This is a genomic window from Caballeronia zhejiangensis, assembly GCF_022879815.1.
GTDB lineage: Bacteria > Pseudomonadota > Gammaproteobacteria > Burkholderiales > Burkholderiaceae > Caballeronia > Caballeronia zhejiangensis.
The window spans coordinates 1,863,064-1,976,762 of record NZ_CP084283.1 but is presented as its reverse complement, the minus strand read 5'-3'; the positions used below and the strand labels follow the sequence as shown (position 1 = coordinate 1,976,762).

Here is a 113,699-nt window from a genome sequence, read left to right as displayed (position 1 = left end):
TACGTCGGCGTTGATGGAGCTCGGTCTGATTCTTTTCGTCATCACGTTCTTCGTGCTCGCGCTCTCGAAGCTGATGCTTCTGCGCATGGAACGCGGGGAGGGCCGTAAATAATGAGCCGTCCCGTTACGTTCAACCAGGATTCGAGCCGCGTGGAAGCCACGCGTCAGAAGCTGCAGCGCCGCCGCCGCGGCACGAACGCGGTTGCGCTGACGCTCTCGCTCGCCGCGATGGCCTTCGGCCTCATCTGGCTCGTGTGGATTCTCTTCACGACGCTCAGGCTCGGCATCGGCGGGTTGTCGGTCGATCTGTTCACGCAATCGACGCCGCCGCCGAACACCGATGGCGGCGGTCTCGCCAACGCGATCGTCGGCTCGCTGATGCTCGTCGTGCTCGCAACGTTCGTCGGCACGCCGCTCGGCATTCTCGCGGGCGTCTACCTCGCGGAGTACGGCCAGAAGCGCTGGCTCGCGAGCGTCACGCGCTTCATCAACGACATCTTGCTGTCGGCGCCTTCGATCGTCGTCGGTCTCTTCGTGTATGCGATCGTCGTCGCGAAGATGGGCCGCTTCTCGGGCTGGGCCGGCGTGATCGCGTTGGCGCTGCTGCAGATTCCGATCGTGATCCGCACGACGGAAAACATGCTGAAGCTCGTGCCGAACGCATTGCGCGAAGCCGCGTTCGCACTCGGTACGCCCAAGTGGAAGATGGTGATGTCGATCACGCTGAAGGCGTCGGTGGGCGGCATCGTGACGGGCGTGTTGCTGGCGGTCGCGCGTATCGCCGGCGAAACCGCGCCGCTGCTTTTCACGGCGCTGTCGAATCAATTTTTCTCGTGGGACATGAACCAGCCGGTGGCCAATCTGCCGGTGACGATCTACAAGTTCGCGATGAGTCCGTTCCCGCAGTGGCAATCGCTCGCGTGGGCCGGTGTGTTCCTGATTACGCTCGGCGTGCTGGGTCTGAATATCCTGGCGCGCGCGATCTTCTCGAAGAAATAAGGGTGGAGTGATTCCATGAACATGGTCGAAAGCGGTGTCAACCACCAGGAAAAGCAGATCGAGCGCGGCCCGGTGCCGGGCAGCGTGCGCCCGACGCACAGTTCGCAGCCTGCCGATTCCATCAAGCCGAAGATCGAGGTGAACAACCTCAACTTCTTCTACAACAAGTATCACGCGCTGAAGAACATCAACCTGCGCATTCCCGAGAAGAAAGTGACGGCGTTCATCGGTCCGTCGGGCTGCGGCAAGTCCACGCTTCTGCGCACGTTCAACAAGATGTATGCGCTTTATCCGGAGCAGCGCGCCGAAGGCGAAATCCTGATGGACGGCACGAATCTGCTCGACACGACGAAGGATATTTCGCTCCTGCGCGCGCGCGTGGGCATGGTGTTCCAGAAGCCGACGCCGTTCCCGATGTCGATCTACGACAACATCGCGTTCGGCGTGAAGATGTTCGAGCAACTGTCGCGCTCGGAAATGGATGACCGCGTCGAATGGGCGCTCACGAAAGCCGCGCTCTGGACCGAAGTAAAGGACAAGTTGCAGCAAAGCGGCTACGGTCTGTCGGGTGGCCAGCAGCAGCGTCTGTGCATCGCGCGCGGCATCGCGATTCGTCCGGAAGTGCTGCTGCTGGACGAACCTTGCTCGGCGCTCGACCCGATTTCGACGGGCCGTATCGAAGAGCTGATCGCCGAACTGAAAAGCGATTACACGGTCGTCATCGTCACGCACAACATGCAGCAGGCGGCGCGTTGTTCGGACTACACTGCCTATATGTATCTCGGTGAATTGATCGAGTTCGGCGACACCGAAAAGATCTTCATCAAGCCGGCCCGCAAGGAAACGGAAGACTACATCACGGGCCGCTTCGGCTGATCGTCAGCCAGGTGAAACAGAAGGCTTAAGGAGCATATATGTCCGATAAACATCTTTCGAGCCAGTTCGACGCCGATCTCAACGCGGTGTCGTCGAAAGTGCTGGAAATGGGCGGTCTGGTCGAGTCGCAGATCATCGCGGCGATGCAGGCGCTGAACGAATTCGACATCGGCATCGCGGATCAGGTGATCGCGGCCGAAGCGCGTCTGAACATGATGGAAGTGGAGATCGACGAAGAGTGCAGCAACATCATCGCGCGCCGTCAGCCGGCTGCGCGTGACTTGCGTCTGTTGATGGCGATCTCGAAGACGATCACGAATCTCGAACGCGCCGGCGACGAAGCGGAGAAGATCGCCAAGCGCGTGAAGCGCATCAACGAAGACGGCGCGGGCCGCACGGTGAACATCGCCGAGATCAAGCTGTCGGGCGAAATGGCGGTATCGATCCTGCGCCGCGCGCTCGATGCGTTCGCGCGTCTCGACACGGTTGCCGCCGCGCAGATCGTGCGCGACGACAAGGCCATCGACGAGGAATTCCGCGCCTTCGTGCGCAAGCTCGTGACGTACATGATGGAAGATCCGCGCACGATTTCGGCGGGCCTCGATTATCTGTTCATCGCGAAAGCGGTGGAGCGCATCGGCGATCACGCGAAGAACATCGCTGAGTTCATCATCTACATCGTCAAGGGCACCGACGTGCGGCATATTTCGCGCGATCAGCTCGAACGTGAGGCGCTGAGTTAATCGCGCGCAATCGTTTCATTTCAAGCAAAAGGTCAAGAGGTGCCGATGCCCAGCAGTATCCTCGTCGTCGAAGACGAACCCGCGATCTCCGAACTGATTTCGGTGAACCTTCAACATGCGGGACATTGCCCGATTCGTGCGTATAACGCGGAACAGGCGCAAAACCTGATCAGCGACGTGCTGCCCGATCTCGTGTTGCTCGACTGGATGTTGCCGGGCAAGTCGGGCATCGCGTTCGCGCGAGAGCTGCGCAACAACGAGCGCACGAAGCACATTCCGATCATCATGCTGACAGCGCGCGGCGACGAGCAGGACAAGGTGCTCGGCCTCGAAATCGGCGCGGACGATTACGTCACGAAGCCGTTCTCGCCGAAGGAACTGATGGCGCGCATCAAGGCGGTGTTGCGCCGGCGCGCGCCGCAGTTGACCGAAGACGTCGTCGCGATCAACGGGCTGCGTCTCGATCCGGCGACGCATCGCGTGGCGGCGAGTCATTCGGGCAACGACATCAAGCTCGATCTCGGTCCGACGGAATTTCGCCTGCTGCACTTTTTCATGACGCATCCTGAGCGCGTGCACAGCCGCACGCAATTGCTGGATCAGGTGTGGGGCGATCACGTGTTCGTCGAAGAGCGCACGGTCGATGTGCATATCAAGCGTCTGCGTGCTGCGCTCAAGCCGGCGGGTTGCGATGCTATGATCGAAACGGTGCGTGGCAGCGGATACCGGCTTGCGAAGAGCGCCTGAGTTCTGCTTCAACGTTATCCGCTTTAACTTGCCGCATCAACGTCACTCAGACTCACCGACAACATGAACATCATCTGGACGCGTGCGATCGTGTCCCTCGCGCTGCTCGCCGCGCTCTGCGCCGCGATCGGCGCATTCGCGGGCTTGCGCATCGCGCTTGCCTTCGCGGTGCTCATGCTCGTCGTGCAGGGCTTCTTCGTCACGTATCACATGCAGCGCCTCTGGCGTCTGCTCGAAGCGCCGGTCTACGGCGAGGTGCCGAGCGCGCTCGGCATCTGGGGCGAGATCTACTATCGCCTGCACAAGCTCGCGAAGCGCTGGCACGCGCAAGTGCGTCAGGTCGAGCAACAGCATGCGCGCTTCATTCAGGCGATCCAGGCGTCACCGAACGGCGTCGCGATGCTCGACGATCACGATCAGATCGAGTGGTGTAACGACATCGCCGAGAAGCACTTCGGTCTCGATGCGAAGCGCGACTTGCGCCAGCACATCACGCATCTCGTGCGCAATCCCGATTTCGTCCGCTATCTGAACGCGCACCACTACGAAGAGATGCTCGTGATGCGCGGCATGGGCGTGAATCGCAAATACACGGTTTCGGTGCAGGTGTTTCCGTACGGCGACAATCGCAAGCTGCTTCTGACGCAGGACATTACCGAACTGGAGCGCACGGATTCGATGCGCCGCGATTTCGTCGCCAATGTCTCGCATGAGTTGAAGACGCCGCTTACCGTGCTATCCGGCTTTCTCGAAACCATGCGTGAGTTGCCGCTCGATGAAGCCGATCGCATGCGTTATCTCGACATGATGGAGCAGCAGGCGTCGCGCATGCAGAACATCGTGCGCGATCTGCTCGTGCTCGCGAATCTCGAAGGCGACATGCGGCCGCCTGGCGATGAACTGCTGGATATGCGCGCCGTGCTGCGTCATTTGGAAGACGACGCGAACAATCTGTCGAACGGGCGCCATCGCATCACGTTTCATAGCGACGATGCGCTGACGGTTGCGGGCGTCGAGACCGAAGTGATGAGTGCGCTCGGCAATCTCGTGACCAACGCCGTGCGTTATACGCCTGATGGCGGGACCATCGAGGTGACGTGGCAGCGCATGAAGGATCGTGCGGTTTTCACGGTGCGGGATACGGGGCTCGGGATTCCTGCGGAGCATATTCCGCGTTTGACGGAGCGGTTTTATCGAGTGGATCGGAGCCGGTCGCGGGATACGGGGGGGACAGGGCTTGGGCTTGCCATCGTCAAGCATGTGCTGCAACGGCACGGTGCAGAGCTCGACGTTAAAAGCGAAGTGGGGAAGGGGAGTATGTTTATCGTGAGGTTTCCAGGGTCGCGGACAGCGTTTAGGAAGTCGCTTGCGGCTTGAGTGGGTTCTGGTGATTGTCGCCGGATCCCGTTGTCGTGTCGGTCTTGTGCTTGTTTGCTTCCGCTTTCGTGGAATCCTGTTTTCGCGTCGGTCTATTAGCGTTGCCCCTGTGCGGGGCGGCAGTGCTAATAGACCGACACGAACGCAGGATTCCACGAAAGCGGAAGCGAACAAGCACAAAGCCCGACGCGAATACCGAATCCAGCGAAGAAGAAAACACGCACGAAAAAGGGCAAAAAACATCAAGAACAAAACTTAGCCAGCAACCCTAACTGCGCGTTGCGAATAGACTTACCCGGACGGCGCTTCCGATAATGCCCATCGCTCTGCATGACCCAAGCCGATTGATTATCGCCAAGACAAACCGATAACCCTTCAGCAATAACCCGCCGCTTTAACCGCCTATCGCGAATCGGAAACGCCACTTCCACACGACGAAAGAAGTTGCGATCCATCCAGTCAGCGCTCGACAAAAACACATCTTCCCTGCCATTCGCATAGAAGTAAAAAATCCGATGATGCTCGAGAAAGCGCCCGACGACTGACCGAACCGTAATGTTCTCCGAAAGATCCTCGACGCCGGGCTTCAACGAACAAACCCCGCGCACGATCAGATCGATCTTCACGCCCGCATGCGAAGCCTCGTAAAGCGCGGCAATAACCGTAGGCTCGAGCAGAGCATTCATCTTCGCGACGATGCGCGCACGCCGTCCCGCCCGCGCATGCTCGGCCTCGGCGCGGATCGCATCGATCAGCTTCGCATGCAGCGTGAAAGGCGATTGCCATAACTGATGCAGCGGAATCTCTCCGCCAATGCCCGTCAGTTGCTGAAAGACGTGATGCACGTCCTCGCACATTTCCTGATCGGAAGTCATCAGACCGAAGTCGGTATAAAGACGCGCCGTGCGCGGATGATAGTTGCCCGTGCCCAAATGGGCATAACGCTTCAACACGAACTTGCCGCCTTGCGACACGCGCCGCACGATCAGCATCATCTTCGCGTGGCACTTATGGCCGACGACGCCATACACCACATGCGCGCCAACCGCTTCGAGCTGCGACGCCCAATTGATGTTCGTCTCTTCATCGAAGCGCGCGAGCAGTTCCACGACGACCGTCACTTCCTTGCCATTGCGCGCGGCCTGCATCAGCGCATCCATGAGCGGCGAATCGGTGCCCGTGCGATAAATCGTCTGTTTGATCGCGACGACCTGCGGATCCTTCGCGGCCTGAAGCAGCAGCTCCAGCACCGGCTGAAAACTCTCGTACGGATGATGCAAAAGGATATCGCCCTGATCGATCGCATCGAAAAGATTCGACGTGTTCACGATCGCCTTCGGCACCGACGGAATATGCGGCACGAACTTGAGATCGGGTCGATCGACCATCTCGGGCAACTGCATGAGCCGCACGAGATTCACCGGCCCGTTCACGCGATACAGATCGCGTTCGCTCAGCTGACCTTCGTCGAGCAGACGCCGCACGAGATGCGGCGGCGTTTCCGCCGACACTTCGAGACGCACCGCGTTGCCCAGATGCCGCGCCGGCAATTCGCCCTGCAGCGCGACGCGCAGATTGGTGATTTCGTCCTCATCGACGAAAAGCTCGCTGTTGCGCGTGATGCGAAACTGATTGCAACTGCGCACGACGAGATGCGGAAACAGCTCGTTCACGAAGTGCTGCATGAACGAGCTCAGCAGCACGAAACCATGCGGATAGCCCGACAGCGCTTCGGGCATGCGAACGAGCCGCGGCAGCGCGCGCGGTGCCTGCACGATGCCCATCATCGCCTGACGGCCGAAGGCATCGGTGCCTTCCAGCTCGACGACGAAGTTCAGGCTCTTGTTCAGCACGCGCGGAAACGGATGCGCGGGATCGAGCCCGATAGGCGTCAGGACGGGGAGCAGTTCGTTGTAGAAGTAGTCGCGCGCCCATCCGGTCTGCTGTTCCGTCCAGTCCTCCGCGCCGTGAAAATAGATGCCTTCCATTTCGAGCGCGGGCAGCACGATGTCATGCAGCATCGAATATTGCTGGCGCACGAGCCGTTGCGCGCGCTCGGAGACGAGGTCGTAGACGTGCTGCAGCGACATGCCATCCGGCGAGAGCGAGCCGGGGTTGTCGCGCATCTGCTCTTGCAGACCCGCCATACGGACTTCGAAGAATTCGTCGAGATTGCTGCTGGTGATGCAGATGAAACGCAGGCGTTCCAACAGGGGAACCGTCGTATCGGCGGCTTGCGCGAGGACGCGCTCGTTGAAACCTAATATGCCCAGTTCGCGGTTGAAGAGCGGATAGCGTATGGACATCGGAGGGAGGGAAGGTGTCTCGATCAGATGGGCAAGGGAACTCTCGGATGCTCTCACAGTATGATGTATTTTTTATGACATAACGGATGTCACAAATTCTACTCACATTGCGGATAGCGTTGCCAGCGCAAACGCGCGGTTCCGAACGGGACGGCAAGGCCCGCTCGCCAGCCCGGCATAGAATAGAATTCGTGCGCTGCAGCAGCGCCGCTGTGACAGTGCTTCCCCCCACTTCACGATTTCTGGATATCCGATGGTCACACATCCCCATCTACTTGCCGCGGTCGACCTCGGATCGAACAGTTTCCGGTTGATCGTCGGACGGGTCGAGGAAACGCCCGCCGGCAGCCAGATCTATCAGGTCGACGCGCTGCGCGAGCCCGTACGCCTCGGCGGCGGCCTCTCGAAGGACAAGATGCTCGACCGCGCATCGCAGGTGCGCGGCTGGGACGCGCTGAAGCGCTTCGGCGAACGTCTGCGCGATTTCCATCCCGACCAGGTGCGCGCCGTCGCCACCAACACGCTGCGCGTCGCGAAAAACGCGCCCGACTTTCTCGCCGAGGCGGAAGCCGCGCTCGGGTTTCCGATCGAAGTCATCGCCGGGCGCGAGGAAGCGCGCCTCATCTACGCGGGCGCCGCGCATTCGGTGCCGGCGAGCGCGGGCAAGCGGCTCGTGGTCGATATCGGCGGCGGCTCGACGGAATTCATCATCGGATCGCATTACACGCCGATCCACATGGAAAGCCTCTATATCGGCTGCGTGAGCCATAGCCGCCAGTTTTTCCCGGCCGGCAACGTCGACGAATACACGATGCGGCAGGCCGAACTCGCCGCCAAACGCGAGATCCAGATCATTTCGAGCGAATACAAGGGCACCGGCTGGGATCAGGCCATCGGCTCGTCGGGCACGGCGCGCGCGCTCGCGGAACTGATCGAGGCGAACGGCTTCAACGACGAAGGCATCACGCACGGCATCTCGCGCGGCGGGCTGGAGAAGCTCAAGCGCGCGCTCATCAAGGCCGAGAACGTGAACCGGCTGAAGCTCGTCGCGTTGAAGCCCGATCGCGTGCCGGTGCTGGCGGGCGGGCTGTCGATCATGCTCGGCGTGTTCGAGGAACTGGGCATCGACTATGCCGATACGACCGATGCCGCGCTGCGCCTCGGCGTGCTCTACGACCTGCTCGGACGCTCGCAGCATCAGGACATGCGGACGGTGACGGTCGAAGGCTTCAAGCGCCGTTATGGCGTCGATGCCGCGCAGGCGGAGCGCATCGGCGAACTGGCGATCAGCTTCTACGACCAGCTCGGCGAACCCGACGAAGACGTGCGCGAGGAGAACCGCATGTTCCTCGCGTGGGCCGCGTCGCTGCACGAGATCGGACTGTCGATCGCGCACAGTGCGTATCACAAGCATTCGGCGTATATCGCGAGCAACGCCGACATGCCGGGGTTTTCCCGCACCGATCAGGCGCGTCTCGCCGCGCTCGTGCTCGGCCACGCCGGCAAGCTCGGCAAGCTCGCGCAGGCGCGCGACGTCGAATGGACGCTGCTGTTTTGCCTGCGGCTCGCCGCGCTGCTGTCGCGCCGGCGCACGGATGTCGGGCTGCCCGGCATCGAAGTGAGGCAGGCGAGTGGCGGTTTCGAAGTGCATCTGCCGAACGAGTGGGTGGCGAACAATCCGCTCACCGACTACAGCCTCGTTCAGGAAGCGATGGAATGGGAGAAGATCGGGCGGCCGTATCGCGTGGTATACACGGGCGACTGATTTTCGCGTCGTGAGAAAGAGAAGGCCCCGTCGAGCCAACGGGGCCTTTTGCGTTTCAGGGCTTCAACGTCCCTGCATGTCGCCGATGAAATGCCGCGCGTAACGAGCGTTGATATCGGACAGACGGAAGAGCGTGAGGAAGTCGGCGGTGTTGAAATCCGGATCCCATGCCGGCGCGCCGCAAATCCTCGCGCCGAGCCGCAGATAACCCTTCACGAGCGGCGGCGGGCTCACGTTCGCGCCGGTGCGCAACTCCTCGACGGGCAGCGGCGTGTGCGGGAACGCGCGGTACTCAGGGGCGGTGAGCGCATCGGCGGGTAGCGACGTGTAGAGATTCGCGGCGTAATGACCGCCGTCGATCATGCCGACGCTCGCGCAGCCGAGCATCGTCTCATAGCCGTTTTGCATCATGTACGCGGCGAGGCCGCCCCACAGCGACATGATCACCGCGCCGTTGCGATAGTCCGGATGCACGCACGAGCGTCCTACTTCGACGAGCTTCGGGCGCAGGTGCGTGAGGCGCGACACGTCGAATTCGCTTTCAGCGTAGAGACGCCCGATGCGCGCCGCCTGATGCGGCGGCAGCACGCGATACGTGCCCACGACCTGCAGCGTGTCGAGATCGCGCACGAGCAGGTGATCGCAATAGGCGTCGAAGGCGTCGACGTCGAGCCCTGCGGGGCCGGACAGACGCGCGCCCATTTCCTCCGAGAACACGCGAAAGCGCAGGCGCTGCGCGTCGCGCAGGGCGTCGTCGTCGCGCGCCCACGCGACTTGCAGGCGCTCGCGGCCCGTGTTCGTTTCCGACGTGCGCGGAAGGTGGCGGCGCGAATCGAGCGAGAGCGATGACGCTCCGAGTTGCAGGAAAGGCGTCGGCAGTTCTTGCATTGGCGTTCCTCGACAGGACGTTGCTGTGGCTTCAAGTCCTCGCCAATGTAGTAATGCACGGTGACGCTCGCATGGCATCGCAATGACGTTTCGATGAAACGACATCCGCATGAATGCGAGCTTACGACGCCTGAAGCAGGTCCGGATTGATGACCGCGCGCAGCACGCTTTGCCCGTCGCCGCCGCGCGTGCGCGACTGGAGCCACCAGATGCCCGACTTCTTGATCGACCAATCCGCTTCGTGGCCCGTCATGAGGAGCGCGGCCACCCGGCCGAGCGTCGGCTGATGCCCGATGACGACGACCGTCTCCGCAATGCCGTCCGGCCAGCCCGCCGCATCGAGCACGGCCTGCGCGCCGTTGCCGGGCGCGAGCGCGTCGACGACGCGATAGCGGTCGCCGAAGGCTTCGGCCGTCTGGATCGTGCGCGTCGCGGGACTGGCGAGCAGCACGGCGTCATCGTCGATGCGCGCCTTCAGCCACTTCGCGATGCCTTGCGCCTGTTTGCGCCCGCGCGGCGTGAGCTGCCGCGCGAGATCGCTCGACGCCTGATCTTCTGCTTCGGCGTGTCGCCAGAGAATGAGGTTCATCGATTGTCTCCGGATGATGAGGTTCGCTTTCGGATGCAGCAGAAAGTTGCGTGCCTGAGTTCGGCATTGCGGACGCGGGTCAGGCACGCTACAATCTGCGGCTCGTCGGAGCGTAGCGCAGCCTGGTAGCGCATCTGATTTGGGATCAGAGGGTCGAAGGTTCGAATCCTTTCGCTCCGACCACGATACACGAAGGGGTTACAAGTTACGGCTTGTAACCCCTTTGTCTTTTCTACGCTCTTCCAGGAGTCTCAATGCGCGCTGTTTCCGCCTTCGCTTGCGCCGTTTTCTTCACGCTCGGTCTCGCCGCCTGTGCGGAGTCTGGCCATCAAAAGCACGAACCGAAAGATCCGCCCGACTACAAGGGCGTGCCGACGGACATGACGCCGCCGTCGATGATCTCCGATCCTGCCAAGCCTCAGTAAGCCCCGCAAAGACGAAGCCCCGATGCGGGCGCACCGGGGCTTCTGACCCGCGCCAACCGTTCGCGCGGAGATACGGCACGGGCTGCCGCCAGTCTAGGAATTCGAGCGCGTCACGGCTGTTTGCGCTTGTTTCCGTGCGTAACGGGATGCAAGGCGCCTCGTGCAGGGATGCAAGAAACCGTAATGCGTAACTCTTCCCGTTTCGGCGATATCGGCGGGATTGATCCAACGAAACATTTGCTGCTCGGGTATCATCGCCCGAACTTGTTGCAAAATGTATCTGTCATGGATCTGCTCTGGATTTTTGCTGCTGTCGCGCCGCTCGCCGTCGCTTCGCTCGTGGCGTTTGCCGCGCATATCGATCCGTTGTCGGGGCATTGGCGCACGTGGGCGCCGAAAGACCGCTGACGGGCGTTACTGCTTGCAGCGGATCACCATCGAACGGTTCTTGATGTTCGCGCCGAAGATTCCGCCCACCGTGCCGCCTGCGGTCGCGCCGTTGTCGGCATCCTTCGAAATCACGTCGTAACCGTACGCGCCGCACGTTTCACCCGCCTGCTTGTAGCAGGCCGCCCAGCTCGTCGCCGCGTCGCCGCCGCTGCAGTTGATCGCGAAGCCCGTGTCGCCCGAAGGCAGATAGGTCATCGTCGGGCCGCTCGCGCAGCCGGCCAGTGCGCCGGTGAGCGCGAGAGCCGCGCCGAGCGCGGCGGTGTTGATCCTCATCGTCAATCTCATCGATCTTCCTTAAAGCGGCCGCCGGCTGTCAGCGCGGCGGCAGATAGCGCGCCGGGTCCGTCGAGCGGCCCATGTAGCGCACTTCGAAATGCAGCATGGTGCGATTGCTGTCGGTGTCGCCCATTTCGGCGATTTGCTGGCCCTGCTGCACGGTCTGGCCTTCCTTCACCAGAAGCACGCGATTGTGGGCGTAGGCGGTCAGATAATCGTCGTCATGCTTGACGATCAGCATGTTGCCGTAGCCGCGCAGACCGTTGCCGGCGTAGACGACATTGCCGCTCGCGGCGGCGACGACGGGCGTGCCCGCCGCATTGGCGATGTCGATGCCCTTCGAGTTCTTGCCGTCGAAGCTGCGAACGACGCTGCCCTGCGCCGGCCACACGAGCGTGACGCCCGGTCCGGCCTTGCTCTGCGAGGACGCCTGCGCGCCGGCTTCGCTCTTCGCGCTGCCCGTTGCCGCCGCACCCGATGAATCCGCGGTGCTCGCGCTGCCCGCAGGCGGCGCGATGCGCAGCACCTGTCCGACCTCGATGGCGTCAGGATTCGCGAGCCCGTTCCAGCGCTTGATGTTCGCGATCGTCGTGCGATTCTCGCGCGCGATTTTGGAAACCGTGTCTCCACGCTCTACACGATAGAAACCCGGCGCGACCGGCCCCGTTCCACAAGCGGCCAACACTGCGATGAGCGATGCGCAGACGAGCCGTCGAATTGTTTTTTGCAAACCTGACCTCGCAAAGCATCGCCGCGAGCAGTGCGAGCACAGCCGCGCGGCGAATCGAAAGGCAGGATTTTACCGTCTCGGGTTTCCCCGGACAGAATGACGCCGCTTCGCCTACGCCTGCTCGCCGACGACGAGCCGCAGCGAAGCCGTCTCCGTCTTGCCCGGCGCGAGCCAGCGCAGGCCGCGCCCGTTGTGGATGGCATCGGGCAGGCCGATCCACGGTTCGACGCAGTAGAAGTCCGATGCGTCGGATTCGGTCCAGGTCGTGACCGCGTACCACGGCACGGAATCGGGCTGCTGCAACTCGAAGGCGATCGTGCGCTTCAGGCCCGGCAGATTCAACAGCACCGGTTCGTCGGACTGCCGCGTGAGGCAATGAAACGTATCGACGATGCCCGGATCGGCGAGCGAATAACGCGGCAGGCCGGGCTCGGCTTCGGTGATCGAGCCGTCCGGAAGCTGACGGCGCCGTTCGGTATGCGGCAGCGCGACGCTGCTCTCGCCGCGCTGGCCGTGCGGCAGATGAAAATAGAAGTGATGCCCGGCGTAGTAGGGCAGCGCGACCTCGCCCGGATTCGACGTCGTCAGCTCGACTTCGAGCGTATGGCCGTCGACGATGCGGTACGCCGCCTCGAAGCGGAACGCGAACGGATAGCCGTCGCGGGTGGCGTCGCTGTCGACGAGCGTCATGCGCAGGCCGTGGCCGTCAGCGTCGCGCGTGTGGGAAAAGGGCAGGTTGCGCGCGAAGCCGTGCGTCGGCAGCGCATGCACGATGCCTTCCGGATCGCGCCACTTGCCGATTTCGCCATCGACTAAATGCCGTCCGAGAAACGGAAAGAGCAGCGGATTGCCGCCGCGGATCTTCGCGGGATTGGACCAGTCGGCGGCGTCGGGCCAGTGCACGACGGGCTTGCCGCCGACGCGCCAGGTCATGAGCCGTCCGCCCGCGTGCGGCGCGAGCTGGATGGCGGCGCCGTCGCGCTCGATTTCGATGATGTCGGATTCCGGTGACATGATGGCAGGCGCTCCGTTGGATGGCGAGACGCCGCGCACGCTCCTGAGCGACGCGGCTTAACCCGACGATTCTGCCTTGGAATTCTGTCCGGAAAAACCCTTTGCGGGAAATTGCGACTAAGCAAGGCTTATGCAATATGTTGTTATATGCTCCCTGTGTTGGGAATCAGACGGACAAGGAGTAACCATGGATCTGGCGATGGCAATGGGCGTCGCGATGTTCGGGCTCTTCGGGGCAAGCACGGCGCTTTTCCTCTACAAGCTGAAGGCCTGACGGGCGATCGCCGAATTGCGAGTCCGCGTCCCGTTCGGAGGCGCGCTCGCTTTCGTATTGCCTGTCATCGACTTTCGATAATGCTTCGTTTTGCCGACGATTGACTGTCGGCGCAATTTGTGTGCGGTAAGCGCTTGGCGCTCGATTTAGCCGACGGCATAATCGGTCCCGTTTGCGCGCCGTATCGACTCATCCTTCCTGTTCCACATTCCCTGTCCGGCATCTTTGGCTTCGCGTGACGCGAGGAATGGAACTGCACGGCGCGTCCTCCACCTTCCCCGAAAAAGGACCGACGCGTGACTTTGTGGTTTCTCGTTTTCTTAAGCGTGCTCCAGGGCGTAACCGAGCTCTTTCCTGTCAGCAGCCTCGGGCACACGCTCCTCGTTCCCGGCCTGATCGGCATGCACATCGACAAGCACGCGCCGCAACTGCTGCCGTTTCTCGTCGCGCTGCATCTGGGCACGGCCGTCGCGCTGCTCTGGTATTTCCGTGAACGCTGGATCGCGCTGATCCGCGGCTTCTTCGCGTCGCTCGGCGGACGCAAGAACGACGATGGGCACATGATGTGGGCGCTCATCATCGGCACGATTCCGACGGGCATCGTCGGCTTGCTGCTCGAGAAGCGGCTCGAGGCCATCTTTCACGATCTGCGGATCGTCGCGGCGGCGCTGATCGTCAACGGCGTGCTGCTGTGGCTCGGTGACCGTCTGCAGCGAAGCCGCGCGACGCGGGCGCCGGAAAAGCTCACGTTCAGGCAGGCGTTTCTGGTCGGGCTCGCGCAGATCGGCGCGCTGATTCCGGGCTTTTCGCGCAGCGGCCTGACGATGATCGCGGGCGTGGGCGCGGGTCTCACGGCTGAAGCGGCGGCGGAATTCTCGTTCCTGCTCGGCACGCCGATCATCTTCGCGGCGGGCGTGCTCGAATTGCCGAAGCTCTTTCACGCGCCGGGACAACTCGCCGATTCGGTGCTGGGCGGGGTGCTGACGGGCATCGCGGCGTATCTGAGCGTGCGCTTCCTGATGCGCTACTTCGAAGGCCACGGCAAGCTTGCGTCGTTCGGCGTGTATTGCGTGATCGCGGGAATCTTCTTCCTCGGCTGGTTCATGATGCATCCGCAGCCGATGTGACGAGCCGGGACAAGGGCAGCGGCGAATGAGGTAAAATCGCGATCTCCTCTGATTCGCGGCGGTTTTCGCGGTTGTCTCGCGTCTTACTCGCGTTGCTTCCGCCGCGCGCTCCGGTTCTCCGCCCTTAGCTCAGCTGGATAGAGCAACGGCCTTCTAAGCCGTAGGTCACACGTTCGAGTCGTGTAGGGCGGGCCAAACGGCCTGCACACAGGCAAAAGCCCAGTCTTCCTTCGGCTGGGCTTTTTGCTTTGCGCTCCGCGCAAAGCAAGCAGCGAGGCGCCATCGCCTGGCCCGCTTCCTGCCCGTCCTTCCCCCGCGTGCGCGCCCGATCCCCGCAACTCCGCGCCACACAACGCTTCACAAATTTAACCATCTCGTACAAGCAGACGTGCCGCCCATCGACGGTGCGCCGATGCGTCATCGTGGCGCGCGGTGCGCCACAACGGTGACGGTGCGTACCGCATCGTCGAAAGAGGGTGACTTGAACAATCGAGCATACGAAACCAGCCCGGCGCAATGCTCGCTATGGAATCGCAAGAAGCTGCGCCTGCAACCGGAATCGCGCCGCGTGCTGCTCGCGCTGCCGGAACGCGTGCTCGGCGCGTCGCTTGCGTCGCTGTTCGAGCTGAAGGGCTTTCCGGCGCAGCTTGCGGCGGATGTGTCATCGGCCAGAAACATCGTCGAGCAATGGCGTCCGCATGTGCTTTTTCTCGATACGCGCATCGGAGGTTCCGGCAACTACGCGCTGGTGCGGGCGCTGCGCGAAGCCGATGACGACGCCACTCGCCTCATCATCGCGATGAGCGGTTTTCTGCCCGAAGAGCCGATCGCGCATCTCAAGGAGGCGGGCTACGACGGCCATTGCCGCCGTCCGTGTCCCGTATGGCAGATGACCGATCTGCTCGACGAGTTCTTCGCCTGTCACGCGGTTCGCTGACCCGCGCGGACCGCATCGCGCGCGCGTACCCGCGCGGGCCGAACACGACGTCGAGCGCGATCATCGCGACGAGGCTCGCGGCGAGCATCATCCACGACATCGAGAAGCCGCCGCTCACGTCGCGCACGATGCCCGCGACGACCGGCGCAATCGCCGCGATCACGAACCCCACGCCCTGCACGAACGCGACGAGCCGCGCGGCCAACGCGGGATCGTCGGCGTGATCGAGCGTCAGCACGAGCGAAAGGGCGAACACACCGCCAAGGCCCGCGCCGAGCAACGCGACGACGGCGAGCGGCGCGGCAAGCGGCGCCACTAGCAACAGCGCGAACCCCGCGAGCTGCGCGGCGAGGCCGAGCGCGATCCACGGACGACGATCCCTGCCGCGTCCGAAACGCGCCGCCGCCATCGGCAACAGCAGCGCGGACGACGCCTGGAACGCCGTGAGCATCGCCAGCAGCGCGCCGCTTTCGGTCACGCCGCGGCCGAGTTGCTGGTAATACGCGGGCATCCACGCGACGAGGCTCGTATAGCCGCCATTGACGAGCCCGAAGAAAATCCCGAGCGTCCACGCGCGACGATTGAGAAAGAGCGACGGCGCGGGCTTCGCGCGGCCCGTCGATGCAACGCGCGGCAACGCATCGGCGCGCATCAGCATCATCCACGCCGCGAGCGCCATCAGCGCCGGAACAGCCCAGAACGCGAGTCCAGCCTGCCACGTCACGCGCGATGCGACCGCCGGCGTGATGCTCGCGCCGAGCCCGCCGCCCGCCATGATCGATGCGGAATAGAGGCCCATCGCGAAGGGCAGGCGCGCGGGAAAGCGCGTCTTCATCACGCCCGGCAAGAGCGCCTGAATGACGGCGACGCCCGTGCCCGCGATGGCCGCGCTCGCGACGAGCGCCACCGCGTTCCCCGCGACGAGGCGCGCCGCGCACGCCGCGACGATCGCGATGAGCCCGAGCGCCACGCCGCGCGCATTGCCGACCGAGCGTGACAGCGCGCTCGCGCCGAACGCGCACGCGCCCATCGCGACGACGGGCAAGCCGGTCAGCATCGACGCCCCGCGAAACGACAGTCCTGTCGCGTGCAAGATCACGCCCATCAGCGGACTGACGGACGTGAGCAGCGGCCGCAGATTCAGGCCGATCGCGACGATCACCGCGAGCCACGCGACGTTCGATGCTTTCATGTGACGGTTCCTCGGAGCGAAATGGTTGACCATTCTATCTATTTTTGGTCAACCAAAAACACGACGGAGCGAATAGGGCGCATTCGTACGCGGCGGTGCGCGCTCGCTACAATGCGATTCATCGCAAGCACGGCGGGCATCATGGCATCACGCAAGGACACTTCATCGAAGGACATTTCCGCGGACGAGCGCGTCTACGCGGCAATCGCGTCCGCGCTTTTGCAGGGCAAGCTCGCGCCCGGCGCGCAGCTCGTCGAGCGCGAGCTCGCCGCAGCCTTCGAGTGCACGCGCGGCACGATCCGCAAGGTGCTCGCGCGCCTCGGCGCGGAAGGCAAGCTCACGCTCGAAGCGAATCGCGGCGCGTTCGTGCCGTCGCCGACCGTCGACGACATCCGCGAGGTTTATCGCGCGCGGCAAGTGGTGGAGGCGGGCATCGTCGCATCGCTGTGCGGCGCGTTGAGCGTGAAGGCGTTGCGTGCGTTGCGCGCTCACGTCAAGGCCGAACAGCGCGCGCTGAAAGCGGGGAGCGTCGCGGAATGCGTGCGTCTCGCGGGCCACTTTCATGTGCTCCTCGCGGAATTCGCGGGCGCGCCGGAAGTGGAGGCGTTTCTCGCGAGGCTCGTCGCGAAGACCGAGCTCTACAAGGCGCTTTTCGATCCATCGAAGCTGTCGAACTGCTCATCCGATGAACACGCGCAACTCATCGACGCCCTCGAACAGGGCGATCTCGATGCCGCGCTAACTGCGATGCGTACGCACATCGACGAACTGGAAGCGCGCGTTCTCGCGCAAGCGGGCGCGTCGCGCACGAGCGATCTGGCGACGATCTTCGCGCTCGCGTGATCGTCGGCAAAAAGAAAGGGCCGCGGCTTCGAAAGCCGCGGCCCTGTCATTGTTGCGTGCGCGCGATGCTTACTGCGAGAAGTCGAGCGCGTTGGTCAGATCGCCCATCTTCGGCGCGCCGTTCGCCACCAGCGCGGCGTCGCGCGAGGCGAGGCCCGGCAGCGTCGGCAGGTTGAAGCGCTTCGTGATGAAGCGAAGGATCGACGTGGTGTCGTACTGCGTGTGATCGACGAAGCCCTTCTTCGCGTACGGCGAAATGATGAGCGCCGGAATGCGCGTGCCCGGACCCCAGCGATCGCCCTTCGGCGGCGCGACGTGATCCCAGAAGCCGCCGTTTTCGTCGTACGTCACGACGACGACCATGTTCTTCCACTGCGGGCTCTTCTGCAAATGCGAGATCAGATCGGCGATGTGCTGGTCGCCCTGCGCGACGTCCGTGTAACCGGCGTGCTCGTTCAGGTTGCCCTGCGGCTTGTAGAACGCGACTTGCGGCAGCGTGCCCGCGTCGATCGCCTTGATGAACTCCGAACCGTTCGTGCCGCCGTCGAGCAAGTGTTGCGCGCGGTTCGCCGTACCGGGCGCGAGATCGGCGAAGTAGTTGAACGGCTGATGATGCGTCTGGAAGTCAGGCACGACGTTGACCGCGCCGTTGATGACCGAGCGGTTCGCGAGCGCCGCCGCCCACGAGCCGCCGTACCACGCCCAACTCACGCCCGCGCTGTTCAGCAGATCGCCGATGTGCTGCTGCGTCTGCGGCGGCAGCGTGTTGGCCTTGGTCGCATCGCCGAGCGCCGGATCGACGCCCGCGGGCGCCGGGTTGCCGCTCGGCTGATACGGCGGCTGCATCGTGTTGACGGCGTAGAAGTCGGGCGTGAGCGTGCCCGAGTTCACGAACTGCGCGTCCGCCGAGCCGGTGAGCGCCGAAGGCGGCGGATTCGTCTTGAGCTTCAGCGACACGCCATCGGCATTCACGGCCGAAATCGAGCCGGACGCGACGCTCTTGTCCGCGTTCGGATAGATCGGCGTGCAGGCGCAGACGAGCCACTGGTGATTCAGGAACGAGCCGCCGAACGCGCCCATGAAGAAGTTGTCCGCGAGCGTGTATTGCTGCGCGATCTTGTAGAGGGGCAGCTTGTCCGGCGGCGTGTCGTAGTGACCCATCACGAGCGCGCCCGAATCGCCCCACGCGGCGAACTTGTCGTTCTTGCCGCCGTCGATCTGCATCTGATTCTCGTAGAAGCGGTGATACAGATCGCGCGTCGTGACGTTGAGCTGAATGTTGAAGCCCTTCGGATCGTCGATGGCGAAGGGCGCGTTCGGCAGATTCGTCGTCATCGCCGCGGTGATCGCGGGCGTCACGCCCGTCGCCGTCAGGCCGGTCCAGATCGTCGGCAATGTCGGCAGAACGCTGCCGTCGCGGTCGAGCTGCTGCGCGCTCGCCGCCGTTACGTTCTGCAGGCCGTTCGCGCCGGGGAAATGCCCGTACAGATTGTCGAAGCTGCGATTTTCCGCGTAGATCACGACGACGTTCTTCACCGAAGAAATATCGCTGCTGTCGTGATGGTCGTCGCCACCGCATGCGTAGAGGCCGAATGCGGCAGTGGCCACGATCGGCACCGCGCAAACGAGTTTCTTGTTCATTGAGGATCTCTCTTGTGTTGGGGACCGGCGCACGGCGCGGCTTCATCGTCGAATGAGTCTTTGCTCGCCGGCGTGCGCAGTGTCGCAACGCAAATTGACGCAACCATGTAATAACGCTTTCGTTTGCGTAATGTTTGCTTAATAAATTTCGCGTAGATGGTTCGATGTGAAAGCGTCGAGGCTTGTCACATGAAAGACACGCAGACGACATACGCTTCGGCATCTTTCGATTCCGCCTCCTACGCCATGTCTTCGATGCGCCTGCCGTTCGTCCTGTGTTCCATCGCGCTTGCCGCGTTTTCGGCGGCGATGAGCGGCTGCGATTCGCACGCGGCGAACGTCGCGGCCAGGACGGTGAATGCGGCCAACGCGGACAACACGGCGCCGCACGGTCAATCGCGCGCGGAAGTATTCGCGCATGTGAAGCAGATCACCTCGCTCGGCGAGAAGCTTTTCTTCGATCCGTCGCTGTCCGGGTCGGGCAAGCTCGCGTGCGCGTCGTGCCATAGCCCGAGTCATGCGTTCGGGCCGCCGAATGCGCTGTCCGTGCAGCTCGGCGGCAACGACATGCATCAGGCGGGCTTTCGCGCGGTGCCGTCGCTCAGGTACTTGCAGTCGGTGCCGGCCTTCACGCGTCACTTCCACGATTCCGACGATGAAGGCGACGAAAGCGTCGATGCCGGTCCGACCGGCGGCCTGACGTGGGACGGCCGCGTCGATCGCGGATCGGATCAGGCGCGCATCCCGATTCTGTCGTCGTTCGAAATGGGCAGCACGCCGGGCAAGGTCGTCGCGGCGGTGAAGGCGTCGTCCTATGCCGATGATTTCCGCCGCGCGTTCGGCGCCGATGTCTTCGCAAGCGACGACAAGGCGTTCGCGTCGGTGCTGGAATCGCTCGAAGCGTTCGAGCAATCGCCCGACAAGTTCTATCCGTACACGAGCAAGTACGACGCGTTCCTCGCCGGCCGCGCGAAGCTCAACGACGCCGAAATGCACGGCCTGCAACTCTTCAACGACGAGAACAAGGGCAATTGCGCGTCGTGCCACATCAGCCAGCGCGCGAAGGACGGCTCGCCGCCGCAGTTCAGCGACTTCGGCCTGATCGCGATCGGCGTGCCGCGCAACCGCGCCTTGCCGATCAACAAGAATCCGAATTTCCACGATCTCGGCGCATGCGGTCCCGAGCGTCGCGACCTGAAGGGCATGGACGAGTATTGCGGGATCTTCCGCACGCCGTCGCTGCGCAACGTCGCGACGCGCAAGACCTTCTTCCATAACGGCATCTATCATCGTCTGGAAGACGTGGTGCGTTTCTATGTCGAGCGCGACACGAATCCGGAAAAGTTCTATCCGGTGTCGAAGAACGGCGCCGTGCAGAAGTTCGACGACCTGCCGAAGAAGTACTGGGAGAACGTCAACACCGAGCCGCCGTTCGATCGCAAGAAAGGCGACAAACCCGCGCTCGACGAAGCCGAGATCAAGGACGTCGTCGCGTTCCTCGGCACGCTCACCGACGGCTACGATCCGGCGAGGGACAAGGACTCGCAAAAGGGCATCGGCATCAACGAAATGAAGTCCGCGCAAAACTGAGACAGCGCGGGCGGCGCGGCCCGCGCCTCATGCTATTCTCGTTGCAGCCGACGGCCGGCGCGGTCATCGGCGAAACACCAATGCAACGAGGAGAAACTTCATGCCGATACGAGATCGAGCGTTCGCTCACGCCTCTCTCCGGACGATCGCGGCAGCCGCGCTCGTCGCCGTGAGCGCGACCGCATCCGCCGCCAATCTCGGCTTCCTGAACAACACGCCGATCACCTACATGAAGCAGCGCGACCTGCAGGCGCTCAACAAGGCCGCGCAGATCGCGCTCAACACGAAGCAGGACGGCGAATCGCTCGACTGGAACAACGAGGGCACGGGCAACACGGTCCCGATCAACGGAACGGTGACGCCGCAGGAAACCTTCGAATCCGGCGGCCTCAAATGCCGCAAGGTCACGCTCGTCGCGCACGCGAAGGGACAGACGCAAACCTGGATCCCGACCGCATGCAAGCAGAGCGACGGCACGTGGAAACTCAAGAAGCAGTGACGAACCGGGCAAGCGATCGATGACCGCGCGCACCGTATCGTGCGGCGTGGTCATCCTCAACGAACAGGGCGACGTGCTGCTCTGTCACGCGACCGAAACCACGCACTGGGACGTGCCCAAGGGCGCCGCCGATCCGGGCGAAAGCCCGCGCGAGGCGGCGTTGCGCGAGCTCGTCGAGGAGACGGGCATCGTGCTGCCCGCTGAACGTCTGAAGGATCTCGGGCGCTTCGTCTATCGCCGCGACAAGGATCTGCATCTGTTCGCGGTGCGCGTTTCCGCCGAGGAAGTGCAGCTTGAAAATTGCGTGTGCGAATCGTTTTTCCCGCGCTACAGCGACGGCACCATGATTCCGGAGATGGATGCGTATCGTTGGGTCAGTCCGGCGGATGTCGATCAGTTCGCGAGCCGCAGTCTCGCGCGGCTCTTTCAGACCACGCTCTCGCTCGCCGAACTGCACGAGACGCTTTGACCGGCGCGATCAGTCGATCGTGCGGTCGTTGGGATTGGCGAAGAGCGCCTTCATTTCCGGCGACATCGGGAATTGCAGGTTGATGCCGTCGGGCGGAATCGGGCGCATGAACCACGTCTCGTAGAGCTTCGTGGCTTCGCCCGAGCGCTGCATGCCGGCGATCACGTCGTCGACGATGCGCTTGAACACCGGGTCGCCCTTTCTCATCATGCAGCCGTACGCTTCGTTCGCGAGCGATGCGCCCGTCACCGTGTATTCATTGCGCGCCGCGCCTTCCTGCGCGATCTTGCCGTAGAGAAGCGGATCGTCCATCACGAACGCGACCGCGCGATCCGACTTCAGCGCGGCGAACGCCTCCGCATGATCGCGCGCGCTGATGATGCGCAGGTTCAGCTTCCTGTCGATGCTCATCTGCCGCAGCATGCGCTCGTCCGACGTGCCCGCCGTCGTCACGACCGTCCTGTTCGCGAGATCGTCGTAATCGCGGATGCCCGACTTCTTCTTCACGGCCATGCGGATGCCGTACTGAAAAAAGCTGTTCGAGAACGCGACGAGCGGATCGCGATCGGCCACATGCGCGGTCGAGCCGCATTCCAGATCGACCTGATTGTTCACGACATAAGAGATGCGGTTCGCCGACGTGACCATCACGTTCTTGACCGCGAGGTTCGGCATCTTTAGGCGCTTCCTGATGTCGTCGACGACCTTCAGTGCGATGTCGTACGAGTAGCCCACTGGCTGCTGCTTCACCGTGTACGAGAACGGCACCGACGATTCGCGCGTGCCCAGCACGATCGCGCCGTTCTCGGCGATCTTGCGCAGCGTCGCCGACGGCGGCATCTGATCGACGCTGGCTTGGGCCGTCGCCAGTTCGGCGCTCGTGGCGGCACCCGCGCCGGCGGATGCGAACAGCAGCACGGAGGCGAGGGCGGCGCTTCGTTGGGCCCGTGTGCGGCGCGGCGCGAAGGAATGCGACTGCTTCATGTTCTCCTCGTTGGAAGCGGCGTATGGCCGGGCCGCCAGACACGACGAGGGCGCCGCGCGGCGCCCTCGTTGCATCGATGTCAGGCCGGCTTGCCCCAGCTGTCGCGCAGGCTGACGATGCGGTTGAACACGGGCTTACCCGGCTGCGAATCCACACGGTCCGCGACGAAGTAGCCGTGCCGCTCGAACTGGAAGCGGTCTTCGGCGTTCGCATCGCGCGCGCTCGGTTCGAGATAGGCGTTCACGACGCGCTTCGAATCCGGATTGAGCGCGTCGAGGAACTCCGCGCCGCCCGCGCCCGGCTGCGGTTCCTTGAACAGACGGTCGTACAGACGCACCTCGGCCGCATAAGCGGTCGCCGCGCTGACCCAGTGGATCGTGCCCTTCACCTTGTAGTTGTTCGCGCCTTCGGTGCCCGACTTGCTGTCCGGGAAGTAGTTGCAGTGCACGGCGATCACGTTGCCGTTCTCGTCCTTGTCCGCGCCCGTGCATTCGACGATGAAGCCGTACTTCAGACGCACCTTGTTGCCGAGGAAGAGGCGGAAATAGCCCTTCGGCGGCGTTTCCTGAAAGTCCTCGCGCTCGATCCACAATTCGCGCGAGAACGGGAACGTGCGTACGCCGCGATCCGCATGATGCGGATGCACCGGCGCGCTGCATTCCTCGCTCCGTCCTTCCGGATAGTTGTCGATGATGAGCTTCAGCGGATCGAGCACGGCGATCGCGCGCGGCGCTTTCTCGTCGAGATCGTCGCGCAGTGCGCCTTCGAGAATGCTCATGTCGATCCACGAATCGACCTTCGTCACGCCGACGCGCTCGACCATCAAACGAATGCTTTCCGGCGTAAAGCCGCGGCGACGCACGCCGACGATGGTCGGCATGCGCGGATCGTCCCAGCCGTCGACGTGATTGTCCTGCACGAGCTGCAGCAGCTTGCGCTTGCTCGTGATCGCGTAGGTGAGGTTCAGGCGCGAGAACTCGATTTGTTGCGGGAGCGGACGCTGAAACACGCCGTCGTCCGCGAGCTGCGCGAGGAACCAGTCGTAGAGCGGCCGATGATCTTCGAACTCCAGCGTGCAGAGCGAGTGCGTGATGTTCTCGATCGCGTCCGACACGCAGTGCGCGTAGTCGTACATCGGGTAGATGCACCACGTATCGCCGGTACGGTAATGATGCGCGAAGCGGATGCGGTAGATGACCGGATCGCGCATGTTGAAGTTCGGCGACGCCATGTCGATTTTCGCGCGCAGCACGTGCTCGCCTTCCTTGAACTCGCCCGCCTTCATGCGGCGGAAGAGGTCGAGGTTTTCTTCGGGCGAACGATCGCGATACGGCGAGTTGATGCCGGCTTCGGTGGCCGAGCCGCGCGTCGCGCGCATCTCTTCGGCCGTTTGACTGTCGACGTACGCCTGGCCCTTCTTGATGAGCATTTCGGCGTATTCGTACAGCTTGTCGTAGTAGTCGCTCGCGAAATAGCGGTGCTCGATGCCGTTCTTGTTCCAGTCGAAGCCGAGCCATTTCACGGCGTCGATGATCGAATCGACGTATTCGACGCTTTCCTTCTCGGGATTCGTATCGTCGAAGCGCAGATGGCACACGCCGCCGTAATCCGCGGCGAGGCCGAAGTTCACGCAGATGCTCTTCGCATGGCCGATATGCAGATAGCCGTTCGGCTCCGGCGGAAAGCGCGTCTCGACCCGCTGCGACCATTTGCCGGAGCGGTTGTCGTCTTCGATGATGTTGCGAATGAAATTGGATGGCGCCGGAGCGTCGTTGCGATCGGTGTTCATGCGGAAAAAGTGGCAGCGGATGCGCTCGCGCGCGTGATCGGTTCGGGAAGCGCTCGATGAAACTCGAAACGCGTACGAAGGCCTTGAATATTGGGTCGATTCTACCTTACGCAACCGTCCGGGGCAGGCCGCGGCGGCGTATGAGGAAGCGCTCGCGCTTTGTTTCGCCGGGCGGTTCCAGCCGTCGCGCCGTTTCGCGAGTTCCGTTACATGGTTTACGTGCCGCGGCACGCCTCGTAACCGCCGTAACGGGACGTAAATCGCGTTGAAAGGCGCGCGCGCGGGCTCTTAAGATCGGCTCGCGTGCATCGAGCGCGCCGGTTCCGGGGGCACGCTCGAGCGCCAGGCACAACACATCACAACGACAACACAAGGAAGCCCATCATGAAGAAGATCGCCCTCACGACGCTCAAATTCGCCGCCGCAGCCGCGCTCGTATCGAGCCTCGCCGCCTGCGCAAACGTCTCGCGTCAGCAGGCTCACGCGGGCGTCGGCGCGGCCGCCGGCGGCGCGCTCGGGTATCTGGTCACGGGCGGGCCGATCGGCACCGTCGCGGGCGCGGCGGCGGGCGGTCTGATCGGCGCGGGCGTTCGATAAGGGTTCAGATCGCCTTCTTTTCCCGCAATCGCGCGATTTTCGCTTCGTCGTAGCCGAGCACGTCGGCCAGCACGCTCGACGTGTGCTCGCCTAGCAGCGGCGGATGCGTGCGCGCTTCGGGCGGCGTCGCGCTCATCTTGATCGGGCTCGCGACGAGTTTCACGGTGCCGGCCGTCGGATGCGGCAGATCGATCTGCATCCTGCGCGCGAGCACTTGCGGATCCTCGAATACTTCGCCGAGATCGTTGATCGGCCCGCACGGCACGCCCGCCGCCTCGAGCTCGGCGATCCATTCGTGCTTGCCTTTCAGACGCACCATGTCCGCGAGAATCGGCACGAGCATGTCGCGGTTGCGCACGCGCGACGGATTCGCCGCGAAACGCGCGTCGTCGGCCAGCTCGGGGCGTCCGCCCGCTTCGACGAACTTGCGGAACTGCCCGTCGTTGCCCACCGCGACGATGATCCAGCCATCGCTCGTCTGGAAGGTCTGATAGGGCACGATGTTCGGATGCGCGTTGCCCCAGCGCACCGGCGGCTTGCCGCTCGCGAGAAAATTCGTGTTCATGTTGGCGAGCATCGCGACCTGCACGTCGAGCAGCGCCATGTCGATGTATTGGCCCTCGCCCGTGCGGTCGCGGTGCGCGAGCGCGGTGAGCACGCCGATGGTCGCGTACATGCCGGTCATCAGATCGGCGATCGCCACCCCCGCTTTCTGCGGACCGCCGCCGGGCTGGCCGTCGCGCTCGCCGGTGATGCTCATGAATCCGCCGATGCCCTGCACGATGAAATCGTAGCCCGCGCGCGACGCGTACGGCCCCGTCTGCCCGAAGCCCGTCACCGAGCAATAGACGATGTCCGGCTTCACGGCCTTCAGCGACTCGTAGTCGAGCCCGTACTTCTTCAGTTGCCCGGCCTTGTAGTTTTCGAGGACGACATCGCTTCGCGCGGCCAGTTCGCGCACGATCTGCTGGCCTTCGGGCGTGGCGATATCGACCGTCACCGAGCGCTTGTTGCGGTTCGCCGCGAGGTAGTACGCGGCTTCGTGCGTGTCGTTGCCCTCGGGCGTCTTGAGGTAGGGCGGGCCCCAGTGACGGGTGTCGTCGCCGGTTCCGGGCCGCTCGATCTTGATGACGTCCGCGCCGAAGTCGGCGAGCGTCTGCGCGCACCACGGTCCCGCCAGCACGCGGGTCAGGTCCAGCACGCGAATATGGCTCAAGGCTCCCATCGATGTGTCTCGCTACGTTGTGTCTCCGGAGTGCGACTGTCGCACAGAACCGCGGCGTGCGCGATAGCGCGGGCGTCCGCATCGCCCGGGCGCGCGCGGCGAATCCCGTATAATCGACAATCACCCTTGTTCCGCCGGCAGCCTGCGAAATCAGCTGCCCGCGGGCGCCATCAAAGAACCGAAGACACGCCCCGTACGCTATGAAAGCCGCCGAAATACGCGAGAAATTCCTGAAGTTTTTCGAATCGAAGGGCCATACGATCGTGCGTTCGTCGAGCCTCGTGCCCGGCAACGACCCGACGCTGCTCTTCACCAACTCGGGCATGGTCCAGTTCAAGGACGTGTTCCTGGGCAGCGAATCGCGTCCGTATTCGCGCGCGACGACCGCGCAGCGCAGCGTGCGCGCAGGCGGCAAGCACAACGATCTGGAGAACGTCGGCTACACCGCGCGGCATCACACGTTCTTCGAGATGCTCGGCAACTTCTCGTTCGGCGATTACTTCAAGCGCGACGCCATCCACTACTGCTGGGAACTGCTGACGAAGGTCTACAACCTGCCGGCGGAAAAACTCACGGTCACGGTCTATCAGGAAGACGACGAAGCCTTCGATATCTGGGCGAAGGAAATCGGCGTGCCGGTCGAGCGCATCATCCGCATCGGCGACAACAAGGGCGCCCGTTACGCATCGGACAATTTTTGGCAGATGGCCGACACCGGCCCGTGCGGTCCGTGCTCCGAAGTGTTCTACGACCACGGCCCGGAAATCTGGGGCGGCCCGCCGGGATCGCCCGAAGAAGACGGCGACCGCTTCATCGAGATCTGGAATCTCGTGTTCATGCAGTTCAATCGCGACGCGCAAGGCAACATGACGCCGCTGCCCAAGCAGTGCGTCGATACCGGCATGGGCCTCGAACGTCTCGCCGCGGTGCTGCAGCACGTGCACAGCAACTATGAGATCGACCTGTTCCAGAATCTCATCAAGGCCGCGGCGCGCGAAACGAACACGCCGGACCTGGAAAACAACTCGCTGAAGGTGATCGCGGACCACATCCGCGCATGCTCGTTCCTGATCGTCGACGGCGTCATTCCCGGCAACGAAGGCCGCGGCTACGTGCTGCGCCGCATCGTGCGCCGCGCGATCCGTCACGGCTACAAGCTCGGCAAGAAGGGCGCGTTCTTCCACAAGCTCGTCGCGGATCTCGTCGCGGAAATGGGCGCGGCGTATCCGGAACTCACCGATGCGCAACAACGCGTGACCGACGTGCTGCGTCAGGAAGAAGAGCGCTTCTTCGAGACCATCGAGCACGGTATGTCGATCCTCGAAGGCGAACTCGCCGATCTCGAAAAGAAGGGCGTGAAGCAACTGGACGGCGAACTCGCGTTCAAGCTGCACGACACCTACGGCTTCCCGCTCGACCTCACGGCGGACGTGTGCCGCGAGCGTGGCGTGACCGTCGACGAACCCGCGTTCGACGACGCGATGGCGCGTCAGCGCGATCAGGCGCGCGCGGCCGGCAAGTTCAAGCTGGCGGCGGGCCTCGAATACTCGGGCGCGAAGTCCACGTTCCACGGCTACGAAAAGGAAATCTTCGACGACGCGAAAATCCTCGCGTTGTACGTCGAAGGCGCATCGGTCAATGAAGTGAAGGACGGCCAGCAAGCGGTCGTCGTGCTCGATCACACGCCGTTCTATGCCGAATCGGGCGGCCAGGTCGGCGATCAGGGCGTGCTCGCGAACGCAAGCGTGCGCTTCGCCGTCGCGGACACGCTGAAAGTGCAGGCCGATGTCGTCGGTCATCACGGCACGGTCGAGCAGGGCACGCTCAAGGTCGGCGACGTCGTGAAGGCGGAAATCGACGGCGTGCGCCGCGCCCGCACCGCGCGCAATCACTCGGCCACGCATTTGATGCACAAGGCGCTGCGCGAAGTGCTCGGCGGTCACGTGCAGCAGAAAGGCTCGCTCGTCGATGCGGACAAGACGCGCTTCGACTTCGCCCACAACGCGCCGATGTCGGACGAAGAAATCCGTCGCGTCGAGCAGATCGTCAACAACGAGATCATCGCGAACGCGCCGGGCGTCGTGCGCGTGATGCCGTACGACGACGCGGTGAAGGGCGGCGCGATGGCGCTCTTCGGCGAGAAATACGGCGACACCGTGCGCGTGCTCGATCTCGGCTTCTCGCGCGAGCTGTGCGGCGGTACGCACGTGCAGCGCACCGGCGACATCGGCTTCTTCAAGATCGTGATGGAAGGCGGCGTGGCGGCGGGCATTCGCCGCGTCGAGGCGATCACCGGCGACAACGCCGTGCGCTACGTGCAGGAACTGGATCAGCGCATCAATGCGGCGGCGGGCGTGCTGAAGGCGCAACCGTCCGAACTCACGCAACGCATCGCGCAGGTTCAGGAGCACGTGAAGTCGCTGGAGAAGGAACTGGGCGCGCTGAAATCGAAGCTGGCGGCGAGCCAGGGCGACGAACTCGTCTCGAAGGCCGTCGATGTTTCCGGCGTGCAGGTGCTCGCCGCGCAACTCGAAGGCGCGGACGTGAAGACGCTGCGTGAAACCGTCGACAAGCTCAAGGACAAGCTCAAGAGCGCGGCGATCGTGCTCGCGTCCGTCGATGGCGGCAAGGTCAGCCTGATCGCGGGCGTGACGCCGGACGCGTCGAAAAAGGTGAAGGCGGGCGAGCTCGTCAATTTCGTCGCGCAGCAGGTCGGCGGCAAGGGCGGCGGCCGTCCCGACATGGCGCAGGCAGGGGGCACGGAACCGGCCAATCTGCCGGCCGCGCTGGCCGGCGTGACCGGATGGGTGCAGCAGCAGCTTTAAGCGTTCATCGCTTCTGACAAAACGGCTCGATCTGACGAAGATCGGGCCGTTTTTCTTTACACGCTGTCAGGTATGGCGCGTGCGTCTTCCCGTGAAGTTCCATCAACGCAAGGGAGACGACATATGAATCGCAGACTCGCATCGATCATTCTGGCTTCGACGATGCTCGCAGCAACGGGCGCCGCGCAGGCGAAGGGCTGTCTGAAGGGCGCGGCGGTCGGCGGCGTCGCGGGACATGTCGCGGGCGGACATGGCACCGCGGGCGCGATCGGCGGCTGCGCGATCGGCCATCACGAAGCGAACAAGAAGGACAAGCAGGCGCAACAGGCGCAGCAGGCCAACGCCGCGAGCGCGCCGAACACCAAGTAGGCGCACGCGGTTCGGAAGGCGATGAACCGCTAAAATGGCCCGATTGCCGGCGCGCGCGATGACGTTCGATGTCTTAGCGTCCGCGCGCGCCGCGTTCAAACCGGCCATCACAGCGACCCCATGACAGCGCCCACGGACCCGATCCAACACTTCGCCTCCGACAACTACGCAGGCATCTGCCCGGAAGCGCTCCAAGCGCTGATCCAGGCCAACACGAGCGGCCACGAACCCGCCTATGGCGACGATTCGTGGACCACGCAAGTCTGCGACCGCATCCGCAACCTCTTCCAGACCGATTGCGAAGTCTTTTTCGTCTTCAACGGCACGGCGGCCAATTCGCTCGCGCTCGCGTCGCTCTGTCAGTCGTATCACTCGGTGATCTGCCACGAACTCGCGCATATCGAAACCGATGAATGCGGCGGCCCCGAATTCTTCTCCGGCGGCTCGAAGCTGCTCACCGCGAAGGGCGAGAACGGCAAGCTCACGCCCGACGCGATCGAGGAACTCGTCACGAAGCGCTCGGATATCCACTATCCGAAGCCCAAGGTCGTCTCGCTTACGCAGGCGACGGAAGTCGGCACCGTCTACACCGTCGAGGAGATCCGCGCGATCGCTGCCATCGCCAAGCGGCGGCATCTGAAGATCCACATGGACGGCGCGCGTTTCGCGAACGCGGTCGCGACGCTGAACGTGCATCCGTCGGAGATCACGTGGCGCGCGGGCGTCGATGTGCTGTGCTTCGGCGGCACGAAAAACGGTCTGCCGGTGGGCGAGGCGGTCGTGTTCTTCGACAAGGCGCTCGCCGCCGATTTTGCCTATCGCCTGAAGCAGGCCGGGCAACTCGCCTCGAAGATGCGCTTCATTTCCGCGCCGTGGCTCGGTCTGCTCGACGACGACGTCTGGCTGCGCAACGCGCGTCACGCGAACGCGATGGCATCGCTGATGGCCGAGCGCCTCGCCGGCATTGCGGGCGTGTCGCTGCTCTTCAAGCCCGAGTCGAACGCGGTGTTCGCGGAGTTGCCGGCGCACGTCGCGGCGGCGCTGCGCGCGAAGGGCTGGCGCTTCTATCAGTTCATCGGCTCGGGCGGCTGCCGTCTGATGTGCGCGTGGGATACGCAGCGGGGGACCGTCGAGCGCTTCGTCGATGAAGTGCGCGCCTTGTCGGCGTCGATCTAACCCCGATTGACACTTCCGGCGTGCGGTTTCAACATGGCCGCACCTCTTTTATCGACGCTGACGCCATGGCCTTCATCTTCTATCTGACCCACATTCATCTCGGCTACGACGCGCTACAGACGCTGCAAAGCGAATGCGCGCGCATCGGGATGAAGCGTCCGCTCGTCATCACCGATAAAGGCGTGAAGGCGGCGGGGCTTGCCGATCGCGTGATCGAAAGCGCGCGGCTCGGCGCGCTGCCGGTGTTCGACGACACGCCGTCGAATCCGACCGAAGCGATGGTCATGCAAGCCGCCGCGCAATACAAGCGCGAAGGCTGCGACGGCCTGATCGCGGTGGGCGGCGGCTCATCGATCGATCTGGCGAAGGGCGTGGCGATTGCCGCGACGCACGACGAGCCGCTCACGACCTACGCGACGATCGAAGGCGGCAGCGGCAAGATCACCGAGCGCGCGGCGCCGCTGATCGCGGTGCCGACCACGTCGGGCACGGGCAGCGAAGTGGCGCGCGGCGCGATCATCATCCTGAACGACGGGCGCAAGCTCGGCTTCCATTCGTGGCATCTGCTGCCGAAATCGGCGGTCTGCGATCCGTCGCTCACGCTCGGCCTGCCGCCGTCGCTCACCGCCGCGACCGGCATGGACGCGATCGCGCATTGCATCGAAACGTTTCTCGCGCCCGCGTTCAATCCGCCCGCCGACGGCATCGCGCTCGATGGACTCGAACGCGCGTGGGCCAACATCGAGCGCGCGACGCACGACGGCCAGGACCGCGACGCGCGTCTGAACATGATGTCCGCGTCGATGCAGGGCGCGATGGCGTTCCAGAAGGGCCTCGGCTGCGTGCATTCGCTGTCGCATCCGCTGGGCGGGCTGGCGGTGAACGGACGCACGTCGCTGCATCACGGCACGCTGAACGCGGTGGTCTTGCCTGCCGTGCTGCGCTTCAACGAAAGCGCGCCGACGGTCGTCGCGGACCGGCGTTTCGGGCGCATGCGCCGCGTGATGAATCTCCCCGATGATGCCGATGTCGCGCAGGCCGTGCACGACATGACCGCGCGCCTCGGCCTGCCGACGCGTCTGTCGCAGATGGGCGTCGACGAAAGCATGTTCGACAAGGTCGTGAAGGGCGCGCTCGCGGATCACTGCCACAAGACGAACCCGCGCGAGGCGAGCGCCGACGATTATCGACGCATGCTGATGGAGTCTCTCTGAGCGATGAGCAAGCCGGTCCCGACCACGCGCGCCGATTACGCGCACTTCCTGCCGATCAGCACGCGCTGGTCGGATAACGACGTCTACGGCCACATCAACAACGTCGTCTACTACAGCTACTTCGATACGGTCGTGAACGAGTATCTGCTGCGCGCGGGCGTGCTCGATTTCAGCGAGGGCGCAACCATCGGCCTCGTCGTCGAGACGCGCTGCAATTTCTTCGCGCCGGTCGTGTTTCCCGAACCGATCGAGGCGGGCTTGCGCGTCGAGAAGCTCGGCAATACGAGCGTGCGCTACGAAGTCGCGATCTTCACGCAAGGCGCGGACGAAGCCGCCGCGCAGGGGCATTTCGTGCATGTCTACGTGGATCGCGTGACGCGCAGGCCGGTACCGTTGCCCGCGCCGCTCGTCGATGCGTTGAAGCCGCTCATCACCGGCTGAGGGTCGCGTTTTGCTTCAGTGGTTTTGCGTGAGTCTGCTCAACGGCGTGAGCGTGGGATTGCTGCTGTTCATGCTGTCGGCGGGACTCACGCTGATTTTCTCGATGCTCGGCGTGCTCAACTTCGCGCACGCGAGTTTCTACATGCTCGGCGCGTATGTCGGGCAGGCGCTCGCCGCGTACGGCGGATTCTGGTTCGCGCTCATCTGTGCGCCATTGATCGTTGGCGTTGCCGGGGCCTTGTTCGAGCGCCTGCTATTGAGGCGCGTCCATGCGCGCGGCGCGCTCGCCGACATGCTGCTGACCTTCGGCGCGGCCATCGTCATCGGCGAGGGCGTGAAGCTCGTCTGGGGACTCGGGCCGTTGCCCGCCGCCGTTCCGCGCGTGCTCGACGGACCGCTTTTCATGCTGTACGGCGCATCGTTCGCGCGCTATCGCGTGTTCATGATGACGGTCGCCGTCGTCATGCTCGGCGCGCTGTGGCTCGTGTTGCGTACATCGAAAACGGGGCTCATCGTGCGCGCGGCGCTTACGCATCCCGCGACCGTCGAAACGCTCGGCCACGATGTGCCGCGCGTCTTCACGATGGTCTTCGCCGCCGGCACCGCGCTCGCCGCGCTCGCTGGCGTGATCGGCGCGCCGCTCGCCGTCATCGAACCGGCGATGGCCGATGCGATGGGCCCGATCGTGTTCGTCGTCGTCGTGATCGGCGGGCTCGGATCGCTCGGCGGCGCGCTCGTCGCGTCGCTTCTGATCGGCTGCGTCCAGACCTTCGCGGTCGGCGCGAGCGCGACGGCGGGCGGCATCGCGGCATCGCTCGGCGTGACCTTGCCGCCTGCGTGGAGCGCGTTGACGGTCGCGCAACTCGCGCCCGTGCTGCCATATCTGCTGCTCGTCGCGATGTTGGCCGCGCGGCCGCGCGGGCTTTTCGGCGAGCGCACGCGCGATGCTTAAGGTCTTCATCGCGCTGATCGTCGCGCTCGCGCTGCCGCCGCTCGTCGTCGATCAATCGTGGCTGCTCGCGTATCTCGCGCAGACGGCGACGCTCATCGTCCTCGCGCTTTCGTACAACCTGTTGCTCGGCGAGACGGGTTTGCTCTCGTTCGGGCACGCGGTCTATTCGGGTCTCGGCGCGTTCGCCGCCGCGCATGCGTTCGCTCGATTCGGCGTGCCGTTGCCGTTACTGCCGATGATCGGCGGATGCGCGGCGATGCTCGTCGCGGTCGTTTTCGGCGCGATTTCGACGCAGCGCGCGGGCACGTCCTTCGCGATGATCACGCTGGGCTTGAGCGAGCTCGTCGCCGCATGCGTGTGGCTCGTGCCGGGGTGGTTCGGCGGCGAAGGCGGCGTGACGATCGATCGCGGGAGCGGGCCTTCGTTCTTCGCGATGACCTTCGGGCCGCCGCGCGAGGCGTATGCGTTGATCGCGTGCTGGTGCGTGATATCGGCGGTCGCGATGTTCGCGTTTTCGCGCACGCCGATGTGCCGTCTCGCCAACGCCGTGCGCGACAATCCCGCGCGCGCCGCCGCGATCGGCTTCGCGCCCGCGCGCGTGCGCTTGCACGTGTTGATCGTGTCGGCGTTTTTCGCGGGCATCGCGGGCGTGCTGGCGTTGATCAACGTCGAGCTGGTGTCGTCGGAGAGCGTCGGTCTTGCGCGCTCGACGAGCGCGCTCGTCGCGACCGTCATCGGCGGCGCGGGCACGTTCGCCGGGCCGGTCGTCGGCGCGGTGCTGCTCACGTTCTTCAGCGTCGGGCTCGCGAGCGTCAGCACCGCGTGGCCGATGTATCTCGGGCTCTTGTTCATGGGGGTCGTCGTGGCCGCGCCGGAAGGCGTCGCGGGCCTCGTTCGGCGCGATGCGCGGTCCTTGTGCATCGGCATGCTGAGCGCGATCGCGTGGGGCGTCGCGGTCGTCGTGCCGGTCGAAGCGCTTTACGCCGGACGAACCGATGCACGCGCGTGGTTCATCGCGTTGCCGTGCGCGTTGCTGGGCTTGTGGCTCGCGCGACGCACGAGGACCGCGCGATGAACGCGGCGCTCGAATTGCATGGCATCGTCAAGCGCTTCGGCGTGACGCGCGTACTGCGCGGCGTCGACTTGCAGGTCGCTGCGGGCGAGCGGCACGCGCTCATCGGACCGAACGGCGCGGGCAAATCCACACTCTTCGATCTGATCTCGGGACGCACGCGGCCCGACGATGGACGCATCGTCGCGAGCGGAATCGATATCACCGGCAAGCCGCCGCAACGCGTATCGCGCTCGCTTGCCCGCAGCTTTCAGACGACGAGCGTGTTCGGCGGCTTGTCCGTGTTCGAGAACCTGCGTTGCGCGGCGCTCGGCGCGGCATCGTCGCGGCTTGTCGATCGATGGCTGCCTTCGCGACGAATCGACGAACGCGCGCACGCGATGCTCGATGCCATCGGCCTTGCCACGCGCGCCGACGAACTCGCGGCACGCCTGACGTACGCGGAGCAACGCGCGCTCGATCTGGGCATCGCGCTTGCCACCGATGCGCCGCTGATCTTGCTCGACGAGCCCACCGCCGGCATGAATCGCGCGGAGGCGACTCGCGCGCTCGAACTGATTCGCGCGACGACGGAAGGGCGCACGCTGCTCGTCATCGAACATGACATGGATGCGGTTTTCGGCCTCGCGGATCGCATTTCGGTGCTCGTGCAAGGGCGCGTGATCGCCACCGATACGCCCGCTGCGATACGCGCGAATCGCGCTGTTCAGGACGCGTATCTCGGTGGAGTCGCGTCATGAAGGCGCAGTTGCGTATCGACGATTTGCGCGCGTGGTACGGCGCGGCGCAAGTGCTGCACGGCGTGCACCTGTGCATTGACGAAGGCGAAGCGGTGGCGCTTGTCGGCCGCAACGGATCGGGACGATCGACGCTCGCGAAAGCCATCATGGGACTCGTGCGATGCGCGGGCGACATGCGCTATCGCGATGTTCAGCTCGTCGGCTTGAGGGCGCATCGCATCGCGCGGCTGGGCATTGGTTACGTGCCCGAAACGCGCGATGTGTTCCCTGCGCTCACGGTGCGCGAAAATCTCGTGCTGGGCGAAAGGAAGGGCACGCGTTTTGCGTTGCGCGATGCGTATCGGCTGTTTCCCGTGCTCGAAGAACGCGCGTCGGTGAAGGCGGGCGCGCTGTCGGGCGGCGAGCAGCAGATGCTCGCGCTCGCGCGCACGTTGACGGGCGATCCGTCGCTGGTCGTCATCGACGAACCGGGCGAAGGGCTCGCGCCGCAAGTGCTCGCGCAAGTGGCCGCGTGTCTCGCGATGCTGCGCAACCGCGGCGTCGCGACGCTGCTGATCGAAGAGCGATTGACGATCGCGCGCACGCTCGATGCGCGCGTCGCGGTCATGGGGCATGGGGCGATACAGTTCGATGGGACGATCGAGACGCTCGCGCGCGATGAAGCGATCTCGCGGCAATGGCTGTCGGTCGGTGGCACGTTCGATTCGAGTTAATATGCCTGAAGTTCCTGCGTATGCAGGCAGCGAAGCACGGTCGCTCGATGGAGGAAGAGGCTCGCGACATTCTGCGGACAGCTCTTTGGACAGAACCGGGGCAAGGAAAGAATCTTGTCGAATCGATTCGTGGCCGCATCGATCCGCTTGGCGGAGTCGAGTTGGAGCTTCCCAAGCGCGAGGCGATTTGTAACCCGTCGGGGTTCGATGACTGATCGTTCTGGATACCAACGTCCTTTCCGAGTTGCTGCGTCCGGCGCCGGAACAGCGCGTTTTGACATGGCTCGCCAACGAGCCGCGTTCGGCACTGTTCACCACGACTGTCACGCGTGGAGAAATTCTCCATGGAATATGGTCGATGGCCGCAGGTATCAGGCGGCAGCGCCTATGGGACGCCACGCGGATCATCTTCAGTGAAGATTTCGCTGGCCGTCTGCCGAGTTTCGATAACGATGCAGCCGATGCGTACGCGGAAATCGCTGCGTCGAGAAAGAGCATCGGCACCCATTAGTCAGTTCGACGCGATGATCTTCGATCCCTGGAACGCGTAGTGCAGCGAATGCCGCGACATGCGGCATTCGCCTTCCCGCTCGCTTAACCCTGCGCCTTGCTATCCCTCTCCACGATCCACTCATGCTTCGGATCGTTCTTGAAGTGCCACGTCCGCTTGTCGCCGGCCATCACGTTCAGATAGTAGTTATCGTAGCCATACGGCACGACCACCGGATGATACCCACGCGGCACCATGACGACATCGTGATCCTCGACGGCCATCGTTTCATCGAGATCGCGTTCATCGGTATAAACGCGCTGAAACGCGAATCCTTGCGGCGGATTCAGTCGATGGTAATACGTCTCTTCGAGCGAGCTTTCGACGGGCACATTGTCCTGATCGTGCTTGTGCGGCGGATAGCTCGACGCATGTCCGCCCGGCGTGCGCACTTCCACGACCAGCAACGACTCGGCATCTTCCGTTTGCGGAAGAATGTCGCACACGTAGCGCGTATTCGCGTTCTTGCCGCGCGTCGAGCGCTTCATCTGCGATGGCTCGATGAGACGCGGCGGAAACTCGCCCTTCGCGGGCGCGCTCGCGACGCCGATCTGCGCATCGCGTTCCGCACGCACGATGGCGGCCAGCTTCGGCGGCACGTAGACGGCATACGGCGCGGCGTCTTCGAACACGCTGTCGCGCGAGCCGATCGACTGATAATGCTCGTCGCCCGCTTCGACGCTCACCGTGCCCGTCAACACGACGATGCAGCTTTCGCGATCCGCGTCGTAGACATGCACGACATCGCCCGCATTCAGGCGATACGCCGCGAAGCCGACGTGCTTCCAGCCCGCGGAATCGGGCGTGACGCGCGCGATGGTTTGTCCTTCGCGCGATGCTTTCACTAGCAGGCTCATGCTGCCTCCTTGAATGTTGCGTCGACGAGCGTACGCAGCGTGCGATAGCCCTTGTCGGCGTATGCGTAGCTCGGCGCGATCACCGGATCCTGTTCCGCTTCCACGACGAGCCAGCCTTCGTAATCATGCTTCGCGAGACACGCGATGATGCCCGGATAGTCGACGCAGCCGTCGCCGGGCACGGAGAACGCACCGTTGATGACCGCATCGAGAAAGCTCCAGTTGCGATTGCGCGCGAGCTTCACGATTTCGGGGCGCACGTCTTTGCAGTGGACGTGGCATACACGAGCGATGTGCTTTTGCAGCACGCTCAGGGCATCGCCGCCCGCGAACGTGATGTGTCCCGCGTCGAATAGCAGGCCGACCGAATCGTTGGTGAGCGCCATGAGGCGGTCGACGTCGGCGGGCGTTTCGACATACGCGCCCATGTGATGATGATAGGCGACGCGCACGCCGCGCGAGAGGGTGTATTCGGCGAAGCGGTTCAGGCGGTCTGCGTACTCGGTCCATTGCGCATCCGAGAAAAAGCGCGGACGTTGATAGAGCGGTTTTGGCGCGCCCTGGATCGAGTTGGCGACCTCGCCGTAGACCATTACGGTCGCGCCGTTTTGCGCGAGCAGGTCGAGATGGGGGCCCGCGGCTTCGATTTCTTCTTCTGCGCTGCGTTCTGCGAGTCGGCCTGAATACCAACCGGAGACTAGCGCTAGCTCGTACTGCGCGAGCAAGGCTTTTAGCGCTTGCGGTTCGCGAGGGAACTTGTTGCCTAGCTCGAAGCCTTCATAGCCGATCTGTTTTCCTTCCGTCAGGGCGGTGGAGAGAGGCGTCTCGCCGCCGAGCGAAGGCAGGTCGTCGTTCATCCATGACAATGGATTGATGCCGATGCGTATCTTTTTCAAAGGCATGATGTTGGGTTCTCCTTTTTGCTTTTTGCTTTCGCTTTCGCCGGATCCCGGTTTCTTAGTGGTCTATTAGCACTGCCCCTGTGCGGGGCGGCACTTACTTTCTTTGCTGCTGCAAAGAAAGTAAGCAAAGAAAGCAGCTTCCGATACGCCCGCGGTCACACGCAATTTGGGTAGTCCTCTCGTCCATCGTGGGCTGCCTAAAGAGTGCCCTCATAGGCCCCATCGGGCTTGGCTCGCGCACGGTCTGCCACATCGCACCACACAATAAACGGGCTCAGCACCAAATAGCTCCAGCCCGCTGCGCGGCCGACCGGTCAATCGGGTCCGCGCGTGCTTCTTTGCTGCCGTCTCCATCTCACTGCACTTGCCGCTCGTCGGTTTCCCTTGCAGACCCGGCGGCAGCGCGCAGCGCTGTGCCGATACCGTTTCGTGCTGAACCAGCGCGCTCAACGTTTTCGGGCGGCGGACCGTGCGCAAGCCAAGCCCGGTTGGTCCTTTGAGGGCACTCTTTAGGCGAGTGCCGCCTGGGACGAGAGAACTACCCAAATTGCGTGTGACCGCGGGCCGTGACGAGCTGCTTTCTTTGGTTACTTTCTTTGCAGCAGCAAAGAAAGTGACTGCCGCCCCGCACAGGGGCAACGCCAATAGACCGACGCGATCACAGGCTTCCATAGAAGCTCAATCAAACACTACGAGCTTTGACGGCCTGCTCATAGGCCTCACGCGCAACGACGACAGCCGCGCGATCCGACACTTCAGGAACGGCGACTTCCCACCACCATCCACCTTCCTCGGTAGTCCTCGAAGGATCCGTATCGATAGAGATGAGATAACTGCGATCCGCCGCCCGCGCGCGCTTCATCGCGACGATAAGCTCATCGATGCTGGAAACATGCTCCGCCAAAGCCCCGAGCGACCGCGCATGCATCGCGAAATCGATCTCCGGCGCCCCAAGCGCGCCCTGCTTGCAATCATCGATGAGATTGTTGAACGGCGCCCCGCCACAAGCCTGCTGCAAGCGATTGATGCACCCGAACCCGCGATTGTCGAGCAACACCACGAGCAACTTCGCGCCGAGCATCACCGACGTAGCGAGCTCGCTATTCATCATCAGATACGAGCCGTCGCCGACAATCACGATCACTTCGCGCTCGGGCCGCGCGAGCTTCACGCCCAGTCCGCCCGCGACTTCATAGCCCATGCACGAATAGCCGTATTCGACGTGATAACCGCCCGGCGCGCTGGTGCGCCAGAGCTTCTGCAAATCCGCGGGCAAAGTGCCCGCAGCACACACGACGATATCGTTGGCTGAAGAAGCATCGTCCGAGCGCTGCACCGCGCCGATCACATCGGCTTCGCGCGGCAGCTTGCCATCCGCGACGGGCGTGTTCGTCACATGCGCCACGGTCTCGCGCCATTCATTCGCGAGCCGATGCGCGCGCGTCGTCCATTGCGGCGATGCGTGCCAGTCGCCGAGCGCTTCGGACAACGCTTCCAGCGCGGCACGCGCATCCGCCTGCACGGCGAGCGCGTTCTGCTTGAGCGCATCGAACGGATTCGCATTGACCGCGACAAGCCGCGCCTGCGTGAATAGCGTGTTCGATCCGGTCGTGAAATCCTGTAGACGCGTGCCGATAGCAAGCACGCAATCGCTCGCATGCGCGAGTTCGTTCGCAGCGGTGCCGCCCGTCACGCCGATACCGCCGACGTTCAACGCATCGTCCCAGGCGAGCGCGCCTTTGCCCGCCTGCGTCTCCGCGACGGGCACGCCATGCCTGTGCGCGAACGTGCGCAACGCATCGGTCGCGAGTCCGTACAGCACGCCGCCACCCGATACGATCAACGGCTCGCGCGCTTCACGCAGCATCGCGGCGGCGCGTTCGATCTCGCGCGGAATCGGTGCCGGCGCATGAAACTCGACGGCGCGCGGCTCGAAGAACGAAGCAGGGTAGTCGTACGCCATCGCCTGCACGTCCTGCGGCAACGCGAGCGTGACCGGGCCGCATTGCGCCGCATCGGTGAGCACGCGTATCGCGCGCGGCAATGCGCTCAACAATTGCGCGGGATGCACGATGCGATCGAAGTAACGCGATACCGCCTTCAACGCATCGTTAGCGGAGACGCCGCCATCGTGACCATCCTCCACTTGCTGCAACACCGGATCGGGCGCGCGCGACACGAAGATATCGCCCGGCAACAGCAGTACCGGCAAGCGGTTCACATGCGCGAGCGCGGCCGCCGTCACGAGATTGGTCGCGCCCGGACCGATCGACGTCGTCACCGCCATCATGCGCCGCCGCATATGCGCCTTCGCATACGCGATCGCGCCATGCGCCATCGCCTGCTCGTTGTGCGCGCGATACGTCGGCAATTCATCGCGATGCCGATACAGCGCCTCGCCCATACCCGCGACATTGCCATGCCCGAAGATCGCGAACACGCCGCCGAAAAGCGGCTCGCCGTGTTCGGTGCGAAGCGCCGCGAGATAGCGCACGAGCGCTTGCGCGGCGGTCAGTCGAATGGTCGAACTCACTGCAGTCTCCGATTGCGTTGCACGCTGGTTCATGCGGCTTGCTCCTGTGTCACTCGAAGTTCTGCGCCCGAAGACGAACGCGCCTCGCGCCATGCATCGATCAGCGCTTCGAACGTGCGTCGCACGCGCGCGATCAATTCGCGGTCGTCGATCTCATTGGCGAGCCACGCATGACTCGGCTCATGAAAAATCGTGCGCCCGACGGTGAAGCCCTTGCACGTCTTCGAGGATGCCGCCGCTGCGAAGCCTTCACGCAACTGATCGACGCCCGCCGACAAGCCCAGCAACACGACGCCACGGCAATACGGATCGCGCTGCGCAATCAGCGCATCGATGGCTTGCCATTGCTTCGCGCTCATCGGTTCGAGCTTCCACCATTCCGGATAGATGCCGAGGTTGTAGAGACGCTTCAACGCACGATGCACCGTGTCGTCTTCAATCGGTGGCCCGTTCTTCGGCACGATCACTTCGAGCAGCAGTTCGTTGCCGCTTTCCTGAACGGCATCGTAGAGCGCGCGCAACTGCGCTTCCTGTTCGAGACGCACGTCATGCGGATGATCGGGGTGATATTGCACGAGACACTTCGCGACCTGCTCGCGCGGCCACTGCACGAGCGTCGTGCCGATGGAGCGGCCATGATCGAATTCGAGCGGCATCGAGCCGGGCAATTCGACCGGCCGGCCGATCCACCAGCCGCGTCCCGTCGCCGCGTTCAACGCATCTTGCCCGTAGCGATCGTCGATCAGCACGCCAATGCGTCCTTCGAGCGCGAGTTCTTTCTCCGTCTGTGCAACGGCTTCGACGAACAGGTTTTTCAACGTCGAGATGCGCGCTTCGCTCGCGCCCGTTTGCTGCGCGAGATCGAAGAACTGATTGCGATGATCGAACGCGAAGCCGAGCACTTCGTCCCATTGCTTGCGCTTCGGACTCACGCGATGCAGACGCGCGAGCTTTGCATCGCGATCGGGGCGGCGCATGCGCGCGGGGTCTTCCTTCGCCGCGGCGAGAAAGTAATCGAGCTCGGCGGGCGTGGGCATCGCGGGCGCGCAGCCGTGACGCGACACGACGAGCGCGCCGCATGCATTGGCCGTTCGCGCGCAGGCTTCGAGCGGCTCGTCGCGCAGCCATCCCGACAAGAAGCCTGAAGCGAACGCGTCGCCGGCGCCGAGCACGTTGAGCACTTCCACTTCGACGCCGCCATGAACCGGCGCATCGTCGATGGACGACGGCACCGCGCCTTCGATGATCGAACAGCCGAGCGGCCCGCGCTTCACGACGAGCGTCGCGCTCGTGACCTTGCGGACCATCGCGAGCGCATCGATCAGACGGTCCTTGCCGCCCGCGATGCGAAACTCTTCTTCCGTGCCGATGACGAGATCGATCAACGGCAGAATGCGCTGCAAATGCGCAGTGACGCCTTCATTCGCGATGAAGCGCGTCTCGCCATCCGCCTTGCCCGTGAGACCCCACAAGACAGGCCGATAGTCGATGTCGAGAATCGTGCGAACGTCGTTGCTTCGCGCGTAGTCGAGCGCGCGACGGCTCGTGCGGTTCACCTGTTCCGTCGAGAAGTGCGTGCCCGTAATGAGCAGCGCCTTCGATGACGCGATATACGCTTCATCGAAATCCTGTTCGTCGACGGCCATGTCCGCGCAGTTCTCGCGATAGAACACGAGCGGAAACGTGTCGCGGTCTTCGAGGCCGAGCAGCACGAGCGCGGTGAGCCGGTCACGATCGATGCGAACGTGACTCACATCGCAGCCTTCGCGTTCGAGCGTCTCCGTGAGAAAGCGCCCCATGTGATCGTTGCCGACGCGCGCGAGCATCGACGCATTCAGCCCGAGCCGCGCGCAGCCGAACGCGATGTTCGCCGACGAGCCGCCGAGATACTTCGCGAACGTCGATACATCTTCGAGCCGCGCGCCGACATTCTGCGCATAGAGATCGACGGCGAGGCGGCCGAGACACACGATATCGCGCGTGCGATCCGGCGCGAAGCGAGAGGGATTTTGCGTTGGCATGGATTCAATGTCCTCAGATCGTCGCGCCTTCGAGTTCGGTCATCATCTGCTGCATTTCTGCGCCGCCCGCCATCATGTCGAGCACTTCGTTCTTGCTGATGTTGTCCTTGGTGAACGTGCCCATCGAGCGGCCGCGATTGAGCAGCGTGAACGAATCGCCGATCGGATAGGCATGGTGAACGTTGTGCGTGATGAAGATCACCGAGATGCCTTTTTCGCGCGCCTTGTGGATGAGCTTCAACACATTGAAGCTCTGCTTCACGCCGAGCGCGGCGGTCGGTTCGTCGAGGATCAGCACGCGCGCGCCGAAGTGAATCGCGCGGGCAATCGCGAGACATTGCTTCTCGCCGCCGGACATCGTGCCGATCGGCTGATGCGGATCGCGCACATTGATGCCCATTTCGGCGAGCTTGGCGCGCGACGTTTCGGCGGCGAGATCGAGGTCCATCACGCTGATGCCGAAGCGCTTCTTTTGCGGCTCGCGTCCCATGAAGAAGTTGCGCGCCACCGATAGCAACGGCACGAGCGCGAGATCCTGATACACGGTCGCGATACCGAGATCGAGCGCTTCTTTCGGCGAGTCGAAATGCACGGGGTTGCCATCGACGAGATAGTCGCCGGAAGAGGGCTGATGCACGCCTGCGAGCGTCTTGATGAGTGTCGATTTGCCCGCGCCGTTATCGCCGAGCAGACAATGCACTTCACCGCGTTTGAGCCGCAACGTGACGCCGTTCAGCGCGATCACCTTGCCGAAGAACTTGCTGACGTTTTCGAGCGCGAGGATGTTGTCGTCTTGCATGTTCGTTGCTCCTCTCATTGAGCCTGGGACACGCGGCGGCGCACGTAGTGATTGAAGAGCACGGCGATGAGCAGCATCACGCCAAGGAACACGCGGAACCAGTCCGAGCTCACGTTCGTATAAGTGATGCCGATCTGCACGACACCGAAGATCAGGGCACCGAAACATGCGCCGACGACCGATCCGTAGCCGCCCGTCAGCAAGGTGCCGCCGATGACCGCCGCGATGATCGCTTCGAATTCCTTCTGCAAGCCGCGATCCGCCGCCGCCGAGCCGATATCGCACACTTGCAGCACGGCGAAGAGGCACGAGCAGAACGCGGTGAGCACGAAGAGCGATATCTTCACGCGCTTCACCGGCACGCCGACGTTCTTCGCGGCATTCGCATCGCCGCCGACCGCGAGAATCCAGTTGCCGTAGCGCGTCTTGGCGAGCACGAACGCGCCGACCGCCGCGAGCGCGAGCCACCAGATGATGACTTTCGGAATGCCCGGCACGAGCGGCTGGCCGCTGTCGAGCAGCTTGCCGATGCCCATGTGCGCGAGCCAGGTGAACAGGCCGTGAAACGCGACGCCATGAAAGAGCGTGTCGGCGATGGGATCGGCCTGGGCGAGATCGCCGACGCCCGAGATGATGGTGCGGTCCGCGAACATGATCGACAGCGCGAGCGTGAGGCCGCGCAGAATGAACAGGAACGCGAGCGTGACGATGAACGACGGCAGGCGCGTGCGCATGACGAGATAGCCATTCAATGCGCCGAGCAGCATCGACATGACGAACGCGAAGAGAATCGAAAGGGATAGCGGCCAATGAAAATAGACCGCCGGCAACGCGACCATCATGCCAGCGAAGCCGATCATCGAGCCGATGGACAAGTCGAACTCGCCCGCGATCATGAGCAGACACGCGCCGACCGCGAGCAGGCCGAGATAGGCGGCCACTTGCGACCAGTTCATCACGCCGTCGAGGTTGAACATCCCCGACGATCCCGCGCCGAAGCCGAACACGATGAAGACGAGCACGGTGCCGGAAATGGCCGCGAACTCCGGGCGATTCAGCAAATGACCGAACCACGACGTGTGGCGTACGCGCTCATCCGAGGGCTTGGCCTGGTCAGGTGTTTCAGCGTTGTCCTGCTGACGGTTCACGTGAGGAGGGTAGTGTTTGCCGGCTACGCCCATGATGGCTCCTTGAGACTCGATGTCGATGCGGTACCGATGCGCGCGTCGCCGCCGCGTCCGCGAACGGACGCAGCAAGGCGCGCTGAACGTCGATAAAAGCGGGCGGTGCGCGAAGCGCCGCCCGAATCAGGTCACGCCGGGATCAACGATATTGACCCGCGTACTTCACGACCTTGTCGAGATTTTCTTTGGTGATGAAACCCGGGCCCGAACGAATGTTCTTGGGTCCGTACGACGGCTGCAATCCGTAGGTTTCGAGGCGCGCCTTGAACTTCGGATTGGCTTCGAGAAGCTGACGGATCTTCGCCGGATCGGTCGTATGCTCCTTCTTCACGATCGCGAGCACGGCCACCGGGATATAGCCTTGCAGATACGGCTGCTGATCGATCGCGAACTTGATCGTGCCGTCCTTGATGGCCTTCGCGATGTCGTCCGAGAAGTCGAAAGTCACGAAATACACCTTGTTTTGCAGGCCCATTTGCGTGACGGCCTTGAGCGTCGCGGATGCGGGCGTCGGTCCGAGCGTGAGGATCGCGCCCGTATCCGGATGATTGCGCAGATACGCCGATACCTTCGACTGAATCTCGGTCGGGTCTTGTCCCGAATCGATCGTCGATGCCTTGTAGTCGATGCCGAGTGCGTCCGCGAAGCCCTTGCAGCGATCGAACGACACCGTGTTCGTCGCGATGTGATTCACGCAGACGAACGACTTCACGCCCGCGGCCTTCGCCTTCTCGCCGGCCGCCTTGCCCGCCACATATTCCGGCTGGCCGACGTGCATGATCGCGCCCAGTTGCGCGCTCTGTTCCTCGGTGCCCGAGTTGATCGTGACGAGCGGAATCTTCTTCGCCGTGACCTTGTTGATGGCGCTCTTCAGCACATCGAAGTCGGCGATGGTCGTGATGACGCCATCGTAGTTGCGCGCGGCGGCCTGCTCGATCAGGCGCGACATGTCCGCGATGTCGCCGTTCGGCGGATTGCGGTAGTCCGTCTGCACGTTGAAGTCTTCGTCGGCCTGCTTGATCGCGTTCTTGATGGTGTTCCACCAGGAATCCGAGTCCGGCGCGTGGCTGATCAGCACGAACTTCGCGTCGGGCGCCGCGTGTGCGGGACTCGCCGCCATCATCGATGCGCTGCACAACGCAGCAGCAGCCACCAGCGCGCGCAGCGCGGCCCGACCGTTGCAAATGGTCATTGTCTCCACCTATCTCGGTTGTTGTTTGGTGTGATGTTTCGCGAGCCGACCCTTCGATGTGCCGTGCTCAGGACCAAGAGTAGGTCAGTTTTCGGTGGCCTGCAATAGAAATTTCATTGGTGCGGCAAATGGAAAATACATTCCAATTTGCTTGCCGTGTTCCTATAATCGGTTCACGACGAACATCGAAAGAGCCTGTGATGGATGAGACCAGCACCGACGTGCAAAGCGTCGACGAACTGATGCAGCGGATCACCGACGCCTACGACTCGCTGCCGCGCCAGTTGAAGAGCGTCGCGACGTATATCGAGCAGCATCGGCCAAGCGTGATGATGGATCGCACGAGCGATATCGCCAACGCGTGCGGCGTGCATGCGTCGGCGGTCGTGCGGTTTGCGCAGCGCTTCGGTTTCTCCGGTTTCTCCGACTTGCAGGCCGTGTTCCGGCAGGCGTACACGGGCGCGGGCGGTTCGCAGCAGACGTATCAGCAGCGCATACGTAAGCTCATCGACGAGAAGGCGGGCGATGCGTCCGGTGTGTCGGTCGCGCGCGAGTTCATCGCGGCGAGCCGCACGGGTCTCGACGAGCTCGAAGCCGGTCTCGACGACGCGCAGTTCGAAGCCGCCGTCGAGATGCTTTCGCAGGCGGAGAACATCTACGTGATCGGCGTGCGCCGGTCGTTCGCGGTCGCGAGCTACATCGTCTATGCATTGCAGCACACGAAGAAGCGCGTGCATTTGATCTCGGGCTTCGGCGGCATGTTTCGCGAACAGGTGCGCAGCGTGAAGAAGGGAGACGTGGTGATCGCGATCAGCTTCGCGCCCTACGGCAAGGAGACGCAATATTGCGTGCGCGCCGCGCAGCATCACGGCGCGGCGACGCTCGTCATCACCGATAGCCAGCTTTCGCCGCTCGCGCGTCACGCGAGCGCGAGTCTGTTCGTGAAGGAGGGCAGCGCGTTCGCGTTTCGCTCGCTCACGAGCACCATTTGCCTGTGCCAGGCGTTGTTCATCGCGCTCGCGTACCGGCTCGAGTTGAACGTTGAGGAATCCAAGGAGACAGGTGGCTATGACGATTGATGTGGCGGTGTTTGGGGCGGGGCGCATCGGCAAGATTCACGCGGCCAATCTCGCGCGGCAACCGGGCGTGCGTCTGAAATACGTCGTCGATGTGAATCGCGACGCGGCCGCCGCGCTCGCGAAAGCGCATGGCGCGACCGTCGCCGATGTCGATGGCGCGATGGGCGATGCCTCCGTCGGCGCGACCGTCGTGTGTTCGAGCACGGATACGCACGCGGATCTGATTCTGGCGTCGGCGGCGCAGAAGAAGCATGTGTTCTGCGAGAAGCCCGTCGATCTCACGACCGAGCGTGCGCGCGCGTGCGCCGATGCTGTCGAGAAGGCGGGCGTCGTCTGCATGATCGGCTTTCAGCGTCGCTTCGATCCGACGTTCTCGGCGTTGAAGGCGCGTATCGACGCGGGCGAGATCGGCGATCCGGAAATGCTGATCGTGACGAGCCGCGATCCGGGCGCGCCGCCGGTCGAGTACATCTTGCATTCGGGCGGCATCTTCAAGGACATGCTGATTCACGACTTCGACATCTTCCGCTGGATTCTCGACGACGAAGCCGACACGCTGCACGCGACGGGCAGTTGCTTGAGCGATGCGGCCATCGCCGAAGCGGGCGATATCGATTCGACCGCGGTCACGATTCGCACGAAGCGCGGGCGTCTGTGCCAGATCAATACGGCGCGGCGCGCGGCGTATGGCTACGATCAGCGCTTCGAGCTGCTCGGCAGCGCGGGCATGCTGCAGGCGGGCAATGTGCGGCCGACGGAAGTCACCGCGTACACGTCGGCGTCGGTGTCGAGCGACAAGCCCGAGGCGTTCTTTCTCGAACGTTATCGCGCGGCGTATGCGGCGGAAATCGCGCATTTCTTCGATGCGGTCAGCAACGGCAAACCGGTGCGAACCACCGTCGCCGATGGCCTCAAGGCGCTCGAACTCGCCGAAGCGGCGACCTTGTCGTGGCGCGAGAAGCGCATCGTCAAGCTCGGGGAGAATGTCGCATGAGCGCGGTGCGCTTCGGCATCGCCGGACTGGGGCGGCTCGGGCGCCGGCATGCGGAGAATCTCGCGTGGCGCGTGCCGGGCGCGAAACTCGTCGCGGCGTGCAGTCCGGTTGTGGACGAGCGCGAGTGGGCTTCGTCGAGTCTTCCCGAGTTGTCGCTTTATGCGGATTACGATGAACTGCTCGCCGATGCCTCCGTCGATGCCGTGTGGCTCGTCACGCCGACGTCGCTGCATGCGCGGCAGATCATCGCCGCGTTGCGCGCGGGCAAGCATGTGTTCTGCGAGAAGCCGCTGTCGCTCGATCTCGCCGAATGCGACGCGGTGATCGAAGAGCACGCGCGGCATCCGCATCTGCATGTGATGATCGGCTTCGTGCGGCGCTTCGATGCGAGCTATCGCGATGCGTTCGATCGCGTCGCGAGCGGCGCGATCGGCCGGCCGTTCATGGTGCGCTCGCAGACCTGCGACAAGAACGATCCCGATGGCTTCTTCGTGCGATTCGCGCCGACATCGGGCGGGCTGTTTCTCGATTGCAGCGTGCACGACATCGATCTTGCGCGCTGGCTGCTCGGCAATCCGCGCGCGAAACGCGTGTATGCGAGCGGAACCATCGCGATTCACGAAGGCTTGCGCGAGTGCAATGACATCGACAATGGCGTGGGCACGATCGAGTTCGATGACGGACGGCTCGCGGTGCTGTATGCGTCGCGGACGATGGCGCATGGGCACGACACGCAGACGGAAGTGATCGGCACGGCGGGCGCGCTGTCGGTGGGACGCAATCCGCGGGCGAATCGCGTGGAAATCGCGGATGCGCAGGGCGTGCGCAATGCCTGCACGCCGACGTTCTTCGAGCGCTTCGAGGATGCGTTTTTGCGCGAGGCGCAGGCGTTCGTCGGGTTGCTTCGGCAAGGGCAGCCGACGGGGCTGACGCTCGACGATGCAAGAGAGGCGACGCGCATTGGTATTGCGATGCGGCAGGCTTATGAGAGTGGGCGGGCGGTGGAGTTTTGACCTCTGCGTTAAAATCGAACCTTCACGAGCGCTCCCCTCACCGGCAAACAAACGTTCAATCGCGATGGAAGTTCACAAGGAAGTCGACGCGCGCGGGCTCAACTGCCCGTTGCCGATTTTGCGGGCAAAGAAGGCGCTCGCCGACATGACGAGCGGTCAGATTTTGAAAGTGCTCGCGACCGACCCGGGATCGCAACGCGATTTCGCGGCCTTCGCGAAGCAGACCGGCAACGAGATCGTCGAATCGACCGCACAGGACAAGACGTTCATCTTCCTGATGCGCCGGCGTTGAAGCCAACGAACGCACAAGCAAACGCCCAAAAGCAAAATGCCCGTCACGCAGGTGACGGGCATTTTTTTCATCCGATCCGGCCAGAAAGTCAGTCTTCGAGAATCGGCGCGCGATTGCGCAGATATTCCTCGAATTCCTGCTTCACTTCCGGATGACGCAGCGCGAACTCGACCGTCGCCTTCAGATAGCCGAGCTTGCTGCCGCAATCGAAGCGCGTGCCCTGATACTTGTACGCGAGCACTTGCTCATCCGACAGCAGCGATTGAATCGCGTCCGTCAGTTGCAGTTCTCCGCCCGCGCCCGGCTTCAGCGCGCGAATGTGATCGAAGATGCGCGGCTTCAGCACGTACCGGCCGACTACGCCCAGGTTCGACGGCGCCGCGGCGGGTTCCGGCTTTTCGACGATTCCCGACAGCTTGAAGATGTTGTCTTCCCATTCCTTGCCGTCGATGATGCCGTAGGACTTCGAATCCTCCGGCGGGATTTCTTCGACGCCGATCACCGAGCTGTGATAGTGATCGAAGACTTCGATCATCTGCGACATGACGGGCGGCTTGCCGTACAGCAAGTCGTCCGCGAGGATCACGGCGAACGGATTGTCGCCGACGAGCTTCTCCGCGCAGAGCACAGCGTGGCCGAGACCGAGCGCTTCGGCCTGACGCACGTAGAAGCAGTCGACATGGCTCGGCTTGATGCTGCGCACGAGTTCGAGCAGCTTGTCCTTGCCGCGCGCTTCGAGTTCCGCTTCGATCTCATAGGACTTGTCGAAGTGATCTTCGATGGCGCGCTTGCTGCGTCCCGTCACGAAGATCATTTCGGTAATGCCGGCCGCCATTGCTTCTTCGACCGCGTACTGAATCAGCGGCTTGTCGACGACAGGCAGCATTTCCTTCGGGCTGGCCTTGGTCGCGGGAAGGAACCGCGTGCCCAGACCTGCGACGGGGAAAACCGCTTTGGTAACTTTTAGCATGTGATGACCCTGATCCTCTTAATCAATGAAACGTCGAGACAGACGGAGCGGATCGATAAATGATTCGAACCCTCAAATTCAAGCAGGCAGACGCAATAATTGGGCCTGAAGCTTCTCGATAGTGGTTCCGTATTCTGCCAGCCTTTTACGCTCCTGTTCAACGACAGCGGCCGGCGCTTTTGAAACAAAGCTTTCGTTTCCGAGTTTCGCGTTACATTTTGCGATCTCGGCCGTCAGACGGTCCACTTCCTTGGTCAGGCGCTCGCGTTCCGCGGCGATATCGATTTCGACTTTCAACACGAGCTTGCTCGTGCCGACGATCGCGACGGGCGCGCCATGAGCTTCCTTGTCGAGGGCGGCTTCGTCGTCGATGATCTTCACTTCGGAAAGACGCGCGAGGGCAGCGATATACGGTGCGAACGCGGTGAGGCGCGCCGCGTCGCCGTGCGCGAGCAACGGCACCTTCACCGCGGGCGACAGATTCATTTCGCCACGTAGATTACGACATGCATCGATGACACTCTTCAGTTCGGCAGCCCACTGTTCTGACGATTCATCGATCTTTTTCTGCTCGGCGCGCGGATAAGGCTGCGTCATGATCGAGACTTCGCCTTCCTTCGCGCCTTGCGGGAAGGCGTCGGTGAGAGGGGCAACCTTCTGCCACAACGCTTCCGTGATGAAAGGAATGATCGGATGCGCGAGGCGCAGCACCGTTTCGAGCACACGCAAGAGCGTGCGACGCGTCGCCCTCTGCTGCTCGGGCGTGCCGGTCTGGATCTGCACCTTCGCGAGTTCGAGATACCAGTCGCAGTACTCGTCCCACACGAATTTGTAGATCGCGCTCGCGACGTTGTCGAAACGATAGTCCGCGAAACCCTTTTCCACTTCGGCTTCCACGCGCTGAAGCAGCGACACGATCCAGCGATCCGCCTGCGAGTAATCCGTGTAGCCGCCAGGGCCGCAATCGCCTGGTTTGCACGCGCCCGGATTCGCAAAACCGCAATCGTGGCCCTCGCAGTTCATCAGCACGAAACGCGTGGCGTTCCAGAGCTTGTTGCAGAAGTTGCGATAACCCTCGCAGCGCGCGAGATCGAAGTTCACGTTGCGGCCGAGCGTGGCCATCGAGGCCATCGTGAAGCGCAGCGCGTCGGTGCCGAACGACGGAATGCCTTCGGGGAATTCCTTGCGCGTCTTCTTCTCGATCTGCGCGGCGGCCTTCGGATTCATGAGGCCGGTCGTGCGCTTGGCGACGAGCGATTCGAGGTCGATGCCATCGACGATATCGATCGGGTCGAGCGTGTTGCCCTTGCTCTTCGACATCTTCTGGCCTTCGGCGTCGCGCACGAGTCCGTGCACATAGACGGTGTCGAACGGCACCTTGCCGGTGAAATGCGTGGTCATCATCACCATTCTGGCGACCCAGAAGAAGATGATGTCGAAGCCTGTCACGAGCACCGACGACGGCAGGAACGCCTTCAGTTCCTTCGTCTCGTTCGGCCAGCCGAGCGACGAAAACGGCACGAGCGCGGACGAGAACCAGGTGTCGAGCACGTCTTCATCGCGCTTGAGTGCGCCTTTGTAGCCTTGCGCGTCGGCTTCGGCGCGGGCTTCTTCTTCGGTCTTCGCGACGAAAATCTCGCCGTTCTCGCCGTACCACGCGGGAATCTGATGGCCCCACCACAACTGGCGCGAAATGCACCAGTCCTGGATGTTTTCGAGCCACTGATAGTAGGTGGTCGTCCAGTTCTCCGGCACGAACTTGATCTGGCCGTTGCGCACGACATCGAGCGACGTTTCCGTGATCGACTTGCCCGGATTGAAGGTGCCTTCGGGCGCCGGCTTGCTCATCGCGACGAACCACTGGTCCGTCAGCATCGGTTCGATGACCACGTTGGTGCGGTCGCCGCGCGGCACCATCAGCTTGTGCGGCTTGACGGATTCGAGCAGGCCGAGCGCTTCGAGATCTTTCACGACGGCTTTGCGCGCGTCGAAGCGATCCATGCCGCGATATTTTTCAGGCGCGTTGTCGTTGATCTTCGCGTCGAGCGTGAGAATTTCGATCTGCGGCAGCTTGTGGCGCTGGCCGACGGCGTAGTCGTTGAAGTCGTGCGCGGGCGTGACTTTGACGACGCCGGTGCCGAATTCGCGATCGACGTATTCATCCGCGATGATCGGGATTTCGCGATCGCATAGCGGCAACGTCACCGTCTTGCCGATCAGATGCTGATAACGCTCGTCTTCCGGATGCACCATCACGGCGGTGTCGCCCAGCATGGTTTCCGGGCGCGTGGTCGCGACCGTCAGATGACCGGAACCGTCCGGCAGCGGATAGTTGATGTGCCACAGGCTGCCGTTTTCTTCTTCGCTCACGACTTCGAGATCGGACACGGCGGTGCCGAGCACCGGGTCCCAGTTCACGAGCCGCTTGCCGCGATAGATCAGCCCTTGTTTATAGAGCGTGACGAACACGTCGCGCACGGCGGCCGACATCTTGTCGTCCATCGTGAAGTATTCGCGCGACCAGTCGATCGATGCGCCCAGACGCCGAACCTGATTCGTGATGGTCGAGCCGGATTGCTGCTTCCACGCCCAGACGCGCTTCAGAAACTCTTCGCGGCCGAGGTCATGGCGCGAGATGCCTTGCGCATCGAGCTGGCGTTCGACGACGATCTGCGTCGCGATGCCCGCGTGGTCCGTGCCCGGCACCCACAGCGTGTTTTCGCCCAGCATGCGGTGATAGCGCGTCAGGCCATCCATGATGGTCTGGTTGAACGCGTGCCCCATGTGCAGCGTGCCGGTGACGTTCGGCGGCGGCAACTGGATGGAGAAATTCTTCGCGCCTTCCTTGAACGTGGGAGCGGCGTATCCGCGCTTTTCCCATTCCGGGCCCCATTGGGACTCGATGTTTTGAGGCTCGAAGCTTTTTGCCAGTGTGTTGTCGCTCATGTCGTCGTTCGTCTAGATCTGAAAGCAGGGAATCCGTCAATTATAGCGGTGCCCACGTGGCCTACTCGTACGGTGCCCGAGTGCCCCGTAAGAGCGATATCTGGAAGTAATTGTCAAAAGCGCGCTCTGTCCCTGTATCGCAAAAAGCCATGGTTCTACGCTGGCGGATTCGCACGCGTGCATCCGGCACGAGTGGCGCAAGAGAAAGGGGCGAGATGACCACAGATCAGGAGTGTCAGAAGGTTAGCGTCGCGGGCATGGTCCGCTTGCAGACTTTGGCAGTGTTGAATAGTTGCGGCTATATCGACGATAAAACGGCCCTGCGGGTGCTAGAGTCGATGGACCAGATGTCCGAGATCGACCTGCGCTTCGATTCCGCGCGCGCGATGCTCGACTGGCTCATTCAAGAAGGTTTCCTGGATGAGCAAGCGGCGGAAGCGGCGGCGGTCCGTTTCGTGGAAACGCTGGAGACGGACAAGGCGCCCGAGGACTTGTTGCAGTACGAGTCGGTCGTCGGGCAGATCGACCCGCGTTTCCGGGCGCCATTCGCGGCGTTCGCCGCGCGCACGCGCAAGAAGGTGAAACGTCGCATGATCGGATATGCATCGGCGTTTTGCGTGATCTTCGCGGCGGTCGGGGCCTACACCCTCTGGTCGGCAAGCACGCCATCCTGCGCGGCAAGCAGCACGAAGGACGCGCTGTTCCGGATCGGCGTCCAATCGAAGAGCGATCTCGCCACGAAGCGTCCGGGCCTGTCGCTGAACGATGACCGCGATTTGACGCCACGATTTTCGGATTTCCAGGAAGTGGGCTACGACGATGGCGACAGATCGCGCGGTTGCACAGCGGTCATCAAAGCGGGGGAGGCGACGAGCCCCATAGGCTACGTGATCCGGCCCAGGGAAAAGAATGGTGAGTTCGAAGTGCACACCTATCCGTACGAATACGTCGCCGCGCGCTACAACGAGGCCGGGCTGAACAAGGCGCTGGGCGCCCCGCTCGGCCGCGACGCGATTCGCGCGGCGGTCATCGCGGGAATCAAGGGAATCGACGATCGCGTGGGCAGACGGTCGCCGTCGCATCACAAACCGGTGTACGGGGAAGATGTGCCGAGGACGATGGAAGCGAGGGTCATCGGCGTGCTTCCGGCAGCGGATTGCCGCAGGATCGATGACCATTCCTACGCATGTCCGGTTTTGGTCGACTATAAGGACGATCTGTTGAGCGTTATCGGTGCGATGCCATACGTGCAGCTCAAGGGCGAATTCGTGTTCGAGCGGGATCGGGACGCCTGGAAAGTGGCGAATGGCTTCGATGACAAATTTCTGAACACGCTTGTGAACGGACGTGTGCGAAATACGCTAGGCGCGGACGCGGCCCAGAAAATGCAACAATCCATGGAAAGTAGGCCGTCTGCGCCGTAATCGAGTGTCGGCTGCGATGGGCGACGCGGAAAGTCGTCGAAGAACCGGACATTTATAATGCTCGCTTACCTCGACGCCTCTTTCCCATGCCCGACCTGCTCGCGAATCTGAATCCCGAACAACTCGCCGCCGTGACGCTCCCGGACGAGCCCGCGCTCATTCTCGCGGGCGCCGGCAGCGGCAAGACGCGCGTGCTCATCACGCGCATCGCGTGGCTGATCCAGCAGGGCTACGCGTCGCCGCCGACCGTGCTCGCCGTCACCTTCACGAACAAGGCCGCGCGCGAGATGATGGCGCGCCTGTCCGCGCTGCTGCCCATCGATACGCGCGGCATGTGGATCGGCACGTTTCACGGCTTGTGCAACCGCATGCTGCGCGCGCATTACCGCGACGCCGGCCTGCCGCAGACATTCCAGATTCTCGACACGGCCGACCAGCTGTCCGCGATCAAGCGGCTGATGAAAGGCCTGAACGTCGACGACGAGAAGTATCCGGCGAAGAATCTGCAGTACTTCATCAACAACGCGAAGGAGCAGGGCCTGCGTCCGAAAGACGTCGACGCCACCGATGCGTTCAATCGCAAGTTCGTCGAGCTTTACGAAGCCTACGATCAGCAATGCCAGCGCGAAGGCGTCGTCGATTTTCCCGAACTGCTGCTGCGCTGTTATGAACTCCTCGCGCACAATCCGCCGCTGCGCGCGCATTATCAGGCGCGCTTTCGCAACATTCTCGTCGACGAGTTTCAGGACACGAACAAGCTGCAGTACGCGTGGCTCAAGCTGCTCGCGGGCGAGCACAACGCGATCTTCGCGGTCGGCGACGACGACCAGTCGATCTACGCGTTCCGCGGCGCGAACGTCGGCAACATGCACGATTTCGAGCGCGAATTCCGCGTGCGCAATCTCATCAAGCTGGAGCAGAACTATCGCTCGCACGGCCATATTCTCGATACCGCGAACTATCTGATCGCCAACAACGCCAACCGGCTCGGCAAGAATCTGCGCACCGACGCGGGACACGGCGAGCCGGTGCGCGTCTACGAGGCCGCAACGGATTCGCAGGAAGCGGGCTGGATCGTCGAGGAAATCAAGGCGCTCATCAATACGGGCGTGTCGCGCGGCGAGGTCGCGGTGCTTTATCGCAGCAACGCGCAGTCGCGGACCATCGAACATACGCTCGTGAACGCGGGCATTCCGTATCGCGTGTATGGCGGTCTGCGCTTCTTCGAGCGGCAGGAAGTGAAGCATGCGCTCGCGTATTTGCGTCTCATCGACAATCCGAACGACGACACCGCGTTCGCGCGCGTCGTCAATTTCCCGACGCGCGGGATCGGAGCGCGCTCCATCGAGCAAGTGGCCGACGCGGCGCGTCTCTACAACTGTTCGATGGCCGCCGCCGTGCCGTACGTCACCGGCAAGGCGGGCACGAGCCTCGGCGCATTCGCGACGCTCATCGCGAAAATGCGCGCCGAAACGCAGCAGATGAGCCTGCCGGAAACCGTCGAATACGTCGTGCGCGCGAGCGGTCTCGCCGCGTTCTACGAAACCGAGCGAGAGGGCCAGGATCGGCTCGAGAATTTGCAGGAACTCGTGAATGCGGCGGCGGCGTTCGTCAGCGAGGAAGGCTACGGGCTCGATACGCCCGCGCGCTCGATTCCGCTGCGTCCGGGCGCGTCGGCGCTGCCGGAGATCGTCAGCGAGGACGGCGAGATCGAAGTGCTCGATGCGCCCGGCATCGCCGATCCCGCGCAGAATCCCGACACGATGACGCCGCTCGCCGGCTTCCTGTCGCACGCATCGCTCGAAGCCGGCGACAACCAGGCGCAGGCCGGCCAGGACGCCGTGCAACTGATGACCGTGCACGCGGCCAAGGGCCTCGAATTCACGGCGGTGTTCATCACCGGGCTGGAAGAGGGCTTGTTCCCGCACGAGAACAGCGCGCAGGAATCGGACGGGCTGGAGGAAGAGCGGCGTCTCATGTACGTGGCGATCACGCGCGCGAAAGAGCGGCTTTATCTGTCGTTCGCGCAGAGCCGCATGCTGCACGGCCAGACGCGCTACAACATCCGTTCGCGTTTCTTCGACGAATTGCCCGAAGGCTCGCTCAAGTGGCTCACGCCGAAGATGGAGGCGGGCGCGCGCTGGGGCGGACGCGCCGACAACGCCGGCTGGGGCCGCGACTGGTTTGCGCGTCCCGGACAGGAGCGCGGCGGTTCTTCCGGCTATGCGCGGGATCAGGGCGCCAGCGCGGCATTGCCGTCGTTCGCCAACGAGCAGCGCGCGGCGGAATCCGGCTTCAAGGTCGGCCAGGCCGTGTTCCATACGAAGTTCGGCGAAGGCACCGTGACCGCGCTGGAAGGCTCGGGCGGCGACGCGCGCGCGCAAGTGCGCTTCAAGCGCCACGGCGAAAAGTGGCTCGCGCTGGCCGTGGCGAAACTGCAGGCCGTCGAATGAAGACGAAGCGGCTCGGCATCATGGCGGCGCTGCCGCAGGAACTGGGCGACCTCATCGCGCAGATGCGCTCGGCAGGCGAAGTTCGCACCGTGACGCTCGGCCAGCGCGAGTATTACGTCGGCGACGCGCATGGGCTGCCGGCCGTCGTCACGCTCGCGCGCATCGGCAAGGTGGCGGCGGCCGCGACCGCGAGCGCGCTCATCCATGTGTTCGAAACCGATGCCATCGTTTTCACAGGCGTCGCGGGCGGCGTGCGGGCGGACGTGCAAGTGGGCGATGTCGTCATCGCCGATGCTTTGCTGCAGCATGATCTCGACGCATCGCCGCTCTTTCCGCGCTACGAAGTGCCGCTGCTCGACCGCGCGCGCTTCGAGGCCGATCGCGCGCTTTCCGATGCGCTCGCCGCCGCCGCCGATGCGTTCATCGCCGACGAGGGCGGTACGCTGACGGAGCGCTTCGCCGTCGCCGGGCCGCGCGTGCATCGCGGGCTGATCGTGAGCGGCGATCGCTTCATCGCGAGCCACGACGCGCTCTTCGGCTTGCGCGACGCGCTGCCCGACGCGCTCGCGGTCGAAATGGAAGGCGCGGCCATCGCGCAGGTCTGCTACGAGCACGGCGTGCCGTGCGCGGTCGTGCGGACCATTTCCGATGCGGCGGACGCCGCCGCGCCGCTATCGTTCACCGAATTTCTGACGTCGATCGCCGCGACTTACTCGTCGGGCATTTTGTCGCGCTTTCTCCGCGCTGCCGGCTGATCGAGCGCCGAATCCCACGCGGACGCGGCTTTCCACGGGCCGCGCATCGTCGAAAATCCTGCTTGTAGTTGAGAATGATTCTCAATACAATGACTCGCACACCGTGAGGCAGACACAGGAGGCCCGACGACATGACCAACGATTTCACCGCCATCGGCACGATGGGCGAAGCGCGCCCGGCGTCCGAAAGCGGCGAGCGGGGCGAGCGTTGCGCTGTTTGGGCGAACGCCGCGAGAGTGCTCGAAACCACGCGCCGCGCGTGGACGGAGGCGACGGCGCAGGCGGCGCAGGCGGCGCAGGAATCGGCTCGCCGCGCGCCACGCGCCACGCAGCCCAAGAAACGCGTGGTGCCGCGGCGTTCCCGCTGGCCGTCGCTCGTCGCCGCGCTCAACTACTGGAGTCCGAAACCGCTGTGAACGCCGCCGACCTTGCACCGAAATCCATCGAACTCGACGAGCGTCTTTTCGACGCGAGCCGATTCCCGCTCGTGCGCCTGCGTCCGCGCGCCGTGAAACCGGGCTATGCGTTCGCATGGGGCGCGCAGATGCGCCGTCTCGTGCCCTCGCGACGCCTTTCGTTCTCGTGGCCGAGCACGACGCAAACGAAACCGCCGACGACGCCCGTCTGCGCGCCGCGTGGATGCGCACGCATCGCGCGATGCTGGCCGCGTACTGCCGCGGCCTGATCCTGATCGAACCGCGCATCGAGGCGCGCGCGAGCACGCGAGAAACGCTGCGCGCATTGACGGACGGATGCGGCGTACGAACGGTCGTCGTGTCGAGCATGCGCGTCGCGGGCGAGCTTGCGCCGGTGCTGCTCAAGCACACCGCGTCCGAGGGCCGCGCCGCAGCGCGCACCCGGGCGCTCTGACGCGCCGGACCGATCAGGGCGCGCCCGGTCTGGCGCGGGTTGGACGGCTGCTCTATGCTCAGGGCTCAGCCAACGCCGCTTTGCAGAGGACGCGCATGCCGACTTACCGAGAAGCGTATCGACGGTCGATCGACGAGCCCGAAGCGTTCTGGGCCGAACAGGCCCGTCGCATTCACTGGCAGACGCCGTTCGAGCGGGTGCTCGACCGCAGCAAGCCGCCGTTCGCGCGGTGGTTCGTCGGCGGCAAGACCAATCTGTGCCATAACGCCGTCGACCGGCATCTCGCGTCGCGTGCGCAACAGGACGCGCTCGTCTACGTATCGACGGAAACGGGCATCGAGCGCCGCTACACCTACGCCGAGCTGCACGCGGAAGTGAACCGCATGGCAGCCGTCATGCGCTCGCTGCACGTGAAGAAGGGCGATCGCGTGCTCATCTATCTGCCGATGATTCCCGAAGCGCTCTTCGCGATGCTCGCGTGCGCGCGCATCGGCGCGATCCACTCGGTCGTGTTCGGCGGCTTCGCGGCGCCGAATCTCGCGGCGCGCATCGACGATGCCGAGCCTGCGCTCATCGTCACCGCCGATGCCGGCGCGCGCGCGGGCAAGGTGATCGACTACACGCCGCTCGTCGACGAAGCGCTCTCGCGCGCCGAATACAAGGTGCCGCAAGTGCTCTTGATCGACCGGCAACTCGCGCCCGAGCGCTTGCAGGCGAGTTATCTCGTCGCGTACGAACCGCTGCGCGAGCAATTTTTCGACGCGCACGTGCCGTGCGAATGGCTCGAATCGAACGAGCCGTCGTACGTGCTCTACACGTCCGGCACGACGGGCAGGCCGAAGGGCGTGCAACGCGATGTCGGCGGTTACGCGGTCGCGCTCGCCGCATCGATGGAGCACATCTTTCAGGGCGCGCCGGGCGACACGATGTTCACCGCATCGGACATCGGCTGGGTCGTGGGGCACAGCTACATCATTTATGCGCCGCTGATCGCCGGCCTCACGACCGTGATGTACGAAGGCACGCCGATTCGTCCCGACGGCGGCATCTGGTGGCGGCTCGTCCAGCAGTACAAGATCAATCTGATGTTCACCGCGCCGACCGCGATCCGCGTGCTGAAGAAGCAGGATCCGGCGCTGATGGAGAAATACGATCTGTCGAGCCTGCGCACGCTGTTTCTCGCGGGCGAGCCGCTCGACGAGCCGACTGCGCACTGGATCCAGAGCGCGTTGAAAAAGCCCGTCATCGACAATTACTGGCAGACGGAAACCGGCTGGCCGATGATCGCGATTCCGCGCGGCATCGAAGAATTGCCGTCGAAGCTCGGCTCGCCGGGCGTACCGTCGATGGGCTTCAATCTCACGCTGCGCAACGAAGCGACCGGCGATGCCTGCGCGCCCGGCGAGAAGGGCGTCGTCACGCTGGCGTATCCGCTGCCGCCGGGCTGCATGCAGACGGTGTGGCGCGACGACCAGCGCTTCGTCGACACGTACTGGAAGAGCGTGCCGAATCAGATGGTCTATTCGACCTTCGACTGGGGTGTGCAGGACGAGGACGGCTACGTGTCGATCCTCGGCCGCACCGACGATGTCATCAACGTGGCGGGGCATCGGCTCGGCACGCGCGAGATCGAAGAGGCGTTGTCGGCGCATCCGGCGGTCGCGGAGGTCGCGGTGGTCGGCATCGCCGATTCCGTGAAGGGGCAGGCGGCCGCGGCGTTCGTCGTGCTGCGCGATGCGGATCGCATCAATGCGCCGGGCGCGCGCGAGGGCATGGAAGCGGAGTTGTGTCACGCGGTGGATTCGCAGCTCGGCGCGATCGCGCGTCCGGCGCGCGTGCATTTCGTGACGATGCTGCCGAAGACGCGTTCGGGGAAGCTGCTGCGACGCGCGATCGCGGCGTTGGCGGAAGGGCGCGATCCGGGCGAGCTGCCGACGATCGAGGATCCGGGCGCGTTGATGCAGGTGAGGGAGGCGTTGGGAAACTGAGCGCCCAAAACACAACGGGCACGCGGTCCGGCGTGCCCGTTGTGATCGTCATCGCGTGCGCTCAGGCCTTCGCCTTCCCCTCATGCGTCTTCGGCAACAACACCGTCAACACGCCCAGCAACGGCAGGAACGCGCAAACCTTGTACACATAATCGATGCTGGTCGCATCCGCGAGATGCCCGAGCACCGCCGCGCCCACGCCGCCCATGCCGAACGCGAATCCGAAGAACAAGCCCGCGACCATCCCGACCTTGCCCGGAATCAGTTCCTGCGCATACACGAGAATCGCCGAGAACGCCGATGCCAGCACGAGCCCGATGATCACCGACAGCACGCCCGTCCAGAACAGGTTCGCGTAAGGCATCAAGAGCGTGAACGGCGCGACGCCGAGAATCGACACCCAGATCACCGCCTTGCGCCCGACCTTGTCGCCGACCGGACCGCCGATGATCGTGCCCGCCGCCACCGCCGCGAGGAACACGAACAGATGGATCTGCGCGGCCTGCACCGAGATGCCGAACTTGCTGATCAGATAGAACGTGAAGTAACTCGTGATGCTCGCCAGATAGAAGTACTTCGAGAACACGAGCAGCACGAGCACGCTCATCGCCATGACGACCTTGTTGCGCGGCAGCGTCGCGTGCGCGGTCTGCGCGCGGCCCTTCTTCGTCGCCGGATGACGCTTGTACCAGCGGCCGATATTCGCCAGCACGAACATCGCGACGAGCGCGGCCACCGAGAACCACGCGATGCTCTTTTGCCCGTGCGGGATGACGATCAGCGCGGCGAGCAAGGGACCCAACGACGAACCGGCGTTGCCGCCGACCTGAAAGAGCGACTGCGCGAGACCGTGCTTGCCGCCCGACGCCATGCGCGCCACCCGCGACGATTCCGGATGAAACACCGACGATCCGCAGCCGACCAGCGCCGCCGCGATCAAGAGCGTGCCGAAGCTGCCCGCGACCGACATCAGCAAGAGACCCGACAGCGTGAAGCCCATGCCGACCGGAAGCGAATACGGCTTCGGATGCTTGTCCGTGTACAGGCCGACGAGCGGTTGCAGCAGCGAAGCCGTCACCTGATACACGAGCGTGATGAGGCCGATCTGTCCGAACGTGAGCGCGAATTCGCTCTTGAACATCGGATAGATCGCCAGAATCAGCGACTGGATCATGTCGTTCAAAAGGTGCGAAAAGCTGATCGCGCCCAGAACGGAATAAACGGTGCGTTGCGCGCCCGCTGATGTCGCGGCGGAAGCGTTTGCAGAAGCGTTGGCGGAAGCGCCGGCCGATGCGCCGGAAGGCGACAAAGCGCCCTTGTCGATGCTCGTTTGCATAGTGATGGCTTGTGAAAGCAGGAAAGCGTCTCGGAATCGATCTTTTGTCAGTGCGACATTTATGCGCAGACTGAATTTCTGACAAGTGTAGGCTGTCCCCGACGCGTTGTCCTGCCAAGCTTTGTCGCGAATCGGACAGGATCGGCAGCGAATCCAGCTGCGATTTCGTCGCACGCAAGGTTTTTTGGCCGGTTATAAGAAGCGACGGCGGAGCGAACGAACGTGCGCTCCTGCTAAAAAAAGGCTCAAGAAAGCCCGCAAACCTGCCGTATTCCCGGCAGGGATCAGACCAGGACACGCCTCACGACGGCCAAGTCCAAAGAACAAATTCGGGGATTCGATCGATGAAACTGTTTTCGCTACGCGGCGCAAAAGACGCGGGCTTCATGGCGCATGACGAAGCGAAGCGCACGCTATCAGTCAAGGCATCGCTCAGGCTGGCTTTCGGACTCGTGCTCGCGGGCACGCTCGTCATCGGCGCAATTTCGCTCACGCAGATCAGCCGTCTGAACGGCGCGACCGAATCCATCTACACGCAAGGCTACGTCGCGAGCCGCGCGGCCGAGGAAACGCGCGGCTATCTGCTGCGCGCGAGCCGGTCGCAGAAGATGCTGCTCACCGCGAGCACGGCGAAAGAGCGCGACGATCTCGGCGCGCAGATCGAGCAATCGCTCGCCGAAATCGGACGTGAACAGGCGCAGCTCGCGCAATACATCGATCACGCCGACAAGGACGCGCTCGCGCAGCAAAAGAACTTCTCGATCGCGCTCGGCAAGTGGGCCGAGAATCTGCGGACGTTCGTGAAGCTCGTGAAGGAGCAACCGCTCGATCTCTCGCAGATGAACTGGCAAGTCGGCATGCAGGACGTGTCGCTGCTCGTCGAAACGGGCAAGCTCGAAAAGATGGTCGATGAACTCGTCGCGCGCCGCGGCGCCGCAGCCAAGGCGACGATCGAATCCGCCGCGTTCATCTTCCATTCGTCGTTCGTGATGGTGTCGGTGCTGACGCTCGCGTTGTTCGCGCTCGCGATCGTCGTCTCCGAATGGGTCGTGCGGCGTCTCGCCGGCCAGCTCGGCGGCGAGCCCGGTTATGCGAAGGACATCGCGCGTCGCATCGCATCGGGCGATCTCGCGTATCCGGTCAAGCTCAAGCGTCGCGACGACGCGTCGATGCTTCACGCGCTCTCCGAAATGCAGGCGGGACTGTCGTCGACCGTCGGCGATATCGCGGCGAGCGCGGAGGCGATCGCTTCGGCATCGAGCGAGATTTCAACGGGCAACGTCGACTTGTCGCGCCGTACCGAGGAGCAGGCCGTCGCGCTGGAAAAAACCGCGGCCAGCATGGAGCAGCTCACGTCGACGGTGCGTCAGAACGCCGACAATGCGAAGCAGGCGAGCACGCTCGCGGCGAGCGCGTCGGAGATCGCGGAGAAGGGCGGCGCGGTCGTGGGCCGCGTCGTCGAAACGATGCAGCGCATCGATGCGAGCGCGAAGAGCATCGGCGACATCATCGGCGTGATCGAGGGCATCGCCTTCCAGACCAACATCCTCGCGCTGAACGCGGCGGTCGAAGCGGCGCGCGCGGGCGAGCAGGGGCGCGGCTTCGCGGTCGTCGCGGGCGAGGTGCGCAGTCTCGCGCAGCGTTCGTCGTCGGCGGCGAAGGAGATCAAAGGGCTCATCGATACATCGGTGTCGCGCGTGTCGGACGGCTCGACCTACGCGCAGGAAGCGGGCGCCACGATGGAGGAAGTCGTCAAGGCCGTGCGCCGCGTCACGGACATCATGGGCGAGATCTCGGCGGCATCGGCGGAGCAGAAGACGGGCATCGAGTCGATCGGCGAGGCCGTCACGAAGATGGACGCGAACACGCAGCAGAACGCCGCGCTCGTCGAACAGGCGGCGGCCGCCGCGCAATCGCTCGACGATCAGGCGCGCGCGCTCAAGTCGCTCGTCGGAAAATTCCAGTTGGCTTGACGCAAGGCTTGAGGATAGAATCGCGGACGGGCGCGGCAGGGCGCCCGGTCTCGCGAAAGTCTTACGCACCTGCCGTGCAGCACCTCAACTTTGGATCGAACCGCAACGTCGAACCTTTATAGCCGCAGCGAGAACGGCGCAACAAAGGAACAACGTCATGTGGTCTACATCCTGTCCGATCTCTTCTTCCGTTTCCAATAGCGACTATCTGCGCGAACATGCGCGGCGTCTGCTTCGTCACGCCCGAGACGGCGATACGAGCGCGTCGATGCCCGTTCTGCGCCGCCTGCTCGCGGCGAACGTCACGCGCGCGGAACGCCTCGCCGATCTGCACGCGATGCGCGACGATCTGCAACTGAAGCATCTGCTTTCGATGCTCGCCGTCGAACTCGGCTACCCAGGCTGGGACGCGTGCAAATTCCACATCGACGAACAGCCGGACGCGGCGATCGACCGCTATCGGCTCGACGCCGGCGCGTTCAACGACTACGAGAAGAACTGGTTTGCGAACGAATCGGAAGCACGCGAATGGCAGCGCGCGCACGGCGGCTATATCGTGCGATACGGCGAGCAGGCCGTGGCGATTCTGAAGCGGGAATAAGGCGGAGGAAGGGGTCTGCGCGCAAGAAGGAAGCCGCTCAGATGAGCTCGACTTCCTTCCAGTTCGCGCTAAAGAAAAAACGGCTCAGCTCCTTCGTGAGCTCGTTCAGTGCGCTCATCTCGGCGGGCGAGATCTTGCGCACGTGTTGCGGCGAGGTCCAGTCGCCGTAGATCAGCGCGACGGTCGTATCGTTCGATTTCACCGGCAGCACGACGAACGCCTGCGCTTCGCCGAGCGTCTCCTTGTACCAGCGCGGCAGGCGGGCGTCGATGCGCGCGTCGTGCGCGTTCTCGATGAAGATGCCGACCGGATTGCTGATCGCGAGATGAAACACGTCGGGCCGGAACTCCGCCGAGAAGCGCAGTTTCGGCAACATCGGCTCGACGCCCGCGCCGAGGCCGAGACGCGCGTGGAATTCGTTGTTGGCCTGGCGCACGAACACCACGGTGCGCGACAGATGCAGGCTGCCGAGTATCGATTCCGACGCGAGCGCGAGCGCCGGCGCGAGCGCATTCTTCGACGGCAACGAGCGCAAGTCCGCGACGCTCGCGCCGATGCGCGCCTCCGCCGATACGTTCGCGCGCGCCATGGCATCGGCGTTGGCCTGCAGCTCGGAGATCTCGCGCATCACGCCGTCGCTCGCTTCTTCGTTCGCGAGCGCGAGGCTCATCGACGTGAGCGTGTCGGCGTCGGTGTTGAGCGGTCCGGTGTAGCGGTTCGCGATATCGAAGAGCACCGATTCGCGGCCGTCCGCGGCCACGTTTTGCGCCGTGAGCGCGTCCGCGACTTCGGTCGAATAGTTGGAGATCGCGCGCAGCCAGCGAACGTGCTTCGGCACGGTTTCATCGACGGGCGCGTTCGGATCGGTCGCGCGCATGCCTTCGCGAATCGTCTCGGGCAGACGCCAGCGGTCCGCCGCTTCGAGGCCGATCTCGTCGAAGGTGACGCCGAGCAGCGCGGCACAGGCGGCGCTGTCGGGGATGTTCTCCGAAGCGGCCTTGCGGCGCAACTGATCCCACTCGTGTTCGAGATAGAACGCGACGAGCAGCTTGCCGATCTGCCGCATCAGCGTGCAGACGACCGCTTCCTCGGCGGAGCGCAAGTCCTTGTGCTCGGTGAGCTGCCGCGCAACCGCGCCCGAGAGCAGGGTGCGGTTCAGTTCGAGCTTCGCGTCGATACGGCGCGGCGCGCTCTGATGGAAGTGGTCGACGAGCTTCAACCCGACGACGAGATGACCGACGGCGTCCATGCCGAGCACCATCAACGCGCGCGTGACGGTGGTGATGTTGCCGCCGAACGCGATGTACATCGCCGAGTTGGCGAGCCGCAGCACCTTCTGCGTGAGGCCGACGTCCGACAGCACGACTTGCACGAGGGACGTGAAGTCGAGGTCGTCATCGCTCATTGCGGACACAGTCGAGCGCAGCGCCTGAGACAGCATGGGGAAATCCCCGCGCTCGCTCATGCGCGACCACAGCTTGTCCAGTAGTTCGGCCTTGGTGCGTGCCATTGCAAAAAATAAGAACTCGTTCGTTACGCGACGGCTAACCCGAGGCGGTCCTGCAATCCAGCACCCAACAACGAAATGTACACGTTATTAGGGAGTTACGGCGCGTGCTTCGATTAAAACACGAACAATCGTCCGTTCATAATGTCTCGTGCAATACGAGCGAATGCGACTGGAACGAGCGCGCCAGCTCGTCCGACGGCAACGCATGGCTGATGAGCCAGCCCTGAATATGGTCGCATCCGAGGTCCGCGAGCAAATCCCGCTGCGCCTCGGTTTCGACGCCTTCGGCCACCAGCTCCAGTCCGAGCGATTGCGCCAGCCCGACCACCGCGCTCACGATCGCGCGATTGTTTCGGGACGTAATCAGGTTCTCGACAAAGCTGCGGTCGATCTTGAGCTTCGAGAGCGGAAAACGTTGCAAATAGGCGAGGCTCGAATAGCCCGTGCCGAAATCGTCGACGGCGAAGCGGATGCCGATCGTCGTCAGCGTTTCGAGCAGGCGCGTCGCTTCCTCCGGATCGTGCATCAAAAGGCTTTCGGTGATCTCGAACACGAGCCGCCGCGCGTCGATGCCGGTGAGCGCGAGCGCTTCCTTCACTGCGGCGGTGAATCGTTTGTCGCGGAACTGCTGCGGCGACACGTTCACCGACACGTAATCGAGCCGGATGCCGATCGCGTCCCACTGCACGATCTGCATGCACGCGGCCTTCAGCACCCAGTTGCCCAGATAATTGATGAGGCCGATGGATTCCGCGAGCGGAATGAACGTCGACGGCGGCACGAGCCCGTGCACCGGATGATTCCAGCGCATCAGCGCTTCCACGCCGACCACCGCGCCCGTGCGGATCTTCGTGATCGGCTGGAAGTAGAGCGAGAACTCACCGTTGCGCACGGCTTCGTACAGGTCCGCTTCGAGCTTGAGGCGCTCGGCGTCGGCGGGGTTGTCGTCGATCGTGTGGAAGACGAGCGCATTGCCGCCCGATTCCTTCGCCTGCGCGAGCGCCTGATCGGCCATGCGCAAGAGGTTGGTCTGCGCTTCGCTTTTCGCGAGCCTGCCCGCCTGATCCGGATACAGCGCGACGCCCACGCTCGCCGACAAATGCGTGTGCTGCCCGCGATGCCGGTAGGGCTGCGCGATCGCGGTGAGCAAGCGCCGCCCGAGACTTTCGGCGAGTTCCGCCGTGGTGCCGGGCGGCAGCAGCACGGCGAATTCGTCGCCGGCCACGCGCGCGACGCGCTCGCCGTGTCCCGCCGTATGCTGGATGCGCCGCGCGGTTTCGCGCAGCAGCTCGTCGCCGGCGTCGTAGCCGAGCGCGCGGTTGATGCGCTGATAATCGTCGATGTCGAGCAGCACGAGTCCCGCGTGCGTGCGCGTGAGTTCGGCTTCGTCCTGCGCCGCAACGATCGCGGCCTTCAGGGCGATGAGATTGTCGAGGCCCGTCAGCGCATCGTGATTGATCGTATGCACGAGCGCCGCTTCGCGCTCGCGCCAGTGCGTCACGTCGAAGGCGGCGAGCGCGAAGCCGGGCATGCCGCGCGCGGCCGTCGACACGAGCCGCAACTCGACGCAGATCGGATAGGTGAGCGACTTCACGACCGTCAGCGTCGCCGATTCGAGCTTGCCGCTCACGCGCGCCCGCGCGACGAGCGCATGCAGCTCGTCGGCTTCCTCGGATGCGACGAGATCGTGCAGCGTCAGCATGCTCAGATAATCGCGGTGATAGCCGATGAACTCGATGCTCGCATCCGATACATACTGGAAGCGCAGCGCATCGTCGAGCTGGGCGAGGAAGTCGACCGCGCCGAGCGTGGCCTCGGACGCGTCGGTCAGGGCATTCGCGACGGCGGCGACGGGCGCATCCGGCGCGCCGGCCCCGGGCGATGTCGCGGGCGCGGGCGGCTCCCCGGCGCTCTCGGGATGCCGCTCGCGCGCGGCGCTTCCCCATGCGCGAGAGAGCGCATCGAGCGCGATGCGCCACGGTGCGCGGCGGGAGACGTTGATCCGGTTCGCTTGCATGGTCTCGTTGGTTTCTGGCGGCAGCGCCTGCTTTTTCGGCCAGGCGGCGGCGCGCGGAACACGCGCCTCGCGGGTTCCGGCCGGGACGTGCCGCAATGAGGCGCGACACGCTCTATCAGGCGAGTTATCGGCGCGATCGGGGATTTCTTTAACCGGCGGCGCGGATGCGGCGGGCGCATCGCGGCATCAAGAATGTCCAGTTATTGTCGATATGAGGTTTCATATTATCTCGTCAGGAGAATTCGGTTACAGTGGCGCGTTTGCGGCCGGGAACCCGTTCTCTCGTCGGTGTGCCGCCGGACGCAGGGCTTTCGCCGTGCTGTTGACCATCAGAATTCCGTTCGACTCGTTCGCCCCATGATCGAATCCACCAAGCGGCCGGCCTGTGCCATAGCCAAGGCCATCGAGCCGGCCATCACGCAACGCTTCACGGCGCCGCCGCGCGCATCCGACCGGTCCGCGCCATGCCCGATTCTTCCCTGAAGCGCGCGGCATCGGCGCGGCGCGGGCAAAGCGTCTATGTCGGGCGTCAGCCGATCCTCGACGGCGAAGGCGCGCTCGTCGCCTACGAACTGCTCTTTCGCGACAGCCCCGACAATCGCGCCCGCATCCACGACGACGTGCAGGCGACCGCGCATGTCGTCGCGCGCACGATCGGCGAGATGGGCGTGCCGGCGGTGCTCGGGCCGCATCCCGGTTACGTGAACATGAACCGCGAGCTGCTGTTCGACGACATCGTCCACATCATGCAGCCCGAGCGTTTCGTGCTGGAGCTGCTGGAAAGCATCACGTTCGACGAGTCGCTATTCAAACGCTGCGCGCAGTTGCGCAACGCGGGCTTTCGCTTCGCGCTCGACGACGTCGTGAAGCTCGACGACGCGCTGCATGCCGCGCTGCCGACCGTCGATATCGTCAAGGTCGATTTCCTCGCCGCGGACGATCGGCATCTGCCGCTACTCGCTGCGGAGGTGAAGCGGCGCGGCAAGCTGCTCGTGGCGGAAAAGATCGAGACGTTCGACGATCTGACGCGCGCCAAACGTCTCGGCTTCGATCTCTTTCAGGGCTATTTCTTCGCGCGGCCGCAGGTGCTTTCGGCGCGGCGCGAGAGCCCGGCGCGCGGCTCGCTCCTGCGCCTCATGGCCGTGCTCGCCGGCGAGCCGGGCCTGCGCGAGCTGGAAGCGGAACTGAAGCGCAATCCGGATATCGTCGTGCAGCTGATGCGTCTCGCGAATTCGAGTGCGCAGACGCGCGGGCGGCGCGTGTCGTCGTTGCGCGAGGCGATCGCCGCGACCGGCACGCGCCAGTTGATGCGCTGGGCGCAGCTGCTGCTTTACGCGGACGGCAGCGGTTTGCCGTGGCGCTCGGATCCGCTGCTGCAACTCGTCGGCACGCGCGCGCGCTTCCTGGAGCTCGCGGCCGAAAAGCTGCGTCCCGCCGACGAAGCCTTCTCCGACGCCGCGTTCATGACCGGCATCTTCTCGCTCGTGCATGTCGTGCTGAACATGCAGCCCGTGGAAATTCTCGATAAGCTCCATCTGGCGGCCGAAATCCGCACGGCCATTCTCGCGGGCGAAGGCTTGCTCGGCGCGCTGCTCGGCATCGCGCGGGCTGCCGAGCGGGGCGATGCGCCCGCCATCGACGCGAGCCGGCACGCGCAGCCATCGCTCGACGTGCTCACGCCCGCGGTGCTCGCTAAACTGCAATTCGAAGCGGCGGCGTGGTTCGCGCAACACCGGATGGATCAGGGCGAGGACGACGCATAGTTGGCGTCTTTGCATGAACGAGGTCTTCGAAAGGAGCGCGCATGAAAAGATTTTCCGGTATGAAAGCGGCTGCTGTTCTGGCGATGGCCGCGGCCGCGGCCGTTTATCCGCTCGTCGCAGGCGCGACGCTCAAGCCCGGGGATGCCGCGCCCGACTTCACCGCGCAGGCGTCGCTCGGCGGCAACGTGTACGACTATTCGCTCGCCGATGCCCTCAAGAAAGGCCCGGTCGTGCTGTACTTCTATCCGGCGGCGTTCACGAAGGGCTGCACGATCGAGGCGCATGAGTTCGCGGAAGCGGTCGATCAGTACAAGGCCGAAGGCGCGACGGTCATCGGCGTGTCGCACGACAACATCGATACGTTGAAGAAGTTTTCGGTGAGCGAATGCCGCAGCAAGTTTCCGGTCGCGGCGGACGAAAACTCGAAGATCATCAAGTCCTACGACGCCTCCATGCCGATGAAAAGCACGATGGCCAAGCGCGTGTCCTACGTGATCGCGCCCGACGGCCGCGTCATCTACGAATACACGAGCCTGTCGCCGGACCAGCACGTCGCCAACACGCTGCAGGCGCTGCGCGACTGGAACGCGAAGCACAAGGCGCAGTGATACGCTGCGGTCTCATCGATTGAGCGTGCGGGAGGCGCGATGCCCATCGTCGTCGGACTGATCGTCTTAGGATTGCTGATTTACGGCGCGATATGGTCGTTCGACGCGCTACACGCGCACTTCGGCCTCGGCGTCGCGGTGGCGGTTGCGATCGTCGTGCTGGCGATCATCGCGGCGGGCGTGATGCGCTGGCTCGCGAGCCGCCGCGAGATCGCGCCGAATCTGCGCAAAGGCGAACACGGCGACTGGACCCACGAACTCAAATCCGACTGGGGCGGCGTGCGGGTCGCGGCGGGCAAGCGTCTGTGCGATGTGCGCGTCGGCGACGAGCGCGGCAGCTATATCTTCGCGGACCTGCGCGGCGCGCGCATGCGGCAGGCGAATGGAACGAACGGCGCGTGGCAGGTCGTGCTCGACGTGCGGGACGCGAAGCACGGCGAATGGACGCTGCCGATGCGCGATCGCGGCGAGGCGCACAAATGGGCGCGCATCCTGTCGCTCGCCACGCAGCAGAAGCTCTGACTATTCCGCGTGATAACCCATGTCGCCGCGTACCTTGCCGCGGAACACCCAGTACGACCAGATCACGTAGATCATCAGGACGGGCAGCAGAAACATCGTCCCGATCAGCAGAAACTGATGCGACAAGGGCGCGGCGGACGCATCCCAGAGCGTGACCGAAGGCGGCGCGATGAACGGCCACAGGCTGATGACGAGCCCCGTGAACGCGAGAAAGAAGAGCCCGATCGAGCACAGGAACGGCAGCACGTCGCGGTCTTTCGCGAGGCTCGACCAGAGCGTCCACGCGAGCAGCACGGTGAGCACAGGCACCGGCGCGAACGCCAGGCTGTCGGGGAAGGCAAACCAGCGCGCGGCAATGCGCGCGTCCTTGAGCGGCGTCCACAGGCTGATGAGCAGAATGAACGCGATCACGCCGATGAGCGCATAGCGCGCCATCTTGCGGCTCCAGTCCTGCAGTTCGCCTTCGGTCTTGAGCACGAGCCACGTCGTGCCTTGCAGCGCATAGCCGAAGATCAGCCCCACGCCGACGAGCAACGGAAACGGCGCGACCCAGTTCCAGCTCGTGCCGGCGTAGACGCGGCCTTCGATCGGGAAGCCCTGGATAAACATGCCGAGCACGATGCCCTGCGAGAACGTCGCGACGAGCGAGCCGCAGCCGAACGCACCGTCCCACAGCCATTTGCGCGCGCCGGTCACTTCGCGGAATTCGAACGCGACGCCGCGAAAGATCAGCCCGAGCAGCATGAAGAGAATCGGGAAATAAACGGCCGGCACGATGATCGCGAACGCGAGCGGAAACACCGCGAACAATCCGCCGCCGCCGAGAATGAGCCAGGTCTCGTTAAAGTCCCAGACGGGCGCGACGGAGTTGATCATCAGATTGCGCGATTCGGCGTCGCGGCGCAGCAGAAAAACCATGCCTACGCCGAGATCGAAGCCGTCGAGCAGCACATACATGAACACCGCCAGCGCGAGAATGGCGGCCCACAGCGGCACGAGATCGAGCATCGCGTTCTCCGGTTCGTTGCTTATTTGCGTCCGCGGCCGGGCGGCACGATGTCGTCCTCGCTCACGCGGGGCGTCGCGCCGTTCGCGCCCGCCGATACCGCCGACAGCGGACGCGCCGCGCGCGCCTTCGTATCGAGTTCGTCCTTTTCGTGCGCATGGCCGACTTCGGCCGGCCCGACGCGCACCAGCCGCCGCAGCAGGAACAAACCCGCGCCGAAGATCACGAGATAGGCGAGCACATAGAGCAGCCACGAGAGACCGACATCGGCGGCGGTGAGCGAGGGCGTCACCGAATCCTTCGTGCGCAGGATGCCGTAGACCGTCCACGGCTGACGGCCGGCCTCGGTCGTCGTCCAGCCGGCGATCACCGCGATGAAGCCGAGCGGCATCGCCCACGTCGCCGCGCGCAGCCAGCGCGTGCTCGTCTCGATGCGCCCGCGCGCGAACTGCACGATGCCCCACAGCACGAGCGCGAACATCAGCAGCGCGATGCCGACCATGATGTGAAACGCGAAGAACACGACCGCGACGGGCGGCCGGTCCTCGCGCGGAAAGTCCTTGAGGCCGCGCACGTAGCCGTTCGGATCGTGCGTGAGATAAATGCTGCCGAGCACCGGAATCGAGATTTCGAAGTGATTGCGTTCCTCGTCCTGATCGGGAATCGAGAAGAGATTGGCCGGAACGCGCGTGCCGGATTCCCAGAGCGCTTCCATCGCCGCGAGCTTGGCCGGCTGATGCTTGAGCGTGTTGAGTCCATGCGCGTCGCCGATCACCATCTGCACCGGCACCATGATGATGAGAAAGATCAGCGACATCTTCACCATCACGCGGCTTTCCTCGAGCGCGCGGCGCTGGCGCAGATACATCGCGCCGACGCCGAGAATCACGAAGCCGGCCGTCACGAGAAACGCGCTCACCGTGTGCCCGAGCCGGTACGGAAACGACGGCGTGAAGATCACGTCGAAGAAGCTCACCACTTCGAAGCGGCCGTCCGGCAGCACGCGGTGGCCTTGCGGCGTCTGCATCCAGCTATTGACGGCGAGAATCCAGAACGACGAGATCACGGTGCCCGCCGCGACGAAGATCGCCGACATCACATGCGCCCACTGCGGCACGAGCTTGCGCCCGAAGAGCAGCACGCCGAGAAACGCCGATTCGAGGAAGAACGCCGTCAGCACTTCGTAGCCCATCAGCGGGCCGACGACGTTCGCGGTCGCATCCGAAAAACGGCTCCAGTTGGTGCCGAACTGAAACGGCATCACGATGCCCGACACCACGCCCATGCCGAACGACACCGCGAAAATTTTCAGCCAGAACGCCGACAGGCGACGATAGACGTCGCGCTTCGTGATCCACCAGTTGAATTCGAGCGTCGCGATGAAGCACGACAGACCGACCGTGAAGGCCGGCAACAGAATGTGAAAGGCGACGACCCACGCGAACTGGAAGCGGGAGAGCAGGACCGAGTCGACATCCATGAACGCTCCTTGTTCAGGCTTTTTGCAGCGGATGTGTCGAAAGGCGCGCCTCGCGCGGGCGCTTTCCTCCTTAATAGCATGGTTTTAAGGAACGCGACCACACGCCGCGCGGCGAAGCGCCACGTGCGCCTGCCGCGAATGCACCCGTTTGGTACAATCTTCGGCTTTCGCGCCTAAGCCATGCGGACGACCGCATGCGCATCGTTTCGTCGGGGACGGCCCCATTTTTCAAGGGAGTCGCTCGATGTCCTGGATTCTTCTTTTCGTCGCCGGTCTGCTGGAAGTCGCCTGGGCCGCCGGTCTCAAATCGTCCGAAGGCTTCACCCGGCTCGGACCGTCCGTCTTTACCGTCATCACCGCGCTCGGCAGCTTCGTCCTGCTCGCGATGGCCATGAAGCAACTGCCGCTCGGCACGGCCTACGCCGTTTGGACGGGCATCGGCGCGGTCGGCGCGTTCGTCTTCGGAATCGTGTTCATGGGCGAAGCGCTGTCGGCGGCGCGCATCCTGAGCGCGGTGCTGATCGTCGCCGGGCTGATCGGGCTCAAGCTCTCGTCAGGACACTGAGGGCGCCGGGAACGCCAATCGCTTGAACCGTGCTGCACCGCGCGTATTTGCGTGGATATAATGGTTCGAGGTCATCCGCATTTGTCTGAGCGCAACGTTTTGCGCGTTTTCGTTCTATCTTCGCGTATGTAGGCGGCTTCTTCCGGCATCTGCCGCAAAGACCGCTCTTTTCAGTCGGCAAATCGTCCCGTAGCGGCGAACGCCGGCGGCTGGCAGCATTAAGGGAGACGGCAATGCTTGAGTCACTTTCGCTCGCAGCGGGCCTGTCATGGGCGAGCGGGCTGCGCCTGTATCTCACTGTTTTCATCGCCGGCATGTTCCAGCGCATGGGAATCGTTCACCTGCCGGATTCGCTTGCAGTGCTCGGCTCGCCGTGGGTGATCGGCGTCGCGGGCGTGCTCGCGGTCGTCGAATTTCTCGCCGATAAAATTCCCGCCTTCGATTCCCTGTGGGACGCGGTGCACACGTTCATCCGCATTCCGGCGGGCGCGGTGCTCGCCGCCGGCTCCCTCGGCCACGCCGATCCCGCCATGCTCACCATCGCCGCGCTCGCGGGCGGCACGCTCGCCGGTGCATCGCATTTCGCGAAGGCGGGCACGCGGGCGCTCATCAATCTGTCGCCGGAGCCGGTGTCGAACTGGGCGGCGTCGGCGACCGAGGATGTCGGCGCAGTCACCGGCATCGCGCTCGCGCTCTTCGTGCCGCTGCTGTTTCTCGTGCTGCTTCTCGCGTTTCTGGTGCTGGCGGGCTGGGCGCTGCCGAGGCTCGCGCGCGGCGTGCACGGCGGGGTGTCGCGCATGGCCAAGCACATGCTGCCGAGCTCGGAACATCGGATGAACCGGCTGCGGAGCAAGCACGATTGAGCACCGCATTCAGGAACGATCAGGCCGCACGTAAGGCAGGACATTCGCATCCGCACATCACGCTCGGTTTCATGCAGACGATGCGTCAGGCGTGGCGCATGACCGGCCGCGACTGGCGCGCGGGCGAGCTCACGATGCTGCTGCTCGCGCTGGTGCTGGCGGTGGCGGCGCTCTCCAGCGTCGGATTTCTCGCGGATCGCATGCGCCAGGGACTCGCGCGCGACGGACGCCAGATGATCGCCGCCGATTTCGTCGTGCGCGCCGATCATCCCGTCGATCCGATGTTCGCAACGCAAGCGAAATCGCTCGGACTCGAGACGGCGGGCACGACGATTTTCCCGAGCATGATCAGTTCGACGTCCGCCCAGCCGCTCTCGCGCCTCGCGGCGATCAAGGGCGTGACGCAGGGCTATCCGTTGCGCGGCGCGCTGCGCATCGCGCCCGCCGTCGACGCCGCCGATGCGCCCGCGCACGGCATTCCCGCGCCCGGCACCGTCTGGGTCGACGCCGCCTTGCTCGATGCGCTCAAGACGAAGGTCGGCGGCACGGTGAAAGTCGGCACGCGCACGTTCACGGTCGCGGGCGTCATCACGCGCGAACTGGATCGCGGCTTCTCGTTCGTCAACTTCTCGCCGCGCCTGATGATGCGCGCCGACGAAATCGCCGCCACGGGACTCATCGGCTACGGCAGCCGCGTGACGTATCGCCTGCTCGTCGCCGGTTCCGACAGCCAGGTCGAGCAGTTCGCGAAGTTCGCGCGCGAGAACGTCGATGGCGGCAAGCTGCGCGGCGTCGCGCTGGAATCGCTCTCCGACGGCCAGCCGCAAGTGCGCCAGACGATCGATCGCGCGAGCCACTTCCTCACGCTGGTGTCGCTGTTGACGGCGCTGCTCGCGGCGGTCGCGATCGCGATGGCGGCGCATCGTTTCGCGCGGCGTCATCTCGACGGCTGCGCCGCGATGCGCTGTCTCGGCGTCAGCCAGCGCACGCTGCGCGCGCTCTTCCTGAACGAATTTCTGGCGATCGGCCTGATCGGCAGCGCGGCGGGCGTCGTGCTCGGTTTCGGCGGGCATCTCGTGCTGCTGAACTGGCTCGCCTCGCTCGTCGATGTCGAACTGCCGCAGCCGAGCGTCTGGCCCGCGCTGCAAGGCGTCGCGATGGGGCTCGTGCTGCTGCTCGGCTTCGCGCTGCCGCCGCTTCTGCCGATCACGCGCGTGCCGCCGGTGCATGTCATCCGGCGCGAACTCGGCGATGCGCAACGCGTCGCCCATGCCGCGTATGGCGTCGGCGTGCTGCTGTTCGCGGCGCTTTTGATCGTCGCGGCGGGCGAGTTGAAGCTCGGCGGCATCGTCGCGGGCGGTTTCGCGGCGGGCCTGCTCGTGTTCGGCGCGATCGCGCGCGCGGCGCTCTGGGCGGCGGCGCGCTTCGTGCGGCGCGAGCGCAGCCGCGCGGGCGTCGGCTGGCGTTATGCGCTCGCGTCGCTGGAGCGGCGCAGCGGGTCGAGCGCGCTGCAAATCACCGCGCTCGGCATCGGGCTGATGTGTCTGCTGCTCATCGGCATGACGCGCAACGATCTCATCAAGGGCTGGCGCGACGCGACGCCGCCCGACGCGCCGAATCAGTTTCTCATCGACATTCAGCCGGACCAGCGCGCCGGCGTGCTCGACTATCTGCACACGCACGGCCAGCCCGACGCCGCGCTTTCGCCGATGGTGCGCGCGCGTCTCGTCGCCATCAACGGCAAGGCTGTGAATCCGGACAACTACGACCGTGCCGACGCGAAGCGCCTCGTCGATCGCGAATTCAATCTGTCGTACACGACCGAACTGCCGGGCGATAACCGCGTCACGCAAGGCGCGTGGTTCGGCAAAGACGGCAAGCCGCAGGTGTCGATCGAAGAGGGCATCGCGAAGACGATCCGCGTGAAGATGGGCGACGTGCTGCGTTTCGACGTCGCCGGACTGCCGGTCGAAGCGCCGGTGACGAGCGTGCGCAAGGTCGACTGGAATTCGTTCAAGGTCAACTTCTTCGTGCTGCTGCCGCCCGACGCGCTCGCCGATCTTCCCGCGACCTTCATCACGAGCTTTCATCTGCCGGCAGACGAGCAACGCGTGATCGACGGGCTCGTCGCGCGTTATCCGAACGTGACGGCGATCGATATCGCGCCGATTCTCGCGCAGATTCATCGCACGCTCGCGCAGGTGATCGGCGCGGTGCAGTTCCTGTTCCTCTTCACGCTCGCGGCGGGCGTGCTCGTGCTCTACGCGGCCCTTGCCGGCACGCGCGACGAACGCGTGCGCGAATCGGCGCTGTTGCGCGCGCTCGGCGCGTCGCACGGACAGATCCGCTCCGTGCAGGTCGCCGAGTTCGTCGCCGTGGGCGCGCTGTCCGGGCTGATGGCCGCGGTCGGCGCGCAGGGCATCGGCTATGTGCTGGCGGCGCGCGTGTTCGAGTTTCATATCGATTTCAATCCGTGGCTCGTGCCGGTGGGCATCGTCGCGGGCGTCGCGTGCGCGGGGCTCGGCGGCTGGCTGAGCCTGCGGCGCGTATTGGCGCGCCCCGCGCTGCAATCGCTGCGCGACGCGTAGTTTTTCGAATCAGAGCAATGACCGACGTCAATCCCGAAGACGATGTGCAAAAGCCGACCGCTTTCGAGCTGGTCGGCGGCGAAGAGCGCGTGCGCGCGCTCGTCGACCGTTTCTATGATCTGATGGACCTCGAGCCGGAGTTCGCGGGCATCCGCGCGCTGCATCCGCCGACGCTCGACAATTCGCGCGACAAGACGTTCTGGTTCCTGTGCGGCTGGATGGGCGGGCCGGATCACTACATCAGCCGCTTCGGTCACCCGCGTTTGCGGGCGCGGCATCTGCCGTTCGCAATTGCGTCGAGCGAGCGCGACCAATGGCTGCGCTGCATGGCGTGGGCGATGGAAGACATCGGCATCGACGCATCCTTGCGCGAGCGGCTGCTCACTTCGTTCTTCGATACCGCAGACTGGATGCGCAACCGTCCCGGTTGATTCGCTTTCTTTTGTACCGGTTCAGGCGGGGCGCGGCTGATGCATCATCGGCTTTTTCGCCTCATCGCAAGGAAGCACGACCATGAGCACACGCGCACTCTTTCGCGAGGACGCTTATCAAACGCGTTGCGACGCGACCGTCACCGCCATCGACGAGCAGGGCATCCACCTCGATCAAACCGTGTTCTATCCGCTCGGCGGCGGCCAGGCGGGCGATGCCGGCACGCTGACGCTCGCGGACGGCACGGTCATCGCGATCGCCGATACGCGCAAGGCGAAGTTCGAAGGCGCAACGCCGGATGACGCGGTTCACGTTCCCGCGCCCGGTCAGGAGGATGCGCTTGCGAAGCTGAAAACCGGCGACAAGGTGAGCGCGGAGATCGACTGGGCGCAGCGTTACCGGCGCATGCGGCTGCATACGGCGAGCCATCTGATCTGCGCGGTGCTGCCGTATCCCGTCGACGGCTGCAGCATCACGACGGAATACGCGCGGCTCGATCTCGCGACGGTCGAGCCGATCGAGCGCGAAGCCGTCGAAGCGAAGCTCAACGCGCTGATCGGCGGCGCGCACGGCGTGCAGACCGAATGGATCACCGATGATGAAATGGCCGCGCGTCCCGAGCTCGTCCGCACGATGAGCGTGAAGCCGCCGACGGGCCTCGGCCGCGTGCGTCTCTTGCGCATCGAGAATGTCGATCTGCAGCCGTGCGGCGGCACGCATGTGCGCAACACGGAGGAGATCGGCGAGTTGCGCATCGCGAAGCTGGAGAAAAAGAGCGCGCGCACGCGGCGACTGGTGCTGGAACTCGTCTGAACATGGATCCGCGCGCTCAGGCCGTGCTCGATCTCTGGTTCGGCGCGCCCGGTTCAGCGGAATTCGGTCAGGATCGCAAGCTGTGGTGGAAGAAGAAGCGCGCCTTCGATTCGCTGCTCACCGAACGTTTCGGCGCGCTGCTCGACGAGGCGCACGCGGGCGGCTTGCGCGAGTGGGAAAGCACGCCGCTCGGCACGCTTGCGCTGATCGTGCTCATCGATCAGTTTTCGCGCAACTGTCATCGGAACACGCCGCGCGCGTTTGCGGGCGATGCGCGTGCGCTCGCGCTGGCGAAGACGCTGGTCGAGCGCGGCGACGATCTGCGCTTGCCGAGTGCGTACCATCGCGCGTTCGCGTACATGCCGTTCGAGCACGATGAATCGATGGGGAGCCAGCGCGAGGCGCTGCGCTTATTCGCAAAGCTGAAAGAAGAGACCGGCGTTTCGAGCTTCCATGAATCGGCGCTGGAGCACGCGGAAGTGGTCGAGCGCTTCGGACGCTTTCCGCATCGCAATCGGATTCTCGGACGCGAAATGCGCGCCGATGAGGAGGCGTGGCTGGCGGCGCATGGCGGGTTTTGAGCCACGGACGAAGCGTGTGCCGCATCCCTTTTACGTGAGGAAGCCCGCGTCACATCGTCGATCGAACGGATTGACATTGGTCGTTGACGATCCGTTTTCCGATTAGTTCTATTGATGCATGAGCGATGCGCCCCTAATATGAATACCGCTGTATCAAGGCACTATTCATATATCGGACCATCGCAAGAGCATGACGCGCGCGAACTTTAATCGAATTACTTTGGTTTCCGTAACAGGTTTGCAGGACGCCACGTGCGCCGTTCCAGCGCTGGAATTGAGTCGCAGACAAATGCCAGGCGCGCGCGCATTACTTTGCAGCCCGAATTCGCCGCGCGGGCTGCCTGAAGGAATCGCGCACCGCAAGATCGCTCCCATGAACTACCACGAATACAGCTGGTTCGTGATGTTTGCGCTTTGGAAGCTGATCGACACCGATTTCGCGCTCGTCTTGCAGGATGATGGCTGGGTTCTGGACGGCAATAACTGGCGTGACGAATTCTTCGACTACGACTACATAGGGGCACCCGTTCATCAGGCGTGCGTCGAATCGGCCGCCGGTACCGAATGGATTTCACACTTCAAATGGCGCGATCGGATAGATCGTCCGGGCCATGTCGTGCGGCCTGTTTTGAATGGAGGCTTCAGCCTGCGCAGCAGGCGCATGTTGCGCGCATTGATGGATCATCCGGAAATCAAGGTTGAGATTCCGCGGCCGGAATTACTCGATAACAGCGAATTTCGCATGCGCTGGAGTAATCGCGCACCCAATGAAGACGTGCAACTGACTGCCACTTTGCGTCCGCAACTCGAGGCGGTCGGGATCAAGTACGCTCCGCTCGATTTGTGCAAGCGCTTCGCAGTCGAAGATTCCGGTCCTATCTATGGCGATGCCGATTTCATGGACCTTTTCGGCCATCACGCTTCCTGGCGCCGTCTGGTCAGCATCGATCCACCGAGCGTGGAGTACAAAGTCAAACGCAGTTTGGCACAGCGGGCATTCCGGGAAATGGATGTCGTGCGTATGTTGGAGGCGCGCGGGTATCGCGTAACGTTCGCTGCGGAGTGAGCAGGCATAGGGCGACGCACTGGAAGACATCGCCCCCAGACGATGACGCTAGGGAGGTTTTCGGGAACTCATCATCGACGAAGGAGGGTGGCATGGTCGCATAGTATCTGGGTGCAATGTTCAGTTTTACGGTCGGTTAAATTAAGGATACGAATTAAATAAGGTATCCGAATAATGAGTGACTGCTTCCGGAAACGGGCCTAACGGCAAGGGGGAAGTTTCGACGCAGCAGCCTGGGAACTGCAACGGGATCGTCACTGTTGGTGCAACGGATTCCGGTGGCAATCGTGCTGTATTCTCGAATTACGGGCCGCCGGTCACTGTGATGGCCCCCGGCGGATCGATCATCTCGACCGTCGATACAGGTAAGACCGTTCCCGCATCCAACTCCATGTTTTCGATATTGAGTGGCACATCGCAGTCAACTCCGCACGTAGCAGGAGTGATTGCACTCATGTTCGAGGCGAACCCCGGGGCGACCGTCGACGAGTTAAAGTCCGCCCTGACTTCAACGGCGACATCGATGGCCGCACAGTGTCCGGAGGGTTGTGGCGCGGGTCTCATCAATGCCCGGAAGGCCGTTGAGAGCATCCTGGCGATCAAACGAAGCTGACAGGGCAGATCCCGCTGTTACGCGCTCGAGACGTCGTCGAGTATGAATGGAAGGCTCGCCTGCCGCGGGCCTTCAACGATCTGAACAGTTGCCGCGCGCCTGAGTTCGGTGTCGATAACGACATATGCGACATCAGCCACCCGATCGATTTGCTCGCTTCATCGAAAATGATCGCGCACTTTCCCCGTCAAAACCATATTCTCGCCGCCAAATGCGCGTCGATGAATGACCCAGCCTTTTGAGATGGCGTCGAATGCCAGTGATTTAGAATCGCTCGGCATCCTTATCATCCGACGTGTTTCATGCCCGATTTCAGCAACATCACTCTGGTCTCCGTGACCGGACTGAACGACGCCCACGGCGCGGCGCTGGCGCTCGAATTCTCCCGCCGGCAAATGCCCGGCGCTTCCGCCTTGCTTCTAAGCCCGTCCGCACCCGGCAATCTTCCGCCGGACATTCGTCACCGTGCCATCGCGCCGCTGAGCTTCAAGGAATACAGCCTTTTCATGATGTTCGCGTTGTGGCGCATGGTCGAAACGGAGTACGTGCTCATCGTCCAGGAAGACGGCTGGCTGCTCGACGCCTCGAACTGGACCGATGAATTCCTCGAATACGACTATATCGGCGCGCCCGGACACCTCGCGCGCGTCGACAGACCCGAAGGCATTTACTGGAAGAAGGATTTTTCTTGGTACGGCGATCTCGAGAACCCGGACTCCGTCGTGATTCCGGTGCTCAACGGAGGCTTCAGTCTCCGTAGCCGTCGCATGCTTCGTGCGCTGGTCGATCATCCGCACATCCGGATGGTGGTCCCGCCGCCCGACGTCAGCGATTCCGAGCCGATCGCCATGAGCTGGTTCAACGACGCCACGCATGAAGACGTGCAACTCACCTGCATGTTGCGTCCCGAGCTGGAAGCCGTGGGTCTGCGGTTCGCTCCGCTCGAAGTCGCGGCGCGTTTCGGTTTCGAACATGCCGCGCTCAGTCACATCGGCGTGAACCTTCACGCTGTATTTGGCATGCACGGTTCATGGCGGCGTCTTGCCAGCATCGATCCGCCGGTCGTGCGTTATGGCGCGACGCGGCGCCACATCGACGAACATCCGCTGGAGCCGCCTGTGGTCAAGATGCTCGAGGAGCGCGGTTATCGGCTCGAGTTCATGCCCGAGCCTGCTTGATCAACGCCCGCCCGACACGTCCAGAATCGCGCCCGTCACATACGACGACGCATCCGACAACAGCCATACGATCGATTCGCCGACTTCATCGGCGGTGCCCGCGCGTCCGATCGGCGTCTGCACGCCAAGTACGTGCGCGCGATCCGGCTTGCCGCCGCTCGCGTGGATGTCGGTATCGATGAGCCCGGGGCGAATCGCGTTCACGCGCACGCCTTCGCGCCCGAGTTCCTTCGACAGCCCGATCGTGAGCGTGTCGATCGCACCTTTGGATCCCGCGTAATCGACGTACTCGTTCGGCCCGCCGAGCCGCGCCGCCGCCGACGATACATTCACGAGCGATCCGCCCTTGCCGCCGCGCGAAGTCGACATGCGCCGCGCCGCCTCGCGCGCGCAGAGATACGCACCGAGCACGTTGATGTCGAAGATGCGCTTCATGCGCGCGATATCCATGTCCGCGAGCATCGAACCGGGCGCGACGATGCCCGCGTTGTTCACGACGCCATCGATCTTGCCCAAGGCTTTCTCGGTCGCGTCGAACATCGCGATGATTGCGGCTTCGTCGCTGACGTCGCCGGGAATCGCGATGGCCTTGCCGCCCGCCGCAACGACGGCCGCGACGGTGTCATCGGCGGCCGCGGCGTTCGACGCGTAGTTGACGCCGACCGACCAGCCGCGCGCGCCCGCGAGCACCGCAGCCGAGCGGCCGATGCCGCGGCTTGCCCCCGTAATCAGGATCACTTTCGACATCGGTTCCGCTCCTCAGACGGCGTTACGTTTTTCGGACCACTTGTCGATCGCGGGCGGCGTGTAGGTCTTCAGCTTTGCGATCATCTCGCCGGGTTCGGCTGCGACCTGAATGAAATCCAGATACGCCTCGCGCATGAAGCCTTCGTCGACCGTATGACGCAGCATCGCCATGAGCGGATCGTAGTAGCCGTTCACGTCGAGCAAGCCGACCGGCTTCTGGTGATAGCCGAGCTGCGCCCACGTGTAGACCTCGAAAAACTCCTCGAACGTGCCGACGCCGCCCGGCATCGCGACGAACGCGTCCGACAGATCGGCCATCTTCTTCTTGCGCTCGTGCATGTCGGGCACGACGTGCAATTCGGTGAGATCCGTGTGGCCCACTTCCTTTGCGAGCAGCAACTCGGGAATCACGCCGACGGCGCGTCCGCCCGCGGCGAGCACTTCATCGGCGATGAGTCCCATCAGCCCGACGCGGCCGCCGCCGTAGACGAGCGAGAGATCGTTTTCAACGAGCGCGCGGCCGAATGCCTTGGCCGCTTCGGCATAGACGGGGCGGGCGCCGGTCGCGGAGCCGCAATAAACACAAACTGCCTTCATTTATCTGGAATCCTTCGGTATTTCGGTCTTCGACGCGTTCGATGCGTTGGACGCGTCTTCGCGCGGCGGCAGGAAATCCGCATACTCGCGCTTTGGCAGCTTACCGGAAACGAGATCGTCGAAGAGCTGACGCGAGCGTCCGCGCAGATACGGCGCCATGATCGAGATGATATGCAGGCTCGCCTGATGCAGTTCCGTGCGGATCGCTTCCTGATCGTTGTACTTGCGCGGATTCATCACGTACTGATACGACAGCCAGTACGTCGCGATTACGCCGATGTTCGTCGCGATCACCTTGATCTCCTCGGGCGTCGCGACCATTTCCTGATCGGCCACGAGCGCCTCGCACAACTGGCTCGCGAAGTGCACCTTGTGCGTGATGATCTGCTTGAAGTGCGTTTCGAGCGTGCGGTTGCGCGCGAGCAGATCGTTCAGGTCGCGATACAGGAAGCGGTAAGTCCACAAGAAATCCGCCATGTATTGCAGATACGACCACATCTCGTCGATCGTCGGGCGATGATCGTCCGGAAAGCGCAGACGCTTCTGAATCTGCTGCTCGAACTGCGCGAAGATGCTGTTGATGATGTCGTCTTTGTTGCGGAAATGGTAGTACAGGTTGCCCGGACTGATTTCCATCTCCTCGGCGATGGTCGTCGTGGTGACGTTCGGCTCGCCGATATCGTTGAACAACTTCAGCGACAGCTCGAGTATCCGTTCGCGGGTGCGGCGGGGTGGTTTGGCTTCCATGTCGTCCGACCTTGGGATCGGGCCGCGAGGGCTCGGGATGAGCGTTCGCGCGGCCGCTTCCGTTGCTATTTTTGAGAATATCGGACGATTATAAACCGGTCGTTCTGCGGCACGGACGCGAGCTTTGAGCGCACGAATTCTCTTTTATAAGATACGCGCGAGCCAAGCGGATGCAAACGGCCAAAGAATCAGACCCCAGGTAATGACGCAGACGCCGAGCGCGACCATCACCGCGGCGCTGCCGAAATCCTTCGCGCGCTTTGACAACTCGTGACGTTCGAGCGATATCCGGTCGATGGCCGCCTCGACGCTCGAATTCAGCAACTCGACGATCAGCACCAGCAGCACGGACGCGATCAGCGCCGCGCGCTCGACGGGCGCGACCGGCACGAAAAGGCTGCACGGCAGGAGGATCGCGGCGAGCGTCAGTTCCTGACGAAACGCGCTTTCCTCGCGAATCGCGACGCGAAAACCGTACAGCGAATTTTTCATCGCGTGCCACGCGCGCGTGAAGCCGCGGTTGCCCTTGTACGGATTAAAGGGCTGGTCGTCGGGGCCGAGCGGCTCGGGCGGCTGCGCGGACGTTTCGTCGATGTCTTCGGGGTCATCGTCGAAGGGATCGCGCGCGCGGGCCGTCGCGGACGATGCGCCTCGCGCGTTCGCTTCGGCCCGTTCCTGCGCCACGGCGTGTCGCGTCATGCCGCTGCCCGGTCCGAGCTCGCGGCGCGCGGCCCGAACTGGCGCAGATGCGATGCGAACTGCTCCGAGGCCGCGCGCCACGAGAAGCGTTCGGCCCACGCGCGGGCATCGGCGCGTTCGATTTTCAGCGCCTGCAGGCAGGCTTCGTGAAGGTCGTCGTCGAGCGCACCGGGGCCGTTTTCGCCGAGCACGTCGATCGGGCCCGTCACCGGATAGGCCGCGACCGGCGTGCCGCAGGCCATCGCTTCGAGCAGAACGAGGCCGAAAGTATCGGTCTTGCTGGGGAACACGAAGACATCCGCCGCCGCGTAGACCTTCGCGAGCTCGGGCTGCGACAGCACGCCCAGATAGTTGACGTTCGTATAGCGCGACTTCAGCTCCGCGAGCGCCGGACCTTCGCCCGCGACCCACTTCGAGCCGGGCAGATCGAGCTTGAGAAACGCCTCGACGTTCTTTTCCACGGCCACGCGCCCGACGTACAGAAAGATCGGCCGCGCCGTGTTGAGCACCTTCGACTCCATCGGATGAAAGATGTCGAGATCGACGCCGCGCGTCCACAGCACGACATTGGTGAAGCCGTATTTTTCGAGATCGCTTTTGACGACGGGCGTCGGCGCCATCACCGCCTGCGAGCCCTTGTGGAACCAGTGGAGGAAGCGATACGTCAGCGCGAGCGGGATGCCGAAGCGCGCCTTCACATACTCCGGAAAGCGCGTGTGGTACGCGGTCGTGAACGGCAGCTTGTGACGCAGCGCATACGCGCGCGCCGCGAGTCCGAGCGGACCTTCGGTGGCGATGTGCAGCGCGTCCGGCCCGAACGCGTCGATGCGGCTCGCGACGCGCTGTCCCGGCATCAGCGACAGGCGAATCTCCGGATAGGTCGGGCAGGGAATCGTTCTGAACTCGAGCGGCGTGAGCAATTCCACGCGATGTCCGAGCGCGGTGAGTTCCTTCGTCGTCTGCGTGAGCGTGCGCACGACGCCGTTGACCTGCGGTTCCCATGCGTCGGTAACGATCATGATCTTCATCGGCTTTGGCCCCGTTGGTTCGTTCGTGGTCAGACGGTCGCGCGTGCTTTCGCCGGCCGCGCTTCCGGCGAGCGCATCACCGTCCAGTAGACGATTTTCAGTTCGCCGTCGTAGGTTTCGACGAGCGCCGAGAGACTCTCGACCCAGTCGCCGTCGTTGCAGTAGAGAATGCCGTCGATGTCGCGGATTTCGGCCTTGTGGATGTGCCCGCACACGACGCCGTCGCAGCCGCGGCGGCGCGCTTCGTCGGTCATCACGCGCTCGAACTGCGAGATGAAGTTCACCGCGTTCTTGACCTGATGCTTCAGGTATTGCGACAGCGACCAGTAGTTGAAGCCGAGCTTCGTGCGCACGCGATTGAACCAGCGGTTGAGCAGCAGGATCATCGTGTAGGCGGTGTCGCCGAGATAGGCGAGCCATTTGGCGTGCTGGATCACGCCATCGAAGAGATCGCCGTGCACGATCCATAGACGCTTGCCCGCGAGCGTCGTGTGAAAGGCTTCGCCGCGAACGTGGATGTCGCCGAACGCGAGATCGCAGAACTGGCGCGCCGCTTCGTCGTGATTGCCGGGGATGTACACGACCTGCGTGCCCTTTCGCGCCTTGCGCAGGATTTTCTGCACGACGTCGTTGTGCGCCTGCGGCCAGAACCAGCCTTTGCGAAGCTGCCATCCGTCGATGATGTCGCCGACGAGATAAAGATACTCCGACTCGTGGTGCCGCAGGAAATCGAGCAGATACGGCGCCTGGCAGCCGCCCGAGCCGAGGTGGATATCGGACAGCCAGATCGTGCGGTATCGATGCGGCTCTCCGCCAGAATCGGCGATGCCGTCGTGCTGGCCCGGCGACGCGGATTCGGACCCGAACGATTCCGTGGACTCCGATCGCAGCGCGAAGGGACCGGTGCGCAGTTCGCTATTGCTGAAGCTGAAGGGAGAGGGCGGGTCGATTGCCGGTCGGGCGGACGAGTTGAAGGCCATTGGCTCGCGCATCGGGTTTCGGTATGCGCATTACGCCTTCCGGCCGTGACCGAGCCGTGACAGTCACGAGAAGTTCTTATTACTTGACAACGGATTGCGCGGGAACGATGCGCGTGCCGGCGAGGCGGTCATGGAGAAATTGACGCGCCGGATCGAGCCACACGGCGGCGGCCCACAGCGCGACCCACGCGGCGAAGACGGCGAGCGTCTGCGGCACGGCGAGCGAGAAGAGCGGATGCAGCGCGAGCGGCGGCAGGAACCACAGCCACGCGAGCGCGTAGCGCGCGAGCGCGCGGGCGGGTTTGACGGGTTGCCCGCGCGCATCGACGAGTTTGAGGCGCCAGGTTTTCATCGGCAGGGTCTGGCCGCCGTGCGTCCAGAAATACACGAAGTAAGCCGCGAGGACGATGCCGATCCACGACATCAGCCAGTTGTGATGCGTGAGGCCGTTGCGTTGCTGCGTGAGCGTGCTGAAGAGATAACCGGCGAGGAACACGACGCCGAAGAGAATGACGCCTTCGTAGAGCATCGTCGCGAGCCGGCGGCGCAGTGTGGGCGCGCGCATCGGATCGACGGTGGCCACTGCCGGCTGCGCGCTCACGAGCCGTTGTACATCGAAGGCGCCTGCTGCGGCGATACCGGAATCGGCGTGGCCGGCACGATGCTCGCCGCGTTCGGAATGGCGGGTTGCGCCGGCGCGCCGGAAACGGGCACTGCCGGCGCGGCCGCCGCCGAACTGCCGTCCGCGTGGCCGCCGACGTGTCCCTGCTCGCGCGCCGCGACGAGCCGGTTGATGTCCTTCACTTCCGTCTTGCCGGTGGGCGGCGCGGAAACGATTGTCGGACGGCGCGTGTGCTCGCTCGCGGCCAGCTTTTTCTTCTGTTCTTCGGAGAGCTTCTGATACGCGTCCCACGCCTTCTCGCGCTTTTCGAGCGGCACCGACTTCGAAACCTGATAGTTCTCGCGCGCGACCTTGCGCTGGTCGGGCGTGAGCCGCACCCATTCTTCCATGCGCTGATGCAGATGCTTCTGCGCGTCGGGCGACATCCGATGGAACCGCGACGCGATCCTGAGCCACTTTTTCTTGCGCTCGTCGGAGAACGAGTCCCACTGCGTGGCGAAGGGCGCGAGCGCAACGTGCTGCGCTTCGGTGAGATGACTCCAGGAGATCGGGCTGTCGGACGACAGCGCCGCGAGCGGCGATGCGTTCGAATCGGCGGGCGTGCCGGAACTGCCGCTCGGCGCGGCGGCGGACGACGGCGCTGCGGCGGTGGAATAAAAGCGCGGATAAGTCGCGGCGAACGCAACCAGACCCGCAATCGCGCAACTAAAGACAATCGCGAGACCGCGCTTGTAACTCACCCGGAAATTCCCCCGCTGTTTTCAGTGCTTAATGATTGCGCGTCAGATACGCGTTGAAACCGTGATCCAGATAGGCGTCGATGGGCAGGCTGTCGCTCATCATGGCCGCGTCGATGTCGGCCAGTTCCGCCTTGCGCTGCTGATCTTCCCAATACGCGATGCCCGCAATCCCGATGACGAGCGCCGCGAGCGGCCACGCGAGTCCGAGGCCGCCGAGCCGCGCGAGCAGCCCTTTTGCGCCGCGGCCGTTATCGGCGCCGCCCGCGTCGAGCGTGCCTCCGGCGAACGCCGGAGCGAAGGCGGGCGCGGTCATCGCGACGGCCACCTTCTCCGGCTTCTTGCGCGCGATCGCGGCGCGGCGCGCATCGCGCAGCCGGTCGACGGCGGCAGCCGGAATGTTCGACGTGCTTTCATCGAGTGCGCGCACGACTTTCAGCGCGAACTCGTTTTCCTTCGTTTCAAGAGTGGAACTCATAGCGTGATCCCTTTGGCTTTCAGGGCTTGCGCGAGTGCATGCGTAGCGCGTGAACAGTGCGTCTTCACGCTACCCTCGGAGCATCCCATCGCGGCGGCCGTCTCGGCGACATCCATATCCTCCCAGTAACGCATGAGAAAAGCTTCTCGTTGACGCGCGGGCAGTTTCTGGATTTCGGCGTCGATCAGATTCAATACCTGCTCGCGCTCCAGACGGTTTTCGCTGCTCTCGCTGCTGGCCGCGCCGTCCTCGGATTCGAGGGTTTCGAGCGGGTCGAATTCGTCGTCGTCCGCGTTGCCGAAGGACGAAAACAGGCTGACCCAGGTGTTGCGCACCTTCTGGCGACGAAAATAATCATGCGTCGCGTTCTGAAGGATACGCTGGAATAAAAGGGGAAGCTCGGATGCAGGCCGGTCGCCGTATTTTTCCGCCAGCTTGATCATCGCGTCCTGCACGATGTCGAGCGCCGCGTCGTCGTCGCGAACGGTGTACACGGTTTGCTTGAACGCGCGTCTTTCGACGCCCGCCAGGAAGTCGGCGAGTTCCTTGTCTGATGCCATCCGTTGGGGACCCGGCGCAACGAAGCTGCGTCCGAAGTTGCGTCGATGAGGATCGTGGAGTTCTAGGAAAACCTGCGAATCCTAGCAAAGTTTCGCCGCATCCGGAGCGGATGAGAGCTTTTGTTGCCATTTGCCGCCTGCACTCGACCGGTCGAATGCGCCCCGGACAGCCTCTCCCCGTAAAGGAACTTTCGCGCCGCAACGGCGCAAAATCAGCGCGCATGCCGCGTTCGGTAACTTTTTGCTTGACCGCCCGCGCGCGCCGCTGTTACATTTTCTGACTCGCATCATCAGTGAAATGTCTGCTTTGAGGCGAGCCCAAGAAGCACGCCAGTCAAACCTAGACGCGCCGCTTGAACCCGAGCCACAAGCCCGGCAGAGAGCACCCGATCAATTTTTTGCCGAAAATTCGAAAGGTGATGAATGAACATGCCCAGCGCGGAATTCTCCACGTCGGATACGACTCCTCCTCACGAAGCTGACTCCATCGGCGCCACCGTGCTCATGCGCGCATTGGCCGATGAGAACGTCGAGTTCATTTGGGGCTATCCCGGCGGCTCGGTACTCTACATCTACGACGAGCTGTACAAGCAAGACCAGATTCAGCACATTCTCGTGCGCCACGAGCAGGCCGCCGTGCACGCCGCCGACGCGTATTCGCGCTCGACCGGCAACGTCGGCGTGTGTCTCGTGACCTCGGGCCCGGGCGTCACCAATGCCGTCACCGGCATCGCCACGGCCTACATGGATTCGATTCCGCTCGTCGTCATCAGCGGGCAGGTTCCGACCGCGGCCATCGGTCTCGACGCATTCCAGGAGTGCGACACCGTCGGCATCACGCGTCCATGCGTGAAGCACAACTTCCTCGTGAAGGACGTGCGCGACTTGGCCGAGACCGTCAAGAAAGCGTTCTACATCGCGCGTACCGGCCGTCCCGGCCCGGTGCTGATCGACATTCCGAAGGACGTGTCGAAGGCGCCGTGCAAGTACGAGCCGGTCAAGAGCGTGTCGCTGCGTTCGTACAATCCGGTCACGAAGGGCCATTCGGGCCAGATCCGCAAGGCGGTGCAGCTTCTGCTGTCGGCGAAGCGCCCGTACATCTATACCGGCGGCGGCATCATCCTCGCCGATGCATCGCGCGAGCTGAACCAGTTCGCCGATCTGCTCGGCTATCCCGTCACCAACACGCTGATGGGCCTCGGCGGCTATCGCGCATCGGACAAGAAGTTCCTCGGCATGCTCGGCATGCACGGCACGTACGAAGCCAACATGGCGATGCAGAACTGCGACGTGCTGATCGCCATCGGCGCGCGCTTCGACGACCGCGTGATCGGCGATCCGAAGCACTTCGCGTCGTCGCCGCGCAAGATCATCCATATCGACGTCGACCCGTCGTCCATTTCCAAGCGCGTGAAGGTGGATATCCCCATCGTCGGCGACGTGAAGGAAGTGCTCAAGGAGCTCATCGAGCAGCTTCAGCACGCCGAGCACGGCCCGGACACGCAGGCGCTCGCGAAGTGGTGGGACGAGATCGAAGGCTGGCGCTCGAAGGATTGCCTGTCCTACGACCGCAAGAGCGAGATCATCAAGCCGCAGTACGTCGTCGAAAAGCTCTGGGAACTGACCGACGGCAACGCGTTCGTGTGTTCCGATGTCGGCCAGCATCAGATGTGGGCGGCGCAGTTCTATCCGTTCAACAAGCCGCGCCGCTGGATCAACTCGGGCGGTCTCGGCACGATGGGCTTCGGCCTGCCGGCGGCGATGGGCGTGAAGATGGCCTATCCGGACGACGAAGTGGTCTGCATCACGGGCGAAGGCTCGATCCAGATGTGCATTCAGGAGCTCTCGACGTGCAAGCAGTACAACACGCCCGTCAAGATCATCTCGCTGAACAACCGCTATCTCGGCATGGTGCGCCAGTGGCAGCAGATCGAATACAAGAAGCGCTATTCCAGTTCGTACATGGACGCGCTGCCCGACTTCGTGAAGCTCGCTGAGGCGTACGGTCACGTCGGCATTCGCGTCGAAAAGACGGCGGACGTCGAGCCGGCGCTGAAGGAAGCGCTGCGCCTGAAGGATCGCACCGTATTTCTCGACTTCCAGACCGATCCCACCGAAAACGTATTCCCGATGGTGCAGGCAGGCAAAGGCATCACGGAAATGCTGCTCGGGTCTGAGGATCTATAACGCGGCTTCGACTCGCGAGGCCCGCGCGCGCCTGTCTTCACAAAGGACATGTGACGCGCGCGGGTTTTTCGGACGAACGCCTCTTCTGGACACATTCGGGAAAAGACAATGAAACACATCATCTCCGTTTTGCTGGAGAACGAACCGGGCGCGTTATCGCGCGTCGTCGGGCTCTTTTCGGCACGCGGCTATAACATCGAAACGCTGACGGTGGCGCCGACCGAAGACAGTTCGCTGTCGCGGCTGACCATCGTCTCCATTGGCTCGGACGACGTGATCGAACAGATCACGAAGCACCTGAACCGCCTGATCGAGGTGGTGAAAGTGGTCGACCTGACAGAGGGCGCCCACATCGAGCGCGAGCTGATGCTCATCAAGGTAAGGGCGGTCGGCAAGGAACGCGAAGAAATGAAGCGCATGGCGGATATCTTCCGCGGCCGCATCATCGACGTGACCGAGAAGACCTACACGATGGAACTGACGGGCGCGTCCGACAAGCTCGACGCGTTCATCCAGGCGCTCGACGCCACGGCGATCCTCGAAACGGTTCGCACGGGCAGCTCAGGCATCGGCCGGGGCGAGCGGATTCTCAAGGTCTGACGCCTTTCCAGTCAAAACGAAGCAAAGTAGCGCAACCAAATTCAACGCACGATCAAGGAACCACCATGAAAGTTTTCTACGACAAGGACGCCGACCTCTCCCTCATCAAGGGCAAGCAAGTCACCATCATCGGTTATGGCTCGCAAGGCCATGCACACGCGCTCAACCTGAAGGAAAGCGGCGTGAACGTGACGGTCGGCCTGCGTAAGGGCGGCGCATCGTGGAGCAAGGCCGAGAACGCGGGCCTCAAGGTGAAGGAAGTGGCCGAAGCCGTGAAGGGCGCGGACGTGGTCATGATGCTGCTGCCGGACGAGCAGATCGCTGAGGTCTACAAGAACGAAGTGCATGACAACGCCAAGCAGGGCGCGGCGCTCGCGTTTGCGCACGGCTTCAACGTGCACTACGGTCAGGTGATCCCGCGCGCCGATCTGGACGTCATCATGATCGCGCCGAAGGCGCCGGGCCACACCGTGCGCAACACGTACACACAAGGCGGCGGCGTGCCGCACCTGGTCGCCGTGGCGCAGGACAAGTCCGGCTCCGCGCGCGACGTGGCGCTGTCGTATGCGGTGGCGAACGGCGGCGGCCGCGCGGGCATCATCGAAACGAACTTCCGTGAAGAAACCGAAACGGACCTGTTCGGCGAGCAGGCCGTGCTGTGCGGCGGCACCGTCGACCTGATCAAGGCCGGCTTCGAAACGCTGGTGGAAGCGGGCTACGCGCCGGAAATGGCGTACTTCGAGTGCCTGCACGAACTGAAGCTGATCGTCGACCTGATCTACGAAGGCGGCATCGCCAACATGAACTACTCGATCTCGAACAACGCCGAATATGGCGAATACGTGACGGGTCCGCGCATCGTCACGGAAGAGACGAAGAAGGCGATGAAGGCCGTGCTGAAGGACATCCAGACGGGCGAATACGCGAAGAGCTTCATCATCGAGAACCGCGCGGGTGCGCCGACGCTGCAATCGCGCCGCCGTCTGACTTCGGAGCATCAGATCGAGCAAGTCGGCGAGAAGCTGCGCGCGATGATGCCGTGGATCGCGAAGAACAAGCTCGTCGACCAGTCGAAGAACTAAATCTTTCGCTAGTCACGCTTTTTGCTGCATCGAAAGCCGCCCGGATGCCCTGTGCGCCGGGCGGCTTTTGCTATCCTACGGTTTTTATAAAACACAGAACTCGTTCATGAACTATCCTCATCCGATCATTGCCCGCGAAGGCTGGCCGTTCATCGCCATCGCGGCTGTCGTCGCCATCCTCGTTCAGGCGATCGGCGGCTTTGGCTTCGCCTGGATCTTCTGGCTGATCGTGATTTTCGTCGTCCAGTTCTTCCGCGATCCGGCCCGCCCGATTCCGACCCAGCCCAACGCGGTGCTGTGTCCGGCGGATGGCCGCATCGTCGCGGTCGAAACCGCGCACGATCCGTACGTGGGCCGCGAAGCGCTCAAGATCAGCGTGTTCATGAACGTGTTCAACGTACACTCGCAGCGCTCGCCGGTGGACGGCGCCATCACGAAGGTGCAGTACTTTCCGGGCGCGTATTTGAACGCGGCCGTCGATAAAGCGTCGACCGAGAACGAGCGCAACGCGGTCGTGCTGCAGACGGCGGGCGGGCATACCGTGACGTCGGTGCAGATCGCGGGCCTCATCGCGCGACGCATTCTCTGCTACGTGCATGTGGGCGAGCCGCTCACGCGCGGCCAGCGCTACGGCTTCATTCGCTTCGGCTCGCGTGTCGACGTGTATCTGCCGGTTGGCAGCCGGCCGCGCGTGTCGATCGGCGAGAAGGTTTCGGCTTCGTCGACGATCCTCGCCGAATTCGCGGAATAACGCGGAGGATTCGATGGCGGCATTCAAACCGCGCCGTAATCGCGCGAACGCGACGCCTCCGCGCGCGTTCCGCCGCAACAAGGCCGCGCAGGACGTCGGCGCCGTGGAGACGCGGCGCGCGAAGCGGCAGCAGTTCCTCAGAAAACGCGGCATTTACCTGCTGCCCAACGCGTTCACCACGGCCGCGCTTTTTTGCGGCTTCTTCGCCGTCGTTCAGGCGATGAACGTGCGTTTCGAGATCGCGGCCATCGCCATTTTCGTCGCGATGGTGCTCGATGGCATGGACGGACGCGTCGCGCGCATGACGCACACGCAGAGCGCGTTCGGCGAGCAGTTCGACAGCCTTTCGGACATGGTGTCGTTCGGCGTCGCGCCGGCGCTCGTCATGTACGAATGGGTGTTGAAGGATCTCGGGCGCTGGGGCTGGCTCGCCGCGTTCGTCTACTGCTCGGGCGCGGCGCTGCGGCTCGCGCGCTTCAATACGAACGTCGGCGTGGTCGACAAGCGGTACTTCCAGGGCTTGCCGTCACCGGCCGCGGCTGCGCTGATCGCCGGTTTCGTCTGGCTCGCGACCGACAATCGCGTGCCGCTCAAGCTCGTGTGGCTGCCGTGGGTCGCGTTTGCGCTGACCATCTACGCCGGCGTGACGATGGTATCGAACGCGCCGTTCTACAGCGGCAAGGCGCTCGACGTGCGCTATCGCGTGCCGTTCGCGGGCGTGTTGCTGATCGTGGTGGCGTTCGTACTGGTGTCGTCGGATCCGCCGGTCATGCTGTTCTGCCTGTTCGTGCTGTACGGCTTCTCGGGCTATATCTGGTGGGGCTATCTTGCGATGCGCGGACGGCCGAATCCCGCGCGCAGTTCGCAGCGGGAACACTAGGCCTCGACGCTTTCAAACAAAAAAGGCGGCAACCGATGAGGTTCGCCGCCTTTTTGCTTTTTGCGCGCCGATCAACCCGCGACCAGCGTGCCGTTCTGAATATGCACGCGCTCGCCTTGCTGGAACGGCGGCGGATTCTTGTACGTGAAGGTCCGAGTCTTGCCGTTTTCCATCCGCACGTGCACCGAGTAATCGGTTTCGCTGCGGATATGCTTTTCGACCGAATTGCCGGCCAGACCGCCGCCGAGCGCGCCGAGCAGCGTCATCGCCGTGCGCCCGCCGCCACGGCCGAACTGATTGCCAACGACGCCGCCCGCCACCGCGCCGCCGACCGCGCCGATGCCGGTGCCGTGGCCTTCATGCTTGACGGCTGAAATCGACTCGACGGTGCCGCACGTCGAGCAATACGCCGGATGCTGCGGCGGTTGCTGCGCATACGATGGCTGCGCGGGTCGTGGCTGCGCCGGGGCCGGTTGCGCCTGCTGCTGTGCCGCTTGCTGTTGCTGGGCGGCTTGTTGCTGCGCCGCCTGCTGTTGAGCGGCGGCTTGCTGCTGCGCCGGGCTCGGCGCGGCGGAATCGACTACTGGCTGCTGCGCGACCGCCGCCGTCTGTGTCTGCGGGTTCTGCGAGGAATTGCTCGATGCTCTCGGGAACAGTCCCGTCATCGCGGCGGTAGCCACGAGGCTCGCGACGATGACCGCGCCCGCCGCCGTGGCGATGAGCGGATGCAGACGCCGCTGCGGCGGCTGAGCGCTGCCGGAAGAGGGTGACGTGCTGAGTTTGCTGGTTCCGTTATCCATTATCGAACCTCCGTTTCGAGGCGAACTGCCGCTACCGATGTCGGCAATCACGCCCATTCTCGGGGACGCGCCGACTTTCCGCTTTTTCGGCGTGTAACAAATTCGCGGAGCTTGTCTCTTTCGAGGAAAGCAGGAGCAATGCCAATCGCGATGGCTCGCGGCTCTGCGCCCTTCCGGGCCGAATACGGCTTGAAATTTTTACCAGCGGTTACAACAACGATCGTTCCGCCGAAAAAAAACGCGCCTCGAAAGGCGCGCTTTTTTCGCTGAAAACCGAGGCGAAAGCTCAGTCCTCGCGACGCAGATGCGGGAACAGAATCACGTCGCGAATACTCGGGCTGTCGGTCAGCAGCATCACCAGACGGTCGATGCCGATGCCGCAACCGCCCGTCGGCGGCATGCCGTATTCGAGCGCGCGGATGTAATCGGCGTCGAAGTACATCGCTTCTTCGTCGCCGGCGTCCTTCTGGTCGACCTGCTTCTGGAAGCGCGCGGCCTGATCTTCCGGATCGTTCAGCTCCGAGAAGCCGTTGGCGATTTCGCGGCCCGTGATAAAGAGCTCGAAACGCTCGGTGATGCCCGGCACCGAATCCGACGCACGCGCGAGCGGCGACACTTCGATCGGATAATCGACAATGTACGTCGGCTCCCACAATTGCGATTCCGCCGTCTCTTCGAACAGCGCGAGCTGCAGCGAACCGAGACCGGCGTTGAGGAACGCGGGCTGCGTCGTATCCACACCGAACTTCTTCAGTTCCGTGCGCAGGAACGCGGCATCGGACAACTGCGCGTCGGTGTATTGCGGCGCGTACTTCTGAATCGCCTGATTGATCGTCAGACGATGGAACGGCTTGCTCAAATCAAGCTCGCGCCCCTGATACGTGATGGTGGCGGTGCCGAGCGCATCGATCGCGGCCTGGCGGATCAGTTGCTCGGTGAAGTCCATCAGCCAGCGGTAATCGGTGTACGCGGCGTAGAACTCCATCATCGTGAACTCCGGATTGTGACGCGGCGACACGCCTTCGTTCCGGAAGTTACGGTTGATCTCGAACACGCGCTCGAAACCGCCGACGATCAGCCGCTTCAGATACAGCTCGGGCGCGATGCGCAGGAACATTTGCATGTCGAGCGCGTTGTGATGCGTGGTGAACGGCTTGGCCGCCGCGCCGCCGGGGATGGGGTGGAGCATCGGCGTTTCGACTTCCATGAAGCTCGCCTGCGCCATGAAATTGCGGATCGACGTGACGGCTTTCGTGCGCGCCATGAAGGTCTTGCGCGATTCCGGCGTGACGATCAGATCGACATAGCGCTGGCGATAGCGCGTTTCCTGATCGGCGAGGCCGTGGAACTTGTCCGGCAGCGGACGCAGCGCCTTCGAGAGCAGACGCAACTCCGTGCAGCGCACCGACAGCTCGCCCTTGTTCGTGCGGAACAACACGCCCTTGGCGGCGACGATATCGCCCAGATCCCACTTCTTGAATGCGTCGTAGGTTTCGGCGCCGACGTCCGCGGGCGTCACGAAGAACTGGATCTGGCCGCTGCCATCCTGAACCGTCGCGAAGCTCGCCTTGCCCATCACGCGCTTCAACATCATCCGGCCGGCGATCGCGACGGGCAGGGGATTCGCTTCGAGCGCGTCTTTATCCGTTTCGGCGTAGTCGCTCTGCAGCGCGGCGGCCTGATGCGTCGGGCGGAAGTCGTTCGGATAGGCGATGCCTTGCTCGCGCATCGCGCGCAGCTTGTCGCGTCGCTCGGCGATGATCTGGTTCTCTTCCAGTTCGGGAGCGGCGCCCGGTTGAATCGGTTCGGTCATGATGATTGTGGCTTTTTGATGCGAGGCGGGCTGAATTGAAAACGCGGATATCGAAGTCGATACCCGCGTCGGCGAATTAAACGCCCTGTTTCAGACTCGCGCTGATGAAGTCGTCGAGGTCGCCGTCGAGCACGGCGCGCGTGTTGCTCATTTCCACGTTGGTGCGCAAGTCCTTCACGCGGCTCTGGTCGAGCACGTAGGAGCGGATCTGATGGCCCCAGCCCACGTCGGTCTTGCTCGATTCGAGCTTGTCTTGCTCGGCCTGACGCTTGCGCATCTCGAATTCGTAGAGACGCGCCTTGAGCATTTGCATGGCTTCCGCGCGATTGCGGTGCTGCGAGCGGTCGTTCTGGCACTGCACGACGATGCCCGTCGGCGCGTGCGTGAGTCGCACGGCGGAGTCGGTCTTGTTGATGTGCTGGCCGCCCGCGCCGGATGCGCGATACGTGTCCGTGCGGATATCGGCGGGATTGATCTCGATCTCGATCGAATCGTCGATTTCCGGATACACGAACACCGACGAAAACGACGTGTGACGCCCACCCGACGAGTCGAACGGCGACTTGCGCACGAGGCGGTGAATGCCGGTTTCGGTGCGCAGATAGCCGTATGCGTATTCGCCCTCGACCTTGATCGTCGCGCTCTTGATGCCCGCGACGTCGCCTTCGGACTCTTCGAGCACTTCGGTCTTGAAGCCCTTGCGTTCGCAGTAGCGCAGGTACTGGCGCAGCAGCATGGACGCCCAGTCGCACGCTTCGGTGCCGCCCGCGCCCGCCTGGATGTCGATGAAGCAGTTGTTCGGGTCGGCCGGGTTCGAGAACATCCGGCGGAATTCCATGTCTTCGACGCGCAGGCGCAGCGCATCCGCATCGGATTCGGATGCGACGAGCGTGTCCTCGTCGTTTTCCTCGCGCGCCATGCCGAACAGTTCGTCCGCGTCGCGCAGGTCGTTGTCGAGGGCGGTGAGTGCGGAGACCACGCCGTCGAGCAGCTTCTTTTCGCGACCGAGCGCCTGGGCGTTCTTCGAGTCGTTCCAGACGTTCGGGTCTTCGAGTTCCTTATTGACTTCGGCTAGACGCGCGGACTTGGCGTCGTAGTCAAAGATACCCCCGTAGCTCGCCCGCGCGGCGGCGCAGGTCGGCCAGAAGGCTTTCGATCGCGTTGAGACGTTCCGCTTCCATTGTCGATCTTCGGCTTCGTAAAAAGATGAAATTATAGCCGATCGACAGGGTTTCCCCGGCCTTCGGGGTGCGCGGCGGGCCGCTCAGCCCGCGTGCTCCACGATCAGCTGCACCCGCGCGACGCCGTTCCACGAATCGCTGACGAGCCGGTACGCGACGGTCGCGCGCGGCGGCAGCGGATCGACGTGGTTGAACCAGATCGCGTTGAAACGCTGCCGCCCGCGCAACAGTGACAGCTTCAGATGCTTGTCCTTCACGAGCGCCTGCGACGCGACTTCGAACTCGCCGGAGAAGGTCGGCGCGGGAAAGCCCTGTCCCCAGACGGCGGCGTCGAGCATTTCGACGAATTGCGGCGTGAAGTACGCGTCTTCGAGTTCGCCATCGGTTTCGACGGTGCGCGACAGCGCTTCGGCCGTCAGCCATTCGCGCCCGATCGCTTCGAACGCGGCGGTGAAGCGCGGGATGTCGGCGGTGCAAAGCGTCAGGCCCGCGGCCATTGCGTGTCCGCCGAACTTGTGGATGAGGCCGGGCTCGCGTTTGGCGATCAGATCGACGGCGTCGCGCAGATGAAAGCCCGGAATGGAGCGGCCGGAGCCCTTGCTGAGCGTGCCGCTGTCGTCGGCGTGCGCGAACGTGAACGATGGCCGATGAAACCGCTCCTTCAGCCGCCCCGCGACAATGCCGATCACGCCCTGATGCCAGCTCGCGTCGTAGAGCGTGAGCGTGGCGCGCTCGCCCGGATCGATCGTCTGCAATTCGGCGAGCGCCTGCTGCTGCATGCCGGCTTCGATTTCGCGACGCTCGCGGTTCATCGAATCGAGTTGCTGCGCGAGCTCCCAGGCGCGGCCGACATCGTCGGTCGTCAGGCATTCGATGCCGAGCGACATGTCCGACAGCCGTCCCGCCGCGTTGAGGCGCGGCCCGAGTGCAAAGCCGAGATCGAAACCCGACGCCGCGCGCGCATCGCGGCCGGCGGCGCGAAAGAGCGCGGCGATGCCCGGCTGCATGCGGCCCGAGCGAATCCGCTTCAGGCCTTGCGCGACGAGAATGCGGTTGTTGCAGTCGAGCTTCACGACATCGGCGACGGTGCCGAGCGCGACGAGATCGAGCAGGCCATCGAGACGCGGCTCGGGTATCCCATCGGCATAAGCGCCGCGCCGCCGCAACTCCGCGCGCAACGCGAGCAGCACGTAGAACATGACGCCGACACCCGCGATGCACTTGCTCGGAAACGCGCAGCCCGGCTGATTCGGATTGACGATCGCGCGCGCGGCGGGCAGCTCGTCGCCGGGCAGGTGATGATCGGTGACGAGCACGTCGATGCCGAGCGCGTTTGCCGCCGCGACGCCATCGACGCTCGCGATGCCGTTATCGACCGTGATGAGCAGATCGGGCAGGCCGCTCTTCGAACGCGACGCCAGCTCGACGATTTCCGGCGTCAGCCCGTAGCCGTATTCGAAGCGGTTCGGAACCAGATAGTCGATGTTCGCGCCGAACATCCGCAGCCCGCGCACGGCGACGGCGCATGCGGTCGCGCCGTCGCAATCGTAGTCCGCGACGACGAGCAGGCGTTGTCCCGAGGCGAGCGCATCGGCGAGCACGACGGCGGCGGCGTCGCAGCCTTTCAGGCCGGCGGGCGCGTGCAGGCGCTTGAATTCGGTTTCGACTTCATCGGGAGAAGTCACGCCGCGCGATGCGTAAAGACGCGCGATGACGGGATGCAGGCCGTGGCGCATCAGCGCTTCGGCATCGGCGGGAGAAGAAGCGCGCGTAACGATTCGCGTCATTGCAAAGTGCCTTATTCGATGAAGAGCGCCGCGATCGGCCGGCGCCGCCAGAACTTGCGCAGATCGGCGCGCGTGACCGAGAGCGTGACCGAGCCGGTATCGCCGCAAAGCGTGAGACTCAGGCGGCCGAGCGAGCCGTCGAGAAGCGCCTGCAGCGCGGGCGCGAACCACGCGTTTTCCAGCGCCTTGAGCGCATCGTTCCAGCGCGCCCAATCCTGTTCGATGAACGGCGCGGAGAACGCATCGAGCTCGACGAGCGTCGCGTCCTGCGCGTCGTCTTTCGAGAGCGATGCAAACGATTCCGGCGGCATCGACGGCTTCACGCCGGAAGCGAGCGCGAGACCGCGCGTCGCGGCCGCATCGGACATCACGCGCGCGAACGGGCTTTGCACGGGCCGCATCGCGCCTTGCCCGTGGAGCCAGATCGAATTGATCGCAGGCAGGCCGCGCGATTCGCGTTCCAGATTCAGCGGATGTTCGAACCATGCCATCTGCACTTCGTTCTGCAGCTTCATCCACGCGCGCGAGCGATCGCCGGTGCGGGCCTCGTGCGGCAGCCAGATTTCGATGTTGCGCCCGGTCGCGCGCAACGGCGATGCGCCCGCGAGCGCGCCCAGCGCTTTACCCGACACGTACCAGCGTAATGGCGTCGGCGCTTGCAGCGTCACGCCGAGCGCTTCGATCACCGGCCGCGCGGTCTGGAGCAGGGCGCGCGCTTCTTCCGTGTGCACGCCGAGCGTGTCGGGATCGATCAATACGAGATGATCGTGCGCGATACGGACATGAACCGGCTCGATGCAGGCCCAGAGCGCATCGCCGGGCGTGCCGCCGTCGGCGAGCAGCATGAAGGGCGCGAGCGGGGCGTCGTCGGCATAGCGCTGATCGGCGGGCGTCACCGCGCCGAAGCGGCGCGCGATCCAGCGTTCGTGCGGCAGCGTGCGCTGAAAATCCTCGCCGATGACGCGTTCTTCGAGCGTGGCGCGGGCGAGCAGCTTGTCGAGCGCCGCGCTCTCCAGTCCGTGCAGGGCGGTGGCGGCGTCCGCGGCCGAAGGCAGGGCGAACGGCAACAGGAGATGGAGATGATGAACGGGCATGATGCTCGGCATTGTAGGGCAAAGCGCCTTCTCCGATCAGGCTCGGCGCGCCGTTCCCGCCTCGCGGACGAAGGCTGCCAGTGCGTGGCTTTCGCGACATATGGCAAACTTTCGCAAATTTGCTTCACCGGACTCAACAACGCTGGAACAGCAGCAGAAAGGAATCGCTTGAAACTTCCGTACGAATGGCAGATCGGCTGGCGCTACACGCGCGCCAGCAAACGCACCACGGGCAACGGCTTCATCTCCTTCATCGCGCTCGTTTCGATGGCGGGCATCGCGCTCGGCGTCGCCGCGCTGATCGTCGTGCTGTCGGTCATGAACGGCTTCCAGAAGGAAGTGCGCGACCGCATGCTGTCGGTGCTCGCGCACGTCGAAATCTTCTCGCCGACGGGCTCCATGCCCGACTGGCAACTGACCGCGCAGGAAGCGAAGCGCAATCCGGAAGTGATCGGCGCCGCGCCTTATGTCGAAGCGCAGGCGCTGCTCACGCGTCAGGGCGCCGTGAGCGGCGTCGCGCTGCGCGGCGTGGAGCCCACGCTCGAGCCGGAAGTGTCCGACATCGGCAAGGAAATGCGCGCAGGCAAGCTCACGGACCTGAAGCCGGGCGAGTTCGGCATCGTGCTCGGCAAGGATCTCGCGGCCAACCTCGGCGTGACGCGGGGCGACAAGATCACGCTCGTCGCGCCCGAAGGCACCATCACGCCGGCCGGCATGATGCCGCGCCTCAAGCAGTTCACCGTCGTCGGCGTTTTCGAGTCGGGGCACTACGAATACGATTCGACGCTCGCGCTCATCGAAATCCGCGATGCCGAAGCGCTCTTTCGCCTGCCCGCGCCGACCGGCGTGCGCCTGCGCCTGAAGGACATGCAGCGCGCGCCCGAAGTCGCGCGCCAGCTCGCGGGCACGCTGTCGGGCGATCTGTACATTCGCGACTGGACGCAGCAGAACAAGACGTGGTTCTCCGCCGTGCAGATCGAGAAACGCATGATGTTCATCATCCTCACGCTGATCATCGCGGTAGCGGCGTTCAATCTCGTGTCGTCGCTCGTGATGACCGTCACCGACAAGCAGGCCGATATCGCCATTCTGCGCACGCTCGGCGCGCAGCCGGGCTCGATCATGAAGATATTCGTCGTGCAGGGCGTGACGATCGGCTTCATCGGCACGGCCCTCGGCGTGACGCTCGGCTGTCTGATCGCGTGGAGCATTCCATGGCTCGTGCCGATGATCGAGCATCTTTTCAACGTGCAGTTCCTGCCGTCCTCGGTGTATTTCATCAGCGAACTGCCGTCTGAGCTCGTGCCGGGCGATGTCGTCAAGATCGGCGTCATCGCATTTTTGTTGTCGTCGCTCGCCACGCTCTATCCGAGCTGGCGCGGCGCGAAGGTTCGTCCGGCGGAGGCGCTGCGCTATGAGTGATCTGATTCCGGCCAACAACATCGTGCTGCGGGCATCGGCGATTTCGAAGACGTTCGTGCAGGGCGGCTTCAACGTGCAGGTGCTCAACAACGCGCAACTCGACGTGATGAAGGGCGAAAAGCTCGCGATCGTCGGCGCATCGGGCTCGGGTAAAAGCACGCTGCTGCATGTGCTCGGCGGGCTCGACGAACCGAGCGCGGGCAAGGTCTCGCTGCTCGGCAAGCCGTTCACCGAACTGAAGGAAAAGGAACGCAACGAGCTGCGCAATCGCGCGCTCGGTTTCGTGTATCAGTTCCATCATCTGCTGCCGGAATTCACGGCGCTCGACAACGTCGCGATGCCGCTGCGCATCCGCCGCATGCCCGAGGAAGACGCGCGCAAGGAAGCGCTCGTCATGCTGGAGCGCGTGGGCATCGGGCATCGGGCGAAGCATCGGCCGGGCGAATTGTCGGGCGGCGAGCGTCAGCGCGTGGCGATCGCGCGGGCGCTCGTCACGCATCCCGCATGCGTGCTCGCCGACGAACCCACCGGCAATCTCGACGGCGGCACCGCCGATACCGTCTTCAACCTGATGCTGGAGCTGTCGCGCACGCTCGAGACGAGCTTCGTGATCGTCACGCACGATCCCGATCTCGCCGCGCGCTGCGACCGCATCCTGCGCCTGCGCGACGGCGTGCTGCACGAAGAGCCGGTCGTGCCGGTCTGAATCTTTCGCGACGCGCGGAGGCCGCCATGTGGATCGATACGCACTGTCATCTGGATGCCGGCGAATTCGATGCCGACCGCGATGCCGTCGCCGATGCCGCGCTCGATGCGCTCGTGACGCGCATCGTGATTCCGGGCGTCGGGCGCTTCAACTTCGACACGGTGCGGGCGCTGGCGCATCGCATCGAAGGCGGCGCGTACGCGCTCGGCATTCATCCGCTCTTCACGCCGGGCGCGCACGAAGACGACCTGCGCGCGCTGCGCGAGGAAATCGAAGCGAGCATGGACGATCCGCGCTTTGTGGGCATCGGCGAAATCGGGCTGGATTACTTCGTGCCGACGCTCGACGACGCCCGCCAGCAGTTCTTCTACAACGAGCAACTGAAGCTCGCGCGCGAGTTCGATCTGCCGGTCATCTGTCATGTGCGCAAGTCGCAGGACAAGGTGCTGAAGGGCTTGCGCGCGCACGACATTCATCGCGGCATCGCGCATGCGTTCAACGGCAGTTTCCAGCAGGCCGAGGCGTTCATCGCGCAAGGCATGCATCTCGGCTTCGGCGGCAATCTCACGTTCGAGCGCGCGCTGCAGATCCGCCGGCTCGCGACGGAGCTGCCGCTCGACGCGATCGTGCTCGAAACCGATGCGCCCGACATCGCGCCGTCCTGGCGCTACAAGCAACGCAACACGCCGGACCAGGTCGCGCGCATCGCGCAAGTGCTCGCGCAACTGCGCGGCATCGACGAAAACGTGCTTTCCCTAGGCACAACGGCTAACGCTCACGCTGCGCTCCCACGGCTCGCGCTCGCCTCTTCATAATCGTTTCGATGGACGCATCGGCTGCATGCGTTCGCCGTGACGAGGAACGAAGAGGGAAGACGTGCGGGCGATTCTGCTGGGATTTGCATTGGGTGTCTGGTGGTTGCAGCAGCAGGCTCGCTTGCCGGATGTCATCGCGTGGTGCGCGTGCTGCACGGCGTTCGTCATCGCGATTGCGTCGGGCGCGATCGAGCCGCGTGCGCGCATCGCGAGCTTCGCGCTGGCTGCTTGCGCGCTGGGTTTCGCGTATGCGGCGATACGCGCGGATGTGCGGCTGCGCGAACAATTGCCAGCACGCTACGAGCAGCGCGACATCGAACTGACGGGTTTCGTGCGCGGCATGCCCGAGCGACGGGCCGACGGTACGCGCTTTCTCTTCGAAGTCGAGGCCAACGGCGCGAAATTGCATGACTTTCCGCGCGTCGTGCGCTTGCTTTGGATGTCGGGCGATCATGTTCCGAACCTGCACGCCGGCGAGCGATGGAGCTTGATGGCGCGTTTGAAGCGTCCGCATGCCAACGCCAACTTCGGTCTGCGCGATGCCGAAGCAACGCTGCTCGAACGCGGCATTCGCGCGACGGGTTATGTATCGGCAGCACGCGAGCCGCGCCGTTTGCACGCCGATGCGTCGGGTCCGCGGCTGACGATCGACCGGCTGCGTGCGCGGGCACGCGAACGCATCGAGACCGTGCTCGGCGATGCGCCGCATCGCGGGATCATCGTCGCGCTCGCGGTGGGCGCGCAGGACGCCGTCAGCGATGCCGACTGGACCGTCATGCGCGCGACCGGCACGAGTCATCTCGTTGCGATATCGGGCTTGCATATCGGCTTCGTCGCGGGGCTGGCGGCGTTGATCGTCGGATTCGTGTGGAAGCGCGTGCGCTTGCGCGGCCTGAGCGCGCCGTTGATCGCGGCCACGCCGAAAGCGGCGGCCATCGGCGCGACCGTGTTCGCTGCGTGCTATGCCGCGCTCGCCGGTTTCAACGTGCCCGCGCAACGCACGCTGTGGATGCTGCTGGTCGTTGCGCTCGCGTTTTTCTTCGGACGACGGCCGTTGTCGTCGCTCGTGCTGCTTTGGGCGCTCGCGTTCGTGCTGATCGCGGATCCGTGGGCGGTGACAGCGCCGGGATTCTGGCTGTCGTTCTGCGCGGTGGCGGCGATTCTGCATGCGATCGCGTCGGCGGGACGTCGCGCGTCGCGGGCGCAAACGGAAGAACAGGACGACGTCGATCAATGGGATCGCGTCGATCCGAGCGAAGTCGGTCATCGTCCGCAACATGTCGCGAAGCGCAGGCCGCTCGCGATCGTCGCGCGGTTCGCCGCGCGCGCGCGGCGGTATATCGCGTCGAGCGCGCGTGTGCAGTACGCGGTGACGATCGCGCTCGCGCCGCTCACCGTCTACTGGTTCTCGCAGATTCCGCTGCTCGGTCCGCTCGCGAATGCGTTCGCGATTCCGTGGATCAGCGCGCTCGTGACGCCCGCGACGCTCGCCGGTCTCATGCTTCCCGCACCGCTCGATGCGCCGATGCTTCACGTCGCCCATGCCGCGTTGTCCGTGCTCTGCGACATGCTCGCGCGTCTCGCGAATGCCGCGCCCGCGTCGCTCTGGCTTTTGCCCCGGCCGGATGCGTTCGCGCTCGCGGCATCGTGCGTCGGCGTCGCATGGGCGCTCGCGCCGCGCGGCTGGCCGTTGCGCTTCGCCGCGCCGCTGACGTGGCTGCCGCTGCTCGCGCCCGCGATGCATCCCGCGCCGGTCGGCGCGTTTCGCGTCACCGCGCTCGATATCGGCCAGGGCTCGGCGCTCGTCGTCGAAACGGCGCGGCACACGTTGCTCTTCGACGCCGGTCCCGGTCCCGAATCGACGCATGCGGGCGAGCGGATCGTGGTGCCGTATCTGCAGGCTGCGGGCGTGCGCGCGCTCGATGCGCTCGTCATCAGCCATTCCGATTCGGATCACGCGGGCGGCGCGCCGGCGGTGCTGCAATCGATCGCCGTGCGGCAACTGCTCGCGTCGCTGCCCGCGCAGGACGCGTCGTGGTCCGATGCGCGCGCACGCGGCGCGCAGACGCTGCGTTGCGCGGCGGGGCAGCGCTGGACGTGGGACGGCGTCGAATTCCGAATGCTGTGGCCCGAGCCGGGACCGCTTTCGGGCAAGCCGAATCGGCAGTCGTGCGTGCTCAAGGTGACGAACGCGGCGGGACGCTCGGCGCTCTTCGCCGCCGATATCGAAGCGGACGTCGAACGCATGCTGATCGCGCGCGACGCGTCAGACCTGCGCGCCGATGTGCTCATCGTGCCGCATCACGGCAGCCGCACTTCGTCCACCGAGCCTTTCCTCGATTCTGTCGGGCCGTTGGCCGCGATATTTCAGGTAGGCTATCGCAACCGTTTTCATCATCCGCATCCGACCGTTTTCGCGCGCTACCGGATGCGCGACATCGTGCTTTCGCGCAGCGACGAAGACGGCGCGGCGCGTATCGAAATCGGTTCGCAGATTACGTTCGAGCGCTACCGGCAAAGCCACGCGCGCTACTGGATGGCGCGCTAAACGCTAAAAAAACAAGAGACACGCTTGAAAGACATCATCCATTTCTCGCACGCGAACGGTTTTCCCGCATCGACGTATCGCACGATGTTCGCGGAGCTTTCCGACGAATACGAAGTTCGCAGCATCGAGCGCATCGGTCATGACGCGCGCTTTCCCGTGACGCGCGACTGGCCGTATCTCGTCGATCAGCTCATCGACGACATGAGCCGCTATCGGCGCGAAGCCGACGGCGATCATCCGAAGGTGTGGCTCGTCGGGCATTCGCTCGGCGGCTATCTGTCGCTGATGGCGGCGCTGAAGCGCCCGGAATGGGTGAAAGGCGTGGTGATGCTCGATTCGCCGGTGATCGCGGGCTGGAAGAGCGGACTCCTGCGCGTCACGCAATGGACCGGGCTGGACGAGCGCCTGTCGCCCGCCGCCGCGACGCGCAAGCGCCGCACGCAGTGGGCGAGCCGCGACGAGGCGTGGCGGCATTTCCTGTCGAAACCGGCGTTCGCGCGCTGGGACGAACGCATGCTGTCCGACTATATCGATTTCGCCATTCCGCAGACCCATGCGAACGGCGCACGCTCGCTCGCATTCGATCGCCATGTGGAATATCTGATCTATCGCACGCTGCCGCACACGCTCGGCGCGCGGCTCGCGCACGGCGCGCCGGTGCCCGTCGGTTTCATCGCGGGGACGCATTCGCGCGAAGTGCGCCAGGTCGGGCTCGGGATGACGCGGCGCATCGCGGGCGAGCACATCGAATGGATGGAAGGCAGCCATCTCTTTCCGATGGAGCGCCCGATCGACACCGCGCGCGCCGTGCAGCGGCTGCTCACGGCCATGCAGACGGCGCGCTGAAAAGGGCGCGAGCACGCGCGCGGGACTTGACGAACGGCCCGCGTCACGTTCCGCAAAAATGACGCCGAAATGCGCGGATTTGTAGCCAATATCCGCGCCGGGCGCGCTTCGTGGGAACCGGCCTTTACGGTATAATCCGTTTTTCCCGCGAGCATCTAGCGATGACCAAATATGTATTCGTCACCGGCGGCGTAGTTTCGTCCCTTGGCAAGGGTATTGCCGCCGCCTCTCTCGCCGCGATCCTCGAATCGCGCGGTCTCAAAGTCACTCTCCTCAAGCTCGATCCCTACATCAACGTCGACCCCGGCACGATGAGCCCGTTCCAGCACGGGGAAGTGTTCGTGACGGAAGACGGAGCGGAGACCGACCTCGACCTCGGCCATTACGAGCGCTTCATCAGCACGAAGATGCGCAAGGCCAATAACTTCACCACCGGCCAGATCTACGAATCGGTGATCCGCAAGGAACGCCGCGGCGAGTATCTCGGCAAGACGGTGCAGGTCATTCCGCATATCACCAACGAAATCCAGGCATTCGTGGAGCGCGGCGCCGCTGCGGCGACGTGCGGCCAGCCGGACGTGGCGATCGTGGAAATCGGCGGCACGGTGGGCGACATCGAATCGCTGCCGTTCCTCGAAGCCGCGCGTCAGATGAGCCTGCGCATGGGCCGCAACAGCGCGTGCTTCGTGCACCTCACGCTCGTGCCGTTCATCGCGACGGCGGGTGAACTCAAGACGAAGCCCACGCAGCACAGCGTGCAGAAGCTGCGCGAAATCGGTATCTATCCGAACGTGCTCCTGTGCCGCGCCGACCGCCGCATTCCCGACGACGAGCGCGCCAAGATTTCCATGTTCTCGAACGTGCCCGAAGACGCGGTCATTTCCGTTTGGGACGCGGACAGCATCTACAAGATTCCGCAGATGCTCAACGACCAGCACCTCGACGACATCATCTGTGAAGAGCTGAAGCTCGCGCCGCCGCCGGCCGATCTGGCGATGTGGTCGAACCTCGTCGAGAAGCTCGAAAATCCGAAGCACGAAGTGACCATCGGCATGGTCGGCAAGTACGTCGAACTCACCGAATCGTACAAGTCGCTGATCGAAGCGCTGCGTCACGCGGCCATCCATACGTCGACGAAGGTCAACATCGAGTACATCGATTCCGAGCAGATCGACGCCGAAGGCACCGACGCACTGAAGCACCTCGACGCCGTGCTGGTGCCGGGCGGTTTCGGCCGTCGCGGCACGGAAGGCAAGATCAAGGCGATCCGCTACGCACGCGAATCGAAGACGCCGTATCTCGGCATCTGCCTCGGCATGCAGCTCGCGGTGATCGAGTTCGCGCGCGATGTCGCCGGTCTCGCCGATGCGAATTCCACCGAGTTCGATCAGGACACGGGCAACCCGGTCGTCGCGCTCATCACGGAGTGGTACGACCGCGCGGGCCGCATCGAAAAGCGCAACGAAGAGTCGGATCTCGGCGGCACCATGCGCCTCGGCTCGCAGAAGTGCCCGATCAAGCCAGGAACGATGGCCGAGCGCATCTACGGCAGCGATGTGAACGAGCGTCATCGTCACCGTTATGAAGTCAATAACCGTTTCGTGCCCCAGCTCGAAGCCGGCGGGCTTATCATCAGCGCCCGTACGCCGAGCGAGGATCTGCCCGAGATGATGGAGTTGCCGCAGTCGCTGCACCCGTGGTTCGTCGGCGTGCAGTTCCACCCCGAATTCACGTCGACGCCGCGCGACGGGCATCCGCTCTTCAAGGCATTCGTCGATGCAGCGCGCGCGCACGCCGAAGGCAATGGCGTGAAGGCGCCGGCGAAAGCCACCGCGGGAGCGCAAGCATGAAGCTGTGTCATTTCGAAGCGGGCCTCGACAAGCCGTTCTTCCTGATCGCGGGCACGTGCGTCGTCGAGTCGGAGCAAATGACCATCGACGTCGCCGGCCGGCTGAAGGAAATCACGCAGAAGCTCGGCATTCCGTTCATCTACAAGTCGTCGTTCGACAAGGCGAACCGCAGTTCGGGCAAGTCGTATCGCGGTCCGGGCATGGACGAAGGCCTGCGCATTCTCGGCGAAGTGAAGAAGCAGCTCGGCGTGCCCGTTCTCACGGACGTGCACACCGAGGAAGAAATCGAAGCGGTCGCATCGGTCGTGGACGTGCTGCAAACGCCCGCGTTCCTCTGCCGTCAGACCGACTTCATCCACGCGTGCGCGCGCTCGGGCAAACCGGTCAACATCAAGAAGGGCCAGTTTCTCGCGCCGCACGACATGAAGAACGTGATCGACAAGGCGCGCGACGCCGCGCGTGAAGCGGGTCTGTCGGAAGACCGCTTCATGGCGTGCGAGCGCGGCGTGTCGTTCGGCTATAACAACCTCGTGTCCGACATGCGCTCGCTCGCGATCATGCGCGAAACCAACGCGCCGGTCGTCTTCGATGCCACCCATTCGGTGCAGTTGCCGGGCGGGCAGGGCACGAGCTCGGGCGGTCAGCGCGAATTCGTGCCGGTGCTGGCGCGTGCGGCGGTCGCGACGGGCGTGGCGGGCCTCTTCATGGAGACGCATCCGGACCCGGCCTGCGCGAAGTCCGACGGCCCGAACGCGGTGCCGCTGCATCACATGGAAGCGCTGCTTTCGACGCTCATCACGATCGATCGCGCGGTGAAAAGCGGTTCGTTCCTCGAGAACGACTTCAACTGAGCGTCGGCAGCAAAAAGTAGTACGGCGCGGGCGTCATCATGGGCGCCCGTGTTGCGAGATCAGGCCGTCCGGCGTCATCCGGGCAACGGAGGAGCGTGCAACGCATCGGGGCGGCATCCGCAACCGGCGGATGAGACGCCCGCTCCCACGAAAGCGATGCGGACCGGATTCGATCCGGTCCCGAAACGACCGCTCTTTGCGCCGGAGCTGAACCCGGCGGTCATCGAATGGGTCTGAGCGAAGCCAGTGAAGCGTGTATCGAAGTGTAAAAACAGGCGGCGCGCTTCGTTGTGACTGACAGAATTCATCGTCATTTCTTGAGGAAACCATGAGTGCTATCGTAGATATCATCGGCCGCGAGATTCTCGATTCGCGAGGCAATCCGACCGTCGAATGCGACGTGTTGCTCGAGTCGGGCACGATGGGCCGCGCGGCGGTGCCTTCGGGCGCATCCACCGGCTCGCGCGAGGCCATCGAATTGCGCGACGGCGAAGCGGGCCGCTACGGCGGCAAGGGCGTGCTTAAGGCCGTCGAACACATCAACACCGAGATTTCCGAAGCCATCATGGGCCTCGACGCCTCGGAACAGGCTTTCCTCGACAAGACCCTGCTCGAACTCGACGGCACCGATAACAAGTCGCGTCTCGGCGCGAACGCGATGCTCGCGGTGTCGATGGCGGTCGCGAAGGCTGCCGCCGAAGAAGCCGGCCTGCCGCTGTACCGCTACTTCGGCGGCTCGGGCGCGATGCAGCTTCCGGTGCCGATGATGAACATCGTCAACGGCGGCGCGCACGCGAACAACAGCCTGGACATCCAGGAATTCATGATCGTCCCGGTGAGCCAGCCGACGTTCCGCGAAGCGCTGCGTTGCGGCGCGGAAGTGTTCCACGCGCTGAAGAAGATCCTGGCCGAGCGCGGCATGAGCACCGCGGTGGGCGACGAAGGCGGCTTCGCGCCGAACTTCGGCAGCAACGACGAGTGCCTGTCGACGATTCTGCAAGCCATCGAGAAGGCCGGTTATCGCGCCGGTGAAGATGTGCTGCTCGCGCTCGACTGCGCGGCGAGCGAGTTCTATCACGACGGCAAGTACCAACTGGCTGGCGAAGGCTTGCAACTGTCGTCGACCGAATTCGCGGATTACCTCGCCACGCTCGCCGACAAGTTCCCGATCGTGTCGATCGAAGACGGCATGCACGAGTCGGATTGGGAAGGCTGGAAGACGCTGACCGACAAGCTCGGCAAGAAGATCCAGCTCGTCGGCGACGATCTCTTCGTCACGAACACGCGCATTCTGAAGGAAGGCATCGAGAAGGGCATCGCGAACTCGATCCTCATCAAGATCAACCAGATCGGCACGCTGACGGAAACCTTCGCGGCGATCGAAATGGCCAAGCGCGCGGGCTACACGGCGGTCATCTCGCACCGCTCGGGCGAGACGGAAGATTCGACCATCGCGGACATCGCGGTCGGCCTGAACGCCGGCCAGATCAAGACCGGCTCGCTGTCGCGCAGCGATCGCATCTCGAAGTACAACCAGTTGCTGCGCATCGAGGAAGATCTCGGCGATATCGCCAGCTACCCGGGCAAGTCGGCGTTTTACAACTTGCGCTAAAGCTTTTGCCGCTTTAGTCGATAAGGACGCTTAGTGGTCTTTGAAGCGTCATCTTTTGAAGCCCGTCGCCCGGGGCAGCTTGCCGCCGGGCGGCGCTTATTTCGGCTACGTGAATGCGGCTCGTAACTGTCGTTCTGGTTCTTTTGCTGGTGCTGATCCAATACCCGCTCTGGTGGGGACATGGCGGCTGGCTGCGCGTGCATGAATTGCAGCAGCAGCTCGCGCAGCAGACGGACAAGAACACGAATCTGAGACTGCGCAACGAGCGCGTCCAGGGCGAAGTGCAGGACCTGCAAAACGGCACCGCCGCCGTGGAAGAGCGCGCGCGCTACGAGATGGGCATGGTGAAGGACAGCGAGGTGTTCGTGCAGTTCGTCTCGCCGAATTCGAACGCGCCCGTCAATTCCGCGAACGTGCCGGGCATGAACGGCTCGACGCGCGGTCAGGTTTCAGCGGCGCCGCTGCGCGTGGTGCCGAATCCCGTGTCGCGCTCGAAGCAGGAGTTGCGCGAGCTGGACAAGAAGGCGCAGAAGGAAAAAGCGGCCGAAGCGAAGAAAAAGCAGCAGGGCGCGGCGCAGTAAGACGCCGGCTGGGTGAGATAAAAAATGGCGCGGTCACGACCGCGCCATTTTTGTATTTGGCAGACAAAGGCGGATGGCCGCCTCGCCTACCACGAAGTGCCGAATCCGATGCCGGTGCCCCAGTACGGGCCGCCCCAGCCGCCGCTCGAATAGCCGCCGTAGACCGACACCGGCGCGGGCGCGTAGAACTGCGACATCGTCTTCGCGGCGTTGCCAGCCGCGGCTGCCTGCTGCGATTCGTTGAGCGCCTGCTTGTCGATGGCGTTGTAGCGGTCCATCTCCTGCTGCGGCGTGAGCGTCTGTTGCGGCGCAGGCGATGTGTCAGGCAAGCGGCTATAGATCGGCGACGGGCCGGGCGGATCCATCATGCAGCCGGCGACGAGCGCGACCCCGGCCAGACACGGCAGCAATTTCCAGTTGAGTGTTGCGGTTTTCATTTTGCGACCTCCAGCGGGCCGGACATCTGTGCAGGAGTCCCATCATAGCTTGCGGAATCTGTCGTGAGAGCCGGGCCGAAAGCAGGCCGCAAGCGGCGCGCCGTGCTTCGAGCGCCACCGGCGCGCGTGGCGAAACCTCGACTGGACAAGGCTTGCGCGGCGTTTCAGTGGCGCCGGTCCGACGCCGGGCTCACACCTTGTGAGAGTTCGTTTGCGACAAAAAGTTGCGCAACGTCGACGGAGTCGAAGTCATAGCGCTGGTTGCAGAACTCGCAATGCACTTCGACATTGCCGCGCTCCACGATCACGCTGTCGACCTCCTCGCGGCCGAGCATCTTCAGCATGCCGCCGACCTTCTCACGCGAACATGTGCACTGGAAGCGCGCCGCTGCCGGCTCGAAGTGCTGGACGTTTTCTTGCCAGAAAAGGCGCTTGAACACGGTATCCGGCTCTTCCTTCAGCAATTCCT

107 protein-coding genes and 2 tRNA genes (2 of these 109 only partly in view) are annotated in these 113,699 nt (G+C 63.8%); 67 read left to right on the top strand and 42 right to left on the bottom strand.

All coding sequences use genetic code 11. The features are described 5' to 3' along the window. The 6 genes from pstC to phoR all read left to right on the top strand — a co-directional run. A protein-coding gene (pstC, locus tag LDZ23_RS09475; RefSeq protein WP_008342037.1) for a phosphate ABC transporter permease PstC crosses the window boundary here: on the top strand, positions 1–112 show its 3' portion. Its footprint begins 872 nt before the window's first position; only the last 112 of its 984 coding nucleotides appear in the window; its start codon lies off the left edge, out of view; the stop codon is at positions 110–112. Next, positions 112–999 carry a phosphate ABC transporter permease PstA gene (gene pstA / locus LDZ23_RS09470; protein ID WP_244807467.1) on the top strand — a complete coding sequence of 296 codons (888 nt, stop codon included), beginning with the start codon at positions 112–114 and terminating at the stop codon, positions 997–999. The genes pstC and pstA overlap by 1 nt, the downstream gene beginning before the upstream one ends. 15 nt (positions 1,000–1,014) lie before the next feature. Then, complete coding sequence (pstB, locus tag LDZ23_RS09465; RefSeq protein ID WP_008342032.1) at positions 1,015–1,875, top strand: phosphate ABC transporter ATP-binding protein PstB; 861 nt, start codon at positions 1,015–1,017, stop codon at positions 1,873–1,875. Positions 1,876–1,913: 38 nt separating this feature from the next. After that, a complete protein-coding gene (gene phoU, locus LDZ23_RS09460) occupies positions 1,914–2,618 on the top strand; it encodes a phosphate signaling complex protein PhoU (protein WP_008342031.1) in 705 nt (234 codons plus the stop codon). Between the two features lie 45 nt (positions 2,619–2,663). After that, complete coding sequence (gene phoB, locus LDZ23_RS09455; RefSeq protein ID WP_008342029.1) at positions 2,664–3,365, top strand: phosphate regulon transcriptional regulator PhoB; 702 nt, start codon at positions 2,664–2,666, stop codon at positions 3,363–3,365. 63 nt (positions 3,366–3,428) lie between these two features. Further along, the gene (phoR, locus tag LDZ23_RS09450) at positions 3,429–4,742 is read left to right on the top strand and encodes a phosphate regulon sensor histidine kinase PhoR (RefSeq protein WP_008342027.1); all 1,314 of its coding nucleotides are present in this window, start codon (positions 3,429–3,431) and stop codon (positions 4,740–4,742) included. A 242-nt stretch (positions 4,743–4,984) separates the two neighbouring features. Here phoR and ppk1 read toward each other — a convergent pair whose 3' ends face one another. Continuing rightward, positions 4,985–7,048, bottom strand: a complete 2,064-nt coding sequence (gene ppk1, locus LDZ23_RS09445; protein ID WP_008342026.1) for a polyphosphate kinase 1 — start codon at positions 7,046–7,048, stop codon at positions 4,985–4,987. A 253-nt stretch (positions 7,049–7,301) separates the two neighbouring features. On the opposite strand from ppk1, the gene ppx reads away from it, so the two are divergent. Next, the gene (gene ppx, locus LDZ23_RS09440) at positions 7,302–8,813 is read left to right on the top strand and encodes an exopolyphosphatase (RefSeq protein WP_008342024.1); all 1,512 of its coding nucleotides are present in this window, start codon (positions 7,302–7,304) and stop codon (positions 8,811–8,813) included. Between the two features lie 63 nt (positions 8,814–8,876). On the opposite strand, the gene LDZ23_RS09435 is transcribed toward ppx, so the two are convergent. Beyond that, entirely contained in the window at positions 8,877–9,701 is an 825-nt protein-coding gene (locus LDZ23_RS09435) for a GNAT family N-acetyltransferase (protein ID WP_008342022.1), read from the bottom strand. A 121-nt stretch (positions 9,702–9,822) separates the two neighbouring features. Next, complete coding sequence (locus LDZ23_RS09430) at positions 9,823–10,290, bottom strand: SixA phosphatase family protein (protein ID WP_034474269.1); 468 nt, start codon at positions 10,288–10,290, stop codon at positions 9,823–9,825. A gap of 106 nt (positions 10,291–10,396) precedes the next feature. On the opposite strand from LDZ23_RS09430, the gene LDZ23_RS09425 reads away from it, so the two are divergent. The 3 genes from LDZ23_RS09425 to LDZ23_RS09415 all read left to right on the top strand — a co-directional run bounded on the left by LDZ23_RS09425 (position 10,397) and on the right by LDZ23_RS09415 (position 11,123). After that, positions 10,397–10,473, top strand: a tRNA-Pro gene (locus LDZ23_RS09425). A 71-nt stretch (positions 10,474–10,544) separates the two neighbouring features. Continuing rightward, positions 10,545–10,715, top strand: a complete 171-nt coding sequence (locus LDZ23_RS09420; RefSeq protein WP_167561874.1) for a hypothetical protein — start codon at positions 10,545–10,547, stop codon at positions 10,713–10,715. A gap of 168 nt (positions 10,716–10,883) precedes the next feature. Continuing rightward, the gene (locus tag LDZ23_RS09415) at positions 10,884–11,123 is read left to right on the top strand and encodes a hypothetical protein (protein ID WP_244807466.1); all 240 of its coding nucleotides are present in this window, start codon (positions 10,884–10,886) and stop codon (positions 11,121–11,123) included. 6 nt (positions 11,124–11,129) lie between these two features. On the opposite strand, the gene LDZ23_RS09410 is transcribed toward LDZ23_RS09415, so the two are convergent. From LDZ23_RS09410 to LDZ23_RS09400, 3 genes are all read right to left on the bottom strand, one after another. Further along, the gene (locus LDZ23_RS09410) at positions 11,130–11,450 is read right to left on the bottom strand and encodes a hypothetical protein (protein WP_008342014.1); all 321 of its coding nucleotides are present in this window, start codon (positions 11,448–11,450) and stop codon (positions 11,130–11,132) included. Between the two features lie 28 nt (positions 11,451–11,478). Beyond that, complete coding sequence (locus LDZ23_RS09405; RefSeq protein WP_244807465.1) at positions 11,479–12,171, bottom strand: peptidoglycan DD-metalloendopeptidase family protein; 693 nt, start codon at positions 12,169–12,171, stop codon at positions 11,479–11,481. A 111-nt stretch (positions 12,172–12,282) separates the two neighbouring features. Next, entirely contained in the window at positions 12,283–13,185 is a 903-nt protein-coding gene (locus tag LDZ23_RS09400; RefSeq protein WP_244807464.1) for an aldose epimerase family protein, read from the bottom strand. A gap of 570 nt (positions 13,186–13,755) precedes the next feature. On the opposite strand from LDZ23_RS09400, the gene LDZ23_RS09395 reads away from it, so the two are divergent. The 3 genes from LDZ23_RS09395 (at position 13,756) to LDZ23_RS09385 (ending at position 15,523) form a co-directional block, all read left to right on the top strand. Beyond that, positions 13,756–14,586, top strand: a complete 831-nt coding sequence (locus tag LDZ23_RS09395) for an undecaprenyl-diphosphate phosphatase (protein ID WP_008342009.1) — start codon at positions 13,756–13,758, stop codon at positions 14,584–14,586. Positions 14,587–14,704: 118 nt separating this feature from the next. Continuing rightward, positions 14,705–14,781 (top strand) — tRNA-Arg (locus LDZ23_RS09390). A 286-nt stretch (positions 14,782–15,067) separates the two neighbouring features. Then, positions 15,068–15,523: a response regulator gene (locus tag LDZ23_RS09385; RefSeq protein ID WP_063828766.1), complete on the top strand. Its 456-nt coding sequence runs from the start codon at positions 15,068–15,070 to the stop codon at positions 15,521–15,523. Here the strand turns inward: LDZ23_RS09385 and LDZ23_RS09380 are convergent. After that, positions 15,423–16,715, bottom strand: coding sequence for a cyanate transporter (locus LDZ23_RS09380; protein WP_244807463.1), 1,293 nt, complete (start codon positions 16,713–16,715; stop codon positions 15,423–15,425). The genes LDZ23_RS09385 and LDZ23_RS09380 overlap by 101 nt on opposite strands. 141 nt (positions 16,716–16,856) lie before the next feature. Between LDZ23_RS09380 and LDZ23_RS09375 the strand changes: the two genes are divergently transcribed. Further along, positions 16,857–17,558, top strand: coding sequence for a GntR family transcriptional regulator (locus LDZ23_RS09375; protein WP_244807462.1), 702 nt, complete (start codon positions 16,857–16,859; stop codon positions 17,556–17,558). A gap of 69 nt (positions 17,559–17,627) precedes the next feature. On the opposite strand, the gene LDZ23_RS09370 is transcribed toward LDZ23_RS09375, so the two are convergent. Then, a complete protein-coding gene (locus tag LDZ23_RS09370) occupies positions 17,628–19,199 on the bottom strand; it encodes an acid phosphatase (protein ID WP_244807461.1) in 1,572 nt (523 codons plus the stop codon). A 309-nt stretch (positions 19,200–19,508) separates the two neighbouring features. Between LDZ23_RS09370 and LDZ23_RS09365 the strand changes: the two genes are divergently transcribed. The 3 genes from LDZ23_RS09365 to LDZ23_RS09355 all read left to right on the top strand — a co-directional run bounded on the left by LDZ23_RS09365 (position 19,509) and on the right by LDZ23_RS09355 (position 21,757). Then, positions 19,509–20,789 (top strand): cytochrome-c peroxidase, encoded by a 1,281-nt coding sequence (locus LDZ23_RS09365; protein ID WP_425306899.1) that lies wholly within the window; start codon positions 19,509–19,511, stop codon positions 20,787–20,789. 100 nt (positions 20,790–20,889) lie between these two features. After that, positions 20,890–21,288, top strand: coding sequence for an RT0821/Lpp0805 family surface protein (locus LDZ23_RS09360; protein ID WP_008342001.1), 399 nt, complete (start codon positions 20,890–20,892; stop codon positions 21,286–21,288). Between the two features lie 19 nt (positions 21,289–21,307). Then, on the top strand, positions 21,308–21,757 hold the full coding sequence (locus LDZ23_RS09355; protein WP_008342000.1) for an NUDIX hydrolase: 450 nt from the start codon (positions 21,308–21,310) through the stop codon (positions 21,755–21,757). Positions 21,758–21,766: 9 nt separating this feature from the next. Here LDZ23_RS09355 and LDZ23_RS09350 read toward each other — a convergent pair whose 3' ends face one another. Both LDZ23_RS09350 and LDZ23_RS09345 read right to left on the bottom strand, forming a co-directional pair. Beyond that, positions 21,767–22,741 carry a transporter substrate-binding domain-containing protein gene (locus LDZ23_RS09350; RefSeq protein ID WP_244807460.1) on the bottom strand — a complete coding sequence of 325 codons (975 nt, stop codon included), beginning with the start codon at positions 22,739–22,741 and terminating at the stop codon, positions 21,767–21,769. 80 nt (positions 22,742–22,821) lie between these two features. Then, a complete protein-coding gene (locus LDZ23_RS09345; protein WP_244807459.1) occupies positions 22,822–24,531 on the bottom strand; it encodes a glutamine--tRNA ligase/YqeY domain fusion protein in 1,710 nt (569 codons plus the stop codon). Positions 24,532–24,915: 384 nt separating this feature from the next. Here LDZ23_RS09345 and LDZ23_RS09340 point away from each other — a divergent pair, with 384 nt between their 5' ends. Continuing rightward, the gene (locus tag LDZ23_RS09340) at positions 24,916–25,128 is read left to right on the top strand and encodes a hypothetical protein (RefSeq protein WP_008341996.1); all 213 of its coding nucleotides are present in this window, start codon (positions 24,916–24,918) and stop codon (positions 25,126–25,128) included. Between the two features lie 4 nt (positions 25,129–25,132). Here the strand turns inward: LDZ23_RS09340 and LDZ23_RS09335 are convergent, their stop codons facing one another. Next, on the bottom strand, positions 25,133–26,353 hold the full coding sequence (locus LDZ23_RS09335; protein WP_244807458.1) for a CaiB/BaiF CoA transferase family protein: 1,221 nt from the start codon (positions 26,351–26,353) through the stop codon (positions 25,133–25,135). A gap of 200 nt (positions 26,354–26,553) precedes the next feature. On the opposite strand from LDZ23_RS09335, the gene alaS reads away from it, so the two are divergent. The 11 genes from alaS to LDZ23_RS09285 all read left to right on the top strand — a co-directional run bounded on the left by alaS (position 26,554) and on the right by LDZ23_RS09285 (position 36,366). Continuing rightward, complete coding sequence (gene alaS, locus LDZ23_RS09330; RefSeq protein ID WP_008341992.1) at positions 26,554–29,178, top strand: alanine--tRNA ligase; 2,625 nt, start codon at positions 26,554–26,556, stop codon at positions 29,176–29,178. 123 nt (positions 29,179–29,301) lie between these two features. Further along, positions 29,302–29,547 carry a hypothetical protein gene (locus tag LDZ23_RS09325; protein ID WP_008341990.1) on the top strand — a complete coding sequence of 82 codons (246 nt, stop codon included), beginning with the start codon at positions 29,302–29,304 and terminating at the stop codon, positions 29,545–29,547. 141 nt (positions 29,548–29,688) lie between these two features. After that, complete coding sequence (locus tag LDZ23_RS09320; RefSeq protein WP_244808126.1) at positions 29,689–30,723, top strand: threonine aldolase family protein; 1,035 nt, start codon at positions 29,689–29,691, stop codon at positions 30,721–30,723. A 65-nt stretch (positions 30,724–30,788) separates the two neighbouring features. Further along, positions 30,789–31,937 carry a 4-hydroxybutyrate dehydrogenase gene (locus tag LDZ23_RS09315; protein WP_008341988.1) on the top strand — a complete coding sequence of 383 codons (1,149 nt, stop codon included), beginning with the start codon at positions 30,789–30,791 and terminating at the stop codon, positions 31,935–31,937. Positions 31,938–31,940: 3 nt separating this feature from the next. After that, complete coding sequence (locus LDZ23_RS09310) at positions 31,941–32,378, top strand: acyl-CoA thioesterase (RefSeq protein ID WP_008341987.1); 438 nt, start codon at positions 31,941–31,943, stop codon at positions 32,376–32,378. A gap of 70 nt (positions 32,379–32,448) precedes the next feature. After that, entirely contained in the window at positions 32,449–33,330 is an 882-nt protein-coding gene (locus LDZ23_RS09305; protein WP_051996832.1) for a branched-chain amino acid ABC transporter permease, read from the top strand. Then, a complete protein-coding gene (locus LDZ23_RS09300; protein ID WP_244807457.1) occupies positions 33,323–34,405 on the top strand; it encodes a branched-chain amino acid ABC transporter permease in 1,083 nt (360 codons plus the stop codon). The genes LDZ23_RS09305 and LDZ23_RS09300 overlap by 8 nt, the downstream gene beginning before the upstream one ends. After that, on the top strand, positions 34,402–35,142 hold the full coding sequence (locus LDZ23_RS09295; RefSeq protein WP_244807456.1) for an ABC transporter ATP-binding protein: 741 nt from the start codon (positions 34,402–34,404) through the stop codon (positions 35,140–35,142). Before LDZ23_RS09300 ends, LDZ23_RS09295 begins: the two co-directional genes overlap by 4 nt. Beyond that, the gene (locus tag LDZ23_RS09290; protein WP_244807455.1) at positions 35,139–35,855 is read left to right on the top strand and encodes an ABC transporter ATP-binding protein; all 717 of its coding nucleotides are present in this window, start codon (positions 35,139–35,141) and stop codon (positions 35,853–35,855) included. The genes LDZ23_RS09295 and LDZ23_RS09290 overlap by 4 nt, the downstream gene beginning before the upstream one ends. After that, the gene (locus LDZ23_RS34975; protein WP_425306883.1) at positions 35,819–36,070 is read left to right on the top strand and encodes a FitA-like ribbon-helix-helix domain-containing protein; all 252 of its coding nucleotides are present in this window, start codon (positions 35,819–35,821) and stop codon (positions 36,068–36,070) included. Before LDZ23_RS09290 ends, LDZ23_RS34975 begins: the two co-directional genes overlap by 37 nt. 29 nt (positions 36,071–36,099) lie before the next feature. Further along, positions 36,100–36,366 carry a PIN domain-containing protein gene (locus tag LDZ23_RS09285; protein WP_342346270.1) on the top strand — a complete coding sequence of 89 codons (267 nt, stop codon included), beginning with the start codon at positions 36,100–36,102 and terminating at the stop codon, positions 36,364–36,366. A gap of 83 nt (positions 36,367–36,449) precedes the next feature. On the opposite strand, the gene iolB is transcribed toward LDZ23_RS09285, so the two are convergent. The 7 genes from iolB to LDZ23_RS09250 form a co-directional block, all read right to left on the bottom strand. Further along, complete coding sequence (iolB, locus tag LDZ23_RS09280) at positions 36,450–37,262, bottom strand: 5-deoxy-glucuronate isomerase (protein WP_008341974.1); 813 nt, start codon at positions 37,260–37,262, stop codon at positions 36,450–36,452. Continuing rightward, a complete protein-coding gene (gene iolE / locus LDZ23_RS09275) occupies positions 37,259–38,164 on the bottom strand; it encodes a myo-inosose-2 dehydratase (protein ID WP_244807453.1) in 906 nt (301 codons plus the stop codon). The genes iolB and iolE overlap by 4 nt, the downstream gene beginning before the upstream one ends. Before the next feature lie 682 nt (positions 38,165–38,846). Next, positions 38,847–40,730 carry a 3D-(3,5/4)-trihydroxycyclohexane-1,2-dione acylhydrolase (decyclizing) gene (gene iolD / locus LDZ23_RS09270; RefSeq protein WP_244807452.1) on the bottom strand — a complete coding sequence of 628 codons (1,884 nt, stop codon included), beginning with the start codon at positions 40,728–40,730 and terminating at the stop codon, positions 38,847–38,849. After that, on the bottom strand, positions 40,727–42,718 hold the full coding sequence (locus tag LDZ23_RS09265) for a bifunctional 5-dehydro-2-deoxygluconokinase/5-dehydro-2-deoxyphosphogluconate aldolase (RefSeq protein ID WP_244807451.1): 1,992 nt from the start codon (positions 42,716–42,718) through the stop codon (positions 40,727–40,729). Before LDZ23_RS09265 ends, iolD begins: the two co-directional genes overlap by 4 nt. Positions 42,719–42,731: 13 nt before the next feature. Beyond that, a complete protein-coding gene (locus tag LDZ23_RS09260; RefSeq protein ID WP_008341966.1) occupies positions 42,732–43,517 on the bottom strand; it encodes an ATP-binding cassette domain-containing protein in 786 nt (261 codons plus the stop codon). 14 nt (positions 43,518–43,531) lie between these two features. Further along, positions 43,532–44,698: an ABC transporter permease gene (locus LDZ23_RS09255; protein ID WP_008341964.1), complete on the bottom strand. Its 1,167-nt coding sequence runs from the start codon at positions 44,696–44,698 to the stop codon at positions 43,532–43,534. Positions 44,699–44,840: 142 nt separating this feature from the next. Further along, the gene (locus tag LDZ23_RS09250; RefSeq protein ID WP_008341961.1) at positions 44,841–45,893 is read right to left on the bottom strand and encodes a sugar ABC transporter substrate-binding protein; all 1,053 of its coding nucleotides are present in this window, start codon (positions 45,891–45,893) and stop codon (positions 44,841–44,843) included. A gap of 200 nt (positions 45,894–46,093) precedes the next feature. On the opposite strand from LDZ23_RS09250, the gene LDZ23_RS09245 reads away from it, so the two are divergent. From LDZ23_RS09245 to LDZ23_RS09230, 4 genes are all read left to right on the top strand, one after another. Then, on the top strand, positions 46,094–46,972 hold the full coding sequence (locus LDZ23_RS09245) for a MurR/RpiR family transcriptional regulator (protein WP_008341959.1): 879 nt from the start codon (positions 46,094–46,096) through the stop codon (positions 46,970–46,972). Continuing rightward, positions 46,962–47,966 carry an inositol 2-dehydrogenase gene (gene iolG / locus LDZ23_RS09240; protein ID WP_008341957.1) on the top strand — a complete coding sequence of 335 codons (1,005 nt, stop codon included), beginning with the start codon at positions 46,962–46,964 and terminating at the stop codon, positions 47,964–47,966. The genes LDZ23_RS09245 and iolG overlap by 11 nt, the downstream gene beginning before the upstream one ends. Further along, positions 47,963–48,979 carry a Gfo/Idh/MocA family protein gene (locus LDZ23_RS09235; protein ID WP_244807450.1) on the top strand — a complete coding sequence of 339 codons (1,017 nt, stop codon included), beginning with the start codon at positions 47,963–47,965 and terminating at the stop codon, positions 48,977–48,979. The genes iolG and LDZ23_RS09235 overlap by 4 nt, the downstream gene beginning before the upstream one ends. 64 nt (positions 48,980–49,043) lie before the next feature. After that, positions 49,044–49,271 carry a sulfurtransferase TusA family protein gene (locus LDZ23_RS09230; protein WP_008341954.1) on the top strand — a complete coding sequence of 76 codons (228 nt, stop codon included), beginning with the start codon at positions 49,044–49,046 and terminating at the stop codon, positions 49,269–49,271. Between the two features lie 88 nt (positions 49,272–49,359). Here the strand turns inward: LDZ23_RS09230 and galU are convergent, their stop codons facing one another. Next, complete coding sequence (gene galU / locus LDZ23_RS09225; protein ID WP_244807449.1) at positions 49,360–50,241, bottom strand: UTP--glucose-1-phosphate uridylyltransferase GalU; 882 nt, start codon at positions 50,239–50,241, stop codon at positions 49,360–49,362. Between the two features lie 78 nt (positions 50,242–50,319). Next, positions 50,320–53,187: a valine--tRNA ligase gene (locus LDZ23_RS09220; RefSeq protein WP_008341952.1), complete on the bottom strand. Its 2,868-nt coding sequence runs from the start codon at positions 53,185–53,187 to the stop codon at positions 50,320–50,322. 215 nt (positions 53,188–53,402) lie between these two features. Between LDZ23_RS09220 and LDZ23_RS09215 the strand changes: the two genes are divergently transcribed. From LDZ23_RS09215 to LDZ23_RS09190, 6 genes are all read left to right on the top strand, one after another. Next, on the top strand, positions 53,403–54,611 hold the full coding sequence (locus LDZ23_RS09215) for a hypothetical protein (protein WP_244807448.1): 1,209 nt from the start codon (positions 53,403–53,405) through the stop codon (positions 54,609–54,611). Between the two features lie 86 nt (positions 54,612–54,697). Then, positions 54,698–57,064, top strand: coding sequence for a UvrD-helicase domain-containing protein (locus LDZ23_RS09210; RefSeq protein ID WP_008341949.1), 2,367 nt, complete (start codon positions 54,698–54,700; stop codon positions 57,062–57,064). Beyond that, on the top strand, positions 57,061–57,819 hold the full coding sequence (locus tag LDZ23_RS09205; RefSeq protein ID WP_244807447.1) for a 5'-methylthioadenosine/adenosylhomocysteine nucleosidase: 759 nt from the start codon (positions 57,061–57,063) through the stop codon (positions 57,817–57,819). The genes LDZ23_RS09210 and LDZ23_RS09205 overlap by 4 nt, the downstream gene beginning before the upstream one ends. 131 nt (positions 57,820–57,950) lie before the next feature. Then, a complete protein-coding gene (locus LDZ23_RS09200; protein ID WP_244807446.1) occupies positions 57,951–58,235 on the top strand; it encodes a hypothetical protein in 285 nt (94 codons plus the stop codon). A gap of 115 nt (positions 58,236–58,350) precedes the next feature. Further along, positions 58,351–58,689: a hypothetical protein gene (locus LDZ23_RS09195; RefSeq protein WP_244807445.1), complete on the top strand. Its 339-nt coding sequence runs from the start codon at positions 58,351–58,353 to the stop codon at positions 58,687–58,689. 95 nt (positions 58,690–58,784) lie between these two features. Continuing rightward, the gene (locus tag LDZ23_RS09190; RefSeq protein ID WP_034473029.1) at positions 58,785–60,677 is read left to right on the top strand and encodes a propionate--CoA ligase; all 1,893 of its coding nucleotides are present in this window, start codon (positions 58,785–58,787) and stop codon (positions 60,675–60,677) included. 61 nt (positions 60,678–60,738) lie between these two features. Here the strand turns inward: LDZ23_RS09190 and LDZ23_RS09185 are convergent, their stop codons facing one another. After that, on the bottom strand, positions 60,739–62,013 hold the full coding sequence (locus tag LDZ23_RS09185; RefSeq protein ID WP_008341940.1) for an MFS transporter: 1,275 nt from the start codon (positions 62,011–62,013) through the stop codon (positions 60,739–60,741). Between the two features lie 344 nt (positions 62,014–62,357). On the opposite strand from LDZ23_RS09185, the gene LDZ23_RS09180 reads away from it, so the two are divergent. Next, entirely contained in the window at positions 62,358–63,986 is a 1,629-nt protein-coding gene (locus LDZ23_RS09180; RefSeq protein ID WP_008341939.1) for a methyl-accepting chemotaxis protein, read from the top strand. 157 nt (positions 63,987–64,143) lie between these two features. Further along, positions 64,144–64,587 (top strand): hypothetical protein, encoded by a 444-nt coding sequence (locus LDZ23_RS09175; RefSeq protein ID WP_244807444.1) that lies wholly within the window; start codon positions 64,144–64,146, stop codon positions 64,585–64,587. A gap of 37 nt (positions 64,588–64,624) precedes the next feature. On the opposite strand, the gene LDZ23_RS09170 is transcribed toward LDZ23_RS09175, so the two are convergent. Together LDZ23_RS09170 and LDZ23_RS09165 are read right to left on the bottom strand one after the other, a co-directional pair. Then, entirely contained in the window at positions 64,625–66,097 is a 1,473-nt protein-coding gene (locus LDZ23_RS09170) for an HDOD domain-containing protein (RefSeq protein ID WP_008341937.1), read from the bottom strand. Positions 66,098–66,233: 136 nt separating this feature from the next. Further along, the gene (locus LDZ23_RS09165) at positions 66,234–68,114 is read right to left on the bottom strand and encodes a putative bifunctional diguanylate cyclase/phosphodiesterase (protein WP_008341936.1); all 1,881 of its coding nucleotides are present in this window, start codon (positions 68,112–68,114) and stop codon (positions 66,234–66,236) included. Between the two features lie 464 nt (positions 68,115–68,578). Here LDZ23_RS09165 and LDZ23_RS09160 point away from each other — a divergent pair, with 464 nt between their 5' ends. Genes LDZ23_RS09160 through LDZ23_RS09150 form a run of 3 tightly spaced genes read left to right on the top strand, consistent with a single transcriptional unit; the run spans position 68,579 to position 71,007 of the window. Beyond that, a complete protein-coding gene (locus tag LDZ23_RS09160; RefSeq protein ID WP_008341935.1) occupies positions 68,579–69,877 on the top strand; it encodes an EAL and HDOD domain-containing protein in 1,299 nt (432 codons plus the stop codon). A 41-nt stretch (positions 69,878–69,918) separates the two neighbouring features. Further along, entirely contained in the window at positions 69,919–70,485 is a 567-nt protein-coding gene (locus LDZ23_RS09155; protein WP_008341934.1) for a peroxiredoxin, read from the top strand. Positions 70,486–70,524: 39 nt separating this feature from the next. Next, positions 70,525–71,007 carry a hypothetical protein gene (locus LDZ23_RS09150; protein WP_034473033.1) on the top strand — a complete coding sequence of 161 codons (483 nt, stop codon included), beginning with the start codon at positions 70,525–70,527 and terminating at the stop codon, positions 71,005–71,007. On the opposite strand, the gene cydB is transcribed toward LDZ23_RS09150, so the two are convergent. Beyond that, positions 71,008–72,015, bottom strand: coding sequence for a cytochrome d ubiquinol oxidase subunit II (gene cydB / locus LDZ23_RS09145; protein WP_034473035.1), 1,008 nt, complete (start codon positions 72,013–72,015; stop codon positions 71,008–71,010). Positions 72,016–72,035: 20 nt separating this feature from the next. Further along, complete coding sequence (locus tag LDZ23_RS09140; RefSeq protein ID WP_244807443.1) at positions 72,036–73,493, bottom strand: cytochrome ubiquinol oxidase subunit I; 1,458 nt, start codon at positions 73,491–73,493, stop codon at positions 72,036–72,038. A 244-nt stretch (positions 73,494–73,737) separates the two neighbouring features. Between LDZ23_RS09140 and sugE the strand changes: the two genes are divergently transcribed. The 9 genes from sugE to LDZ23_RS09095 all read left to right on the top strand — a co-directional run bounded on the left by sugE (position 73,738) and on the right by LDZ23_RS09095 (position 82,192). Continuing rightward, positions 73,738–74,058: a quaternary ammonium compound efflux SMR transporter SugE gene (sugE, locus tag LDZ23_RS09135; RefSeq protein ID WP_008341930.1), complete on the top strand. Its 321-nt coding sequence runs from the start codon at positions 73,738–73,740 to the stop codon at positions 74,056–74,058. 233 nt (positions 74,059–74,291) lie between these two features. Next, the gene (locus tag LDZ23_RS09130; protein ID WP_008341929.1) at positions 74,292–74,921 is read left to right on the top strand and encodes a DUF4126 domain-containing protein; all 630 of its coding nucleotides are present in this window, start codon (positions 74,292–74,294) and stop codon (positions 74,919–74,921) included. A 71-nt stretch (positions 74,922–74,992) separates the two neighbouring features. Then, positions 74,993–77,509: an ABC transporter permease gene (locus tag LDZ23_RS09125; RefSeq protein WP_404989937.1), complete on the top strand. Its 2,517-nt coding sequence runs from the start codon at positions 74,993–74,995 to the stop codon at positions 77,507–77,509. Positions 77,510–77,526: 17 nt separating this feature from the next. After that, a complete protein-coding gene (locus LDZ23_RS09120; RefSeq protein ID WP_008341927.1) occupies positions 77,527–77,940 on the top strand; it encodes a group II truncated hemoglobin in 414 nt (137 codons plus the stop codon). Positions 77,941–78,022: 82 nt separating this feature from the next. Then, positions 78,023–78,754, top strand: coding sequence for an alanyl-tRNA editing protein (locus LDZ23_RS09115; protein ID WP_008341926.1), 732 nt, complete (start codon positions 78,023–78,025; stop codon positions 78,752–78,754). A gap of 2 nt (positions 78,755–78,756) precedes the next feature. Then, entirely contained in the window at positions 78,757–79,335 is a 579-nt protein-coding gene (locus LDZ23_RS09110) for a DUF924 family protein (protein ID WP_175982719.1), read from the top strand. A gap of 190 nt (positions 79,336–79,525) precedes the next feature. Next, complete coding sequence (locus LDZ23_RS09105; protein ID WP_244807442.1) at positions 79,526–80,401, top strand: DUF5672 family protein; 876 nt, start codon at positions 79,526–79,528, stop codon at positions 80,399–80,401. A gap of 178 nt (positions 80,402–80,579) precedes the next feature. Further along, positions 80,580–81,014, top strand: a complete 435-nt coding sequence (locus tag LDZ23_RS09100; protein WP_244807441.1) for a S8 family peptidase — start codon at positions 80,580–80,582, stop codon at positions 81,012–81,014. Positions 81,015–81,316: 302 nt separating this feature from the next. Further along, positions 81,317–82,192: a DUF5672 family protein gene (locus tag LDZ23_RS09095; protein WP_034473046.1), complete on the top strand. Its 876-nt coding sequence runs from the start codon at positions 81,317–81,319 to the stop codon at positions 82,190–82,192. On the opposite strand, the gene LDZ23_RS09090 is transcribed toward LDZ23_RS09095, so the two are convergent. The 10 genes from LDZ23_RS09090 to LDZ23_RS09045 form a co-directional block, all read right to left on the bottom strand. Then, a complete protein-coding gene (locus tag LDZ23_RS09090; RefSeq protein WP_244807440.1) occupies positions 82,193–82,939 on the bottom strand; it encodes an SDR family oxidoreductase in 747 nt (248 codons plus the stop codon). A gap of 12 nt (positions 82,940–82,951) precedes the next feature. Next, positions 82,952–83,536, bottom strand: a complete 585-nt coding sequence (locus LDZ23_RS09085) for an LOG family protein (protein ID WP_244807439.1) — start codon at positions 83,534–83,536, stop codon at positions 82,952–82,954. Further along, the gene (locus LDZ23_RS09080; RefSeq protein WP_008341915.1) at positions 83,537–84,283 is read right to left on the bottom strand and encodes a TetR/AcrR family transcriptional regulator; all 747 of its coding nucleotides are present in this window, start codon (positions 84,281–84,283) and stop codon (positions 83,537–83,539) included. Positions 84,284–84,427: 144 nt separating this feature from the next. After that, on the bottom strand, positions 84,428–84,982 hold the full coding sequence (locus LDZ23_RS09075) for a diacylglycerol kinase (RefSeq protein WP_244807438.1): 555 nt from the start codon (positions 84,980–84,982) through the stop codon (positions 84,428–84,430). Next, positions 84,979–86,010 carry a glycosyltransferase family 4 protein gene (locus tag LDZ23_RS09070; RefSeq protein WP_034473050.1) on the bottom strand — a complete coding sequence of 344 codons (1,032 nt, stop codon included), beginning with the start codon at positions 86,008–86,010 and terminating at the stop codon, positions 84,979–84,981. Before LDZ23_RS09070 ends, LDZ23_RS09075 begins: the two co-directional genes overlap by 4 nt. 29 nt (positions 86,011–86,039) lie before the next feature. Next, positions 86,040–87,002 carry a UDP-2,3-diacylglucosamine diphosphatase gene (locus LDZ23_RS09065; protein ID WP_239295366.1) on the bottom strand — a complete coding sequence of 321 codons (963 nt, stop codon included), beginning with the start codon at positions 87,000–87,002 and terminating at the stop codon, positions 86,040–86,042. Positions 87,003–87,069: 67 nt separating this feature from the next. After that, positions 87,070–87,591: an RDD family protein gene (locus LDZ23_RS09060; RefSeq protein WP_008341911.1), complete on the bottom strand. Its 522-nt coding sequence runs from the start codon at positions 87,589–87,591 to the stop codon at positions 87,070–87,072. Continuing rightward, the gene (locus LDZ23_RS09055) at positions 87,588–88,352 is read right to left on the bottom strand and encodes a DUF3106 domain-containing protein (RefSeq protein WP_244807437.1); all 765 of its coding nucleotides are present in this window, start codon (positions 88,350–88,352) and stop codon (positions 87,588–87,590) included. Before LDZ23_RS09055 ends, LDZ23_RS09060 begins: the two co-directional genes overlap by 4 nt. 28 nt (positions 88,353–88,380) lie before the next feature. Further along, on the bottom strand, positions 88,381–88,827 hold the full coding sequence (locus tag LDZ23_RS09050; protein WP_175982714.1) for a DUF3619 family protein: 447 nt from the start codon (positions 88,825–88,827) through the stop codon (positions 88,381–88,383). Beyond that, on the bottom strand, positions 88,824–89,387 hold the full coding sequence (locus LDZ23_RS09045; protein ID WP_244807436.1) for an RNA polymerase sigma factor: 564 nt from the start codon (positions 89,385–89,387) through the stop codon (positions 88,824–88,826). The genes LDZ23_RS09050 and LDZ23_RS09045 overlap by 4 nt, the downstream gene beginning before the upstream one ends. Positions 89,388–89,810: 423 nt before the next feature. On the opposite strand from LDZ23_RS09045, the gene LDZ23_RS09040 reads away from it, so the two are divergent. The 5 genes from LDZ23_RS09040 to pssA all read left to right on the top strand — a co-directional run bounded on the left by LDZ23_RS09040 (position 89,811) and on the right by pssA (position 94,887). Beyond that, positions 89,811–91,574 carry an acetolactate synthase 3 catalytic subunit gene (locus tag LDZ23_RS09040; RefSeq protein ID WP_008341907.1) on the top strand — a complete coding sequence of 588 codons (1,764 nt, stop codon included), beginning with the start codon at positions 89,811–89,813 and terminating at the stop codon, positions 91,572–91,574. A gap of 108 nt (positions 91,575–91,682) precedes the next feature. Then, the gene (gene ilvN / locus LDZ23_RS09035; RefSeq protein ID WP_008341906.1) at positions 91,683–92,174 is read left to right on the top strand and encodes an acetolactate synthase small subunit; all 492 of its coding nucleotides are present in this window, start codon (positions 91,683–91,685) and stop codon (positions 92,172–92,174) included. Positions 92,175–92,239: 65 nt separating this feature from the next. Beyond that, positions 92,240–93,256, top strand: a complete 1,017-nt coding sequence (gene ilvC / locus LDZ23_RS09030; RefSeq protein WP_008341903.1) for a ketol-acid reductoisomerase — start codon at positions 92,240–92,242, stop codon at positions 93,254–93,256. Positions 93,257–93,362: 106 nt separating this feature from the next. Then, positions 93,363–94,007: a phosphatidylserine decarboxylase gene (locus LDZ23_RS09025; RefSeq protein ID WP_034473054.1), complete on the top strand. Its 645-nt coding sequence runs from the start codon at positions 93,363–93,365 to the stop codon at positions 94,005–94,007. A gap of 13 nt (positions 94,008–94,020) precedes the next feature. Beyond that, positions 94,021–94,887, top strand: a complete 867-nt coding sequence (pssA, locus tag LDZ23_RS09020) for a CDP-diacylglycerol--serine O-phosphatidyltransferase (RefSeq protein WP_034473055.1) — start codon at positions 94,021–94,023, stop codon at positions 94,885–94,887. 71 nt (positions 94,888–94,958) lie between these two features. Here the strand turns inward: pssA and LDZ23_RS09015 are convergent, their stop codons facing one another. From LDZ23_RS09015 to LDZ23_RS08995, 5 genes are all read right to left on the bottom strand, one after another. Next, the gene (locus tag LDZ23_RS09015; RefSeq protein ID WP_244807435.1) at positions 94,959–95,687 is read right to left on the bottom strand and encodes a glycine zipper 2TM domain-containing protein; all 729 of its coding nucleotides are present in this window, start codon (positions 95,685–95,687) and stop codon (positions 94,959–94,961) included. 286 nt (positions 95,688–95,973) lie between these two features. Further along, entirely contained in the window at positions 95,974–97,500 is a 1,527-nt protein-coding gene (gene lysS, locus LDZ23_RS09010) for a lysine--tRNA ligase (RefSeq protein WP_244807434.1), read from the bottom strand. 76 nt (positions 97,501–97,576) lie between these two features. Then, a protein-coding gene (gene prfB, locus LDZ23_RS09005; protein WP_144403574.1) for a peptide chain release factor 2 occupies positions 97,577–98,681 on the bottom strand; the annotation gives its coding sequence in 2 pieces (ribosomal slippage) (positions 97,577–98,599 and positions 98,601–98,681; 1,104 coding nt in all). 83 nt (positions 98,682–98,764) lie between these two features. After that, complete coding sequence (recJ, locus tag LDZ23_RS09000) at positions 98,765–100,468, bottom strand: single-stranded-DNA-specific exonuclease RecJ (RefSeq protein WP_244807433.1); 1,704 nt, start codon at positions 100,466–100,468, stop codon at positions 98,765–98,767. A gap of 11 nt (positions 100,469–100,479) precedes the next feature. After that, entirely contained in the window at positions 100,480–101,574 is a 1,095-nt protein-coding gene (locus LDZ23_RS08995) for a regulator (protein ID WP_244807432.1), read from the bottom strand. Positions 101,575–101,730: 156 nt separating this feature from the next. Between LDZ23_RS08995 and LDZ23_RS08990 the strand changes: the two genes are divergently transcribed. The 9 genes from LDZ23_RS08990 to ftsB all read left to right on the top strand — a co-directional run bounded on the left by LDZ23_RS08990 (position 101,731) and on the right by ftsB (position 112,793). Further along, the gene (locus LDZ23_RS08990) at positions 101,731–102,984 is read left to right on the top strand and encodes a lipoprotein-releasing ABC transporter permease subunit (RefSeq protein WP_033535777.1); all 1,254 of its coding nucleotides are present in this window, start codon (positions 101,731–101,733) and stop codon (positions 102,982–102,984) included. After that, positions 102,977–103,690 carry a lipoprotein-releasing ABC transporter ATP-binding protein LolD gene (gene lolD / locus LDZ23_RS08985; RefSeq protein WP_008341887.1) on the top strand — a complete coding sequence of 238 codons (714 nt, stop codon included), beginning with the start codon at positions 102,977–102,979 and terminating at the stop codon, positions 103,688–103,690. Before LDZ23_RS08990 ends, lolD begins: the two co-directional genes overlap by 8 nt. 26 nt (positions 103,691–103,716) lie before the next feature. Continuing rightward, a complete protein-coding gene (locus tag LDZ23_RS08980; protein WP_175982710.1) occupies positions 103,717–104,505 on the top strand; it encodes a TatD family hydrolase in 789 nt (262 codons plus the stop codon). Between the two features lie 61 nt (positions 104,506–104,566). After that, positions 104,567–107,053, top strand: a complete 2,487-nt coding sequence (locus LDZ23_RS08975) for a DNA internalization-related competence protein ComEC/Rec2 (RefSeq protein WP_244807431.1) — start codon at positions 104,567–104,569, stop codon at positions 107,051–107,053. 24 nt (positions 107,054–107,077) lie between these two features. Beyond that, positions 107,078–107,899 (top strand): alpha/beta fold hydrolase, encoded by an 822-nt coding sequence (locus tag LDZ23_RS08970; protein ID WP_244807430.1) that lies wholly within the window; start codon positions 107,078–107,080, stop codon positions 107,897–107,899. A gap of 161 nt (positions 107,900–108,060) precedes the next feature. Further along, complete coding sequence (locus LDZ23_RS08965; RefSeq protein WP_008341880.1) at positions 108,061–109,749, top strand: CTP synthase; 1,689 nt, start codon at positions 108,061–108,063, stop codon at positions 109,747–109,749. Further along, positions 109,746–110,600, top strand: coding sequence for a 3-deoxy-8-phosphooctulonate synthase (gene kdsA, locus LDZ23_RS08960; RefSeq protein ID WP_008341878.1), 855 nt, complete (start codon positions 109,746–109,748; stop codon positions 110,598–110,600). The genes LDZ23_RS08965 and kdsA overlap by 4 nt, the downstream gene beginning before the upstream one ends. A gap of 328 nt (positions 110,601–110,928) precedes the next feature. Beyond that, on the top strand, positions 110,929–112,212 hold the full coding sequence (gene eno / locus LDZ23_RS08955) for a phosphopyruvate hydratase (protein ID WP_008341877.1): 1,284 nt from the start codon (positions 110,929–110,931) through the stop codon (positions 112,210–112,212). Positions 112,213–112,325: 113 nt separating this feature from the next. Continuing rightward, entirely contained in the window at positions 112,326–112,793 is a 468-nt protein-coding gene (ftsB, locus tag LDZ23_RS08950; RefSeq protein ID WP_008341875.1) for a cell division protein FtsB, read from the top strand. 86 nt (positions 112,794–112,879) lie between these two features. Here ftsB and LDZ23_RS08945 read toward each other — a convergent pair whose 3' ends face one another. Continuing rightward, positions 112,880–113,230: a hypothetical protein gene (locus LDZ23_RS08945; RefSeq protein WP_008341874.1), complete on the bottom strand. Its 351-nt coding sequence runs from the start codon at positions 113,228–113,230 to the stop codon at positions 112,880–112,882. 164 nt (positions 113,231–113,394) lie between these two features. Further along, positions 113,395–113,699, bottom strand: partial view of an Hsp33 family molecular chaperone HslO gene (gene hslO / locus LDZ23_RS08940; RefSeq protein ID WP_008341872.1) — the 3' portion only. It continues 646 nt past the right edge of the window; the window shows 305 of its 951 coding nt (coding positions 647–951); the start codon falls outside the window, past its right edge — the gene reads right to left on this strand; its stop codon occupies positions 113,395–113,397.

Coding starts and splice junctions, on each gene's coding strand:
- LDZ23_RS09355 (WP_008342000.1), top strand. CDS start 21,308: ATGACCGCGCGCACCGTATCGTGCGGCGTGGTCATCCTCAACGAACAG.
- LDZ23_RS09110 (WP_175982719.1), top strand. CDS start 78,757: ATGGATCCGCGCGCTCAGGCCGTGCTCGATCTCTGGTTCGGCGCGCCC.
- alaS (WP_008341992.1), top strand. CDS start 26,554: ATGAAAGCCGCCGAAATACGCGAGAAATTCCTGAAGTTTTTCGAATCG.
- LDZ23_RS09230 (WP_008341954.1), top strand. CDS start 49,044: ATGGAAGTTCACAAGGAAGTCGACGCGCGCGGGCTCAACTGCCCGTTG.
- LDZ23_RS09140 (WP_244807443.1), bottom strand. CDS start 73,493: ATGGATGTCGACTCGGTCCTGCTCTCCCGCTTCCAGTTCGCGTGGGTC.
- LDZ23_RS09115 (WP_008341926.1), top strand. CDS start 78,023: ATGAGCACACGCGCACTCTTTCGCGAGGACGCTTATCAAACGCGTTGC.
- LDZ23_RS09050 (WP_175982714.1), bottom strand. CDS start 88,827: ATGAGTTCCACTCTTGAAACGAAGGAAAACGAGTTCGCGCTGAAAGTC.
- lolD (WP_008341887.1), top strand. CDS start 102,977: ATGAGTGATCTGATTCCGGCCAACAACATCGTGCTGCGGGCATCGGCG.
- ppx (WP_008342024.1), top strand. CDS start 7,302: ATGGTCACACATCCCCATCTACTTGCCGCGGTCGACCTCGGATCGAAC.
- pstA (WP_244807467.1), top strand. CDS start 112: ATGAGCCGTCCCGTTACGTTCAACCAGGATTCGAGCCGCGTGGAAGCC.
- recJ (WP_244807433.1), bottom strand. CDS start 100,468: ATGACGCGAATCGTTACGCGCGCTTCTTCTCCCGCCGATGCCGAAGCG.
- LDZ23_RS34975 (WP_425306883.1), top strand. CDS start 35,819: ATGGCTGTCGGTCGGTGGCACGTTCGATTCGAGTTAATATGCCTGAAG.
- LDZ23_RS08945 (WP_008341874.1), bottom strand. CDS start 113,230: ATGAAAACCGCAACACTCAACTGGAAATTGCTGCCGTGTCTGGCCGGG.
- LDZ23_RS09365 (WP_425306899.1), top strand. CDS start 19,509: ATGAGCGGCTGCGATTCGCACGCGGCGAACGTCGCGGCCAGGACGGTG.
- LDZ23_RS09125 (WP_404989937.1), top strand. CDS start 74,993: ATGCAGACGATGCGTCAGGCGTGGCGCATGACCGGCCGCGACTGGCGC.
- LDZ23_RS08965 (WP_008341880.1), top strand. CDS start 108,061: ATGACCAAATATGTATTCGTCACCGGCGGCGTAGTTTCGTCCCTTGGC.
- LDZ23_RS08995 (WP_244807432.1), bottom strand. CDS start 101,574: ATGCCGAGCATCATGCCCGTTCATCATCTCCATCTCCTGTTGCCGTTC.
- LDZ23_RS09210 (WP_008341949.1), top strand. CDS start 54,698: ATGCCCGACCTGCTCGCGAATCTGAATCCCGAACAACTCGCCGCCGTG.
- LDZ23_RS09380 (WP_244807463.1), bottom strand. CDS start 16,715: ATGAAAGCATCGAACGTCGCGTGGCTCGCGGTGATCGTCGCGATCGGC.
- LDZ23_RS09165 (WP_008341936.1), bottom strand. CDS start 68,114: ATGCAAGCGAACCGGATCAACGTCTCCCGCCGCGCACCGTGGCGCATC.
- ppk1 (WP_008342026.1), bottom strand. CDS start 7,048: ATGTCCATACGCTATCCGCTCTTCAACCGCGAACTGGGCATATTAGGT.
- LDZ23_RS09185 (WP_008341940.1), bottom strand. CDS start 62,013: ATGCAAACGAGCATCGACAAGGGCGCTTTGTCGCCTTCCGGCGCATCG.
- LDZ23_RS09360 (WP_008342001.1), top strand. CDS start 20,890: ATGCCGATACGAGATCGAGCGTTCGCTCACGCCTCTCTCCGGACGATC.
- LDZ23_RS09070 (WP_034473050.1), bottom strand. CDS start 86,010: ATGAAGATCATGATCGTTACCGACGCATGGGAACCGCAGGTCAACGGC.
- LDZ23_RS09160 (WP_008341935.1), top strand. CDS start 68,579: ATGCCCGATTCTTCCCTGAAGCGCGCGGCATCGGCGCGGCGCGGGCAA.
- LDZ23_RS09290 (WP_244807455.1), top strand. CDS start 35,139: ATGAAGGCGCAGTTGCGTATCGACGATTTGCGCGCGTGGTACGGCGCG.
- LDZ23_RS09015 (WP_244807435.1), bottom strand. CDS start 95,687: ATGGATAACGGAACCAGCAAACTCAGCACGTCACCCTCTTCCGGCAGC.
- kdsA (WP_008341878.1), top strand. CDS start 109,746: ATGAAGCTGTGTCATTTCGAAGCGGGCCTCGACAAGCCGTTCTTCCTG.
- LDZ23_RS09250 (WP_008341961.1), bottom strand. CDS start 45,893: ATGACCATTTGCAACGGTCGGGCCGCGCTGCGCGCGCTGGTGGCTGCT.
- LDZ23_RS09205 (WP_244807447.1), top strand. CDS start 57,061: ATGAAGACGAAGCGGCTCGGCATCATGGCGGCGCTGCCGCAGGAACTG.
- LDZ23_RS09340 (WP_008341996.1), top strand. CDS start 24,916: ATGAAGAAGATCGCCCTCACGACGCTCAAATTCGCCGCCGCAGCCGCG.
- lysS (WP_244807434.1), bottom strand. CDS start 97,500: ATGACCGAACCGATTCAACCGGGCGCCGCTCCCGAACTGGAAGAGAAC.
- LDZ23_RS09335 (WP_244807458.1), bottom strand. CDS start 26,353: ATGGGAGCCTTGAGCCATATTCGCGTGCTGGACCTGACCCGCGTGCTG.
- LDZ23_RS09220 (WP_008341952.1), bottom strand. CDS start 53,187: ATGAGCGACAACACACTGGCAAAAAGCTTCGAGCCTCAAAACATCGAG.
- LDZ23_RS09435 (WP_008342022.1), bottom strand. CDS start 9,701: ATGCAAGAACTGCCGACGCCTTTCCTGCAACTCGGAGCGTCATCGCTC.
- cydB (WP_034473035.1), bottom strand. CDS start 72,015: ATGCTCGATCTCGTGCCGCTGTGGGCCGCCATTCTCGCGCTGGCGGTG.
- ilvN (WP_008341906.1), top strand. CDS start 91,683: ATGAAACACATCATCTCCGTTTTGCTGGAGAACGAACCGGGCGCGTTA.
- LDZ23_RS09310 (WP_008341987.1), top strand. CDS start 31,941: ATGAGCAAGCCGGTCCCGACCACGCGCGCCGATTACGCGCACTTCCTG.
- LDZ23_RS09260 (WP_008341966.1), bottom strand. CDS start 43,517: ATGCAAGACGACAACATCCTCGCGCTCGAAAACGTCAGCAAGTTCTTC.
- LDZ23_RS09430 (WP_034474269.1), bottom strand. CDS start 10,290: ATGAACCTCATTCTCTGGCGACACGCCGAAGCAGAAGATCAGGCGTCG.
- ftsB (WP_008341875.1), top strand. CDS start 112,326: ATGCGGCTCGTAACTGTCGTTCTGGTTCTTTTGCTGGTGCTGATCCAA.
- LDZ23_RS09295 (WP_244807456.1), top strand. CDS start 34,402: ATGAACGCGGCGCTCGAATTGCATGGCATCGTCAAGCGCTTCGGCGTG.
- LDZ23_RS09190 (WP_034473029.1), top strand. CDS start 58,785: ATGCCGACTTACCGAGAAGCGTATCGACGGTCGATCGACGAGCCCGAA.
- LDZ23_RS09315 (WP_008341988.1), top strand. CDS start 30,789: ATGGCCTTCATCTTCTATCTGACCCACATTCATCTCGGCTACGACGCG.
- LDZ23_RS09085 (WP_244807439.1), bottom strand. CDS start 83,536: ATGAAGGCAGTTTGTGTTTATTGCGGCTCCGCGACCGGCGCCCGCCCC.
- LDZ23_RS09105 (WP_244807442.1), top strand. CDS start 79,526: ATGACGCGCGCGAACTTTAATCGAATTACTTTGGTTTCCGTAACAGGT.
- LDZ23_RS09080 (WP_008341915.1), bottom strand. CDS start 84,283: ATGGAAGCCAAACCACCCCGCCGCACCCGCGAACGGATACTCGAGCTG.
- galU (WP_244807449.1), bottom strand. CDS start 50,241: ATGCTAAAAGTTACCAAAGCGGTTTTCCCCGTCGCAGGTCTGGGCACG.
- LDZ23_RS09180 (WP_008341939.1), top strand. CDS start 62,358: ATGAAACTGTTTTCGCTACGCGGCGCAAAAGACGCGGGCTTCATGGCG.
- LDZ23_RS09155 (WP_008341934.1), top strand. CDS start 69,919: ATGAAAAGATTTTCCGGTATGAAAGCGGCTGCTGTTCTGGCGATGGCC.
- LDZ23_RS09400 (WP_244807464.1), bottom strand. CDS start 13,185: ATGTCACCGGAATCCGACATCATCGAAATCGAGCGCGACGGCGCCGCC.
- LDZ23_RS09130 (WP_008341929.1), top strand. CDS start 74,292: ATGCTTGAGTCACTTTCGCTCGCAGCGGGCCTGTCATGGGCGAGCGGG.
- LDZ23_RS09235 (WP_244807450.1), top strand. CDS start 47,963: ATGAGCGCGGTGCGCTTCGGCATCGCCGGACTGGGGCGGCTCGGGCGC.
- phoB (WP_008342029.1), top strand. CDS start 2,664: ATGCCCAGCAGTATCCTCGTCGTCGAAGACGAACCCGCGATCTCCGAA.
- LDZ23_RS09420 (WP_167561874.1), top strand. CDS start 10,545: ATGCGCGCTGTTTCCGCCTTCGCTTGCGCCGTTTTCTTCACGCTCGGT.
- eno (WP_008341877.1), top strand. CDS start 110,929: ATGAGTGCTATCGTAGATATCATCGGCCGCGAGATTCTCGATTCGCGA.
- LDZ23_RS09345 (WP_244807459.1), bottom strand. CDS start 24,531: ATGAACACCGATCGCAACGACGCTCCGGCGCCATCCAATTTCATTCGC.
- phoR (WP_008342027.1), top strand. CDS start 3,429: ATGAACATCATCTGGACGCGTGCGATCGTGTCCCTCGCGCTGCTCGCC.
- LDZ23_RS09300 (WP_244807457.1), top strand. CDS start 33,323: ATGCTTAAGGTCTTCATCGCGCTGATCGTCGCGCTCGCGCTGCCGCCG.
- LDZ23_RS09410 (WP_008342014.1), bottom strand. CDS start 11,450: ATGAGATTGACGATGAGGATCAACACCGCCGCGCTCGGCGCGGCTCTC.
- LDZ23_RS09090 (WP_244807440.1), bottom strand. CDS start 82,939: ATGTCGAAAGTGATCCTGATTACGGGGGCAAGCCGCGGCATCGGCCGC.
- pstB (WP_008342032.1), top strand. CDS start 1,015: ATGAACATGGTCGAAAGCGGTGTCAACCACCAGGAAAAGCAGATCGAG.
- LDZ23_RS09170 (WP_008341937.1), bottom strand. CDS start 66,097: ATGGCACGCACCAAGGCCGAACTACTGGACAAGCTGTGGTCGCGCATG.
- LDZ23_RS09175 (WP_244807444.1), top strand. CDS start 64,144: ATGTGGTCTACATCCTGTCCGATCTCTTCTTCCGTTTCCAATAGCGAC.
- iolG (WP_008341957.1), top strand. CDS start 46,962: ATGACGATTGATGTGGCGGTGTTTGGGGCGGGGCGCATCGGCAAGATT.
- ilvC (WP_008341903.1), top strand. CDS start 92,240: ATGAAAGTTTTCTACGACAAGGACGCCGACCTCTCCCTCATCAAGGGC.
- iolE (WP_244807453.1), bottom strand. CDS start 38,164: ATGCCTTTGAAAAAGATACGCATCGGCATCAATCCATTGTCATGGATG.
- LDZ23_RS09200 (WP_244807446.1), top strand. CDS start 57,951: ATGACCAACGATTTCACCGCCATCGGCACGATGGGCGAAGCGCGCCCG.
- LDZ23_RS09195 (WP_244807445.1), top strand. CDS start 58,351: ATGGGGCGCGCAGATGCGCCGTCTCGTGCCCTCGCGACGCCTTTCGTT.
- LDZ23_RS09075 (WP_244807438.1), bottom strand. CDS start 84,982: ATGACGCGACACGCCGTGGCGCAGGAACGGGCCGAAGCGAACGCGCGA.
- LDZ23_RS09350 (WP_244807460.1), bottom strand. CDS start 22,741: ATGAAGCAGTCGCATTCCTTCGCGCCGCGCCGCACACGGGCCCAACGA.
- pssA (WP_034473055.1), top strand. CDS start 94,021: ATGGCGGCATTCAAACCGCGCCGTAATCGCGCGAACGCGACGCCTCCG.
- LDZ23_RS09245 (WP_008341959.1), top strand. CDS start 46,094: ATGGATGAGACCAGCACCGACGTGCAAAGCGTCGACGAACTGATGCAG.
- iolB (WP_008341974.1), bottom strand. CDS start 37,262: ATGAGCCTGCTAGTGAAAGCATCGCGCGAAGGACAAACCATCGCGCGC.
- LDZ23_RS09255 (WP_008341964.1), bottom strand. CDS start 44,698: ATGGGCGTAGCCGGCAAACACTACCCTCCTCACGTGAACCGTCAGCAG.
- LDZ23_RS09045 (WP_244807436.1), bottom strand. CDS start 89,387: ATGGCATCAGACAAGGAACTCGCCGACTTCCTGGCGGGCGTCGAAAGA.
- LDZ23_RS08980 (WP_175982710.1), top strand. CDS start 103,717: ATGTGGATCGATACGCACTGTCATCTGGATGCCGGCGAATTCGATGCC.
- LDZ23_RS09305 (WP_051996832.1), top strand. CDS start 32,449: ATGCTGTCGGCGGGACTCACGCTGATTTTCTCGATGCTCGGCGTGCTC.
- LDZ23_RS09265 (WP_244807451.1), bottom strand. CDS start 42,718: ATGCCAACGCAAAATCCCTCTCGCTTCGCGCCGGATCGCACGCGCGAT.
- LDZ23_RS09325 (WP_008341990.1), top strand. CDS start 29,302: ATGAATCGCAGACTCGCATCGATCATTCTGGCTTCGACGATGCTCGCA.
- LDZ23_RS09370 (WP_244807461.1), bottom strand. CDS start 19,199: ATGAACAAGAAACTCGTTTGCGCGGTGCCGATCGTGGCCACTGCCGCA.
- phoU (WP_008342031.1), top strand. CDS start 1,914: ATGTCCGATAAACATCTTTCGAGCCAGTTCGACGCCGATCTCAACGCG.
- LDZ23_RS09120 (WP_008341927.1), top strand. CDS start 77,527: ATGACCGACGTCAATCCCGAAGACGATGTGCAAAAGCCGACCGCTTTC.
- LDZ23_RS09025 (WP_034473054.1), top strand. CDS start 93,363: ATGAACTATCCTCATCCGATCATTGCCCGCGAAGGCTGGCCGTTCATC.
- LDZ23_RS09040 (WP_008341907.1), top strand. CDS start 89,811: ATGAACATGCCCAGCGCGGAATTCTCCACGTCGGATACGACTCCTCCT.
- sugE (WP_008341930.1), top strand. CDS start 73,738: ATGTCCTGGATTCTTCTTTTCGTCGCCGGTCTGCTGGAAGTCGCCTGG.
- iolD (WP_244807452.1), bottom strand. CDS start 40,730: ATGAACCAGCGTGCAACGCAATCGGAGACTGCAGTGAGTTCGACCATT.
- LDZ23_RS09095 (WP_034473046.1), top strand. CDS start 81,317: ATGCCCGATTTCAGCAACATCACTCTGGTCTCCGTGACCGGACTGAAC.
- LDZ23_RS09215 (WP_244807448.1), top strand. CDS start 53,403: ATGACCACAGATCAGGAGTGTCAGAAGGTTAGCGTCGCGGGCATGGTC.
- LDZ23_RS09375 (WP_244807462.1), top strand. CDS start 16,857: ATGGCATCACGCAAGGACACTTCATCGAAGGACATTTCCGCGGACGAG.
- LDZ23_RS09065 (WP_239295366.1), bottom strand. CDS start 87,002: ATGCGCGAGCCAATGGCCTTCAACTCGTCCGCCCGACCGGCAATCGAC.
- LDZ23_RS09150 (WP_034473033.1), top strand. CDS start 70,525: ATGCCCATCGTCGTCGGACTGATCGTCTTAGGATTGCTGATTTACGGC.
- LDZ23_RS09415 (WP_244807466.1), top strand. CDS start 10,884: ATGCAAGAAACCGTAATGCGTAACTCTTCCCGTTTCGGCGATATCGGC.